Raw genomic sequence first — 115,343 nt, forward strand, 5'->3', positions numbered from 1 at the left:
GCCCGGTTACATTCCGAACCCGGAAGCTAAGCCTTACAGCGCCGATGGTACTGCAGGGGGGACCCTGTGGGAGAGTAGGACGCCGCCGAACAATTATTCAAAGGGTTGGATCCTGAACTTCGGTTCGGGGTCCAACCCTTTTTTGTTCTCGGTCACTTGAAGTTCACGTTGCGCAACAACCATCCGAAGCATGGGTACTGCTGCAATGCTCAGGGCCGCCGGCGTCGGAGTCGGTGACGAGGTTGTCGTGCCGGCCTTCGGTAACTCCGAGGTCGCCGGGGCCGTCGCCTTCGCCGGCGCGCTGCCGGTGTTCGCCGACATAGATCCGCTGACGTACTGCCTCGACCCGGGCTCTGTCGAAGCAGCCATAACTCCGCGGACAGCGGCGGTCGTTGTCGTCCACCGCTTCGGCCGGCCGGCCGACATCGCGCGGCTGCACGGTGTGGGGCAGCGGCATGGGCTTCTGGTGCTGGAGCAGGGAGAGTCCGAGGTTCCGTACGACGAGGTCGCTCAGCGGAGGGAGCGGGCCGCGTATCTCGATGCCAAGTTGAGGGGTGTGCGGACGCCCGACGGTGGTGACGGGCACACCTATCAGCAGTACGTCGTGCGGGTGCCGGGCAATGGGCGGCCGGATCGGGATGCCTTCGCTCGGGCCGTGCGGGCCAGGGGAGTTGAGTGCCGGGTGCCGGTGAAGACGCCTGTGCACCGGCTGCCGGAATTCCGGCGGTGCGTGTCGCTGCCGGAGACCGAGCGGGCCGCCGACGAGACCCTTGCGCTTCCTGTGGACGCCGCGTTGACCAAGCGGGACATGCAGCGGATCGTGGGCGCGTGCAATGCGCTGGGCGGATTGCTTCAGCCTGCTTTCTGAGCGGGCGGGCGGCACTGCACCACACGGTTGGGAGCACGTGTCTGTTCGGGGTATGATCTATTCCGTTGCCGCGGGGAAAACTCCTCAGGGTGACAGGCCCCTATAGCTCAGTCGGCAGAGCGTCTCCATGGTAAGGAGAAGGTCAACGGTTCGATTCCGTTTGGGGGCTCCAGACGAAAGGCCCCGCCCAATTGGGCGGGGCCTTTTCCGTGTTCGCAGGTCTTTCAGTCCTTGTGGAGGCCCGGGACCCGCATGGCCAGGATTGCCATGTCGTCGGACGGTGCGTCGGAGGCAAAGCGTTCCACGGCGCGCATGATGCGGGCGGCAACCGCGCCGGCCGTCAGGCCCGTGCAGGTGGTCAGGACGTCGGTGAGACCGTCGTCGCCGAGCATGCGGGTGCCCTCACGGCGCTCGGTGACCCCGTCCGTGACGCAGAGAAGGACATCACCAGGGTCGAGGGTGACCGTCTGCTCGTAGAGTTCCAGGTCCTCCATGACGCCAAGGAGCGGCTGTGGTTCGGCGGCCGGTTCGACCGTGCCGTCCTGGCGCAGACGGAGCGGGAGGGGGTGGCCGGCGCAGACCACCTTCAGTTCGGCGCTGCCGTCCTCCTGGGGCCGTAGCTCGCCGTAGAGGAGGGTCAGGAAGCGGCTGCGGGCGCCCTCGTCGAGAATGGCCGAGTTCAGTCGTTCCAGGACGGCCGGGCCGCTGAGGCCCTCGCGGGCCAGGAGACGGAGCGCGTGCCGGGCGAGGCCGGTCACGGCCGCCGCGTTGGGGCCCGTACCGCAGACGTCGCCGATGGCGAAGCCGTAGGCGCCGTCGCTGATCGGGAAGAGGTCGTAGAAGTCGCCCCCGACCTCGTTGCCCTCGCCGGCCGCGCGGTAGATGACCTCGACCTCCACGCCGTCGATCTCCGGGAGTTCCGGGGGCAGGAGGCTGCGCTGGAGGGACTGGCTGATGGCCGTGCGCTCCGAGTACAGGCGGGCGTTGTCGAGGGCCAGGGCGGCCCGTCGGCTCAGGTCCTCGGCCAGTTCCAGGATTTCCTGGCGGAAGTGTTCGTCAGTGGGCTTGCCGAGGGTCAGCATGCCGATGACTCGGTTGCGCGCCACCAGGGGGAGTACGACGGTTTCGCCGCCGACCGCGGAGGCCGTGGCGAGCGTGGGGCCGATGCCCGAGGACATCTGGTGGGTCGGGCCGCCGCTCAGGCCCAGGCTGCGCATGGAGCTGCGCAGGGCCGCCTGGTGGGCGACCTCGCCGGGGGCCGACCAGACTCGGGCGCCGGGCGTGGGTACCGGGTCGGGCGGCGGGACCTTCGACAGCAGCGACTTGATGCCGTCGATGAGTTCCTCGTCCTCGTGCAGGACATACGACAGATACGGCTCGGAGGCCTGGTCGGCGATCGTGTAGACGGCGCACCAGGTGGCGAGGGTGGGGACCGTCATCTGGGCCATGAGGGCGAGGGTCTGGTCGCGGTCCAGGGTGCCTGCCAGGAGGTCGGAGGCTTCGACCAGGAAGCTGAGCGAGCCTCGGCGCAGGCGTTCCAGCTCGCCGAGGCGGGCCGACTCGACGGCCAACGCGATGCGGTCGGCGGCGAATTGGAGGCGCAGGGCCTCTTCGTTCGAGTATCTGCCGGGGCTCTCGGCCGCCACGCCGAGGGAGCCGGTGAGGCGGCCCTCGACCTTCAGGGGGACCGTGACGACCGAGCGCATGCCGGTGCCGCTGAGGAGCGGGACGGCGCCGGGTACGGCCGTGAGGTCGTCGTGGACGGCCGGCATGCGGGCCGAGCCGTAGCGGCCGGGGCCGGCCTCGACGGGCACACGCGCGAAGCGCTGGCGGGCGGAGGGCAGGCCGGTGGAGGCGCGGACCTCCAGCTCCGTCTCGTCGTCGGTCGCCAGGAGCAGGAAGGCGGAGTCGGCGTCGAGCATGTCGCGGGCGCGTTCCACCGTGCGCTGGAGGAGGCCGTCGAGGTCGTCCGGGGCCGGAGAGCCGATGAAGACCTCGAAGGGGTCCGTGCTCTGGCCGTCGGCGGCGGGTGCCGTGTCGGAGGCCGGGATACGCAGCGGGGTCTGCAGGACGGCCCGTTCGTGGTCCCGGACGAGGAGACAGACGGTGGACGGCTCGCCGCCCGTGTCGCGTACGCGGAGGTGGGAGGCGTACACGGGGATGACGCGGCCGTTGGCGCCCCTTATGCCGTAGCTGCCCTCCCAGCGGGAGAGCTGGAGGGCCTCGGCGATGCCGGTGCTGGTGCCCGGGGTGTGCGGCCAGGCGGCGAGATCGGTAAGGGGCTTTCCGATCACCTGTTCGGCGGGGTAACCGAAGAGTTCCTCCGCGTCCTCGTTCCACGAAGTGATGGAACCGCTGCGGTCGATCTGGACGACTGCGACGCGGACCCGGCCGTCGGCGAGGGGGAGGAGGTCGGCGGGGAGGGACGGGCCGGCGGCGCGGGTGCCCACGGCGCGCTCGGGCAGGTCGAGCTGGAACCAGACCTGTTTGTGGGTGGGCGTGTACTCGACACCCCAGCGGCCTGCGAGTGCGGCGCACAGCTGGAGTCCCCGGCCGCCTTCGCGGTCCGGGCTCCCCATGTTGACGGGGTGACCCTGGAGGGGGATCTCGCGCTCCGGGTACCTGTCGGCCACCTCGATCCGTACGCCTTCGTCGCTGCGCAGACACAGGACGTCGGCGGAGGTGCCCGCGTGGACGACGGCGTTGGTGACCAGCTCGCTGGTCAGGACCACGGCGTCGTCGACGATGTCGGCGAAGCCCCAGCCCTGGAGGGTGTCGCGGACGAAGGAGCGGGCGGTCGCTACCGATCGTCCGACGGGCTCGAAGCTGGCGGCCGCGCGCGCGGTGATCACAGAACTCCTCGGCCGGTTGTCGACGGGCAGGGCTGCCTGGCCGACCGGCTCGTGCCGCTGATGCGGCAGACCGCCCGTCGGCCGGGGGTCCGGGGGCTGTCCCCCCGGGATCAGTCCGGTGGTCATGTGTGCGGCCGCCCCTCCGATGCCCGCTCGTTCTCGTGCCACCGCCCAGGCCGGACGGACCGGCGCGGCTGGACAGCCGCATGCAAGGTTACTTACCTTCGACGGCCATGCGGATGCCGGTCTGCAGTGTTTCCGCCCAGACGGTGTGCGGACGATGTGCGAAGCTGCCGAACTGTTATGGCCGGGTTCAAGCAGGGTGAAACACTGGGCAAGCTTCTTGTGAAGGTCCGAGCAGGTCGAGTGACTTCCGCGTGCAGCGGGCAGCAGCCCGTGGTGCGGCCTGGTACATCGGGCAGAAACAGGCAGCAGTAACTGGTACGTCGAGCGGTAGTACCGGAGCACAGCAGTAACGGTCGACCCCTGCGGGAGGGACACAGTGGAGTCTGGCGCAGCGACGCGGGGCACTAAGACGCGCGCGAAAGGCGGACAGTCCCTGAACAACCAGCGCAAACCGCGCGGCGGGACGACCGCAGTGGACACGGCGTCCCTGAACCGGCTGCTGGCGGCTCTCGTGGCGATGCGCGACGGGAACTTCCGCAAGCGGCTCACGGTGTCCGGAGACGGCGTGATGTCGGAGATCGCGGCGGTCTTCAACGAGGTGGCCGACCGGAATCTCCATCTGACGGGTGAGCTGTCGCGGGTACGGCGCATGGTGGGCCGTGAGGGCAAGCTCACCGAACGGCTGGAGACGGGCGCCTACGAGGGCTCCTGGGTGGCCGCCATCGAGGCGTCCAACGCGCTCGTGGACGACCTCGTGCGGCCCGTCTCCGAGGTCGGCCGGGTGCTGTCCGCGGTCGCGGAGGGCGATCTCTCGCCCCGTATGGAGCTGCGGACGCAGGCGCCGGACGGGACCGGCCACCCGCTGCGTGGGGAGTTCCTCAAGGTCGGGCGGACTGTAAACAACCTTGTCGATCAGCTGTCGACCTTCACCGACGAGGTCACGCGTGTGGCCAGCGAGGTGGGCACCGAGGGCAAGCTGGGCGGGCAGGCACGCGTGCGTGGCATGTCGGGTTCGTGGAAGGACCTCACGGACTCCGTCAACACGATGGCGTACCGGCTGACGGCCCAGGTGCGGGACATCGCCCTGGTGACGACCGCGGTGGCCAAGGGCGATCTGTCGCGGAAGGTCACCGTCCATGTCGCCGGCGAGATGCTGGAGCTGAAGAACACCGTCAACACGATGGTGGACCAGCTGTCGTCCTTCTCCTCCGAGGTGACGCGAGTCGCGCGCGAGGTGGGCACCGAGGGCGAGCTCGGCGGGCAGGCGCAGGTACCGGGCGTGGCCGGCGTGTGGAAGGACCTCACCGATTCGGTGAACCTGATGGCCGGCAACCTGACGGCCCAGGTGCGCGGGATCGCCCAGGTCACCACGGCGGTCGCCAACGGTGATCTCTCGCAGAAGGTCACCGTCTCCGCGCGAGGCGAGGTCGCGCAGCTCGCGGACACGATCAACCAGATGACGGAGACGCTGCGGATCTTCGCGGACGAGGTCACGCGTGTGGCCAACGAGGTCGGTGCCGCGGGACAGCTCGGCGGCCAGGCGAACGTGCCGGGCGCGGCGGGTACGTGGAAGGACCTGACGGACTCCGTCAACACGGTGTTCCGGAATCTGACCATTCAGGTGAGGGACATCGCGGCCGTCACCACTGCGGTGGCCAATGGTGACCTCTCCCAGAAGGTCACCGTCGACGTGGCCGGCGAGATGCTGGAGCTGAAGAACACCGTCAACGGCATGGTGGATCAGCTGTCGTCCTTCGGTTCCGAGGTCACGCGCGTGGCGCGCGAGGTCGGTGTCGAGGGTGAGCTGGGCGGGCAGGCGCAGGTACCGGGCGCGGCCGGCACCTGGAAGGACCTGACCGACTCGGTCAACACCGCGTTCCGCAACCTCACCGGGCAGGTGCGCAACATCGCCCAGGTGACGACGGCGGTCGCCAACGGCGATCTGTCGCAGAAGGTCACCGTGGACGTCTCCGGCGAGATGCTCCAGCTGAAGAACACTGTGAACACGATGGTGGACCAGCTGTCCTCCTTCGCCGACCAGGTGACGCGGATGGCCCGGGACGTGGGCACGGAGGGGCGACTGGGCGGTCAGGCGGTCGTACCGGGTGTGGCCGGTACCTGGAAGGAGCTCACCGACTCCGTCAACGGCATGGCCGGGAACCTTACGGCCCAGGTGCGCAACATCGCCCAGGTGACCACCGCGGTCGCCCAGGGCGACCTGTCCCAGAAGATCGACGTCGACGCGCGCGGCGAGATCCTGGAGCTGAAGAACACCATCAACACGATGGTCGACCAGCTCTCCGGGTTCGCCGACCAGGTGACCCGGGTCGCCCGCGAGGTGGGCACGGAGGGCCGCCTCGGCGGTCAGGCGCAGGTGCCCGGCGTCGCCGGCGTGTGGCGGGACCTGACCGACTCCGTGAACGGAATGGCAGGAAACCTTACGGCCCAGGTGCGCAACATCGCGCAGGTCGCCACTGCGGTCGCCCGTGGTGACCTCTCCCAGAAGATCACCGTGGACGCGCGCGGGGAGATCCTGGAGCTCAAGAACACCCTGAATACGATGGTGGACCAGCTGTCGTCGTTCGCGGAGGAGGTCACCAGGGTCGCCCGCGAGGTGGGCACGGAGGGGCAGCTCGGCGGTCAGGCCGAGGTGCAGGGTGTCTCCGGCACCTGGAAGGACCTCACGCAGTCCGTGAACTTCATGGCGAACAACCTGACCATCCAGGTGCGCAACATCGCCGAGGTCACGACCGCGGTCGCCAAGGGCGACCTGTCCAAGAAGATCACTGTTGACGCGAAGGGCGAGATTCTCGAGCTTGTCACGACGGTCAACACGATGGTCGACCAGCTGTCCAGCTTCGCCGAGCAGGTGACCCGGGTGGCCCGCGAGGTGGGCACCGAGGGCATCCTGGGCGGCCAGGCGCACGTGCCGGGCGTCACGGGCATCTGGAAGGACCTCAGCGGCAACGTGAACCTGATGGCCAAGAACCTGACCATGCAGGTGCGGAACATTTCCCAGGTCGCGGCGGCCGTCGCCAATGGCGACCTGACGCGGACGGTGACGATCGAGGCGCGCGGCGAGGTCCAGCAGCTCGCCGACACCTTCAACACCATGGTGAAGACGCTGAGTTCGTTCGCCGACCAGGTCACCAAGGTGGCCCGCGAGGTGGGCACGGACGGCATCCTCGGTGGCCAGGCGCACGTGCCGGGTGTGGCGGGCACGTGGAAGGACCTCACCGACTCCGTGAACGGCATGGCGTCCAACCTGACGGGCCAGGTGCGCAACATCGCCATGGTCACCACCGCCATCGCCAAGGGTGACCTGACCAAGAAGATCGACATTGACGCCCGCGGCGAGATCCTCGAGCTCAAGACGACGATCAACACCATGGTCGACCAGCTGTCGTCCTTCGCCGAGGAGGTCACCCGAGTGGCCCGTGAGGTGGGCACGGAAGGACAGCTCGGCGGTCAGGCACGCGTGCGTGACGTCGACGGCACCTGGCGCGACCTCACCGAGTCCGTGAACGAAATGGCAGGAAACCTTACCCGTCAGGTGCGCGCCATCGCGCGCGTGGCGACCGCGGTGACCCGCGGTGACCTGAACCTGAAGATCGACGTGGATGCGTCCGGCGAGATCCAGGAGCTTCAGGACTACATCAACAAGATGATCGCCAACCTGCGCGACACCACGATCGCCAACAAGGAGCAGGACTGGCTGAAGGGCAACCTCGCCCGTATCTCCGCGCTGATGCAGGGCCGGCGCGATCTGCAGGACGTGGCCTCTTTGATCATGAGCGAGCTGACGCCCGTGGTCTCGGCACAGCACGGCGCGTTCTTCGTGGCGATGCCGCTGATGGACGGCAAGGACCTGAACGCCGAGAGCGAGGACGCGTACGAACTGCGCATGCTGGGGTCGTACGGCTACTCGATGGGCTCCATGCCGACGTCGTTCCGTCCGGGCGAGGCGCTCATCGGGACGGCCGCCGAGGAGAAGCGCACGATCCTGGTGGAGAACGCGCCCAGTGGCTATCTGAAGATCTCCTCCGGCCTCGGCGAGGCGCCGCCCGCACAGGTGATCGTCCTTCCGGTGCTGTTCGAGGGCAAGGTGCTCGGTGTCATCGAGCTGGCTTCCTTCAATCCCTTCACGCAGATCCAGAAGGACTTCCTCAACCAGATCGCCGAGATGATCGCCACCAGCGTCAACACGATCTCCGTCAACACCAAGACGGAGCAGCTGCTGAAGCAGTCGCAGGAGCTGACCGAGCAACTGCGTGAGCGCTCAGCCGAGTTGGAGAACCGGCAGAAGGCCCTCCAGGCGTCCAACGCCGAACTGGAGGAGAAGGCCGAGCTGCTGGCCCAGCAGAACCGCGACATCGAGGTCAAGAACACCGAGATCGAGGAGGCGCGGCAGGTCCTGGAGGAGCGCGCCGAGCAACTCGCGGTGTCGATGCGGTACAAGAGCGAGTTCCTCGCCAACATGTCGCACGAGCTGCGCACCCCGCTCAACTCGCTGCTGATCCTGGCCAAGTTGCTCGCCGACAACGCGGACTCCAACCTCACCCCGAAGCAGGTCGAGTTCGCCGAGACCATCCACGGCGCGGGATCCGACCTGCTGCAGCTGATCAATGACATCCTCGACCTGTCGAAGGTCGAGGCGGGCAAGATGGACGTCTCCCCGACGCGTATCGCGCTCGTCCAGCTCGTCGACTACGTGGAGGCCACCTTCCGGCCGCTGACCGCGGAGAAGGGCCTCGACCTGTCCGTACGGGTGTCGCCTGAGCTGCCCGCCACGCTGCACACCGACGAACAGCGGCTGCTGCAGGTGCTGCGGAACCTGCTGTCCAACGCGGTGAAGTTCACCGACTCCGGGGCCGTGGAGCTGGTGATCCGGCCGGCCGGCCGGGAAGTGCCGGCGGCGATCCGGGAGCAGCTGCTGGAGGCCGGGTCGATGAGCGACCCGGACGCGGACCTGATCGCGTTCTCGGTGACCGACACCGGTATCGGTATCGCCGCCAGCAAGATGCGCGTGATCTTCGAGGCGTTCAAGCAGGCGGACGGCACGACGAGCCGCAAGTACGGCGGCACCGGCCTGGGGCTGTCGATCTCGCGGGAGATCGCGCAACTGCTCGGCGGTGAGATCCACGCGCAGAGCGAGCCGGGACGCGGTTCGACGTTCACGCTGTATTTGCCGCTGCACCCCAGCGAACTGCCGCCGCAGGGCTACCAGCAGGCCCTGCCCTCCTTGAACGCCGGCGACCTGGTGTCCGCCTCGGACCTCGCTCATCTGTCCGAGGTGGAGATCGACACACCGGCCGAGGTGAAGTCGTACCGGGAGACGCAGAACGGCGCCGCCGCGCTCTTCAGGCGCCGCCGCAGGCACGGCCTCGACGCCGACCAGCGTCTGGCGTCCCAGGAGCAGTGGTCGGCCGCCGAGCAGGACGCGGCGCCGCAGGTGCACCACGGCATCCGGTTCGGCGGCCAGAAGGTGCTGATCGTCGACGACGACATCCGCAACGTGTTCGCTTTGACCAGCGTGCTCGAGCAGCACGGGCTGTCCGTGCTGTACGCCGAGAACGGCCGCGAGGGCATCGAGGTCCTGGAACAGCACGACGACGTCGCGGTCGTCCTGATGGACATCATGATGCCCGAGATGGACGGCTATGCGACGACGACGGCGATCCGCAGGATGCCGCAGTTCGCGGGCCTGCCGATCATCGCGCTGACCGCGAAGGCGATGAAGGGCGACCGGGAGAAGGCGATCGAGTCGGGTGCCTCCGACTACGTGACGAAGCCGGTCGATCCCGATCACCTGCTGTCGGTGATGGAGCAGTGGATGCGGGGGGAGTGACGGGAACCATCGATGTTCACGCGGAGTTGCTGACTCAGTGTGGCCGAGTCCGTGTAGAAGTACGGGATTCGGGGAACCTTCTGGTCTCCCGCTACGTTTCTGCTACGTGCACAGTGACATCACGGTGACAGGGTGTGGCGACAGGCGGGGTGCGGCTACGATGACCGGCACAAGGACGGGCGGCGAAAGGGAGTCGTCCCCAGGGGCGGCGCCCGGTGCACATCCGGGGCGAGGAGGGCGGGCCATGGTGCAGAAGGCCAAGATCCTCCTGGTCGATGACCGGCCGGAGAATCTGCTTGCGCTGGAGGCCATCCTCTCTGCGCTCGATCAGACACTGGTGCGGGCATCGTCCGGGGAGGAAGCGCTCAAAGCACTGCTCACGGACGACTTCGCGGTCATTCTGCTGGACGTCCAGATGCCGGGAATGGACGGTTTCGAGACAGCCGCGCACATCAAGCGGCGAGAGCGGACCCGGGACATCCCGATCATCTTTCTCACGGCGATCAACCACGGCCCGCACCACACCTTCCGTGGGTATGCGGCGGGGGCGGTGGACTACATCTCCAAGCCGTTCGACCCGTGGGTGCTGCGCGCGAAGGTCTCGGTCTTCGTCGAGCTGTATATGAAGAACTGCCAGCTGCGGGAGCAGGCGGCGCTGCTGCGGCTCCAGTTGGAGGGCGGCGGAGGCAAGACCGCGGCCGGCGAGGCCAAGGAGCCCGCCAGCCTGCTTGCCGAGCTGTCGGCGCGGCTCGCGGCGGTCGAGGAGCAGGCCGAGGCGCTGTCGAAGCAGCTCGACGACGAGTCGGCGGATGCGGCGGCCGTGGCGACCGCGGCCCATCTCGAACGCAAACTCACGGGATTGCGGCGGGCGCTGGACGCCTTGGAACCGGGCGCCGGCAGCGCGTCCTCGGTGTCCTCGCAGAACTGACTTCTGGGCGCGGAGCAGTTGTCCATGAGGACGCGTCAGTTCCGCGCCCGCTTCAGGGCGACACGAACGGGTGAAGCAGTGGGCACACGTGTCCGCTGTCGCCTCCACCGGTAACCTCACCTCTATGGCCTCACGTCCCTCCGCTGCCAAGAAGCAGCCCGCGAAGAAGGCGGCGGCTCCGGCGAAGAAGGCCGCTGCGAAAAAGGCCCCGGCGAGGAAGGCCCCGGCCAAGAAAGCCGCGGCGAAGAAGTCGGCGCCACCGCCGAAGCCTGCGCCGAACCCGACCGGGGGCATCTACAAGCTCGTCCGCGCCCTCTGGCTCGGCGTCGCGCACGCCGTCGGTGCCGTCTTCCGCGGCATAGGGAACGGCGCCAAGAACCTCGACCCGGCCCACCGCAAGGACGGCGTCGCCCTGCTGCTGCTTGCCATCGCGCTCATTGTGGCTGCCGGCACCTGGGCCGATCTGCGCGGGCCCGTGGGCGACCTCGTCGAGATCCTGGTGACCGGCTCCTTCGGCCGCCTCGACCTGCTCGTGCCGATACTGCTCGCGGTGATCGCCGTGCGCTTCATCCGGCATCCCGAGCAGCCCGAGGCCAACGGCCGCATCGTGATCGGCCTGTCCGCGCTCGTCATCGGTGTGCTCGGCCAGGTCCACATCGCCTGTGGGGCGCCCGCCCGCAGTGACGGCATGCAGGCGATAAGGGACGCCGGCGGCCTCATCGGCTGGGCGGCGGCGACCCCGCTGACGTACACGATGGGCGACGTCCTCGCCGTACCGCTGCTCGTGCTGCTGACGGTCTTCGGGCTGCTCGTCGTCACGGCCACTCCCGTCAACGCCATTCCGCAGCGGCTGCGGCTGCTCGGGGTGAAACTCGGCGTCCTCCACGATCCGGAGGAGGACGAGTTCACCGACGACGATGAGCGTTACGACGACCAGTGGCGCGAGGCGCTGCCCGCGCGCACACGCAGGCGTGGTCCGGCCCCCGAGTCGTACGACCCCGACAGCGCGGAGCAGGAGGCCCTCTCGCGGCGTCGTGGCCGCCCGCGCAGGTCGGCGGTGCCGCAGCCCGACATGCAGCGCCCCATGGACGCCGTGGACGTCGCGGCGGCTGCGGCCGCCGCGCTCGACGGCGCCGTCCTGCACGGTATGCCGCCCTCGCCGATCGTCGCCGACCTCACCCAGGGGGTGAGCGTCGGGGACCGCGAGGAGAGCACACCGACCCCCACACCGACACCGAAGGCCGTGCCGGCCGCGCGCCCCAAGCAGGAGAAGCTGAAGGTCGAGGTCGCGGACCTCACCAAGCCCGCCCCCGAGGCGCCCAGCGACCTGCCCGCCCGCGCCGAGCAGCTTCAGCTCTCCGGCGACATCACCTACTCCCTGCCCTCGCTCGACCTCCTCACGCGCGGCGGCCCCGGCAAGGCGCGCAGCGCGGCCAACGACGCGGTGGTCGCGTCACTCACCAACGTCTTCACCGAGTTCAAGGTCGACGCCGCCGTCACCGGCTTCACCCGCGGGCCGACGGTCACGCGCTACGAGGTCGAGCTCGGCCCCGCGGTGAAGGTCGAGCGGATCACCGCGCTGACGAAGAACATCGCGTACGCCGTCGCCAGTCCGGACGTGCGGATCATCAGCCCGATCCCCGGCAAGTCCGCGGTCGGCATCGAAATCCCGAACACCGACCGCGAGATGGTCAACCTCGGGGACGTGCTGCGCCTGGCGGCGGCGGCCGAGGACGACCATCCGATGCTGGTCGCGCTCGGCAAGGACGTCGAGGGCGGCTATGTGATGGCCAACCTCGCGAAGATGCCGCACGTCCTCGTGGCCGGAGCCACCGGTTCCGGTAAATCGTCGTGCATTAACTGCCTGATCACGTCCGTCATGGTCCGCGCGACTCCCGAGGACGTCCGTATGGTCCTCGTCGACCCCAAGCGGGTCGAGCTGACCGCCTACGAGGGCATCCCGCACCTGATCACGCCGATCATCACCAACCCGAAGCGGGCCGCCGAGGCGCTCCAGTGGGTCGTACGGGAGATGGACCTCAGGTACGACGACCTGGCCGCGTTCGGGTTCCGGCACATCGACGACTTCAACGAGGCCATCCGCAACGGCAAGGTGAAGCTGCCCGAGGGCAGCGAGCGGGAGCTGCAGCCGTACCCGTATCTGCTGGTGATCGTCGACGAGCTCGCCGACCTGATGATGGTCGCCCCGCGGGATGTCGAGGACGCGATCGTGCGCATCACGCAGCTCGCGCGCGCGGCGGGCATCCACCTGGTGCTCGCCACGCAGCGGCCCTCCGTCGACGTCGTCACGGGTCTGATCAAGGCGAACGTGCCCTCGCGGCTCGCGTTCGCCACCTCCTCGCTCGCCGACAGCCGCGTCATCCTCGACCAGCCCGGTGCCGAGAAGCTGATCGGCAAGGGCGACGGGCTGTTCCTGCCGATGGGGGCCAGCAAACCGACCCGTATGCAGGGCGCCTTCGTGACCGAGGAGGAGGTCGCGGCGATCGTCCAGCACTGCAAGGACCAGATGGCGCCCGTCTTCCGGGACGACGTCACCGTGGGCACCAAGCAGAAGAAGGAGATCGACGAGGAGATCGGCGACGACCTGGACCTGCTGTGCCAGGCGGCCGAACTGGTGGTGTCCACGCAGTTCGGGTCGACGTCCATGCTCCAGCGCAAACTGCGCGTCGGTTTCGCCAAGGCCGGGCGGCTCATGGACCTCATGGAGTCCAGGGGCATCGTCGGACCGAGCGAAGGGTCGAAAGCTCGTGACGTTCTTGTGAAGGCCGACGAGCTGGACGGCGTGCTCGCGGTGATCCGCGGGGAGGCTTGAGAAGAGGCTCGCGCGGGAGAGCCACCGATGTCCGATCGTGACTCACCCGTAAGGGATCATTGAGCAACCGTTTCCCGTCCACGTACGTCAAGTTGAGGGAAGCGACAATCGCGCACCCCACCATCGGCGTGTCCGGCCATTCCGATGGGCTACAAAGTCCGACCGCCCGGTTGCCCCACCCTTTCGCACCCCCCATAGACTGAACCTGCAGCACAGGTGGCTTAAACGCTCGAAAGGCGCCCCCGTGTCCATCGGCAACTCCCCTGAAGACGAGCGTCCGTTCGAAGACGACCGCGCGGAAGCCAGCCGCTCCATCGGCCATGCCCTCCGGCAGGCACGAATCGCGGCAGGTTTGACCGTCGACGACGTCACCAATGCCACCCGGGTCCGCATCGCCATCGTGCACGCCATCGAGGCGGACGACTTCGCCCCCTGTGGTGGCGACGTCTACGCCCGGGGCCACATCCGGACCCTGGCCAAGGCTGTCCACCTCGATCCGGCCCCCCTGCTCGCGCAGTACGACGCCGAGCACGGCGGCCGCCCCGCTCCGACCCCCGCGGCCCCCCTCTTCGAGGCGGAGCGCATCCGCCCCGAGCGGCGCGGACCCAACTGGACCGCGGCCATGGTCGCCGCGATCGTCGCCGTGGTCGGCTTCGTCGGATTCACCGCGTTCAAGGGCGGCGACGACAGCGGCGCGAAGACCCAGGTCGCGGAGGGATCCACGCCCTCGACCAGCAAGTCGGCCTCGCCCACGCCCACGAGCAGCAAGTCCGACGTCCCGAAGTCCAACCCCTCGGACAGCGCCATCGCGGCCGCGCCCCAGGACAAGGTGACCGTCCAGGTCAGCGCCGCCGACGGCCGCAGCTGGATCTCGGCCAAGGACCACAACGGCCGGCTGCTCTTCGACGGGCTCCTCAAGCAGGGCGACTCCAAGACCTTCCAGGACAGCGAGAAGATCAACCTCGTCCTCGGTGACGCGGGCGCGATCCAGCTCTACGTCAACGGAAAGAAGATCGAGGACAACTTCCAGCCGGGCGCGGTCGAGCGCCTGACGTACACGAAGGGCGACCCCCAGGCCGGCTGACAGCCGACCGGCAGGGGCATGTCCACACGGGGTTGGCCAAGATCGGCCAACCCCGTCGACGTGGGCTGTCAGTGAGACAAAGTAGTCTTGAGCGCATGCCTGAACGCCGTACCGTCGCACTCGTCACCCTTGGCTGCGCCCGTAACGAGGTGGACTCGGAGGAGCTCGCAGGCCGCTTGGAGGCGGACGGCTGGGACCTCGTGGAGGACGCCGCGGAAGCGGACGTCGCCGTCGTCAACACCTGTGGCTTCGTCGAGGCCGCCAAGAAGGACTCCGTCGACGCCCTCCTGGAGGCCAACGACCTCAAGGGCCACGGCAGAACCCAGGCCGTCGTGGCGGTGGGCTGCATGGCCGAGCGGTACGGCAAGGAGCTCGCCGAGGCCCTCCCCGAGGCCGACGGCGTACTCGGGTTCGACGACTACGCGGACATCTCCGACCGACTGCAGACCATCCTGAACGGCGGCATCCACGCCTCCCACACCCCGCGCGACCGGCGCAAGCTGCTGCCGATCAGCCCCGCCGAGCGCCAGGAGTCCGCGACCGGGGTGGCGCTGCCCGGGCACGCCCCGGCGGATCTCCCGGAAGGGCTGGCGCCCGCCTCGGGCCCCCGTGCGCCCCTGCGCCGCCGCCTGGACGGCGCCCCCGTCGCCTCGGTGAAGCTCGCCTCCGGCTGCGACCGGCGCTGCTCCTTCTGCGCCATCCCGTCCTTCCGCGGCTCCTTCATCTCCCGCCGTCCCAGCGACGTGCTGAACGAGACGCGGTGGCTGGCCGAGCAGGGCGTCAAGGAGATCATGCTGGTCTCCGAGAACAACACCTCGTACGGCAAGGACCTCGGCGACATCCGTCTGCTGGAGTCGCTCCTGCCGGAGCTGGCCGAGGTCGACGGCCTGGAGCGCGTGCGGGTGAGTTATCTCCAGCCGGCCGAGATGCGTCCCGGGCTGATCGACGTCCTGACCTCGACGCCGAAGATCGCCCCGTACTTCGACCTGTCCTTCCAGCACTCCGCCCCCGGTGTGCTGCGGGCGATGCGCCGCTTCGGCGACACCGACCGCTTCCTGGAGCTGCTCGACACCATCCGGAACAAGGCCCCCCAGGCGGGCGTGCGCTCCAACTTCATCGTGGGCTTCCCGGGCGAGAGCGCGGACGACCTGGCGGAGCTGGAGCGGTTCCTGAACGGCGCGCGGCTGGATGCCATCGGTGTCTTCGGCTACTCCGACGAGGAGGGCACGGAGGCGGCGACGTACGACAACAAGCTGGACGAGGAGGTCGTCGCCGAGCGGCTGGCACGTGTCTCCCGGCTGGCCGAGGAGCTCGTCTCCCAGCGGGCCGAGGAACGCCTGGGCGAGACCGTGCACGTGCTCGTGGAGTCCGTGGACGAGGACGGCGTGTACGGCCGCGGGGCGCACCAGGCGCCGGAGACGGACGGCCAGGTGCTGCTCACGAACGGCGAAGGCCTGAGCGTCGGCCGTATGGTCGAGGCGAAGGTGGTCGGTACGGAAGGTGTCGACCTGGTGGCCGAGCCGCTGACGGGCTCGCTCGGGTGTAGTGAGGAGGCGGGCAGATGACCGGAGTACCGGCATCGGCGGCGAACGGCTCCTCCCCGGCGGATTCCTCGCCGGCCGGCCCCGCCGCTTCCGACCGGCAGACAGGGGCGAAGTCCCCGAGGGGTGGGAAGCTGGCCGCCGCGGCCGTCAACCAGGCCAGCGTCTGGAACGTCGCCAACCTGCTCACCATGCTCCGGCTGCTCCTCGTGCCCGGCTTCGTCGCGCTGATGCTGGCCGACGGCGGGTACGACCCCGCGTGGCGCTCCCTGGCCTGGGCGGCCTTCGCCATCGCCATGATCACCGACCTCTTCGACGGTCATCTGGCGCGCACCTACGACCTCGTCACCGACTTCGGCAAGATCGCCGACCCCATCGCCGACAAGGCGATCATGGGGGCGGCGCTGATCTGTCTCTCCTCGCTGGGTGACCTGCCGTGGTGGGTGACGATCGTCATCCTGGGCCGGGAACTGGGGATCACGCTGCTGCGTTTTCTCGTCATCCGTTACGGCGTCATCCCGGCGAGCCGCGGCGGCAAGCTGAAGACCCTCACACAGGGCGTGGCCGTGGGGATGTACGTCCTGGCGCTGACGGGCTGGCTGGCCACCCTGAGGTTCTGGGTGATGGCGGCGGCGGTCGTGCTGACCGTGGCGACCGGACTCGACTATGTAAGACAGGCCATTGTGCTGCGCAGGCAGGGAATCGCCGAGCGCAAGGCCGCGTTGGAGGAGACGGAAGCGTGAATTCTCCGGCCGCCGACGTCGTGCGACTACTGACGGTGAGGGGCGAGACCCTCGCGGTCGCCGAGTCGCTCACGGGCGGGCTGGTTGCGGCGGAAATCACAGCCGCCCCAGGAGCGTCCAAGGCGTTCCGTGGTTCGGTGACCGCCTACGCCACCGAGTTGAAGCACGAGCTGCTGGGCGTCGACGACACCCTGCTGGCACAGCGCGGAGCGGTGGACCCGCAGGTCGCGGCCCAGATGGCGGCCGGCGTGCGCAAGGCGCTGGGCGCCGACTGGGGCCTCGCGACGACCGGTGTCGCGGGCCCGGAACCGCAGGACGGGAAGCCCGTCGGGACGGTTTTCGTGGCCGTGGACGGCCCCTTCGGAGCGGATTCCGGTTCCGCCGGTGGCGGAAAAGTCGAGGCCCTGCGGTTGAACGGCGACCGCGCGGAAATTCGTATGGAGAGTGTACGGAGCGTACTCGCACTGCTCCTGAAGGAGCTTGCGAGCGAACAGACCGGGAATGAGCTGGCACAGGATACGGAACAGAACGGGGGGTTTTGATGTTTGCAGCCCTGAGTGAACACGACATCGCTCCCCGCACGGCCGCAGCGCGAGGCGGTACGGTGGGGCGTGAAGGATGCGGCTACGCGGTCCGAGGAGGGAGCCACCGATGATTCTGCTCCGTCGCCTGCTGGGTGACGTGCTGCGTCGGCAGCGCCAGCGCCAGGGCCGTACTCTGCGCGAAGTCTCCTCGTCCGCCCGAGTCTCACTCGGCTATCTCTCCGAGGTGGAGCGGGGGCAGAAGGAGGCTTCCTCCGAGCTGCTCTCCGCGATCTGCGACGCGCTGGACGTACGGATGTCCGAGCTCATGCGAGAAGTGAGCGACGAGCTCGCCCTCGCCGAGCTGGCCCAGTCTGCTGCGGCCACCGAGCCTGTACCCGCGCCGGTTCGTCCGATGCTGGGTTCCGTGTCGGTGACCGGTGTGCCACCGGAACGGGTGACCATCAAGGCGCCCGCCGAGGCGGTGGACGTGGTCGCCGCGTGACGTTCACGCGCGTGGCTGCGTGAGCCGACGTGCACGTGCAAGGCCCCGGCCGGGGCTTCTCCAGGGAGAACTGGGGAGGTGCGGTCGGGGTTTTCGTGTTGTCTGGGCGCCTTGTACGGCTGTCCGGGTCCGTTTGCCGGTGCGGCTCGGGCCGGTCATGGTGGATGCCTGCGATGCGTTGCGCCCATGTGCCGTCGGTGCGCCCTTTCCGGGCCTGAAGGCGGCGGTCTAGCTTCGGGGCCGGAGGTGGCGTCCATGGCACGGCCGACAGTGCGCTGGGGGGCGTTTCTCGGGCTCGGGGTGCTGTGGTGGTGGGCGGTGCTGCGGCTTGCGTTTGCGCCCGGTGCCGGGGTGCTGGAGGGGGCGGTCGCCGCCGGGGGCTGGGGGCTCGGTCTGCTGCCGGTGCACTGTGTGCCGAAGACGCGCGCGACGGGCGTCATGGGGGCAGGGCGGTGGCGGGTGGCCTGGCGGACGGCCCGCGTCACCATGGCATCGCCACCCCGCCGTTCGGACGCAGGATCTGGCCCGTCGTGAAGGACGAGGCATCGGAGGCCAGAAACAGCACGGTGTGAGCGACGTCCTCCGGTTCGCCGACCCGGCCCAGCGGCGACATCCGCGCCATCAGTGTCTCGGTCTGCGCCTGCGCCTCGGCCTCATGGCGGTCGGTCATGGGGGTGCGGATCCAGCCGGGTGCGACCGCGTTGACCCGGATCCCGTGCCGGCCGACCTCGTTCGCCAGGGTCTTTGTCAGCTGGACGACGGCCGCCTTGGCCGCGCCGTAGCAGAGCAGGCCGGGGCGGCCGGTGTCGACGGCGCTGGAGGCCATGGTGATGATGCTGCCGCCGGTCTTCCGCTCCAGCATCAGGCGGGCGGCTTCCTGGCAGGCGTACAAGACCCCCTTGAAGTTCACACTCAGGACCCGGTCGAGGTCCTCGTCCCGGGTCTCCAGGACCGGGCTGCTGTGCATGATCCCGGCGACCGCGGCCATCACGTCCAGGCGCTCGCAGGATTCGACGGCCTGTCGGAGCTGCCCCCGGTCGGTGACGTCGAGGTGGTGGACACGGGCGGTGCCGCCGCCGTCCTTGATCAGGGTCGCCGTCTCGTGCAGGCCCTGTGCGTCGCGGTCGGCGCAGTGGACCGTGGCGCCGGCTTCGGCGAGGAGCACGGCCGAGGCGCGGCCGATGCCGCCGGCCGCTCCGGTGACGAATGCGGTACGTCCGGTGAGTTCGTACGCCTTGACGGGCATGATGGGACGGTACGAGGGTTTCTGACGGGTCGTCAATTAGTCGTACGGCGTGGAGTTGCGCGGGGTCGGGCGGTACTCGGCGCCGGTCCCGTCTGGCAGTTCGGGCACCAGTAGGTGGGGCGTTCGCGGGAGCCGTCGCCCTGGTCGGCCACGCGGACGGAGGTGTGGCAGCGCAAGCACGGGCGGGGTGCGCGGCCGTACACGAACAGATCCTGCCCGCGGCGGCCCGTCGTGGTGCGGACCGGGCGGTCGCGGTTGGCCTCCAGGAGCTTCTTGGCGAGCGCGGGCAGCTTCGCCGCGCGGTCGGCGGGCAGCGCACCGATGGGGAGCCAGGGGGTGGCACCGAGCAGGAAGCAGAGCTCGCTCTTGTAGACATTGCCGATGCCGGCGAGGTTGCGCTGGTCCAGGAGGGCCTCGCCGAGGGGGCGGGCAGGGTCGGCGAGCAGGTTGGCGAGCGCCTGCCGCGGGTCCCAGTCCGGGCCTAGGAGGTCGGGGCCGAGATGGCCGACGGCGCGCTGTTCGTCGGCGGTGCGCAGGAGGTCGAGGACGGGGAGGCGGTAGCCGACTGCTGTGCGGTCGGCGTTCCCCAGGATCACGCGGATCTGATGGGACGGGCCGCCGGTCCAGCGCATGCCGTTCGCGTACACCTTCCAGGAGCCGTCCATCCGCAGGTGGGAGTGGAGCGTCAGGCCGCCCTCGATGCGCGTCAGGAGGTGCTTGCCGCGCGGGGTGACGTCCAGGACGGCGCGGCCCGTGAGGTCGGTCGTGGCGTACTTCGGCACCCGGAAGTCGCTGCGGGTCAGCACCTTGCCGGCGAGGGCGTCGTGCAGGCGTTTAGCCGTCTGCCAGACCGTGTCTCCTTCGGGCATGGGTCAAGGGTGTCACGTGCGGGCGCTCGCGGGCCCGGAGAGCGTGGCCCTTGCGGTCAGGCCCGCAGCCGCAGACCCCGCGGGGTTGCGATGAAGCCTGCTCCTTCCAGGAGGGTGCCGATGGGGGACGTCAGGGCCGAGGCGCCGTTGACGCGCTCCACTGTGACGGTGCCGAGGGAGCCTGCCCGGGCGGCTGCGGCCAGAGCCTGCGCGGCTGTCTGCAGACGGGGGTCCTCGGTGGCGGTGCCTTCCGGGTCGGCGGGCCAGGCCAGCAGTGTCTTGCCGCCGCGCTCCATGTAGAGCGTCAGCTCACCGTCGACGAGGACCACCAGGGAGCCCGCCTTTCGCCCCGGCTTGTGCCCCGCGCCGGTCGGGGGCTCCGGCCAGGGCAGCGCCGCGCCGTAGGCGTTCGCCGGATCGGCTGCGGCCAGGACGACGGCCCGGGAGTCGGGAGTGGGGCGGGGGCGGCGATCGGGGAAACCGTACGGGACGGGTGTCGAGGCGGGGACGCTTCGGGGGCCGCCCGTGCCCGGGGACGGGAGGTCGCGGGGCGAGACGTATTCGTCCCGGGATGCGCGAGCGGGCGGGAGGTCGAAGTCGTCCTCGAAGCCGGTGATGCCGAACTCGGGCCGGTCCCGGCGGGCACGGTCCCCGCTCCGGGCGGTAGTGCTCCCCGAGTCGAAGCCGTCCGTCCAGTCGAAGGTGTCGGGATCGTCGGAGCTGTGGAGCGTGTGGCCGTGCGGCGTTCCGGCGCTGGGGTCGCCGGGCGCGGTGAAGGCGTGGGACGAGCCGAAGGCGCCGGCGGGGTGGCCGCTCGGTGTGCCGTCGGCCGACGGCTGCGGCAGGGTTTCGCCGCGGTCGCGGGCGTTGGACACCGCGCGCAGGCGGTCCACCGCGCCGTCCATCGCGAACTGGGCCGCGCCGAGCCCCTCCACCACATACCCGCGCCGTGCCTGGCCGCTCTCCTCGAAGGCGGACAGGATGCGGTACGTCGCCGAGAAGCCGCCCTCGACGCCTTCCGCGGAGACGGCGCCCCGGGTGACCACGCCGTGCCGGTCGAGGAGCGTGCGGGCGACGGCGTGCGCGCGCACCGTCGGGTCGGCCTCGCGTGCCGGGAGCAGGGACCAGCGGCCGGCGACGGTCGGCGGCCCGCTGCGGGAGGCGGGACGGGCCGCCGCGGTCAGGGAGCCGTAACGTCCGCGGGGGACGCTGCGCTTGGCGCGGTGGGCCGTCGAGCCCGCGGTGCGGCCCGAGCCCAGCAGGGAGCGCATGGGGGCCAGTGTGTCGTTCGTGAGGTGTCCGGACCAGGCCAGGTCCCAGATGGTGTCGGCGAGTTGGGGATCGGTGACGTCGGGGTGGGTGGTCGCGCGCACCTGGTCGGCGATCTGGCGGAAGAACAGGCCGTAGCCCCCGGAGAGGGCGTCCAGCACCGACTGGTGGAGCGCGGTCAGTTCCAGCGGGTGTGGCGGGGGCTGGAGCAGGGGAGCAGCATCCGCCAGATACAGGGAGACCCATCCGTCCTTGCCGGGAAGGGCGCCTGCGCCGGCCCAGACGACCTCTCCGGCTGCGGTGAGCTCGTCGAGCATCGCGGGCGTGTAGTTGGTGACGCGGGACGGCAGGACCAGCTTCTCCAGGGCCGACGCGGGCACGGATGCGCCCTGCAGCTGCTCGACGGCACGCACCAGTCCGTCGACACCGCGCAGCCCGTGCCCCTTGCCGATGTGCTGCCACTGCGGCAGGAACTGGGCGAGCGCGGCCGGTGCCACCGGTTCCAGCTCGTGCCGCAGCGCGGCCAGGGAACGGCGGCGCAGTCGGCGCAGTACCGCCGCGTCGCACCACTCCTGGCCGATACCCGCCGGATGGAACTCGCCCTGCACGACACGGCCGTTGGCCGCGAGCCGCTGCAGGGCGCCTTCCGTGACGGCCACGCCCAGGCCGAAGCGGGCCGCCGCGGTGGCCGAGGTGAAGGGGCCGTGGGTGCGCGCGTAGCGGGCGAGGAGGTCGCCGAGGGGGTCCTTCACCGGCTCCATGAAAGCCTCCGGGACGCCGACAGGCAGGGCCGTGCCGAGGGCGTCGCGCAGGCGGCCCGCGTCCTCGATCGGCGCCCAGTGGTCCGCGCCGGCGACCCGGACCTTGATCGCGCGGCGGGCGCCGGCCAGCTGCTGCGCCCACTGCGGCTCGGCGCCGCGCTCGGCGAGCTCCGCGTCGGTCAACGGGCCGAGCAGGCGCAGGAGGTCCGCGACACCCTCGGCGTCCTTGACGCGCCGGTCCTCGGTGAGCCACTGGAGCTCCCGCTCCAGCTCGGTCAGCACCTCGGCGTCGAGCAGTTCACGCAGTTCCGCCTGGCCCAGCAGCTCGGCCAGCAGCCGCGAGTCCAGGGAAAGCGCGGCGGCGCGGCGCTCGGCGAGCGGTGAGTCCCCTTCGTAGAGGAACTGGGCGACGTATCCGAAGAGGAGGGAGCGGGCGAAGGGTGAGGGCTCGGGGGTGGTGACCTCGACCAGGCGTACCTTGCGGGACTCCAGGTCGCCCATCAGCTCGACCAGCCCGGGGACGTCGAAGACGTCCTGAAGGCACTCGCGAACCGCCTCCAGGACGATCGGGAACGAGCCGAACTCGCTGGCCACCTGGAGCAGTTGGGAGGCGCGCTGGCGCTGCTGCCACAACGGGGTGCGCTTGCCGGGGTTGCGGCGCGGCAGCAGCAGCGCGCGGGCCGCGCACTCGCGGAATCGGGACGCGAACAGGGCGGAGCTGCCCACCTGGTCGGTGACCACCTGGTCGACCTCGCCCTTGTCGAAGACGACGTCCGCGGCGCCGACGGGTGCCTGGTCGGCGTCGTACTCCGTGCCCGCCTTCATCGGCTCCTGGTCGAGCAGGTCCAGGCCCATGAGGTCGGCGTCCGGGAGGCGCAGCACGATGCCGTCGTCGGCATGCATGACCTGGGCGTCCATGCCGTACCGCTCGGAGAGTTTGGCGCCGAGGGCGAGTGCCCATGGCGCGTGCACCTGGGCGCCGAAGGGGGAGTGGACGACGACCCGCCAGTCGCCGAGCTCGTCGCGGAAGCGCTCCACGACGATCGTGCGGTCGTCGGGGACGTGGCCACAGGCCTCGCGTTGCTCGGCCAGGTAGGACAGGACGTTGTCCGCGGCCCAGGCGTCCAGGCCCGCCGCGAGGAGGCGCAGCCGGGCGTCCTCCTTGGGCAGCGAGCCGACCTCGCGCAGGAACTGGCCTACCGCGCGCCCCAGTTCGAGGGGGCGGCCGAGCTGGTCGCCCTTCCAGAAGGGGAGCCGGCCCGGTACGCCCGGCGCGGGGGAGACCAGGACGCGGTCGCGGGTGATGTCCTCGATGCGCCAGGAGCTGGTGCCGAGCGTGAAGACGTCTCCCACGCGTGACTCGTAGACCATCTCCTCGTCGAGCTCGCCGACCCGGCCGCCGCCCTTCTTGGGGTCGGCTCCGGCGAGGAAGACCCCGAAGAGCCCGCGGTCGGGGATGGTGCCGCCGGAGGTGACGGCGAGGCGCTGAGCGCCGGGGCGGCCGGTGACCGTGCCGGCGACGCGGTCCCACACCACGCGCGGGCGCAGCTCGGCGAACGCGTCGGACGGATAGCGGCCCGCGAGCATGTCGAGGACCGCCGTGAACGCCGACTCCGGGAGCGAGGCGAAGGGCGCGGCCCGGCGGACCGTGGCGAGCAGGTCGTCGACCTGCCAGGTGTCCAGGGCCGTCATCGCCACCAGTTGCTGGGCCAGGACGTCCAGGGGGTTGGCGGGGACCTTCAGGGATTCGATGGAGCCGGTGCGCATGCGTTCGGTGACCACCGCCGCCTGGACGAGGTCGCCGCGGTACTTGGGGAAGACCACACCGGTGGAGACCGCGCCCACCTGGTGACCCGCGCGGCCCACGCGCTGCAGGCCGGAGGCGACGGACGGCGGGGACTCCACTTGGACGACGAGGTCGACCGCGCCCATGTCGATGCCGAGTTCGAGGCTCGATGTCGCGACCACGGCGGGCAGGCGGCCCGCCTTGAGGTCCTCCTCGACGAGGGCGCGCTGCTCCTTGGAGACCGAGCCGTGGTGGGCACGGGCGATGACGGGTGGTGCGCCCTGCGCCGCTCCGGAGCCGCCCATGAGCTCGGCCGGGGCGTGGTGCTCGTCCAGGGTCTCGCCGGTGGCCCGCTCGTACGCGATCTCGTTGAGCCTGTTGCACAGGCGCTCCGCGAGGCGACGGGAGTTGGCGAACACGATCGTGGAGCGGTGGGCCTGGACGAGGTCGGTGATCCGCTCCTCGACATGCGGCCAGATCGACGGGCGCTCCGTGCCCTCCGACCCGTCGGCGACCGGGGAGCCGCCCAGCTCTCCCAGGTCCTCGACCGGGACGACCACCGAGAGGTCGAACTCCTTGCCCGACTTCGGCTGGACGATCTCCACCTTGCGGCGCGGTGAGAGGTACCGCGCGACCTCGTCGACCGGGCGGACCGTCGCCGAGAGGCCGATGCGGCGGGCCGGCTTCGGCAGGATCTCGTCCAGCCGCTCCAGGGAGAGCGCGAGATGCGCGCCGCGCTTGGTGCCCGCCACCGCGTGCACCTCGTCGAGGATCACCGTCTCGATGCCGGTCAGCGCGTCGCGCGTGGCCGACGTCAGCATCAGGAACAGGGACTCCGGGGTGGTGATCAGGATGTCCGGGGGGCGGGTGGACAGGGCACGGCGCTCGGCTGCCGGAGTGTCACCGGAGCGGATGCCCACCTTCACCTCGGGCTCGGGCAGGCCCCGCCGCACGGATTCCTGGCGGATACCGGTCAGTGGGCTGCGGAGGTTGCGCTCGACGTCGACCGCGAGGGCCTTGAGCGGCGACACGTACAGGACGCGGCAGCGCTTCCTGGGGTCTGCGGGGGGCGGTGTCGAGGCCAGCTGGTCCAGGGCGGCGAGGAACGCGGCCAGGGTCTTGCCGGAACCGGTGGGGGCGACCACCAGCACGTCCGAGCCCTCTCTGATGGCCTGCCACGCGCCGGCCTGGGCCGCGGTGGGCGCGGAGAAGGCCCCCGTGAACCAGCCGCGGGTCGCGGGGGAGAAGCCGTCGAGGGCTCGGTGTGCGGAGCTGACCATGCGTCCATCCTGCACCCGGCCACTGACAATGGCTCTGGCCTGCGGGTTCGCTGCGCTGGGCTTGGGCCGGGCGCGATCGGGTCCGTCGTGGGTCGGGGGCGCGGCGGTACGGCGAGCCCGCCGCCCGCAGTGGATCTGCCTGGTGTCCGAGGGGCCGGTGGTGGGGTGACGTAAACGGCGGGCTGCGCCGCACCGCCGCGACCCACTTCCGTGCGTCGGCGGCTGCGGGTCAGTGGGTCCTGGCGGGCCGGCGGAGAATGGGGGTATGGCGGGGTCGGGGAAGGAACTGGCTCGGCACTGGCGGTACGCCGAGTTGCCCGGGGTCGATCTGCTGCGTGCGCGGTACATCCGCAAAGAGTTCGTGCGGCATACGCACGAGAACTTCGTCATCGCTGCCATCGCCGACGGGGTCGAGGTCTTTCACCATCGCGGGGCCGATCAGTACGCGGGGGCGGGGGCGCTCGCGCTGGTCAATCCGGACACTCCGCACACCGGGCGGGCCGGTGTGCCCGAGGGGTGGCGGTACGGGGCCGTGTATCCGTCGCCGGAGGTGGTGGCCGAGATCGCGGCCGAGACCACGTTCATTCGGGGGGCGACCGGGTTCGTCAGCCCGGTGCTCGACGATCCGTACACCGTGGGGCTGGTGCATCAGGTGCTGCGTGCCGCGGAGGACAGTAATGCGCTGGCCGCCGACACGCTGCTGCGGGTCGCGGTGACGAGGCTGCTGCGGCTCAATGGCGGGTCGCTGCCGCAGCGGGAGGTGCGGACGGCGGGTGCCCGGATCGCGGCACGCGCGCGTGCCGTGCTGGAGGAGCGGCTGGCCGAGCCTCCGACCCTGGAGAGGCTTGCGGCTGATCTCGGCACCAGCCCGTTCGCTCTGCTGCGGGCGTTCCGGGACGCCTACGGGATGCCGCCGCACGCCTGGCTCACGGACGCCCGGGTGCGGCGGGCGCGACGGCTGCTGGACGCCGGTACGACGCCCGCGGAGACTGCCGTCGCCGTCGGGTTCACCGATCAGCCGCACCTGAACCGGCACTTCACCCGGATCGTCGGCGTGCCCCCTGGGGCTTACCGGCGCGAGCGCAAGAACGTACAAGAAGCACGAGGGCGACTGCTCGTACCGTCGGGCGGGTGGCAGAACAGACAGCTCTCACCGGCATACGTCCGGAAGGCGGAGGAAAAGCGGACTCCGCCGTCGTACGGGATGCGCTCGGAGTCGGCGTCGCCGTAGGACTGTCCGGCTTCGCATTCGGGGTGACCTCGGCCGGCAGCGGGCTCACGCTGCTGCAGACCTGCGCGCTCAGCCTCCTGGTGTTCACCGGCGCCTCCCAGTTCGCCCTCGTGGGGGCGCTCGCGGCCGGTGGCAACCCGCTCACGGCAGCGGCGGGCGCCTTCTTCCTGGGGGTACGCAACGCCTTCTACGGGCTCCGTCTGTCCCAGTTGCTCGCTCTCCCGCGCGCGGTGCGGCCGTTCGCCGCCCAGTGGGTCATCGACGAGACCACCGCGGTCGCGCTGGCACAGCCCACGCGGCGGGGGACGCGCATCGGGTTCGCGGTCACCGGGCTCAGCCTGTATCTGCTGTGGAACCTCACCACGTTCCTCGGCGCACTGGGCGCCGACGCCATCGGGAACACCGACGCATGGGGCCTCGACGCCGCCGGGCCGGCCGTTTTCCTCGCTCTGCTCGCGCCGATGCTCAAGACCACCACCGAGCGCGCGGTGGCCGGCCTCGCCGTCCTTGTGGGGCTCGCTCTGCTGCCCGTGCTGCCCGCCGGAGTGCCTGTCCTGGTGGCCGCGTTGGCAGCGCCCGCCGTTCTCTTCCTGGAGGGCCGCCGCAGGGGCACGTCACGCAGGGAAGCACACGAGAACGACCTCCCAGGGGAAGACCGTTGAACACCTGGATCGCGATCGGCGCGACGGCCTTCGGCTGTTACGCCGTCAAACTCGCCGGACTGCTCGTACCCGCGGGCGTGCTCGAGAAGCCGCTCGTCAGGCGTCTGGCCGCACTGCTGCCGGTGGCACTTCTCGCCGCCCTCACGGCCCAGCAGACCTTCGCCGACGGGCACGCCCTGGTGCTCGACGCGCGGGTTGCAGGGCTCGCCGCAGCCGCCGTGGCGCTGGTCCTGCGCGCCCCGTTCCTGCTCGTCGTGGCGGCTGCCGTCGTGGTGACCGCCGGAGTGCGCGCCATGGGCGGGTGACGGCGCCCGGGTCAGCCGATGGGACGCCCGTGCGCCCTGAGGGTGTGCAGCGCCTGGATCGTCGCCATGGGGCGAGCCTCCAGGGCGGTGCCCGGTGCCCACCGGTGCCGGCGGACGGGCCAGCCGCCGTCCTCGTGCTGCGCGTCCGCGAGGAAGTCGAGGGAGCGTGTCATCTCCGCATCCGTGAACCACGCGCGCGCCAGAGAGCTCGGCGTCTTCGCGTAGTCGTGCGGGAAATGGCGCTCATCAGGCGCGTAGCCGGGGGCGACCGGGTACGCGTCGAGGCGGTCGGGCTCCAGAGCCGCGAGCCGGTGTTCGCGCACCAGGCGCCCGAGGCGGTCGGCAGCCGCCTCCGCGCGCGGGCGGTCGGGAGCGGAGTCCAGGAAGGCCACGGCGGCCTCGATCTCGTAGGGGTGGGACTTCTCCAGCGACTCGACCGCATGCCAGCAGAAGTCCGTGGCCCTGAACAGCCAGGCGTGCCACACCTCGTTGCGGTGCAGCAGGCCCACCACCGGGCCCGTGGTGAGGAGTTCGCTGGGCGGGTCGTCCACGATCGGCATGAAGGGGGCCGCCGGATAGCCGCGCTGGCTGGGACGGATCGCCGGCAGGGCACCGTCCGTCGTGGACACGGCCGTCAGATAGCGGCACACGCGCTCCACCCGCTGTCCGCCACAGCGCCCTATGGCATCCAGAACGCGCAGCGCGTGCACAGTGTGCAGCGGCTGGCTGACCGGGCCGCGCAGATCGGGCTCCAGTGCGTGGCCGTACCCGCCGTCCTCGTTGCGGTACGCGTCCAGCGCTGTCTCCACCGGGTCGGCGCCCCCGTTCAGGAAGTGGTACGCGAAGAGGCGCTGTTCCAGCACGCGCGCGGTGAGCCAGACGAAGTGCTCGGCCCGGAAGAGCGGGGAGCGTGCCGGGGGTGTGGCAGGGAGTGCGGAAGCTCCTGTTTCGGACATGCGTCAGACCGTAGGGCGGAAAGCGGTCTCGGCAAGGGGTCCCGGCTCAGGCCCACCCTCAGGGGCGGGATACTGGAGTCATGCGGTTGACGGTCTTCTGGCAGCGGATGGCGGATCACTTCGGTCCGGGATACGCCGACACCTTCGCACGCGACCATGTGATGGCGGAGCTCGGCGGTCGCACGGTGCACGGGGCGCTGGACGCCGGGTGGGATGCCAAGGACGTGTGGCGAGTGGTCTGCACGGTCATGGACGTTCCGCGGGAGAAGCACTGATCGGTCACGAAGATCGCAGGACGGTAGTTGATTGTCAGACCAGTGGGCGAGACTTGCTCCGTGGCACCCACTGACGAGGCCGGGCAGACGGCCCAGCACGCATCCCCGTTCGGCACGACGCCGCCCGGCAGGCCTTCGGCCGACGCCGCCGGGCCGAGCGTCCGCATGCCGCGCTGGCTGCCGCGCGCAGTGGTGCTCGTCCTCGCCCTCTATGCGGCTTTCCAGCTGGGCACCTGGGCGTTCCACCAGCTCACCGGCCTGCTGATCAACATTCTCATCGCGTTCTTCCTGGCTCTGGCCATCGAGCCCGCGGTGAGCTGGATGGCCTCGCGCGGCATACGCAGGGGGCTGGCTACGGGCTTCGTCTTCCTCGCCGTAATGATCATGGCGGCGGGCTTCGTCACCCTCCTCGGCTCCATGCTCGCGGGCCAGATCATCAAGATCGTCGAGGAGTTCCCGAACTACCTCGACTCCGTCATCAACTGGGTCAACACGCACTTCCACACCGAGCTCAGACGCGTCGACGTCCAGGAGGGCCTGCTCCGCTCCAACTGGCTGCGCAACTACGTGCAGAACAGCGCCACCGGTGTGCTGGACGTGTCCGCGCAGGTCATCGGCGGCCTCTTCCAGCTGCTGACGATCACCTTGTTCTCGTTCTACTTCGCGGCGGACGGCCCGCGGCTGCGCCGCGCGATCTGCTCCGTCCTGCCACCGGCGCGTCAGGCCGAGGTGCTGCGTGCGTGGGAGATCGCCGTCGACAAGACCGGCGGTTACATCTACTCGCGCGGCCTGATGGCGCTCATCTCCGGCATAGCGCACTACATCCTGCTGCAGATCCTGGGTGTGCCCTACGCGCCCGTGCTCGGCGTCTGGGTGGGCCTGGTCTCCCAGTTCATCCCGACCATCGGCACCTACCTCGCGGGCGCCCTGCCCATGCTGGTCGCCTTCACCGTCGATCCCTGGTACGCGCTGTGGGTGCTGATCTTCGTCGTGGTCTACCAGCAGTTCGAGAACTACATGCTGCAGCCCAAGCTGACCGCGAAGACCGTCGACATCCACCCCGCCGTCGCCTTCGGCTCGGTCATCGCCGGCACCGCCCTCCTCGGCGCCGTCGGCGCGCTGATCGCCATCCCCGCGGTCGCCACGCTGCAGGCGTTCCTGGGGGCGTACGTGAAGCGGTACGCCGTCACGGACGACCCTCGTGTACACGGCCACCGGAGAGGGGGATCGGGGCCGGGTCTGCTCACGCGCGCGAGACAGCTGTGGATACGGCGGCCGGGGGTGGCACGGGACGAAGCGGTGGAAGCCGGGGAGGGTTCCTCCTGAGGAACGGCCCGATGAGCGGGCGCAACCGGCTCAGTACGTGAGGACGGCCCACACCCCGGCGCCGATGACGGCAGCCACGTAGCAACCGGTCGCCGCGGCCACGATCCGCCTCCGGGCCGGCTCGCTCCAGGACGTGCGGGACAGCAGCCGGGCCAGCACCGGCAGGACGAGTACCGCATGCAGGCTGACTCCGTGCAGCGGCTTGAGCGGCGCCGTCGAGTGGTAGGCCGACTCCTGGTGCCCGGTCCGGGTGAGCACGACGCCGCGCGCGATCATCGCCGCGCCCGAAGCGAGCGCGACGAGCAGGATCGCGAAGCCGGAACGCACCGCGAGCGCCATCCCGGCGGGACCTGCGGGCCGGTGCCGGAACGACGCGGCGGCGAACACGGTGAGCAGCACCACGAGGACGCCACCACCCACCGCGAGCGTCATGGACACCGCGGTGTCGAACGGTGTCTCCATGTCGAGGTGCGAGGGCACCCGGCGCCAGGCCTGAAGGGTGATACCGCCGACCTCCACGACGCAGTCAGCAGCGAACACGACGAGCAGCAGGGCGCGCAGCCGCGAATCGATGCGCAGATATGACGTCACCCAGGTCACCGCGATCAGCGTCGCCCCGAAGGACAGCCCGAAGGTGACGGGCTTGCGCCAGGAGACGGGCCCGTCCCAGGGGCCGCCGTCGACGGCGAACACCACCAGGTGCACGAGACCGGAGACGATCAGAAGAAGTCCGACGGTGTGGCAGAGGCGCTCCGCCGGGCGCGCCCCCGACCACCACGCCACCGCGGTTGACGGCCGCGTCGGCACCGTGCCGCTCCCTCGGACGGGCTTCTTGCTCTCCATGCCGTCAGCCTCGCGAAAGCACCCCCTCCGGTCGTCGTCCGGCCGAAGACACCTCCCGTACGCCGCCGGGAGTAGTCGGGAGTAGTCGGACCTGACGCCGGCACGAACAACGGCCGCAGGGCTCGGAGTCCAGCCTGTTGTCGGACTGCGGACGTAGGGTCGGAGGTGCCACGTGGTGCGCTTGACACGAAAATCGAACATCCATTCTTATGGAGGCTCCGGCGAGGCTCTCGACGGGTAATTCGCTGTGGTTTTGGCGGAGATGTACCCGAGTTATCCACAGGCCGGACGGGCGTCGGGGCGCATTGTCAGTGGCAGGCGTTAGCGTCTTTGACGTGAAGCGATCGACTCAAGCAAACCGGGTGGAACCCATGGCAGGAACCGACCGCGAGAAGGCGCTCGACGCCGCGCTCGCACAGATTGAACGGCAGTTCGGCAAGGGCGCCGTGATGCGCCTCGGCGAGCGCCCGAACGAGCCCATCGAGGTCATCCCCACCGGGTCGACCGCACTCGACGTCGCCCTCGGCGTCGGCGGCCTGCCGCGTGGCCGTGTGGTGGAGGTGTACGGCCCGGAGTCCTCCGGTAAGACGACCCTGACCCTGCACGCGGTGGCGAACGCGCAGAAGGCAGGTGGCCAGGTCGCCTTCGTGGACGCGGAGCACGCCCTCGACCCCGAGTACGCGAAGAAGCTCGGCGTCGACATCGACAACCTGATCCTCTCCCAGCCGGACAACGGCGAGCAGGCCCTGGAGATCGTGGACATGCTGGTCCGCTCCGGCGCCCTCGACCTCATCGTCATCGACTCCGTCGCCGCGCTCGTCCCGCGCGCGGAGATCGAGGGCGAGATGGGCGACAGCCACGTCGGTCTCCAGGCCCGTCTGATGAGCCAGGCCCTGCGGAAGATCACCAGCGCGCTCAACCAGTCCAAGACCACCGCGATCTTCATCAACCAGCTTCGCGAGAAGATCGGCGTGATGTTCGGCTCCCCGGAGACCACGACCGGTGGCCGGGCGCTGAAGTTCTACGCCTCGGTGCGCATCGACATCCGCCGCATCGAGACCCTGAAGGACGGCACCGAGGCGGTCGGCAACCGCACCCGCTGCAAGGTCGTCAAGAACAAGGTCGCCCCGCCCTTCAAGCAGGCCGAGTTCGACATCCTCTACGGCCAGGGCATCAGCCGCGAGGGCGGCCTGATCGACATGGGCGTGGAGCACGGCTTCGTCCGCAAGGCCGGTGCCTGGTACACGTACGAGGGCGACCAGCTCGGCCAGGGCAAGGAGAACGCGCGCAACTTCCTGAAGGACAACCCCGACCTGGCCAACGAGATCGAGAAGAAGATCAAGGAGAAGCTGGGCGTCGGCGTGCGTCCGGAGGAGCCCACCGCCGAGCCGGGCGCGGACGCCGCCGTCTCCGCCACCGCGGACGACACCGCGAAGGCGGTGCCTGCTCCTGCGGCCAAGACAGCCAAGACCAAGGCTCCGGCTGCCAAGAGCTGACGTATGACACGGCGAACCGATTGGGCCGAGTACGCCTACCCGGACCCTCCGCGAGCGCGGGACGGGAGAGGCGACGCGGCTCCGGCCGGGCCGGACGGCGATGCGTACGGCGCCGATGCGGGGCGCGGCCCGCAGGGGGGACACGACCGCGCGCGGTCACGCGGCACGACGGCGTACGACACCGGGGGGTCGTACGGCGACGAGCCGGGCGGCAGCGAGTGGCCGGACGACGGGGGGCCGGACGGTTTCGGCTCGTCCGGTGGTGGTTCGCGCCGTGGCGGCCGGACCCGTGGGGCGGGCGGATCCCGCGGGCGCCGGCAACGGCGCCGCGGCGAGCCGCCCGGTGAGGACGGGAGCTCCGCCTCCTCGTCGAGGGCCGAGCAGGAGGAGTCTCCGGCGGACCCGGTGGAGCGGGCGCGGGCGATCTGCCTGCGCCTGCTCACCGGGACCCCGCGCACGCGCAAGCAGCTCGCCGACGCCCTGCGCAAGCGGGAGATTCCGGACGAGGCCGCGGAGGAGGTGCTGTCGCGGTTCGAGGAAGTCGGGTTGATCAACGACAGCGCGTTCGCGGACGCCTGGGTGGAGTCCCGGCACCACGGCCGGGGGCTCGCCCGGCGGGCGCTGGCCCAGGAGCTGCGGACCAAGGGCGTCGACTCCACGCTGATCGACGCGGCCGTCTCCCAGCTGGACTCGGAGCAGGAGGAGGCGACCGCGCGCGAACTCGTCGTCCGCAAGCTGCGTTCCACGCGCGGCCTCGACCGCGACAAGCGGCTGCGCCGCCTCGCGGGCATGCTCGCCCGCAAGGGCTACTCCGAGGGCATGGCGCTGCGGGTGGTCAGGCAGGCGCTGGAGGAGGAGGGGGAGGACACGGAGTTCCTCGGGGACGAGGGGTTCTGACGGGGCTGGAGCCATAGGTGTGCGGCCGCCGGGATGAGGGCCGCGCTCAGTACGGCGTGACCGCCGATCCCGGCGGCGCGGTGGCTCCTTGCCGGTGCAGTCGTCGTCCGCCGCGAACCCAGCTCATAGCCATGCCGGACGGCTGTCGGGTACCGGCGTCGGCGACGGCCGATCGCAAACCGCCTATGACGTCACCGGCAGTCCCGCCGCCTTCCACGCCTGGAACCCGCCGACCAGATCGGTGGCCCGTCCCAGCCCCAAACCGTGCAGGGAGGCCGCCGCGAGGCTCGACGCATAGCCCTCGTTGCAGATCACCACGACCCGCAGCTCGTGACTCGTGGCCTCGGGCGCGCGGTGGCTGCCCTGCGGGTCGAGGCGCCACTCCAGCTCGTTGCGCTCGACGACGAGGGCGCCCGGGATCAGACCGTCCCGCTCGCGCAGGGCGGCGTATCGGATGTCGACCAGGAGTGCCTCGCCGGCGCGAGCGGCGTCGTACGCGTCCTTCGGCTCGATCCGCTCGTAGCCCCCGCGCACCCGCTCCAGCAACTCGTCGATGCCGACGGGCTGTTCACCCGCACCGCCCGCTTGCCCGCCGACCGGACCGTCGCCGCTCACTGCCAGTCCTCCGGGCGCTCGACCTGCTCCAGGCGCAGGACCTGGCCGACACGGCTGTAGCGGCGGATCTGCGGCAGCGGCGGGTAGTAGGCGTGGACGGAGACCGCGTGTTCGTCGGTGGACTCGTTGAGCACCTCGTGTACATGGTGGCGGCCGAAGGCACGACCCTTGCCGGCCGGCAGCTGCCGCTCCCTGTCCACGCCGTCGGTGAGTTCCAGGGTCTTCCAGCCGTCGGCGGGCAGCCGGGCGGCGAGCGAGTTCTCCTTGAGCTCACCGGACGCCGTCACGAAGGCGCCGACGGACTCGGCATGGTCGTGCCAGCCGGTGCCCGTGCCGGGCGGCCAGCCGATCAGCCAGGCCTCGCTGCCGCCGGGCCCCTCCAGACGCACCCAGGTGCGCCCCTCGGGATCGAGCGGGAGGGAGGCGATCAGCTCCGCGTCCGCGGCCGTACGCCGTACGAAGTCGAAGAGGTCCGCCTGTGTCGGAGCCTGGGCGGCTGCGGCGGCAGAGGGAGGGGCAGAAGGGGAGACAGACACGTGGCACCGTCCTGAGGAAGCGTTCGCGGGGGCGCGCGGCAGCACTGGGAGGCGCGCGCGGGAAGAGGGGATGCGAATTCAGCAGGACGGACGACACACGCAGCCCGCATAGCGGACGAGGTCCATATGGACCCTCCGCCACAGGCGCGCAAAGGTGTCGGTCACGATCCGGAGTACACCATTGATGGTGTACAGCGGTCAACTCACCGTCACGATGTGGACCACAGGGTGACGGTGAGTAAGGTCACTTTCGGGTTAATTCGATGCCGAGGCGGCCGTGGCCTCCGCCTTCGCCGGCCCTCCCAGCGTCGCCTCCGCCGCCGAGTAGAGCTCGGCCGGGTGCACTCCGCCCAGCGCGGTGACCAGGTGTCCGTCCGGGCGCACCAGTAGCACGGTGTGAGCGGCCGCACCGGGATAGCTCTCCGCGACCAGCAACTCGGCGCGGTGCGGCAGCGCGGCGACCGCGGCTGCCAGCCGGGGCATGATCCCGGCGGTCATCCAGTGCTTGCGGTCCCACACCGCCGTGCCGGGCGCGATCAGCACCACCAGCAGGGCTCCGCGCCCGAGCCGGTCCCGCAGCTGTACGAAGGTGCCGTCCTCCGCGGTGACCCGCACATCGGTGACCGGCTCGCCGGGCGCCGTGTCCACGGGCACCTCGGCTTCGAGGTGCTGGGGAGCGAGCGGGGAGGCGGCGTACGCCCCCGGCGCACCGAGTGTTCCGCGCCCCAGATGACCGTCCGTGAGCAGCGCGTCGTGGCCTCGGGCCGAGCCGCGCACATAGGCGCGCAGTCCTCCGCCGCCGCGCAGCAGCGGCAGGGCCTGGTCGGCGGCGCGCAGCCGGCCTGCGACGACTCCGCGTCGCTCCGCCTGATAGCTGTCGAGCAGCGCCTCGTGCGGTCCGTGGTGCCAGGCGAGCGCCAGCTTCCAGGCCAGGTTGTCGGCGTCCCTGAGCCCCTCGTCGAGTCCCTGCGCGCCCAGCGCGCCGAGCAGGTGCGCCGCGTCACCGGCGAGGAAGACCCGGCGGACCCGCCAGCGGCGGGCCAGACGGTGGTGGACCGTGTGGACTCCGGTGTCGAGAAGCTCGTACGGCGGCGTCGGGCCCCCGGTCCAGCCGGCCAGGGTCTCCCGGATGCGGGCCAGCAGCAGCTCGGGCGTGACCAGGTCCTTGCCCGGCGGCAGCAGCCAGTCCAGGCGCCACACGCCGTCCGGGAGGGGGCGGGCGGTTACCTCCCCGGCCGAGGGTCCGGACGTACGCCAAGGCGGCATCCGATGGAGCAACGCTTCGTCCCCCCACGGAAGTTCCGTGCGCAGCGCGGCCACGGCGTGCCGCTCCACCGCCGTACGTCCCGGGAAGCGGATGTCCTGGAGCTTGCGCACGGTGGAGCGCGGGCCGTCGCAGCCGACCAGGTAACTGCCACGCCACCAGGTGCCCTTGGGGCCGCGGGTGTGGGCGGTGACCCCCGAGGCCTCCTGCTCGACGGTGTCGAGGCGGCTGTCCACGGCGACCTCGACGAGCGGCTCGGTGGCCAGGGCGGCGCGCAGGGCGCCGGTCAGGACGTGCTGGGCGATGTGCAGCGGGGCGGGTTCGTCGCCGCCGAACGTGACCTCGCGCATCACCTGCTTGCGCCGCATGGACCGCCATCCGGCCCAGCGGGTTCCCTCCTGCGCGAGCGGCTGCCCGCTCAGCCGCTCCATCAGGGCGGCGGTGTCCTCGCGCAGGACCACGGTCCGCGCAGGGCGCGGTTCCTCCTTGCCGGGGCCCTCGTCCAGCACGACGCAGGGCACTTCCTGACGTGCCAACGCCAGGGCGAGCGTGAGCCCGACAGGCCCCGCGCCGACGATGATCACCGGGTCCACGGCGCGGCGCCCCCTGCTCGTGACGGCGTCCGGACGGACGTATGTGAACAGGAAGTTGGAGCAGGGTGCACGATCACAGAACGTATGCAACCCATTGGCGGGGTTTGCGTCAAGCGACGGAGGCAGTGGCGATCATGCCACTGCCTCCCTGTCGCTCACGCCACTTGACCGATCATCAGATCGAGTCGCCGGCACCTGTACCGAAGGTACCGCCCACCGCGGCCGGATTGACCTCCACCGTGTCCTCGGTGAGGACCGCGCCCGTGCCCCGCTTGCTGCGCCGCAGCCTGCCTTCCAGCCAGCTCGCGAAGCTGGTGAGGAGGAAGTTGACCACGATGAAGATGACCGCCACTCCGATAAAGCTCTGGATGACGTTGGCGTAGTTGGCCGCGAACGTGCTGCGCGCGCTGAGCAGCTCCGCATAGCCGATCATCGCGCCGCCCAGCGCGGTGTCCTTCACGATGACCACCAGCTGGCTGACGATGGCCGGCAGCATGGCCGTCACCGCCTGCGGGAGCAGGATGCTGGTCATCGTCTGACCCTTGCGCAGGCCGATCGCGTACGCGGCTTCCGTCTGCCCCTTGGGGAGCGCCAGGATGCCGGCCCGGACGATCTCGGCGAGGACCGAGGCGTTGTAGAGCACCAGGCCGGTGACGACCGCGTACAGGGGCCGGTCGTCGGTGGTGACGTTCGTGGAGCGGGCGTAGAACTCGTTCGCGAACAGCATCAGCAAGAGGACCGGGAGCGAGCGGAAGAACTCGACCACAACTGCGGCGGGGACCCGCACCCACCGGTGGTCCGACATGCGCGCGATGCCGAAGAAGGCGCCCAACGGGAGGGCGATGACCATGGAGAGCGCGGCGGCCTTCAGCGTGTTGCCGAGTCCCGGCAGGAGATACGTCGTCCACGCTTCGGACGTGGTGTACGGCTGCCACAGGGCCCACTTCAGCTGGCCCTTGTCGTCCATCACCTGCCAGATCCACCACACCAGGAGGGCGAGCAGGGCGACGAAGATCACTGACAAGAGGACGTTGCGCCGCTTTGCCCGGGGGCCGGGGGCGTCGTAGAGGACCGAGCTCATCGTTTCACCGCCAGTCGCTTGCCGAGCCAGCCGAGGATGAGGCCGGTCGGTAGAGTCAGAACCACGAAGCCGAAGGCGAAGACCGCGCCGATGAGCAGCGTCTGAGCCTCGTTCTCGATCATCGTCTTCATCAGAGCGGCGGCCTCGGCCACGCCGATCGCGGCTGCCACGGTGGTGTTCTTGGTCAGCGCGATCAGTACGTTGGCCAGCGGGCCGATGACCGCACGGAACGCCTGCGGCAGCACGACGAGCCGCAGCGTTTGGCTGAAGCTCAGCCCGATCGCGCGCGCCGCCTCGGCCTGGCCCAGCGGCACGGTGTTGATGCCGGAGCGCAGCGCCTCACAGACGAAGGCAGAGGTGTAGGCGACGAAACCGAGCACCGCCAGCCTGAAGCCCTGGATCTTGAAGTCGGAAGCGCCCAGCGTCACGCCGAAGATGTCGGCGAGGCCGAGCGAGTTGAAGACGATGATGACCGTCAGGGGGATGTTCCGGACGATGTTGACGTAGGCGGTGCCGAAACCGCGCATCAGCGGGACCGGGCTGACCCGCATCCCGGCCAGCAGGGTGCCCCAGACCAGGGAGCCGACGGCGGAGATGACGGTGAGTTTCACCGTCATCCAGAACGCCCCTAGGACGTCATAACCATGAAGAAAGTCGAACACGATCTCCCGCGCTTCCGGGTGTGTGGCGTACGAGAAGGGCGTGGCGCGCCGCCGCCGTGATCGCGGTGGGCGGCGGCGCGCCGGTGGAACCCTGCGTGCGCTGCGGTTCCCTGGGTTACTTGACGATGACGCCGATCTTCGGGGCGGGCTCGTACTTGTAGTTGGACGGGCCGAAGTTCTTCTCGACGTCGGTCTTCCAGGTGCCGTCGCTGACCATGGCCTTCAGGGCGTCGTTGATCTTGTTGACGGTCGCGGTGTCACCCTTCTTGACGCCGATGCCGTAGTTCTCGTTGCTGAGCTTGAGCCCGAGGAGCTTGAACTGGCCCTTGTACTGGGCCTGCGAGGCGTAGCCCGCGAGGATCGAGTCATCGGTGGTCAGCGCGTCCACGGCGCCGCTCTGGAGGCTGGCGACGCACTCCGAGTAGCCGGGGTTCTCCTTGAGGTTGACCTTGGGGGCGATCTTCACAATCTTCTGTGCCGAGGTGGAGCCGGTCACGGAGCACAGCTTCTGACCGTTGAGGTCCGTGCCCTTGGCGATCTTCGAGCCCTGCTTGACCAGCAGGTCCTGGTGCGCCAGGAAGTACGGGCCGGCGAAGTCGACCTTCTGCTTGCGCTCGTCGGTGATCGAGTACGAGGCCACGATGAACTTGACGTCTCCGCGGGCCAGCGCGTTCTCGCGGTCGGCGCTCTTGGTCTCGATGAACTCGATCTGGCTGGGCTTGTAGCCGAGCTTGCCCGCGACGTAGGTCGCCACGTCCACGTCGAAGCCGGAGTAGGTGCCGTTCGGCTGCTTGAGGCCGAGACCGGGCTGGTCGTACTTGATACCGATCTTGATCTTCTTACCGCCACCGGACGAACTGCTGCTGCTGTTGCTGTTGTTCGACCCGCACGCCGTAGCCGCCACAGCGAGGGCGAGCACGGCAGCCGAAGCAGCGGTGACCTTGCGGAGCTTCATGGTGAACATCCTTTGGCTGGTGAAGAGAGGAGCGCCGGTGAAGAGATGAGCGCCGGCGGAGAGAAGAGAGCCGGCGAGGGCCGGGCAGGGCGGACCGTCAGTGGTGGAGGATCTTCGACAGGAAGTCCTTGGCGCGGTCGCTGCGCGGATTGCTGAAGAACTGGTCGGGCGCGGCCTCCTCGACGATCCGGCCGTCCGCCATGAAGACCACACGGTTTGCAGCCGATCGCGCGAAGCCCATCTCGTGGGTGACGACGATCATGGTCATGCCGTCGCGGGCGAGCTGCTGCATGACCTCGAGGACCTCGTTGATCATCTCCGGGTCGAGGGCCGACGTCGGCTCGTCGAAGAGCATGACCTTCGGGTCCATGGCCAGCGCCCGCGCGATGGCGACGCGCTGCTGCTGGCCGCCGGAGAGCTGTGCGGGGTACTTGTCCGCCTGGGTGGCCACGCCGACCCGGTCGAGCAGGGCCCGGGCCTTCTCCTCGGCCTTCTTCTTGTCGGCCTTGCGGACCTTGATCTGGCCCAGCATCACGTTCTCGAGCACGGTCTTGTGCGCAAAGAGGTTGAAGGACTGGAAGACCATCCCCACGTCGGCGCGCAGCCGGGCCAGTTCCTTGCCCTCCTGGGGCAGCGACTTGCCGTCTATCGTGATCGAGCCCGAGTCGACTGTTTCCAGGCGGTTGATGGTGCGGCACAGGGTGGACTTACCGGACCCGGAGGGCCCGATGACCACGACGACCTCGCCGCGGGCGATCGTCAGGTCGATGTCCTGGAGTACGTGCAACGCGCCGAAGTGCTTGTTGACGCTCTTCAGGACGACCAGTTCGCCGGTCGCGGCCACATCTTCCTTGGCCACCGATACTTCGGTCATCGCTATCGGGCTCCGTCCTCCTCGGTTTCGGAGGACAGTAGTAACCCCGTTCCACCAGCGTCATTACATCTGAGGGGAATCTGAGCATCACGATCCGATAGCAATCGGACACGTGTCGTAGCACATCGCAGGACTCGCGCGCGGGCCGCGTATCAGCCGGGTAACTAAAGGGGTCCGCAACCGGAACCCACTTGACGCCGTCGTCGTCCATCAGCGTGACTGCCTTGATGCACGCACGCGCGTGCCAGGCGTTTTGTACGCACTGTGTGCCCGTCCTGTTCGTACGGCCGATGAACCGAAGGAGGCCCGGATGAGACTGCTCCTCGTCGAGGACGACAACCATGTCGCCGCCGCTCTTTCTGCGGTTCTGGCGCGGCACGGTTTCGACGTCACGCACGCGCGCAGCGGCGAGGAAGCTCTCCAGGCGCTCGTTCCCGAGGGCGACGGCTTCGGCGTCGTCCTGCTCGACCTGGGTCTGCCCGACCAGGACGGCTACGAGGTCTGCGGCAAGATCCGCAAGCGCACCAGCACCCCGGTGATCATGGTCACCGCGCGCTCCGACGTCCGCTCCCGCATCCACGGCCTCAACCTCGGCGCCGACGACTACGTGGTGAAGCCGTACGACACCGGGGAACTGCTCGCCCGTATCCACGCCGTCAGCAGGCGCAGCGTCCACGAGGACGCCGGGGCGGGCGGCGACCACGAGCTGCGCCTCGGGTCCATGCTCATCGAACTGCCCACCCGACAGGTCAGCGTGGACGGTTCGGTTGTCCAACTGACCCGCAAGGAGTTCGATCTTCTCGCCCTCCTCGCACAGCGCCCGGGGGTCGTCTTCCGCCGGGAGCAGATCATCAGCGAGGTGTGGCGTACCAGCTGGGAGGGGACCGGACGCACCCTGGAGGTGCACGTCGCGTCCCTGCGCGCCAAGCTGCGCATGCCGGCCCTGATCGAGACCGTACGCGGTGTCGGTTACCGGCTTGTCGCCCCGTCCTCGTAGCGTGCACGGGTGCGTACTCGTCTTCTTCCGCTGCTGATCGTCCTGATGGCGGCCGTGCTGCTCGCCCTCGGCATCCCGCTCGCCGTGAGCGTGGCCTCCGCCCAGCAGCAGAAGGTCGTCGTCGACCGGATCGACGACACGGCGCGCTTCGCGTCCCTCGCCCAGTTCGTCACCGACGCCTGCAGTTCCACGCGCACGTCCACGGACGAGCGGCTGGAGACTCTGCGCAGTGAACTCGCCAGCTACTACGGCGTCTACGGCATCCGGGCCGGGGTGTTCTGCCGTACCGACGTCCCGATGGCGCAGGCGCCGCAGACCTTCTTCCTGCCCGATCAGGGCGAGGTGCGCGACGCCTTCGCCGAGGCCCTGCTCAGCCGCCGCAGCCACGACCCCAAGCAGGTCTGGCCCTGGCAGCGCAACCGTCTGGTCGTCGCCTCACCGGTCATCCGGGACGGCGATGTCGTGGCGGTCGTGGTCACCGACTCGCCCACCGGGGCGCTGCGTTCGCGGATCCTGCACGGCTGGCTGGTCATCGGTGTGGGCGAGATCGCCGCGATGCTGCTGGCCGTCGGCGCCGCGCTGAGGCTGACCGGCTGGGTGCTCAGGCCGGTACGGGTGCTGGACGCCACCACTCACGCGATCGCGAGCGGCCGTCTGAAGACCCGGGTGGCGGCTGCCGGCGGTCCTCCGGAACTCCGGCGCCTGGCCCACTCGTTCAACGAGATGGCGGACAACGTCGAGGACGTACTGGAGCAGCAGCGCGCCTTCGTCGCCGACGCCTCGCACCAGCTGCGCAATCCCCTTGCGGCGCTGCTGCTGCGCATCGAACTGCTCGCTCTCGAACTGCCGGAGGACAATGAGGAGATCGCATCGGTGCGCACCGAGGGCAAGCGCCTCGCGGAGGTCCTCGACGACCTGCTCGACCTGGCCCTGGCCGAGCACACCGACGCCGACCTGCGGATCACCGACATCGGCGCGCTGACCGCCGAGCGCGTCGCGGCCTGGACGCCGACCGCGGAGGCCAAGGGCGTACGGCTGGTGGGGAATTGCCCGCCGACCACCGCCTGGGCCGACCCGGTCACGCTCTCCAGCGCGCTGGACGCGGTGATCGACAACGCGGTCAAGTTCACGCCGAAGGACGAGTGCGTCGAGGTCACGGTCGCGGCCGACGGCGACACCTCGACCGTCGTGGTCACCGACAACGGCCCTGGCCTGACCGACGAGGAACTCGCCCGAGTCGGCGACCGCTTCTGGCGCAGCAGCCGCCACCAGAACATCAAGGGCTCCGGGCTCGGCCTGTCCATCTCGCGCACGCTGCTCGCCGCGGGCGGCGGCTCGATCTCGTACGGCCGTCACGAGCCGCACGGGCTCACCGTGACGGTGTCCGTGCCGAGGAACAGCCCTGCGGTCGGCGGTACCTACGGCTTGACCGAGCGGTAGTAGCGCCGGGCGCCCTCGTGCAGGGCCAGGGGGTCGGTGTAGATCGCGGTGCGCAGGTCGACGAGCTGCGCGGAGTGGACCTGCGTGCCGATGCCGTCACGGCTCCTGATCACGGTGCGGGTCATCCACTCGGTGAGCCGGGGGTCCATGTCCTTGCGCGTCATCAGCAGGTTGGCCACGGCCAGCGTAGGCACGGCGACCCCTCCCTGGATGCTCGGGTAGGCCGACTCCGGCATGTTGGTGGCGCGGTAGTAGTGGGTGGCACGGTCCTGCTTGTGCAGCTCCGCGACGAGGTCGGGCGTGATCGGCACGAACCGGAAGGTGAAGGTGTCGGCGAGCTTCTGCAGCCCCTCCGTGGGCAGCCCACCGGACCAGAAGAACGCATCGATCTTGCCCTGCTTCAGCCCGTCCGGACCGGTGTCGATGCCGTCGGCGAACGGCGTGATGTCCTTCGTCGCGTCGATGCCGGCCGCCTTGAGCACCCGGTCTGCGATCAGGCGCACACCCGAACTGGGCGGCCCTATGGCCACCCGCTTGCCCTTGAGGTCCGCGACGGAGGTGATGCGTGAGTCGCGCGGGACGATGAGCTGCACATAGTCGTCGTACAGGCGGGCGACGCCCCGCAGCTGGTCGGCGCCGGGGTTGTGGCTGCCGAGCTCGTACGTCTCCACCGCGTCGGCCGCGGCAATGGTGAAGTCGGCCTGGCCGGTCGCCACCCGTTTGACGTTCTCCTGGGAGCCGTCGCTGGTCAGCAGCTTCACTTTCAGGTCCGGCATGTCCTTGTCGAGCGCGGTGCGCAGCAGCTTGCCGTACTGCTGGTACACCCCGGCCGGCGTTCCCGTGCTGATCGTGATCGTTCCGCTCGGAGGGGCCTCGCCCAGGGGCAGCAGCCACCACAGCAGCAACCCGAGGGCGACGACGCCGGCAGCCGCGCCCTGCAGGGCCCGGCGTCTGCCGATCCGGGGGAACATCTTGGACATGCGAGGGATCCTGCCAGCCGGAACGCGGTGCTGACCAGGGCTGCTGACCGGGGCAGGGGTCACAACGGGATCACGAACGGGCGTTGTCCGTGCCGGTCGATACAGTCGCCGTATGAGTTCATCGCCCGCCGACCTGGTTCGCCGATTCCACCTCGCCGTCGGGCTCGACGCCCGCAGTACGCCCACCGAGGTGTCGCCCTCGCTGGCCGCCCACCGCGGGGAACTGCTCGCGGAGGAGGCCGCGGAGGTCGCCGAGGTCTCGGTCACGGGCCCGCTCGACAAGCTCGCCCACGAACTGGCCGACGTCGTCTACGTGGCCTACGGCACCGCCCTCGTCCACGGCATCGACCTCGACGCGGTGATCGCCGAGATCCACCGCTCCAACATGACCAAGCTGGGCCCCGACGGCCGGGTCACCCGCCGCGCCGACGGCAAGGTCCTCAAGGGCGACCACTACGAGGCCCCAGACGTGTCGGCGGTACTGCGCCGGCAGGGGTGGGCGCCCGACGGTATATGAGGCCTTGCGGCGGTACAGCCCAAGGCCCTGCCCGCCGTCCAGTGGCCGGTGGGCGAGCGGCGGTGCGTCAGCCTTGGGGCGGCCTGCCGACCAAGCTGTCAGTTGCCCCGATGGGGGCGCGATGTGCGGGCGTTCCCGCAACCGCCCGTCGACGGGCCGTCAGGCGTCCGCCGTCCGATCGATCCACGACGGTGGGTCCCCCTGCGCCGGCCCTCCGTTCAGGACCGGCGTTCACCCACCGACACGCGCGCTTGCCGGCTCCGAGTGATCCGTACGGGCGTTCCGGCGCTCGTTCAGGTGCCGGACCAGTGGTTCCGTGTAGCGGGCCGTGAGGGGGCCGAGGACGACCAGGATGAGGACGTACGCCGTGGCCAGCGGACCCAGGGACGGCTCGATGCCTGCGCTCACCGCCAGCCCGGCGATGACGATGGAGAACTCGCCGCGCGCCACCAGGGCGCCGCCCGCGCGCCAGCGGCCCCTGACGGAGATCCCGGCCCGGCGCGCCGCCCAGTAGCCGGTGGCGATCTTCGTCGCCGCCGTGAGCAGGGCCAGCGCGAGGGCGGGCAGCAGGACGGGCGGGATGCTCGCCGGATCGGTGTGCAGCCCGAAGAACACGAAGAACACCGCGGCGAACAGATCGCGCAACGGGCTCAGCAGGGTGTGGGCGCCTTCCGCGACCTCCCCGGACAGCGCGATACCCACCAGGAAGGCACCGACGGCCGCCGACACCTGGAGCTGCTGTGCGACGCCCGCGACCAGGATCGTCAGCCCCAGCACGACAAGCAGCAGCTTCTCCGGGTCGTCAGTGGAGACGAACCGCGAGATGACGCGCCCGTAGCGCACGGCCACGAACAGGACCAGCCCCGCCGCCCCCAGCGCGACCCCCAGCGTCACGCTCCCGGCCAGCAGCCCGGCCCCGGCCACCAGTGCGGTCACGATGGGCAGGTACACCGCCATCGCCAGATCCTCCAGCACGAGCACGCTGAGGATCACCGGGGTCTCCCGGTTACCGACCCGGCCCAGGTCGCCGAGCACCTTCGCGATGACACCGGACGACGAGATCCAGGTGACACCGGCCAGTACGACAGCGGCCACCGGCCCCCAGCCGAGCAGCAGCGCCGCAACCGCGCCCGGCACGGCGTTGAGCGCGCAGTCGACCAGGCCCGACGGGTAGTGCGCCTTCAGGTTGGTGACCAGGTCACCGGCCGTGTACTCCAGGCCCAGCATCAACAGCAGCAGGATGACGCCGATCTCGGCGCCGATGGCGACGAACTCCTCGCTCGCCCCCAGCGGCACCAGCCCGCCCTCGCCGAAGGCCAGGCCGGCCAGCAGGTACAGCGGAATGGGGGAGAGCTGAAAGCGGGCGGCGGCCCGGCCGAGCAGGCCGAGGCCGAGCAGAATGGAACCGAACTCGATCAACAACACCGCGGAGTGCACCGGTTCACTCCCGCCCGAGTATCGCCGCGGCGGCGTCGACGCCCTCGCGCGTGCCGACGACGATCACGATGTCACCGCCCGCCAGCCGGAAGTCCGGCGCCGGCGACGGAATCGCCTCGGCCCGGCGCAGCACCGCCACCACCGACGCGCCGGTCTCGGTCCGCATGCGCGTGTCGCCCAGCACCCGCCCGTTCCAGCGCGAGGCCACGGCCAGCTCGATCCGCTCGGCGACCAGCCCCAGGTCGGAGGCGTAGAGAAGGCTCGCGCTGTGGTGGGACGGCTTCAGCGCGTCGATCAGCGCGCCCGCCTCGGAGCCGGACAGCCGCAGCGACTGGGCACAGGAATCGGGGTCGTCGGCCCGGTACACATTCACCGTGCGCGCGCCGTCGCGGTGCGCCACCACGGACAGATGGCGTTGGTCGCGGGTCACCAGGTCGTACTGGACCCCGATGCCCGGCAGCGGCGTCGCCCTCAGTCGTGGCGCAGGCACGTTTCTCCCCTTGTCCTGGCGGCATGGTCGTGGTCTGCCGGTGATCAACCCCGGCCGCTTCGCATGCTGCCATCCGCCCGTACGGTGGCGACATGGGTGACGTCACGGATATACGCGGCCGGGGACGGACGGCAAGGGTGGCAGGAGCCACAGCGGGAGCGCCTGCGGAACCAGGGAGGACCGTGTCACTGTTCTGGCGGATCTTCTCCCTCAACGCCACGGGCCTGATCGCGGCCGCCGCCCTGCTGCTGGGCCCGGTCACCGTGTCGACCCCCGTCCTGCCGGCCGAGGCGCTGGTCGTCGTCGTGGGCCTGGCCGCACTGCTGGCCGGCAACGCGATCGTGCTGCGTCTCGGACTTGCTCCGCTACGGCGGCTCGGCCGGGCCATGGCCACCGCGGACCTGCTGCGCCCCGGCGCCCGCGCGGTCGTCGCCGGTCCCGCGGAGGCGGCCGAGCTGATCACGACGTACAACACGATGCTCGACCGGCTGGAGAGCGAACGCGCGGCCGGAGCGGCCCGCGCCCTGTCCGCGCAGGAGCGCGAGCGGCAGCGCATCGCCCGCGAGCTCCACGACGAGGTGGGCCAGACCCTGACCGCTGTCCTCCTCCAGCTCAAGCGCGTCGCCGACCGCGCCCCCGAGGAGTTGCGCGGGGAGGTGGGCCAGGCACAGGAGGCGACCAGGGCGGGCCTGGACGAGATCCGCCGTATCGCCCGCAGGCTGCGCCCCGGTGTCCTGGAGGAATTCGGCCTGGTCAGCGCCCTGCGCTCACTCGCCGCCGAATTCACCACCCACGGGCTGACGGTGCGCCACCACATCGTCGGTGAACTGCCCCCGCTGACCGAGGAGTCGGAGCTGGTGGTCTACCGCGTGGCCCAGGAAGGACTCACCAACACCGCCCGGCACGCCGGCGCCGACCGCGCCGAGGTCCGCCTCCGGCCGGTCGCGGACGGTGTCGAACTCCTCGTACGCGACAACGGCAAGGGCCTCGGTACGGCCCCGGACGGCGCCGGAATCCGCGGCATGCGGGAACGCGCGCTGCTCATAGCAGCCGACCTTGCGCTCGAACCCGGCCCCGACGACGGCACCGACGTGCGCCTGCGGGTACCCGTCACCGCCGGAGGCCGCTGATGGCATCCCCCGCGCGCGTGCTGCTCGCCGACGACCACGCGCTCGTACGCCAGGGCGTGCGGCTCATCCTGGACGGCGAGCCCGATCTGACCGTGGTCGCGGAGGCCGGGGACGGGGCGGAGGCGGTCGAGCTGGCACGCGCGCGTGCCGTCGATCTGGCCGTACTGGACATCGCCATGCCCCGTATGACGGGCCTCCAGGCGGCCCGCGAACTCTCCCGCCGCCTGCCCGGCCTGCGCATCCTCATGCTCACCATGTACGACAACGAGCAGTACTTCTTCGAGGCCCTCAAGGCCGGGGCCGGCGGCTACGTCCTCAAGTCGGCCGCCGACCGCGACCTGGTCGGGGCATGCCGGGCGGCCGTGCGCGACGAGCCGTTCGTGTACCCGGGCGCGGAACGGGCGCTCGTCCGCTCCTACCTGGACCGCCTGCACCGGGGGGACGACCTGCCCACGCGGCCGGTCACCGAGCGCGAGGAGGAGATCCTCAAACTGGTCGCCGAGGGCCACACCTCGAAGGAGATCGGCGAGCTCCTCTTCATCAGCGCGAAGACGGTCGAGCGCCACCGGGCGAACCTGCTGCACAAGCTGGGCATGCGCGACCGCCTGGAACTCACCCGCTACGCGATCCGCGCGGGCCTCATCGAGCCCTGAGCCCCCGGTTGTCCACAGGGCGGCGGGAGACACTTCCGGCACCGCCTACCCTTGTCACATGAGCAGCATCGACCGGAGCCAGGCAGTGGGCGTGAAGACCTACGAAGTGCGCACCTACGGGTGCCAGATGAACGTCCACGATTCCGAGCGCTTGTCCGGGCTGCTCGAAGAGGCCGGGTACGTGCGTGCGCCCGAGGGCTCCGACGGCGACGCCGACGTCGTCGTCTTCAACACCTGCGCCGTCCGCGAGAACGCCGACAACCGGCTGTACGGCAACCTCGGCCGCCTCGCGCCGAAGAAGGCCTCGCGGCCCGGGATGCAGATCGCGGTCGGCGGCTGTCTCGCGCAGAAGGACCAGGACATCATCGTGAAGAAGGCGCCCTGGGTGGACGTCGTCTTCGGCACGCACAACATCGGCAAGCTCCCGGTGCTCCTGGAACGCGCGCGCGTGCAGGAAGAGGCCCAGGTCGAGATCGCCGAGTCCCTGGAGGCGTTCCCCTCCACCCTGCCGACGCGCCGCGAGAGCGCGTACGCGGCGTGGGTGTCGATCTCCGTCGGCTGCAACAACACCTGCACCTTCTGCATCGTTCCGGCCCTGCGCGGCAAGGAGAAGGACCGCCGCACCGGCGACATCCTCGCCGAGATCGAGGCCCTGGTGGCCGAGGGCGTCTCCGAGATCACCCTGCTCGGGCAGAACGTCAACGCGTACGGCTCCGACATCGGCGACCGCGAGGCCTTCAGCAAGCTGCTGCGCGCCTGCGGCCGGATCGAGGGCCTGGAGCGCGTCCGCTTCACCTCACCGCACCCGCGCGACTTCACCGACGACGTGATCGCGGCGATGGCCGAGACCCCCAACGTCATGCCGCAGCTGCACATGCCGCTGCAGTCCGGCTCGGACACGGTCCTGAAGGCGATGCGCCGCTCGTACCGGCAGGACCGCTACCTCGGGATCATCGAGAAGGTGCGGGCTGCCATCCCGCACGCCGCGATCACCACCGACATCATCGTGGGCTTCCCCGGTGAGACGGAGGAGGACTTCGAGCAGACCCTGCACGTCGTCCGTGAGGCGCGATTCGCGCAGGCCTTCACCTTCCAGTACTCCAAGCGCCCCGGCACCCCGGCCGCGACCATGGAGAACCAGATCCCGAAGGAGGTCGTCCAGGCGCGCTACGAGCGTCTCGTCGCCCTCCAGGAGGAGATCTCCTGGGAGGAGAACAAGAAGCAGGTCGGCCGCACCCTGGAGCTGATGGTCGCCGAGGGCGAAGGCCGCAAGGACGGCGCCACCCACCGCCTCTCCGGCCGCGCCCCCGACAACCGCCTGGTCCACTTCACCAAGCCCGAGCAGGAGGTGCGACCCGGCGACGTGGTCACGGTCGAGATAACGTACGCCGCCCCGCACCACCTGCTCGCCGAGGGAGCCGTCCTCGACGTGCGCCGCACGCGCGCGGGCGACGCCTGGGAGAAGCGCAACGCGGTCGAGGCGGCGAAGCCGGCGGGCGTCCTGCTGGGCCTGCCGAAGATCGGCGTCCCGGAGCCGCTGCCGGTCGCGACGGGCAGCGGCTGCGGCTGCGACTGACCGCTCTGCTCGGCGCGGTGTCCGCCGCCGGGCGGCGGGGTTACCCTGCCGATCATGCTTGTCGTCGCCGCAGTCTGCCCCTGCCCGCCGCTGCTGGTGCCCGAGGTCGCCGCGGGTGCCGCCGCCGAGATGGACGTCGCGCGTGCCGCGTGCACGGACGCGGTCGGCGTGCTCGCGGCCGCCCGTCCCGACCGGCTCGTCGTCGTCGGTCCCGCGGAGCAGAGCGGCCGAGCCAGCTACCCGGAGGGCACGCGGGGCTCCTTCCGCGGCTTCGGCGTCGACGTGGACGTACGGCTCGGCAGGGCCCAGCATGCCGGGGCCGAAGTCCCGGCCCCTGCGGCCTCGGAGCGGTCGCTCGCCCCCTCGCTGGCGGTGGCCGCGTGGCTGCTGCAGCGCACCGGCTGGTCCGGCGCCCCGATCGAGGGGCTCGGCGTGGGGGAACCTCTGGCGGCCGAGCGGTGCATTCAAGTCGGGAGGGACATCGCCGCCGGGCCCGAGCGGGTGGCGCTGCTGGTCATGGGCGACGCCAGTGCCTGCCGCACGCTCAAGGCCCCCGGTTACCTCGACGAGCGCGCGGGGCCCTTCGACGCGGAGGTCGCGCGTGCGCTGGGAGCGGCGGATGTGGCGGCCCTCAAGGCCCTGGACACCGAGCTGGCGTCCGAGCTGAAGGCATCCGGCCGGGCCCCCTGGCAGATCCTCGCGGGCGCGGCCGAGGGCACGGACCTCGCGGGCGCGCTGCTGTACGAGGACGCGCCGTACGGCGTGGGCTACATGGTCGCGACCTGGTCGTAGAGGCGCGGGAGCAAACGGCGGACGGCCGGGAGCCCTCGGGCTCCGCGGCCGTCCGCCGGTGTGCCGTGCCGTTCAGGGCCGTTCAGGAAGCAGGCGGCGTGGAGCCGGCTGGTGCGGTCGTGCCACCGCCTGCCTCCGTGTCGTCCCTGTGCGCGAGTCGGTCCATGGCGCCCTTGGCCTTGCGGGTCCCGGTGTGGATCTTGTGGCTGTACTTGCCCTTGGTCTTCTCGTCGACGACCTTCGCGGCCTTGTCGAGACCGTGCGTGATCTTGCCCCCGTGCTGCTGCGCGAGGCCGGAGACCTTGTCCTTGGCCGGGTTCAGTCTGGCCTTCAGGTTGTTCAGGAGACCCATGGTCCACCTTCCGCCGTTCCCGGGCTCGGCACACCCCTGCGGCTCACTCGGGCCAGGGGCGGTTACGTGCGGGCGTCCTCGCCGGCGTCCCTGTCGGCCGCCTCCTCGGCGGACTGCTGCTTGGGGATCTCGACGGCCTCACCGGAGGCGGACTGGGCGGCCTCCGTCGCCTCCGGCTCGCTCTCGGTCAGCTCCTCGGCCTCGGCCGACCCCTTCGCCTCAGCCGCCTCCTCAGTCGCGGGCTCGGCCGTCGGTGTGTCGGCCTGAGCCTCGGCGGTTGACGCCTCCTCCGTAGCCTTCGACCTCCGCAGAAGTCGTGCGAAAACGCCCATATCCACTCCATACGTTACTCGTGCGGGCGAAATCCCGCGTCGTCCGGTGCGTCCGTTTGCGCCGCCCGGGTCGCCGCCCCCCGAATCCGGCGGCGAGAGCCTCGCAACGGGCAACGACCCGGCATTCGTGCCGTCACGTAACTCGTTCGAGGAGCGCCCTCGGGGTTTGCGAGACTGGTGCGGTGAGCAGCGCATCCCCCGCCCCCCGAGTCATCGCCGTCGTCGGACCGACCGCGGCCGGAAAGTCCGATCTGGGCGTTTTCCTCGCCCGGCAGCTCGGAGGCGAGGTCGTCAACGCCGACTCCATGCAGCTCTACCGGGGGATGGACATCGGCACCGCAAAGCTGACGCCCGAGGAGCGCAGCGGCATTGCGCACCACCTCCTCGACATCTGGGACGTGACGGTCACGGCGTCGGTCGCCGAGTACCAGAAGCTCGCCCGCGCCAAGATCGACGGCCTGCTCGCGGAAGGCCGCTGGCCGATCCTGGTCGGCGGCTCCGGCCTCTACGTGCGCGGGGCCGTCGACAACCTGGAGTTCCCCGGCACCGACCCCGAGGTCAGGGCCCGGCTCGAGGAGGAGCTCGCGCTGCGCGGCTCCGGCGCGCTGCACGCCAGACTCGCCGCCGCGGACCCCGAGGCGGCGCAGGCGATCCTGCCCAGCAACGGCCGCCGTATCGTCCGGGCCCTCGAAGTGATCGAGATCACCGGTCAGCCGTTCACCGCCAATCTGCCCGGCCATGACTCGGTCTACGACACCGTCCAGATCGGCGTCGACGTGGCCCGCCCCGAACTCGACGAGCGCATCGCCCGCCGGGTCGACCGGATGTGGGAGGCCGGTCTGGTGGACGAGGTGCGTGCGCTGGAGGCGCAGGGCCTGCGCGAGGGCCGTACGGCAGCCCGTGCGCTCGGCTATCAGCAGGTGCTCGCGGCGCTGGCCGGGGAGTGCACCGAGGAGGAGGCGCGGATCGAGACCGTGCGCGCCACCAAGCGCTTCGCGCGCCGGCAGGATTCCTGGTTCCGGCGCGACCCCCGGGTGCACTGGCTGAGCGGGGCTGCGGCGGATCTCACAGAACTTCCGCAGCGCGCACTGGCGTTGGTCGAACGACCGGTTACAGCCTGATCACGTCATGGCATCGGGACGCTCCGGCCGCCGTTGCGGCATCCGGCGGCGTGCCATCATCGAGCTTCGATCGACCAAGTGGAGTCCTAGTTGGGAGGGCGCGTGGCGATGGAGGCCGGCCCTCGCGACACCGCACAAGGCACCGAGCCCCTCACCGTCGAGAGCGGTGAACCGGAGCAGGACGAGAACCGTCTGAGCCCCGACGGGCCCGATGAGACACAGGGCGGAGTGACCGCCGACGGCCCTGAGCCGGAGGAGATGTTCGCCGGTGGCCCCGAGGTCGAGGTCGAACTGCGACCGCAGCGCCGCCTGCGCATCTGGCAACTCGCCCCCATCGTCGCCCTCGCCGCGGTCGGCTCCCTGATGTTCGCCTTCCCGCTCGCCTTCGACTTCGGCGACAGCGGGGCCGTGATCGCCATGCTGGGACTGCTGATCTGCTCCTGTGCGGCCGGCTGGGGCATGATGGCCGCCCGCCGGGTGGGGTACACGGGCCCCGGGCTCCCACCGCGGGGTTCCGGCCGTCGACCGGACTGGCGGGTGGTCCTGGCATACGTGGTCGTAGTGGCCGCGGTGGTCGTGCTGGCGGTGTGGCGCGTGGCAAGGCTGCGCTGAAGCGCCCCTGCAGGGGCGCGGGGCTGTGCCGATGTGCGGCTCCGCCGCGTGGGCGCGACCAGCCACGATGGACCCGCACCAGCTCACCGACCCGGGCCCGCCCTCCCAGCGGAGCGCTCCCGTACGATCGAGGAATGAGCACGCGGATCGCCTTCCTCAAGGGCCACGGCACCGAGAACGACTTCGTGATCGTGCCGGACCCCGAGAACTCCATCGACCTGCCCCCGAAGGCCGTCGCCGCCCTGTGCGACCGCCGCGCGGGGATCGGCGGTGACGGCCTGCTGCACGTGGTGCGGTCCGCCGCGCACCCCGAGGCGCAGCACATGGCGGCCGAGGCCGAGTGGTTCATGGACTACCGCAACGGCGACGGCTCGATCGCGGAGATGTGCGGCAACGGCGTGCGGGTCTTCGCGCACTACCTCCAGCGCGCCGGGCACGTCGCCGAGGGCGACCTCGCGGTGGCCACACGCGGGGGCGTGAAGAGGGTGCACATCGCGAAGACTGCGTCCAACAGCGGCTCCGCCGCGGGTGACATCACCGTCGGCATGGGCAGGGCGCGCCTCCCCGAAGGGGACGTCACGGTGAGCGTCGGCGAGCGCAGCTGGCCCGCGCGGAACGTGAACATGGGCAATCCGCACGCGGTCGCGTTCGTCGACGACCTCGCGCACGCCGGAAACCTGTACGCGCCGCCGCCGTTCAGCCCGGCCTCCGCATACCCGGACGGCGTGAACGTGGAGTTCGTGGTCGACCGCGGCCCCCGGCACGTCGCTCTGCGCGTGCACGAGCGCGGCGCCGGCGAGACCCGCTCGTGCGGCACGGGCGCGTGCGCCGTCGCCGTGGCCACCGCCCGCCGGGACGGCGTCGACCCGGCCGTCACCGGGAGCCCGGCGACGTACACCGTCGACGTGCCCGGCGGGACCCTGGTCATCACCGAACAGCCCGACGGCGAGATCGAGATGACCGGCCCCGCAGTGATCGTCGCCGAGGGCGAGATCGACTCCGAGTGGCTGGAAACATTCGTTCGCTGAACGGGATGGCGACTTGGGATCCGAGGCCTGTGTGCCCGGTGGTGCACGGGAGTTGCTCCGGGGCGACGACCGCGCGTTCGAAATCACGGGCGGCCCCCTGTCGCATGGCGCGAAACCGTAAACCTACAGACCTTCGCTCGAATGGGTGATCCGTTTCACGCTCGGCGAGAGGCGGTCAGCCGCACGTGATGGGCTCGGTAGCATCAAGCACCGGCCCGGACGGGGGACCGTTGCCGCCCCCTGAGCCGTGTCCGCCCTGGGGCACCCCGTCCGCCGGTCCACGCAGCCGGAGGTGCCCATGAGTGCGGAGGCCACGAATCCCGCGACCCCAGGTCCGGTAACGGGCCCGGCGGCGCGCTGGCGGGCGCGGATCGACCTGCGCCGTCTCGGCCGTGCCGCCCTGCTCGGCCCCGCCACCCGTGACCGGCTGCCCAGCGCCATCAGCCACGTCGTCGACGCCCACCGCGCCCACTACCCGAGCGCCGACCTCGAACCCCTGCGCCGCGCCTACGTGCTGGCCGAGTCCTCGCACCGCGGCCAGATGCGCAAGAGCGGCGAGCCGTACATCACCCACCCGCTCGCGGTGACGCTGATCCTCGCCGAACTCGGCGCGGAGACCACGACCTTGACGGCCTCTCTGCTCCACGACACCGTCGAGGACACGGACGTGACCCTCGATCAGGTCGGCGAGGAGTTCGGTTCGGAGGTCCGCTACCTCGTCGACGGCGTCACGAAACTGGAGAAGGTCGACTACGGCGCCGCCGCCGAACCCGAGACCTTCCGCAAGATGCTCGTCGCCACCGGCAGCGACGTCCGCGTGATGTCGATCAAACTCGCCGACCGGCTGCACAACATGCGCACCCTCGGTGTCATGCGCCCCGAGAAACAGGCCCGCATCGCCAAGGTCACCCGCGACGTCCTCATCCCGCTCGCCGAGCGGCTCGGCGTCCAGGCGCTGAAGACCGAGCTGGAGGACCTGGTCTTCGCGATCCTCCACCCCGAAGAGTACGAACACACACGGGAGTTGATCGTCGACAACGCCTCCCGTGCCGACGATCCGCTCGCCGAGATCGCCGACGAGGTACGAGGCGTGCTGCGCGAGGCAGACATCCCGGCCGAAGTCGTCATCCGGCCGCGGCACTTCGTCTCCGTCCACCGCGTCGCCCGCAAGCGCGGCCAGCTGCGCGGCTGCGACTTCGGCCGCCTGCTGGTGCTGGTGAACGAGGACGCGGACTGTTACGGCGTCCTCGGCGAACTGCACACCTGTATGACGCCCGTGGTCTCGGAGTTCAAGGACTTCATCGCCGTCCCCAAGTTCAACCTGTACCAGTCCCTGCACACCGCGGTCGCCCGCGCGGACGGCCAGGTCGCCGAAGTCCTCATCCGCACCCACCAGATGCACAAGGTCGCCGAGGCCGGCGTCGTCGCGCTCGGCAATCCCTATGCCCCGCCTCCGGAGGACAACGCCCCGGCCGACGGCGAGCGCGTCGACCCCACCCGCCCGGGCTGGCTCTCCCGCCTCCTCGACTGGCAGGAGGCCGCGCCCGACCCGGACACGTTCTGGTCCACCCTCCGCGAGGACCTCGCCCAGGACCGTGAGATCACCGTCTTCCGGCCCGACGGCGGCACGCTCGGGCTGCCCGAGGGCGCCACCTGTGTGGACGCCGCGTACGCCCAGTACGGCGAGGACGCGCACGCGTGCATCGGCGCCCGTGTCAACGGCCGCCTGGCGACGCTGAGCACGGTCCTGCGGGACGGCGACACCGTCCAGCTCCTCATGGGCCAGGACCCGGCCTCCGAGCCCTCCAGGGAGTGGCTGGAGCACGCCCACACGCCGGCCGCCCGTATCGCCATCCAGCGGTGGCTCGCGGCCCACCCGACGCACGAGGAGGCGCAGGACCCGGCGCAGGCGAGGGCACAGGAGGCCGACGAGGAGCCCTCGGCCGCTCTCCGGCCCGCCGCGGAGGGGCTCACCTCGCGTCCCACCACCGCCGACATCACGGTCGACCAGCCCGGCGCGACCGTACGCCTCGCCGGCTGCTGCACTCCCGTACCGCCCGACGAGGTGACCGGCTTCGCCGTGCGGGGCGGTGTGGTCACCGTCCACCGTGTCGAGTGCGCCGCCGTGGAGCGCATGAAGAGCGGGGGGCGCGCGGAGGTCGACGTGCGCTGGGGGGACACCACCGAGTGCCGGGTGACGCTGCTCGCCGAATCGTTCGTCCGCCCCCATCTGCTGGCTGACCTCACGGAGGCCATGGCCCTCGAAGGCGCCGAGATCGTGTCCGCGACGATCGAACCTCCGACTCAGCAGCGCGTCCGCCACACGTACACTCTCCAACTTCCGGACGCGGCCCACCTGCCCGCCCTGATGCGGGCGATGCGCAATGTGCCGGGGGTCTACGACGTGAGCCGGGCGCAGACGCCGGGCGGGTGAGCGCCGGGCCGCGCGCCCCAGGGCGCCGGAGCCGCACACCTGCACCCGACCTACCCATTCGGGTGGGCCGAACGCGAGTCGTCGCCGTCCGGCACGCGCGCGCTGATAGCCGTGATCCATGCTGCTCACCCCGCGCTCCCAGGCCCCACGACCGCACCGCCCGCGTCCCGGCACCGCGGCTCGGTTCCGCCGCCCTCCCGGCCGCCTGAAGGCGGCCGCACTGCTCGCCTCCGCCGTCTCCGTCTGCCTCCTGGCCGCGAGCTCGCCCCCGACCCCCCTGGGCATCGGCGACCGCCTCTACCCGGACCTCGGCAACCCCGGATACGACGTGCAGTCGTACAACCTCTCGTTCACCTATCCCGGCACCAACAGCGAGCCCCTCCAGGCCGTCACCACGATCAACGCCTCGACGACCGCGGACCTGGACCGGCTGAACCTCGACTTCGCACACGGCAAGGTCGAATCGGTCCAGGTCAACGGTGAGCCGGCCACGTTCACCAGCGCGGGTGACGATCTCGTCGTCACGCCCGCCAGGCCACTGCCCCGGGGCACCTGGACGCGGATCACCGTGCGGCACACCAGCGACCCCGTGGCCGCCAAGGACCAGGACGGCGGCTGGGTGCGCACCGAGGACGGGCTCGCGATGGCGAACCAGGCCGATGCCGCACACCTGGTGTTCCCGTGCAACGACCACCCCTCCGACAAGGCGCTGTTCACCATCCGGATCACCGCCCCCAACGACTACACGGCCGTGGCCAACGGCCTGCCGACCGGCGTGGAGCGCGGCCCCAAGTCGACCACCTGGACGTATCGCACCCGGCACCCCATGGCCACCGAGCTCACCCAGGTGTCCATCGGCCGCTCCACCGTGCTGCACCGCACCGGGCCGCACCACCTGCCCATGCGCGACGTCGTGCCCACCAAGGCCGTCAAAGAACTCGAACCGTGGCTCGCCAAGACGCCCGACCAGATCGCCTGGATGGAGAGCAAGGTCGGCCACTACCCCTTCGAGACGTACGGCCTGGTCATGGCGCAGGCGTCCACCGGCTTCGAACTCGAGACGCAGACGCTCTCTCTCTTCGAGAGAGAGCTCTTCACCGGCCACACCTACCCCAAGTGGTACGTCGAGTCGATCATGGTGCACGAGCTGTCCCACCAGTGGTTCGGCGACAGCGTCAGCCCGCAGACCTGGTCCGACCTGTGGCTCAACGAAGGGCACGCCACGTGGTACGAGGCGCTGTACGCGGAGGAGGTGGGACACAAGCCCATGGAGACCCGTATGAAGGCCGCGTACGCCGCCTCCGACGGCTGGCGCGCTGCCGGTGGGCCACCGGCCGCGCCCAAGGCGCCCGACCCCGGCCAGAAGATCAGCATCTTCCGGCCGAACGTCTACGACGGCGCCGCGCTCGTGCTCTACGCCCTGCGCCAGGAGATCGGCCGCCCTGCCTTCGAGCGCCTGGAAAGGTCCTGGGTGAGCCTCCACCGCGACGGTACGGCCACCACGGCCGACTTCGAGCGGCTCGCGTCCAGGATCTCCGGGCGCGACCTGAGCGGCTTCTTCGAAGGCTGGCTGTACGGCAAGAAGACCCCGCCGATGCCCGGCCACCCGGACTGGAAGCCGGCGGCACCCGGCGCGCAGGCTGCGAAATCCGCGAAATAAGGCGATGACCGGACGGGCCGTGCCGTGCGACCATCTTCGGGTCGGCGCGGCACGGGTCGCGGGAATCTCCCGGGCTACTCGTACGTTGTCCACAGAGACCGGTGTCGCGATCGCCGTACCGGCATCCCCATCGACGTAAGGATCCAATGACCTCCTCTTCATCCCCTTCCCAGGACGCTGAGCGCTTCGCGCACACCTACCCCGAGCGGCTTCGGGCCGATGCCCTGATGGAAGAGGACGTCGCCTGGAGCCACGAGATCGACGGAGAGCGGGACGGCGACCAGTTCGACCGCTCCGAGCGCGCGGCTCTGCGCCGTGTGGCGGGCCTGTCCACCGAGCTCGAGGACGTCACCGAGGTCGAGTACCGCCAGCTCCGCCTGGAGCGTGTCGTGCTCGTCGGCGTCTGGACCACGGGGACCGTGCAGGACTCGGAGAACTCCCTCGCGGAGCTCGCCGCCCTCGCGGAGACCGCGGGCGCGCTCGTGCTCGACGGTGTGATCCAGCGCCGCGACAAGCCCGACGCGGCCACCTACATCGGCTCCGGCAAGGCCTACGAGCTGCGGGACATCGTTCTCGAAACCGGCGCGGACACCGTCATCTGCGACGGTGAGCTCAGCCCCGGCCAGCTCATCCACCTCGAAGACGTCGTCAAGGTCAAGGTCATCGACCGTACGGCCCTGATCCTCGACATCTTCGCCCAGCACGCCAAGTCCCGAGAGGGCAAGGCGCAGGTCGCGCTCGCACAGATGCAGTACATGCTGCCGAGGCTGCGTGGCTGGGGCCAGTCGCTGTCCCGGCAGATGGGCGGCGGCAAGGGCGGCGGCCTCGCCACCCGTGGTCCCGGTGAGACCAAGATCGAGACGGACCGGCGACGGATCCGCGAGAAGATGGCGAAGATGCGCCGGGAGATCGCGGAGATGAAGACCGGCCGCGAGATCAAGCGCCAGGAGCGCAAGCGCAACAAGGTGCCGTCCGTCGCCATCGCGGGCTACACCAACGCGGGCAAGTCCTCCCTGCTCAACCGTCTGACCGGCGCCGGTGTCCTGGTCGAGAACGCCCTGTTCGCGACCCTGGACCCGACCGTCCGCCGGGCGGAGACCCCGAGCGGCCGCCTGTACACGCTGGCCGACACGGTCGGTTTTGTCCGGCATCTGCCGCACCACCTGGTCGAGGCGTTCCGCTCCACCATGGAGGAGGTCGGTGAGTCCGACCTGATCCTGCACGTGGTCGACGGCTCGCACCCGGCGCCGGAGGAGCAGCTGGCCGCGGTGCGCGAGGTGATCAGGGACGTCGGCGCCACCGACGTGCCCGAGATCGTCGTGATCAACAAGGCGGACGCGGCCGACCCGCTGACCCTCCAGCGGCTCATGCGGATCGAGAAGCGCTCCATCGCCGTCTCGGCCCGCACCGGCAAGGGCATCCAGGAGCTGCTCGCACTCATCGACAACGAGCTGCCCAGGCTGTCCGTCGAGATCGAGGCGCTGGTGCCGTACACCCACGGCAAGCTGGTCGCCCGCGCGCACGACGAGGGCGAGGTGATCTCCGAGGAGCACACCCCGGAGGGCACGCTGCTCAAGGTGCGGGTGCACGAGGAGCTGGCGGCGGACCTCGCGCCGTATGTCCCGGCGCCGGCGGTCTGAGCCGCAAGCCGGATCACCGCAGAATCGAGATCGCCAAAGGCCCGCCCCCTCACCGAGGAGGCGGGCCTTTCAGCACGAGCAGGTCTACTGACCGGCGAACTTCTTGCTCACCGAGTCGTACACACCCTTGGCCACAGGGCCCAGCCGCGGTCCGGCCAGCCAGCCCGAAGTCACCGGGCCGATCGAGGTGTTGGACACCAGAGCAGGCTTGCCGTCCGAGCCGGTCGCGACCCAGCCGCCCCCGGACGAACCGCCCGTCATGGTGCAGCCGATGCGGTACATCGTCGGGTCCGAGGCGTTGATCGACAGCCGTCCCGGCCTGTCGGTGCACTGGAACATCTTCTGGCCGTCGAACGGCGGGGCTGCCGGGTAGCCGGTCGCGGTGATGCTGGGAACCTTCGGCACGGCCGGAGCGTTGAAGTCGACGGGCAGCGCCGAACCGACCGTCTCCTCAAGGGACTTGCCGTTGCCGCCCTTCTCCGGCGTCACATGGATGACGGCGTAGTCGTAGGAGGCACCGTCACCGCCCGTCTCGCCGCCCTTCTCGATCCACTGCTGAGAGGTCTGCGCCCAGTCGCCCCACCAGACGCCGTACGGGGCGGCCTCCTCCCGGGTGGCGTTCTGCAGCTGGGCGGCCGACCTGCCCGCGTTGTTGTACGACGGCACGAACGCGATGTTGCGGTACCAGCCGCCCTTCCTGCCGGCATGCACGCAGTGGCCCGCCGTCCACACGAGGTTCGACTTGCCGGGGTGGGCCGGGTCCTCCACGACCGTCGCCGAGCAGACCATCGTGCCCTCGGGGGAGTCGAAGAACACCTTCCCGGACGCCGCCGCGTTGGCGTGATACGTAGGCGCCACGGCCTTCGCGTCCACAGGCGCCGGCGTGGGGTCGGTCACGCCCTGGTCACCTGAGAGGTCGTTCTCGTTGACGCCCTTGTCCGGGTCGTTGGCCTTCCGCATCCGGTCCGGATTCCACAGACCCTTGATGATCGGGTTGATGAATTCGTCGGCCTCGCGCAGCCACTGGTCCTTGTTCCAGTTCTTCCAGGCGCCGTGCTTCCACTTGTCGATGTCGAACCCGTGCTCTTTGAGCTTGTTCTTGATGTCGTCCGGGATCTTGATCTTGCCGTCGCCGCTGCCGGCGGTGTCACTCGCGGAGGCCGAGGCAGAAGCCTGGCCGTCGGCCTGGTCGGTGCCCGAGTTGCAAGCGGTGGCGGTGAGCGCCAGCGCCGACGCGAGGGCAACGGCGGCAAGAACGGGGGAGGTTCTGCGGCGGCTGCCCCCCTCTGGGCGAACGGTGACGGACGGCCTCATGGATCGCATGCGCTGACTCCCCCTGGGATGAACTGAACAAATCGAGTACTGCGGCCGTGAACACACCCTCGAAGCAGGTGATCTCACGTCACTTCACGGCTTCTTGGAACGGCCTCACACACTATGCGCTCGCTGTGGGGGACTTCCGATGGAACGGCAACGGTTCCGTCACGGAAGGGATCTTGAGGCAACCCGTAACCCGGTGAGCGTCGGGGGGTTGGTACCGGTGGGGGTTCTGCTGTCCGTGTGCGGTTCCCCGGTGGGAGGACAGGGAGTCGTGGCCGAGTCTGCATGCGGCGGGAGTGCGTCCGAGGGGACTCTTGGGCGGCGTGCCGCCGTTGAGGAGTCCGCGACCGGGCGGGCCGCGCACGAGGGGATCCTGCGGCGGCAGTCGGCGCGCGAGTCGGCGGCGCGCACCTATGCGCGGGCCCTGCCGATCGTGCCCGTGCGGGCCCGGGGGCTGACCATCGAGGGCGCCGACGGCCGCCGCTACCTCGACTGCCTCTCCGGAGCCGGGACGCTCGCCCTCGGCCACAACCACCCCGTGGTGCTGGAAGCCATCCGCAAAGTCCTCGACTCGGGTGCCCCGCTGCACGTCCTCGACCTGGCGACACCCGTCAAGGACGCCTTCGTCACCGAGTTGTTCCGCACCCTGCCGCGCGGCCTCGCCGACCACGCGCGCGTGCAGTTCTGCGGGCCGGCGGGCACCGACGCGGTGGAGGCCGCGCTCAAACTCGTCCGCACCGCGACCGGCCGCACCGGACTCCTGGCCTTCACCGGTGCCTACCACGGCATGACCGCCGGAGCCCTTGAAGCGTCCGGGGAGGCCTCGGACGTACGCGTCGCCCGCCTGCCGTATCCCCAGGACTACCGCTGCCCCTTCGGCGTCGGCGGGCCCCGCGGCGCCGAACTCGCCGCACGCTGGACCGAATCCGTCCTCGACGACCCCAAGTCGGGGGTGGGCCGTCCCGCGGGGATGATCCTGGAACCCGTCCAGGGCGAGGGCGGGGTGATCCCCGCGCCGGACGAATGGATGCGGCGTATGCGAACGATCACATCGGCCCGCTCCATCCCGCTGATCGCCGACGAGGTCCAGACGGGGGTCGGACGGACCGGTGCCTTCTGGGCGGTGGAGCACAGTGGCATCACCCCCGACGTGATGGTCCTCTCCAAGGCCATCGGCGGCAGCCTCCCCCTTGCCGTGGTCGTCTACCGCGACGACCTCGACGTCTGGGAACCCGGCGCCCACGCAGGCACCTTCCGCGGCAACCAACTCGCCATGGCCGCGGGCACGGCCACGCTCGCCCACGTCCGCGAGAACCACCTCGCCGAGCGAGCGGCCACCCTGGGTTCCCGCATGATCACCCAACTCCGCTCTCTGGCACGGGAGTTTCCCTGCATCGGGGATGTCCGGGGACGGGGACTGATGATCGGGCTGGAGCTCGTGGACCCGGAGGGCGATCGCGAGGGGCGCGAGGGCGGGGCCGACCGCTCGGCGGATTGCCGGCCCCTCACCAGTGGGACGACTCCGGCAGCGGTGCCGGATTCCCGCGCCGGCAGCCCGCGCCCGGCCGATCCCGAGCTCGCGGCCGCCGTCCAGCGGGAGTGCCTGCGACGTGGCCTCATCGTCGAAGTGGGGGGCCGCCACGCGAGCGTCGTACGGCTCCTTCCGCCACTGACGATCAGCGACGAACAGGCGGCTGCCGTGCTGGACCGACTGGCCGATGCCGTGGAAACGGCGGCCCGCGACCACTCCGGCCGACCACCTGGCATACGACGGCCCCACGGACCTGGTCCCCAGCACCGACGACAGGGCGAGCGCGCCGAGCGGGCGGGACACACCGGCACCTGATGCGTGCCCGCTCGTACGTGCCGTCCGTACCGACGTCCAGGCCTGCGCATGACTCGCACCCCCTGAACGTCTCGAACCCCTTGAAACCAGGACGCCCATACCTCCACTTCGCCGGCAGCGCAGTAAGGCCCAGGTTCGTCACCGCAGGAACCAGAACCACCCACGAGGACCGCCTTGAACCCCACCCCCGCATCCGACGCCCGAACCCACGCCCCCGAGCGAGGCCCCTCCGAAGCAGCGCCCTCGCAGCAGATTCCCCCTGCGCCCGTGGCCCCGGAGCGGCCACGCGGGAACCGGAGCCGGGACGGCCGTTCCACGGAGCGGGTTCCGGAGCAGCGCAAAGTCCCCGTCGCCGAGAGCCCGCGTCACGCCCTCGTCGATCTCCTCGAGCACCCCGACCCGCACACCGCAGCCGAGGCCGCGGCGGTCGAGAACCTGCTGCGCTGCTGGGTGCGCGAAGCCGGCCTTCCCGCCCCCGAGGACGGCACCGTCCGTATCCCCCTGCCCGCCAGCGGCACGGCCCTCCTCGCCCCCGTCCATTACTGGTCCCCGACGGGATGGCACCGATTCGGTCTCCCGTTCCTCGCCGACGCCCCCGCGCATTCCCGACCGGCCGACGCGGTCACCATCGCCGCACTGCTCGCCAGGGAAACGGCTGACCGTGGCAACGACACGGCCGCCCTGCCGGCGACCGCCGGAGCCACGACCGACGGTGCCTGCCGTCCCGGGATCGTCCAGACATCAGCCACCGGCCCCATCGCCTCCACCGTCGGCCCAGACCTCGTCGCCCGCGTCGCGGACTCCCTCCGTCGTACGGTCACGTTCATCCGCGAGCGCCGGGAGCGCCCCTCCGACGGACCAGACCTCTTCCTCGCTGCCGAGCAGGCACTCGTGCTCGGGCACCCGCTGCATCCCACTCCGAAGAGCCGCGAAGGTCTCTCCGAGGCCGAGGCGCCGTCGTACTCACCTGAGTTGCGTGGCTCCTTCCCCCTGCACTGGTTGGCTGTCGCCCCTTCTGTCCTCGCGTCGGACTCCGCCTGGACCGAGCGCGGCCGTCCCGTCCCCGCGCCCCAGCTCATGGCACGGCTCGCGGAAGCCGAGCTGACGCTTCCCGACGGCTACGCGGCCCTCCCGTTGCATCCTTGGCAGTTGCGCGAGGTGCGGCAACGCGCCGACACCTCCCCCCTTTTCGATGCCGGGCTCCTCCGTGACCTCGGTGCGCATGGCGCACCCTGGCACCCCACCTCCTCCGTACGCACCGTCCACCGGTCCGGCTCCCCCGCCATGCTCAAACTGTCGCTGGGCCTGCGGATCACCAACTCCCGTCGCGAGAACCTCCGCAAGGAACTGCACCGCGGTGTCGAGGTCCACCGCCTCCTGCGCAGCGGCCTGTCCACGCAGTGGCAGGCTGCCCACCCCGGATTCGACATCGTCCGTGACCCGGCCTGGCTCGCGGTCGACGGCCCGGACGGCAGCCCCTCGGCCGGTCTCGACGTGATGATCCGCCACAACCCGTTCAACCCGTCGGACAACGTCTCCTGCGTCGCCGGGCTCGTCTCACCCCGTCCGCACTCCGGGACAGGCAGCAACTCGGCGGGCGCAGCGCGCCGTCCGGAGGACGGACCGCCTCCCCTGCAGTCCCGGCTCGCCGCCGTCGTCACGCGCCTTACGGCCCGGACCGGCCGTCCCCGTGCGGCCGTCGCCGTCGAGTGGTTCCTGCGCTACCTCGAGCAGGTCGTCCGGCCCGTGCTGTGGCTGGACGCCGAGGCAGGGATCGCCCTGGAGGCCCATCAACAGAACACGCTGCTCCTGCTGGACGCGGACGGCTGGCCCGCCGGCGGTCGCTACCGAGACAACCAGGGCTACTACTTCCGGGAGTCCCGACGCACCCAGCTCGACGCCCGGCTGCCCGGCATCGGTGAGCACAGCGACACCTTCGTCTCCGACGAGGTCACCGACGAGCGTTTCGCCTACTACCTCGCGATCAACAACGTGCTCGGCCTCATCGGTGCCTTCGGCTCCCAACGCCTCGCCGACGAACGGCTGCTGCTCGCCGCCTTCCGCCACTTCCTGAGCGACGTCGCCTCCGGCCCTGCCCGGTTGGGCACGTCACTCCCTGCCCACCTGTTGGACTCACCCGTCCTGCGCTGCAAGGCCAACCTGCTGACACGCCTGCACGGCCTCGACGAACTCGTCGGCCCGGTCGACACCCAGTCCGTCTACGTCACCATCGCCAACCCCCTCCATTTCTGAAAGCCACCGCCGACCCCCGTCAACTCCCTTCGCTTCTGAGGAACATGCCCCATCCCGTCTTCTGAGAGGAGCGGCGCCGTGCCTCCCACCGACGCCAGCGCACACGCAGCCACCGCCCCCGGCACCGACCTCGGCGCCGACTCGAGCCCCCTTGCGGCCGAGAGCAGCACCGGTGTGGGCACGGACAACGAGGACACGCTGGACCTGCGTCTGCCAGACGAACTGCTTGCGCTCTTTGCAGCGGAAACCGACTCCGAGGAGCCACCAAGCCGGTGCGAAGATCCAGCAGCGCCCGGTTCCGGCACCAGAGCCGACGACGACCTCCTTGACCGTGTGGCCGACTGGGGGCCGGTGGTGACACCCGCGGGTGTGTTCCACCTTGTCCCCGTGCACGTCGAGCGGGACCTACCGCTGATCAGCCGCTGGATGAACGACCCTGCCGTCGCGGAGTTCTGGGGGCTGGCCGGCCCTCCGACCCTGACCGACAGCCACCTACGGGCTCAGCTCTCCGGCGACGGACGCAGTGTTCCGTGCCTCGGCGTGCTGGAGGGCACACCGATGAGCTACTGGGAGATCTACCGGGCGGACCTCGACCCAGTGGCCCGCCACTACCCCGCTCGGCCTCACGACACCGGACTGCACCTGCTCATCGGCGGAGTGGCCGACCGAGGCCGCAAGCTCGGCAGCACCCTGCTCAGAGCCGCAGCCGACCTCGCCCTCGACAAGCGGCCCGCCTGCGCACGTGTGATCGCGGAACCGGACCTTCGCAACACCCCCTCCGTCGCCGCCTTTCTGAGTGCAGGCTTCCGGTTCGCCGCCGAGGTCGACCTGCCCGCCAAGCGGGCCGCCCTCATGATCCGAGACCGGTCCCTGCGCGATCTGCTGTGACTCCGTGTCGTAGCGGCATCACTTTTGGTACACCTCGGCGCCGATCCGGTTCCCGTTCCCCCGCATCCGGTTTTCCACAGCGCCGGTCCCAGGGCATCCGGGCCGATCTTCCCGAGCGATCCATTCCGACCCTCACCCGAGGAGCACCCGTTCTTGATCCCGCCCCTCGTCCCCGTCGAGATCACCCGTTTGTCAGTGCCGGGTCGTAGGGTGGTCGCGCTATGACGAAGCCCTCACTCCCCGAACTCCTGCATGCTGCCGTCACTGCCGTCGGCGGTACGGAGCGCCCCGGCCAGGTGACCATGGCCGAAGCCGTCGCGGAGGCGATCGACGACGGTTCCCATCTGCTGGTCCAGGCCGGCACCGGCACCGGAAAGTCGCTGGGCTACCTCGTGCCCGCGCTCGCGCACGGGGAGCGTGTCGTCGTGGCGACGGCCACCCTCGCCCTGCAGCGCCAGCTCGTCGAGCGGGATCTGCCGCGTACCGTCGATGCGCTGCACCCCCTGCTGCGTCGCCGCCCGGAGTTCGCCATGCTGAAGGGCAGATCGAACTACCTGTGCCTGCACCGGCTCCACGAGGGCGTCCCGCAGGACGAGGAGGAGGGGCTGTTCGACCAGTTCGAGGCGGCCGCGCCCACCAGCAAGCTTGGCCAGGACCTGCTGCGGCTGCGCGAATGGTCGGACGAGACCGAGACCGGCGATCGCGACAACCTCACACCCGGCGTCTCCGACCGGGCCTGGGCGCAGGTGTCGGTCTCCTCCCGGGAGTGCCTGGGCGCCACGAAGTGCGCGTACGGCGCCGAGTGCTTCGCCGAGATGGCCCGCGAGCGCGCCAAGCTCGCCGAGGTGGTCGTCACCAACCACGCCCTCCTCGCGATCGACGCCATCGAGGGCGCCCCGGTCCTCCCGCAGCACGAGGTGCTGATCGTCGACGAGGCGCACGAGCTGGTCTCCCGGGTCACCGGAGTGGCCACCGGCGAACTCACGCCGGGCCAGGTCAACCGCGCGGTCCGGCGCGCCGCGAAACTGGTCAACGAGAAGGCCGCCGACCAGCTCCAGACCGCCGCCGAGGGCTTCGAGAGGTTGATGGAGCTGGCCCTGCCGGGCCGTCTGGAGGAGATCCCGGAGGACCTCGGGTACGCGCTCATGGCACTGCGCGACGCCTGCCGTACGGTGATCTCCGGGATCGGCGCGACCCGGGACAAGTCCGTCCAGGACGAGGACGCGGTCCGCAAGCAGGCGCTGGCCTCCGTCGAGACGGTCCACGACGTGGCGGAGCGGATCACCAACGGCTCCGAGTGGGACGTCGTCTGGTACGAGCGCCACGACCGCTTCGGAGCCTCCCTCCGCGTCGCCCCCATGTCCGTGTCGGGGCTCCTCAGGGAGAAGCTCTTCGCGGACCGCTCAGTCGTCCTGACCTCGGCCACGCTGAAGCTGGGCGGCGACTTCAACGGCGTCGGCGCCTCCCTCGGGCTCGCACCGGAAGGCACCGAGGGCGAGGACCTCCCGCAGTGGAAGGGCGTCGACGTCGGCTCGCCCTTCGACTACCCCAGGCAGGGCATCCTCTACGTCGCCAAGCACCTGTCGCGCCCGGCGCGGGACGGCGACCGCGCGGACATGCTGGACGAGCTGACGGAGTTGATCCAGGCGGCCGGAGGCCGCACCCTCGGCCTCTTCTCCTCCATGCGTGCCGCTCAGCTCGCCGCCGAGGAACTGCGCTCCCGGATCCCGGAGTTCCCGATTCTCCTCCAGGGCGAGGAGACGCTCGGCGAGCTGATCAAGAACTTCGCCGCCGACCCGAAGACCTGCCTGTTCGGCACGCTCTCACTCTGGCAGGGCGTCGACGTCCCCGGCCCCAGCTGCCAGCTGGTCGTCATGGACAAGATCCCGTTCCCGCGTCCGGACGACCCGCTGATGAGCGCCCGCCAGAAGGCGGTGGAGGACGCGGGGGGCAACGGCTTCATGGCCGTCGCCGCCACCCACGCCGCGCTGCTCATGGCCCAGGGCGCCGGCCGCCTCGTACGGGCCTCGGGGGACCGCGGGGTGGTCGCCGTACTCGACCAACGACTGGCCACGGCGCGCTACGGCAGCTATCTGAAGGCGTCACTGCCGGACTTCTGGTTCACGACGGACCGTAACCAGGTCCGGAAGTCGCTGGCGGCGATCGACGCGGCGGCGAAGAAGTCAGAGGCCGAATGAGCGAGGGCCGGTCTGTCGCGGTGGCGCGACAGACCGGCCCCTGATGCACAACACCCGCCGGCGGGGCCCGGACAGCACAGGGCCCCGGAACCGGCGCAGGGGTCCCGGGGCCCGGTCAGGGGGTGGTTCCGCACGAACCGCCCGCCGCAGCCGTCATACGCGCCGCAGCACTGCCACCACCTTGCCGAGGATGGTCGCGTCGTCGCCGGGGATCGGCTCGTACGCCGCGTTGTGCGGGAGGAGCCAGACGTGACCGTCCTCGCGCTTGAAGCGCTTGACGGTGGCCTCGCCCTCGAGCATGGCCGCGACGATGTCGCCGTTCTCGGCGACCGGCTGGCGACGTACCGTGACCCAGTCGCCGTCGCAGATCGCGGCCTCGATCATGGAGTCGCCGACGACCTTCAGGACGAACAGCTCGCCGTCACCGACCAGCTGGCGGGGGAGGGGGAAGACGTCCTCGACCGACTCCTCGGCGAGGATCGGGCCACCGGCGGCGATGCGGCCGACCAGCGGGACGTACGACGCGGCGGGCTTGCCGGCGGTGTCCGTGGGCTGCACGGAGGCGCCCTGGTCGGAGCCGCGCACCTCGTACGCGCGCGGGCGGTGCGGGTCGCGGCGCAGGAAGCCCTTGCGCTCCAGTGCCATCAGCTGGTGTGCGACCGAGGAGGTGCTGGAGAGTCCGACCGCCTGGCCGATCTCCCGCATCGACGGCGGGTAGCCGCGCCGCTGCACGGAGTCCCTGATGACCTCGATCACCCGGCGCTGCCGGTCGGTGAGGCCCGAGCTGTCCGCCCGGATGCCTGGAGGTCGGCCCGGCAGGGAGCGCTTGGGCCCCTCGGGATTCACGGCTTCGTTCATCGCATGCACCGGCTCGAGTCGGCCCTGGGAGCGGTCCTGGGCAGTGATGGTGGCACTGTCTGCGGTGGTGGTCACGTCGGCCCCTCTCGATGGTCTCCCTGCTGGACAACGGTAGTTGCTTTCGAAAGGTTGCGCCAAACACACGTTCGAGTGAAAAAACGCGGATCGCCGTACTTGATCATGTGTCTGGGTGTATAGCTAACGCGGCACCTGACGGACAAAAGGGTCCATTGTTGTACTCTTCACCGCCGGGGTGCTGACCTCGTGGGTTCCTGCCCCAGTCTGCCATCCGGCATTCCGTCAACCGGGCACAGGTCTCCATCTCTGCGGGAGCCCCACGTCGCCTCCCTGTGGCGCCCACGGTATCTCCGCATGTGCTGCAACGGTACGGCTGTGCACCCGCGGATCCGGTGCGCCGCACCGGTCGCGTGGCACATGCCCCTACGTGCACGACACGCGCGTAGCGAGTGCATGCATGGGCCAATCCCCACATGTAGTGGTTGGATTGCAGCAGCAGCCCAGAAGTTGTGGTCCCCCGGGTCTTCAGGTCTCTGGCGATCGCCTATGCTTGGGGCTGCTTCGAGGGGCCCATGAGGCCCAGCGAGGCTATTGAGTCTGCTGTGAGGAGGGTTGGGAGTTCATGCACTGCCCCTTCTGCAGGCACCCCGACAGCCGTGTCGTCGACAGTCGTACGACCGACGACGGCACGTCGATCCGCAGGCGCCGCCAGTGTCCGGACTGCTCCCGTCGTTTCACGACCGTGGAGACGTGTTCGCTCATGGTGGTCAAGCGGTCCGGAGTCACCGAGCCTTTCAGTCGTACCAAGGTCATCAATGGTGTGCGCAAGGCATGCCAGGGACGGCCTGTCACCGAGGACGCACTCGCCCAGCTCGGCCAGCGGGTCGAGGAGGCGGTGCGGGCCACCGGAAGCGCCGAACTGACCACCCACGACGTGGGGCTGGCCATACTCGGCCCGTTGCAGGAGCTCGACCTCGTCGCATATCTGCGATTCGCCTCCGTCTACCGGGCATTCGACTCGCTCGAGGACTTCGAGGCCGCGATCGCGGAACTCAGGGAGGAGAGGCGACCCGTCGCCGCGGACGACGACGACCGCGAGGACGCTGTCGCGGGGGGCCAGGAAGAAGACTGCGGGCCCGGAGGGACTGCTCAGGTCCCCGAGCCCGCCCACGCCGCCGACTGATCGGCGGGCCGGAACCGGGCGGAGGCCCCGATTCCGGCCGGACGGCGGCCAGCGAAGACCCGTTGCGGGCGGCAGCGCGAGATGCCCGCAACACCAGACACAACACCGTGCCACGGGAACATCGGGGCACTTCAGGGCGTTTTAGCCCGTACCAGGGAGGCGGCATGACAGAGACGGCGAGCGGTCCGGCACGGAGTTCCCGCGCCAAGGGCACCAAGGCGACCAAGGGACTGCGTATCGAGCGCATCCACACCACCCCCGGCGTGCACCCGTACGACGAGGTGGCCTGGGAGCGCCGTGACGTCGTCATGACCAACTGGCGCGACGGCTCGGTCAATTTCGAGCAGCGCGGCGTCGAGTTCCCCGACTTCTGGTCGGTGAACGCGGTCAACATCGTCACCAGCAAGTACTTCCGCGGTGCCGTCGGCACCCCGCAGCGCGAGGTGAGCCTGAAGCAGCTCATCGACCGCATCGTGAAGACGTACCGGAAGGCCGGCGAGGACTACAAGTACTTCGCATCGCCCGCCGACGCCGAGATCTTCGAGCACGAGCTGGCGTACGCCCTCCTGCACCAGATCTTCAGCTTCAACAGCCCCGTGTGGTTCAACGTGGGCACCCCGCAGCCCCAGCAGGTCTCCGCCTGCTTCATCCTGGCCGTCGACGACTCCATGGAGTCGATCCTCGACTGGTACAAGGAAGAGGGCATGATCTTCAAGGGCGGCTCCGGCGCCGGCCTGAACCTCTCCCGCATCCGCTCCTCCAAGGAACTGCTGTCCTCGGGCGGCAACGCCTCCGGTCCCGTCTCCTTCATGCGCGGCGCCGACGCGTCCGCCGGCACCATCAAGTCCGGTGGCGCCACCCGCCGTGCCGCCAAGATGGTCATCCTCGACGTCGACCACCCCGACATCGAGGACTTCATCGAGACCAAGGTGAAGGAAGAGGAGAAGATCCGCGCCCTGCGCGACGCGGGCTTCGACATGGACCTCGGCGGCGAGGACATCACCTCCGTCCAGTACCAGAACGCCAACAACTCGGTCCGTGTGAACGACGAGTTCATGAAGGCGGTCGAGCAGGGCAGCAAGTTCGGCCTGCGCGCGCGGATGACCGGAGAGGTCATCGAAGAGGTCGACGCCAAGGCCCTGTTCCGCAAGATGGCCGAGGCCGCCTGGGCCTGCGCCGACCCGGGCATCCAGTACGACGACACCATCAACCACTGGCACACCTGCCCGGAGTCCGGCCGTATCAACGGTTCGAACCCCTGCAGCGAGTACATGCACCTGGACAACACGTCCTGCAACCTGGCCTCGCTGAACCTGATGAAGTTCCTGAAGGACGACGGCAAGGGCCACCAGTCCTTCGAGGTCGAGCGCTTCGCGAAGGTCGTCGAGCTGGTCATCACCGCGATGGACATCTCCATCTGCTTCGCGGACTTCCCGACTCAGAAGATCGGTGAGAACACGCGCGCGTTCCGCCAGCTCGGCATCGGCTACGCCAACCTCGGCGCCCTGCTGATGGCGACCGGTCACGCCTACGACTCCGACGGCGGCCGTGCCCTCGCCGGTGCCATCACCTCCCTGATGACCGGCACGTCGTACAAGCGTTCCGCCGAACTCGCCGCGGTCGTCGGCCCGTACGACGGTTACGCCCGCAACGCCAGTGCCCACAACCGCGTCATGAAGCAGCACGCCGACGCCAACACCGTGGCCGTTCGGATGGACGACCTGGACACGCCGGTCTGGGCCGCCGCCACGGAGGCCTGGCAGGACGTGCTGCGCCTCGGCGAGAAGAACGGTTTCCGCAACTCCCAGGCGTCGGTCATCGCTCCGACTGGCACCATTGGTCTGGCGATGTCCTGCGACACCACCGGCCTCGAGCCCGACCTCGCCCTGGTCAAGTTCAAGAAGCTGGTCGGCGGCGGCTCGATGCAGATCGTCAACGGCACGGTTCCGCAGGCTCTGCGCCGCCTGGGCTACCAGGAGGAGCAGATCGAGGCGATCGTCGCCCACATCGCCGAGCACGGCAATGTCGTCGACGCCCCGGGCCTCAAGCACGAGCACTACGAGGTGTTCGACTGCGCCATGGGCGAGCGCTCCATCTCCGCGATGGGCCACGTCCGCATGATGGCCGCGATCCAGCCGTGGATCTCGGGCGCCCTGTCCAAGACGGTCAACATGCCGGAGTCGGCGACCGTCGAGGAGGTCGAGGAGATCTACTTCGAGGCCTGGAAGATGGGCGTCAAGGCGCTCGCCATCTACCGCGACAACTGCAAGGTCGGCCAGCCGCTCTCCGCCAAGACCAAGGAGAAGGAGAAGGCCGAGGTCACGGAGAAGGCCGAGGCGGCCATCCGCGAGACGGTCGAGAAGGTCATCGAGTACCGCCCGGTCCGCAAGCGTCTGCCCAAGGGCCGTCCCGGCATCACGACGTCCTTCACGGTCGGCGGTGCCGAGGGCTACATGACCGCCAACTCCTACCCGGACGACGGTCTCGGCGAGGTCTTCCTGAAGATGTCCAAGCAGGGCTCGACTCTCGCGGGCATGATGGACGCCTTCTCCATCGCGGTCTCCGTCGGTCTCCAGTACGGCGTGCCCCTGGAGACGTACGTCTCGAAGTTCACCAACATGCGCTTCGAGCCGGCCGGTATGACGGACGACCCGGACGTGCGGATGGCGCAGTCGATCGTCGACTACATCTTCCGTCGCCTGGCGCTGGACTTCCTGCCGTTCGAGACGCGCTCCGCCCTCGGCATCCACTCCGCCGAGGAGCGCCAGCGTCACCTGGAGACCGGTTCGTACGAGCCCTCCGAGGACGAGGTGGACGTCGAGGGCCTCGCCCAGTCGGCTCCGCGCGCCCAGGAGCTCAAGGCCGTCGCCACGCCGCGTGCCGAGGTCGAGGCGGCCAAGCCCGCCCCGAAGCAGGCCCACACCAGCGCCGAGCTGGTGGAGATGCAGCTGGGCATCCAGGCCGACGCCCCACTGTGCTTCTCCTGCGGTACGAAGATGCAGCGGGCCGGTTCCTGCTACATCTGCGAGGGCTGCGGCTCGACCAGCGGTTGCAGCTGACGCGGTACTGAACCAGCTGTCGAGGGCGGCGGAGCGTTTCACGGCTCCGCCGCCCTCGGCTTTTCACTCCGATGCGAAAACTTGTTCCCCCATAGGACGATCACAGGCTAGGCTCCCCCCGCGCACGACCGGCGCGAACGGCAGGGTGGGGAACGTGGGGGACATGGTCGACGATTTCGCCGACTCCAAAAAGGCAACGAGCGAGCCTGAGAAGCCCGTGAACGTGGCGGCTCAGGTGATCGCCGCGATCGTGGTGGTCGGGGGCCTCGCAGGGCTCCTGTGGGCCCTGGACCTGGACTCGAAGGCGTCCGCCGACCGCGGGCCGGCCACGTGCACGACCACACACGACAGCAAGCCGTCGAAGCCGGTCTCGGGGGCCCGGCTGTGCACGGCACTCAACCGCCCGGACCTGCCCGCACTGCTCGGCACACCGGGGGAGTACGCGGAGAGCGCCGAAGGCAACGAGAGCACGATCACCTCGGCCGACGGCACGAAAACCACCACCCCCGAAGCTGACGTCGACCTGAAGACGTACTCCCTGAGGCTCTCGGCATCCGACGACGATCTCGGCGTGGCCGACATGGCCGGCCTGCTGGGCACCGGCGCGGAGAAGAAGACGGTGCTCGGACATCCAGCGGTCGTCTACTCGGACCGGACCATCGCCCTGAGCTTCAACCTCGGAGGCGGCAAGGCCGAGAGCGGCCCTGGCGGCATCGCCCGCAGCCTGCTGGTCGCCCGGGACGCCAAGGACGGCGGCGGCTACTTCGAAGTCGCCCTCTGGCGCCAGGACTTCGGGACGCCCGACGACGCGGCCCTGTTCCGCGTCGCCGAGAAGGTGCTGCCGACGGTCCCGGGATGGGACGCCGGCTGACCCGACGTCAGGGCTGGTGCGCCCGGCCCATGTCCCGGGTGAACGCCGCCGGGTCGCCCTCGAAGCCGTGGATCCCGGGACGAAACGTCCACTCGCCGGACTCGTCGCGTATGAACTCCCCGACGGTCGCCGCCGTGGCCCCGAGGACGTCTCCGAAGTCGTCCTCGGCCAGGACGGTGTAGCCCTCCCGTATGCGCAGCCCCGGGTTGATCACGCCGACGAAGGTCCGGTGCGCCGAGCGCTGCTGGATGACGACGCCGACCACCACGCGCGCGTACCGCTCGCTGAGCCGCTCCAGCTCCAGCGTCATGACCTCGTCCCAGCCGAAGCCCTTGCCGTCCTTGCTGTCCCGGTTGAGGTAGATCGTGCCGTCCGGGGAGCGGCTGTCGAAGTGCACCACATAGGCGGGATCGCCGTACGCGTCGCCCGCCGGATAGGTGGCGGCGACGATGTCGAGATCGGTGTCCGCCTGTCCCGCCGGACTGGGGTCCCACTTGAGTGCGACCTCGACCTTGCGGATCCCCTTGTTGATGCCGGTCACCGGACCTCCCCTTCCCCGTCTCCCCGTGTGCCCCTGTCCGGCCCGAACTGCGCGACGGACTGGGCCTGTTGTCCATCCTGCCACGCGCGCGTGGAGGTGTGCGCCGGAGCTGTCCACCGGAGCGTGACCGGCGCCACGCTCCGTGGCCTTACCATGGCGCGGTGCTGGTCAAGTGGATTCGCTGCACCGTGGTGGACCGCCGCGGCTTCGAGCGGGGGCAGCGAAAGTGGGCGGGGCTTCTGGGGGAGCCGGGGTTTCGGGGACAAGGCGGTGGCTGGAGCCGGGGACGCACAGGAGTGGCCCACATCTTTGCCTTCTGGGAGAGCCGTGCCTTCTACGACTCCTTCATGGCCCGTTCCCATGATCGGCTTGCGGCGGCGCAGTCGGGCACCTTCAAGGATGCCCAGGTCAAGCTCTTCGACTACCGCTTCGACGTGAAGACCGGCTTCGAACCGCGGTTCACGGACGCCGACCTGCTGCGGGTCGCGCTCTGCCGAGTGCACGAGGAACGGGCCGAGCACTTCACGCTGATGCAGGAGAAGGTCTGGAACCCCGCCATGGCCGGCTCTCCCGGCATGATCCGGGGCCTGTTCGGTGAGGCTCCGGGCCATGAGTTCCTGGTGCTGTCCATGTGGCGATCGGCCGCCGAACACGGCAAGTACCGCACGGAGCGGGTGGAACGGCTCGCCCTGCGGGCCCAGACGGAGGCGGACGTGGCGGCCCTCACGGGAGACATCATCGAGCTGGAGCCGACCTGGACGGTCTGACTCGTTCGGTTTGGAAACTGGACGCGTTGATCGAGCGGCTCGGTGTGGCCAGTGGTGCAGGAAGTGTGTGACCTACGCCGTATGGAGGCCGTACGAGTGCTCGATCGGCCGTCACCCGATCTAGGGTTTTGGCATGGCACGACCACGGCGCATCGTCCTTGTCCGGCACGGAGAGTCAACGGGCAATGTTGATGACACCGTTTACGAGCGGGAGCCCGACCATGCGCTCGCGCTGACCGAGCGGGGCTGGCAGCAGGCCGAGGAGACCGGCAAGCGATTGCGCGAGGTCTTCGGCCGTGAGCGCGTCAGCGTGTACGTGTCGCCGTACCGCCGCACGCATGAGACCCTGCGCGCCTTCCATCTCGATCCCGAGCTCATACGGGTGCGGGAGGAGCCCCGGCTGCGCGAGCAGGACTGGGGAAACTGGCAGGACCGCGACGACGTGCGCCTCCAGAAGGCCTACCGGGATGCGTACGGCCACTTCTTCTACCGTTTCGCCCAGGGGGAGTCCGGTGCCGACGTGTACGACCGGGTCGGCGGCTTCCTGGAGAGCCTGTACCGCAGTTTCGAGGCCCCCGACCACCCGTCCAACGTGCTGCTGGTGACCCACGGCCTGGCCATGCGGCTGTTCTGCATGCGCTGGTTCCACTGGACGGTCGCGGAATTCGAGTCGCTGTCGAATCCGGGGAACGCGGAGATGCGGATGCTCGTCCTCGGGGACGACGGCAAGTACGTGCTTGACCGGCCTTTCGAGCGCTGGCGAGATCCGGAACCGTACGGGATCACCGGATAGAGTGGCAGAGCGATGACCCCTGACTCCTCTTCCGACGGGCGCCTGGACCGCGCCGTGGCCAGCCTGCGTGGACTGGCGGTGGGGGACGCACTGGGCTCGCAGTTCTTCGTACCGGCGAACTATCCGCTGCTGAAGCGTCGTGAGCTGCCGCCGGGCCCCTGGCAGTGGACCGACGACACGGAAATGGCCTGCTCGGTGGTCGCGGTCCTGGCCGCCCACCACCGCATCGACCAGGACGCCCTGGCGCAGTCCTTCGCCCACCACCATGACTTCGACCGGGGGTACGGTCCCGCGGTCAACCGTCTGCTACGGCTGGTCCGAGAGGGCGGGGACTGGCGTGAGCTGGCCGCCGAGCTCTTCAAGGGACAGGGTTCCTGGGGCAACGGAGCGGCCATGCGGATCGCCCCGCTGGGCGCCTGGTACGCGGACGACCCGGAACAGGCGACGCATCAGGCGGAGATCTCCGCGTACCCCACACACCAGCACCGCGAGGCCGTCGTCGGCTCCATGGCGGTCGCGGCGGCCGCCGCGTTGGTCGCAGCCCCCGGCGGTCCGCCGAGCCCGGAGGCGCTCCTCGACGGAGTCGTCGCCCTGGTCCCGAAGAGCGCCGTCGGCGCGGGCCTGCGGCGCGCACGGGACATGCTCGACTACGCCGACGCGGGTACCGTCGCCGCCGTACTGGGCTGCGGACGGCGTACCTCCGCCCATGACACCGTGCCCTTCGCGCTCTGGTCGGCCGCGCGGGCCCTCGGAGACTTCGAGGAGGCGTTCTGGACGACCGCGCAGGTCGGTGGTGATGTGGACACGACCTGCGCCATCGTGGGCGGGGTGCTCGCCGCCGGGAAGGCCGGCCTGCCGCCTGCCGGATGGGTAGCGCTGACGGAGGAACTGCCGGACTGGGTGCCGACCGTCCGGACACCGTCGGTTTGAATCTTCCTCGGGGTCCGGGAAGCAGGCCCCTCGGAAACTCTCCGTGCTCGCCGGGAACTCTGTGTGACCGTTCGTCCGTTGTTGTGACATCAGCCGTGAGACGCGGGGGCGGGTGCATCGCACCTAACGCGCGAAAGGTCCGGGGGGTGGTGGTCGTGCGGTTTGTGGCCGTGTGGGCGGTGCTTTCAGTCCTGGCCTTGCTGTGCCCTGCGGAACGTGCGCGGAGGGCCGGACCGACGTCCTCGCCGTCGGTCCCCCGGACTCGGTCCGGCCCTCCGCTGCCCCATCCGGGAGCGGTTGTTTCAGCCCACCGTCGCTCCCGCCGTGCCGGCGAGTGCCTCCAGGTCGCTCTTGCGGACCCGGATCACGAACCAGGCGGTGCCGAAAGCGAGTACGGCCATGGCCGCGGCCGCCACGAAGCCCATGGAAATTCCTTGGGCGAGCACCTCGTGTCCCCAGGTGCCGGGCAGCTGGTGCGTCTCGGTGAACTCTGCCTTCTGCTGTGCCGAACCGCCCGCGAGGAACTTCGGCAGCTGCTTCTGCGCCTCGTGCTTGCTGGCCGACCCGAACACCGTCGTCAGAATGGACAGGCCGAGCGAACCACCCACCTGCTGTGTGGCGTTGAGCAGTCCGGAGGCCGCACCTGCCTCGTGCTGGGAGACGCCGGAGACCGCTGTGACCGTCAGCGTCACAAAGTTCAGGCCCATGCCGAAGCCGAACACCAGCATCGGACCGAGCACTCCGCCGGCATACGAGCTGCCGGAGCTGATGAGGGTCTGCCAGGCCAGCCCGATCACCGCGAGAGCCGAGCCGGTGAGCATGAAAGGCTTGGGCCCCAGCACCGGCAGGAACCGCTGGGACAGACCGGCGCCGAGCGCGATCACGACGGTCACCGGCAGGAACGCGAGACCGGCCCGGATCGGGCTGTACCCCAGCACGTTCTGCACGAAGAGAACGATGTAGAAGAACATCCCGAACATCGCCGCGGCCAGGCTCAACATGATCACGTATGTTCCGGAGCGGTTGCGGTCGGCGAACATCCGCAGCGGAGTGATCGGCTCCTTGGCCCGCGACTCGATGAGCGCGAAGGCCACCAGCAGGACCACGGCGGCACCGAAGGAGCCGATGGCCAGGCTGTCCCGCCAGCCGTCGTCCGCAGCGCGGATGAATCCGTAGACGAGGGAAGCCATGCCCGCCGTCGAGGCCACGGCCCCCGCGATGTCGAAGCGGCCCGTATGCCGTTCGGACTCGCTGATGTAGAGCGGCGCGAGCAGCGTGATCACGATGCCGATCGGCAGGTTGACGAAGAACACCCAGCGCCAGTTGAGCCACTCGGTGAGCATGCCACCGGCCAGCAGACCGATCGCGCCGCCACCCGCGGAGACCGCGGCGAAGACGCCGAACGCCCGGTTGCGCTCGGGGCCTTCGGGAAACGTGGTGGTGATGAGCGCCAACGCGGTGGGCGACGCAATTGCGCCACCCATGCCCTGCAGGACGCGGGCGGCCAACAACTGCCAGGGTTCCTGGGCGAGTCCGCCGAGCAGCGAGGCGACGGTGAACAGCACGATGCCGGTCATGAAGACCCGGCGGCGACCGAGGATGTCACCGGCGCGGCCGCCCAGAAGCAGCAGGCCGCCGAAGGTGAGCGTGTAGGCGCTGACGACCCAGGTGAGGTCGGTCGTGCTGAACTTCAGAGCGTCTTGAATGTGCGGGAGCGCGATGTTCACAATCGTCGCGTCGAGTACCACCATGAGTTGGCAGGCCGCGATGACTGCGAGCGCGATGCCGGGATGCCCCTCCCGGCGAGCCGCACCTGGTTTCTGTTCCTTGATCAACTGAGAGGCTGTCACTATGGGTCCCCCACAAATGCGTTAGTGAACGCTCGCGTTCACTGCCGCGTCAACCGTAGTGAGTCCCCGATAGTGAACGCAAGCGTTCACTTGAATTGGTGTCACATGGCGAATCCCCCGTTGCTGCCACCTGGCGCCCTCTCGCCACCCGAAAACCCCGCTCCCCCTGCTCGCTGGAGATACGCAGATGGTTACTTCGCGCTGGACGGCCGCCCCCGCTCAGGCGGCCTCCCTCCGTCGGCGCGGCGCCGTGCTCGAACGCGCGATCCTCGATGCCGCCCTGGAACAGCTCAGCACGGTCGGCTGGAACGGCCTCACGATGGAAGGCGTCGCCGCCGGTGCCCAGACCGGCAAGGCCGCCGTCTACCGGCGCTGGCCCTCCAAGGAGGATCTCGTCGCGGACGCCCTGCAGGCCGGGCTCCCGCGCATGGAGGAGGCACCCGACCTCGGAAGCGTGCGCGAAGATCTGCTTGCGCTGTGCCGGCAGGCGCGTGAGGCGATGTTCTCGCGCCCCGGTTTCGCGGTCCGCTCCGTGATTCACGAATGCGACCCGATTCAGGCGGAGCGCTTCCATGGCGTGATCTTCGACGGGATCGTGGAGCCCACCATCAAGCTGCTTCGTGAGGTCATCACCCGGGGAATAGAGCGCCATGAGGTGCGACCGGACGCGGCGAACAGCTATGTATTCGATGCCATCCCGGCCATGATGATGTACCGATCCAAGCTACGCGGAAGCGAATGGGTCGATCGTGATCTCGAGGAGATGATCGACCAGTTGATGGTCCCGCTGCTGCGACCGGGCGTCGACTGAGTGCGGGGAGCCGCCGTCCTGAAGTGGGAGTGGGAGCCGGGGTGTCGCCGGGTGATCGGCGGGGCGTAGGCTGAAGGCGCCATGCCGTACGAACCACCTACTCACACCGTCGAGCGCTCCCTTCGCGCCACGACCGGAGCGAAGATCATTGCCGGTGTCGACGAGGTCGGGCGCGGTGCGTGGGCCGGCCCCGTCACCGTCTGCGCGGCGATCACGGGACTGCGTCGGCCTCCCGAGGGCCTCACCGACTCCAAGCTGCTCACCGTCAAGCGGCGCACTGTTCTTGCCGTGGAACTGCAGAAGTGGGTGACCTCGTACGCGCTGGGGCACGCTTCGCCGGAGGAGATCGATGAGCTGGGCATGACCGCGGCACTGCGCCTGGCGGCGGGGCGCGCCCTGGAGGCTCTGCCGGTCCGTCCCGACGCGGTGATCCTCGACGGCAAGCACGACTATCTGGGCTCGCCCTGGCAGGTCCGTACGGTCATCAAGGGCGACCAGTCGTGCGTGGCGGTCGCTGCGGCCTCGGTGATCGCCAAGGTTCAGCGTGACAAAATGATGGCCGAACTGGGTATCGACCATGCAGACTTCGGTTTTGCGGACAACGCCGGGTATCCGTCGCCCGTGCACAAGGCCGCACTGGCGGAGCGGGGACCCACCCCGTACCACCGTTTGTCGTGGGCGTATCTTGATGCGCTGCCCCAGTGGCGACATCTCAAGAAGGTCCGCAGTTGGGCGGACGGAGGCGTTCCGGAGATCGAGGGTCAGCTCGGCTTCGACTTCTGACGATTCCGCTCGCGTTCATGTGCCACCCGCCGACGCGAGCCGCACCAACGTTTGATAAATATCAGCCCATGCCTCTCATTCCCGAGGAGCCTCAGATTCACGAGAGTGCCCAGGGTCCGCGCGCCACGCCGGCCAGCGGCCGCACCGCGCCGACCCCCCGTCCCGTACCCGGTCCCCGTCCCGCGGCTCCGTCGCGTCCCGGTCGTCCTGGTCCGCTCCGGCCCACGCCGCCGGTGCAGCGCACGTCGCGTGACGTGGCCGTGGCCAAGCCCGGACCCTCGGTCCCGGCCGCCCCTGCCGCCGCCACTGCTTCGGCCACCCCGCAGATCCAGCTGATCCCGGCCTCGGCGGAGGGCGCGCTCGACGCCGCCGAGGAAGCCGTGGACCTGCTTCTGGACTCGGGGCGTGCCCCCGGCGACGTACTGGTGATCACCACCGGTGAACAGCACCCGTGGGCCGCCCACGAGCTGTCCTTCGGTGAAGCCTCCTACTGGGCGCAGCACGACGCGGGCGACGACGTCTTCTACACGGACGCCTCTGTCGCCGGTCGCGCATCCTCGCGCCCTGTGGTCGTGGTTGCCGTCAACGGTGGTTCCGACGCAGCCGCCGCCTCCGCCCTGCCGCTGGCCCTCACCCGGGCCGGGGCCCTGCTGATCGTCTGCGGCGACCCGCAGCAGATCAACTCGGTGCTGGGCGCGGGCGTCTGAGCCCGTTCCGGTACGTCCACGGGGACACCGGAGCGACGAGGACGCCGCTGTTGCGGTATCGGCCCAGCGGGCGTTTCGGCGTGCGCAGATATGGCCGGGACGCCCGGTGCGGGCGCTTCCGCCTGCTCCTGTGGTGGGACGGACGAGGGGGAGCGCCGGAGCGCTGGACGGGCATCCGTCGTTCGTGTAGCGAAGGGTCTCCCAAAGGCATGCTGCGGTGGCTGCTCGGTGTGCGACGGGCGGCCTTGACCGGCGTGTGTGCACGTCCCCTCGGCGCTGCGAAGCCGGCGTACGAAGGGAGCGTGCTGGTCGGACGGGCGTGACCCGTCGGCGGTCTCAGCGCGCCGCGGCGCGGCGCAGGACCTCCGAGGCGGCACCACCGGTGCGAGGCAGCGCAGGCGGCGCCTCGGATATGCCGAAAGGCTCCGGCGAGGAGTCCGCGTTGGGGCGGCGCCCGCCACGGCCCTCACCGAGCACCTGCCAGCCGTCCCGGGTCAGCGTGATGTACGCCCCGCAGCGCAGTCCGTGCAGTGTGCACGCGTCACGCAGACCCCACATCCATGCGCCGTCCTCCTCGGTCCAACGCGCGTCGCCCTCACGGCAGTAGAGCAGCACCGCGGTGCGCACCGGTGTGCGGCGCCGCAGGTCGTGCGGGATGATCCGGCGAAGCTGCGCAAGCAGCGTGTTGCGGAACATCCAGCCGTCGGCGGGAGCCGGGCGGCGGGTGAACGAGGCGCTCGCGCACAGGCGTTCGTCCGGGTCGAGGACGGCCACCACCGCGGTCGCGGGCCTTGGGTGATGCCGGGAATGGAGTCCGCTGACGACCTCTCGGGGATTGCGCAGCAGAGGAATTCCGGCAGCGGCCCACTCCGCGGGTTCGAGCATGCGGGTGAGAGGGTTGGCGGATGCGGCGGACAGGTCGGCAGACGTCGACGTGGATGCCGCCGAGGACGGAGCGAATCCGAAGGTCACGGTCCTCCCTTCGGCTACGCGCCCACACTGGGGGCGGGGTCATGTTCATGGGAGCGCACGCCGCAGCAGAGCCCTACCGGACCACGGACGAGCCGTGCGGGGAGCGGAGTTCAATTCTTCCTGTCGAACTTGGATGCGGCAACGAGCAATTGGGGCCACTGACCGAAACACGACGGTGTGCGGTTTATATCCCTACCCAGTACGTTGGGTCACGACGCATGCACCCATCGTTCACCTCGAGTTCGGGCGCCGTTGAGGTGAAGGGGTCCACGGCACGGCTGCCGAGCCGCTTACGGCGCTGCGGTCAGCCCTGGACGGCCAGGACGAGTGGCAACACCCCCTGCGCACCGGCACGTCGGAGCAGGCGGGCCGCGACCGCGAGCGTCCAGCCGGTTTCAGTGAAGTCGTCCACGAGGAGGACCGGGCCCGTGGCCTCGGCGAGAGCGGAGGCGAGGGCGGGCGGCACGGTCAGCGTGCCGGCCAGTGCCTTGAGGCGCTGTGCACTGTTGCTCCGGGAGACCTGGGGCGCGTCGCTCGTGTATTGCACGGAGCCGAGCAACGGCAGCCTGCCGACCTCCGCGATGCGCGCACCCAGGGAGGTGATCAACTGGGGGCGGGTGCGCGAGGAGACGGTGACCACACCCACCGGGCGCGGCTGCGGGTCGGCCACTCCCGGGGCCCATCCCCCGGGCCCCTTCGCCCAGTCGGCGAGCACGCTCACAACGGCCTTCGCCACGTCGTCCGGCACGGGACCGTCGGGGGCCTGGGGCGCCAGCATCGGCCGCAGCCGGTTGCCCCAGCCGATGTCCGACAGGCGGCCCAACGCCCGCCCGGGAGCGGCCTGTTCACCGACCGGGATGCGTCCCTTGAGGTCGACGCCGATCGCCGGCAGACCGGTCGGCCACATACGGCGTGGCTCCACCTCGACGCCCGCCCGGCCGAGATCGACACGTGCCGCGTCCAGGGCGGTCGTCGACATGTCCGTGGTGAACCGCGCGCCCGCGCAGTTGTCGCAGCGGCCGCAGGGCTTGGCGCCCTCGTCGTCCAGCTGGCGCTGCAGGAACTCCATGCGGCAGTCGGTCGTCGAGGAGTACTCGCGCATCGCCTGCTGCTCGGTCCTGCGCTGCCGCGCGACCCAGTCGTACCGCTCCGCTTCATACGTCCACGGCTGGCCCGTTGCAATCCAGCCGCCCTTGACGCGCTTGACCGCCCCGTCCACGTCGAGAACCTTGAGCATGGTCTCCAGGCGGGAGCGGCGCAGCTCCACCAAGGGCTCCAGGGCGGGCAGCGACAAGGGCCTGTCCGCGCGAGCGAGGACGTCGAGTGTGCGGCGCACCAGGTCTTCCGGCGGGAAGGCGAGCGACGCGAAGTACTCCCAGATCGCCTCGTCCTCCTTCCCCGGCAACAGGAGCACCTCGGCGTGTTCGACCCCGCGCCCGGCGCGGCCCACCTGCTGGTAGTAGGCGATGGGCGAGGCCGGCGAGCCGAGGTGCACCACGAATCCGAGATCCGGTTTGTCGAACCCCATGCCCAGCGCGGAGGTGGCGACCAGGGCCTTCACCCTGTTGGCGAGGAGGTCGTCCTCGGCCTGCTGCCGGTCGGCGTTCTCGGTCCTGCCCGTGTAGGAAGCGACCGTGTGGCCGCGGTGCCGCAGGAAGGCAGTGACCTCCTCGGCGGCGGCCACGGTGAGCGTGTAGATGATCCCGGAACCCGGCAACTCGGCCAGGTGGTCGGCGAGCCAAGCCATACGATGCGCGGCGTCCGGCAGGCGCAGCACGCTCAGGCTCAGGCTCTCCCGGTCCAAGGGGCCCCGCAGCACCAGGGCGTCCGACGAGCCCCCGGTACCGAGCTGTTCGGCGACGTCGGCGGTCACGCGCGCGTTGGCGGTGGCGGTGGTCGCGAGCACCGGGACGCCCGGGGGCAGATCACCGAGCATGGTGCGCAGCCGCCGGTAGTCCGGACGGAAGTCGTGCCCCCAGTCGGAGATGCAATGGGCCTCGTCCACCACCAGGAGCCCGGTGGCGGCGGCGAGCTTGGGCAGCACCTGATCCCGGAAGTCCGGGTTGTTGAGGCGCTCCGGACTGACCAGCAGGACGTCTACCTCACCCGCGGCGATCTCGTCCTGAACGGTGTCCCACTCCTCGGTGTTCGAGGAGTTGATCGTCCGCGCATGGATACCGGCCCGGGCCGCCGCCTCGACCTGGTTGCGCATCAGCGCGAGCAGCGGGGAGACGATGACCGTGGGCCCGCTGCCTCTGGCCCGCAGCAGTGACGTCGCCACGAAGTAGACCGCGGACTTGCCCCACCCCGTGCGCTGCACGACGAGCGCTCGGCGTCTGTCGGCGACCAGCGCCTCGATCGCCCGCCACTGGTCCTCGCGCAGCCGCGCCGCGCCCGTGGCATCCCCGACGAGGCGGGCGAGGACCGCGTCCGCGGCCGCCCGGAGTTCCGCGTTGCTCGTGTGCTCCATGCATCCCATCAAACAGGACGGCACCGACCAGCCCGGCCGGGCCTGTGGACGAGAGGGGGATTGACGTGTCCCTGGCCTGACTTATCCACAGGGAAAACCGGAATATCGCGATCCGCGAGATCGTCGGCGCATGACGAACCACAGCGAAACCACTGGATCCCCCGAAAACGGCAAGGCCACCGGACGTGGAGGCGCCGAGCGCCACGACGGACACGGCGAACCCGGCCGACGGGACAAACACGTCGGCCCACCCGCTTCGGACGACTGCGGCGGGCGCGACGCGCCGGGCAAGCACGGTGCGCAAGACACTCCAAAGGAGCGCGCGGGCCGCCCGGACCACGTCGACTGCACCGCCTACGAGAGCCATGGCCCCGAGCACCAGGTCACGCTGCGCACCCCGGCCGAACTCGCCGATGCCCTTCCGTATCTGTTGGGGTACCGGCCCGAGGAAAGCATCGTCCTGGTCGCCCTGCACGACAGGGACGGCCGCGGCCGTTTCGGCGGCCGTGCCCGGCTCGGCATTCCCGCGAGCACGGACGACTGGGCTTCCGTTGCCCAGCAGCTGGCCCACGGGCTGGTCACCGGCAGTGAGCGGAGGGGAGCCCGACCCGAACAGATGGTCGCCTACCTCTGCCAGGAACCGGCGAAGGGCGAATCGGGTCGGCAGGTCATGGAGCGGTTGCGACCGCTGGCCCAGAAACTGCGCGTCGAGTGCGGACAGCTCGATGTGCCGGTGATCGAGGCGCTGTGCATCTCGGACGGCCGCTTCTGGTCGTACTGCTGCGGGAACGAGGCGTGCTGCCCGCCCGAAGGCCTTCCCATGGGCCTGCCCGGTACCTCCGTGCTGGCCGCCGCTGCCACGTACGCCGGCCTGCAGGTACGGGGCACTCTGCGCGAGCTGCGGGCCAGGCTGCTGCCCTGGGAGACCGCGGCCGCCCTTGAGCAGGAGCGTGCCCTGGACACCGCGAGCATGAGGTTGGTACCCAGGATCCTCGACGGCGCCGACCGCGAGGGTGTCGCCGAGGAGACAGTGGAGCTGTCCGCACAGATCATGCGCCGGCTTGCGGGCGCACCGCCCGTGTCCGGCACCCTCACGGCAGACCTCCGCGACGACGAACTGCTCGCGCACGACGAAGCCGCGACACTGATTCTCGGCCTGCAGGACCGTGCCACCCGGGACCGCGCGGCCGAGTGGATGGAGGGCGAGGAGGCCGCACTCGCACTCCGGCTCTGGCGGGCCCTGGCCCGCCGGTGCGTGGGACCCTACGGCGAACACGCGGCGGCACCGCTGACGCTGGCCGGTTGGGTCGCCTGGTCCACGGGTGACGACCTGGAGGCCCGGGAAGCCCTCGCCATGGCACTCGGCGCGGATCCGGGTTACCTCTTCGCCCGCCTCCTGCATCAGGCCTGCAACGAGGGGCTGGACCCGGAGTCGATCCGCCGCTGCCTGCGGGCGGAGCGACGGGACCGGGAGCAGACGGCAGTCCAGCAGTCGCACGGCAAGGAGGGAACCACAGAGCCCGTGACGGCCCAGGCCGTCGAGTCGGAGCGGGCCTGGGAGCCGGTGCCGGAATCGGTCTCGGGATCGGTTCCCGAGTCCGAATCCGTGTCGCAATCGGTGCCGGAATCGGTGTCGGAGGAGGTTTCCCGACCGCGACGCCGTGTCCGCTCGAGCGGCACGAACCGCAGCCATTCCCGCTCGGCGAGGGCAGAAGGCCGGGGGAGCGGCACGAGCGTCCCGCGCCCCCGGACGGCAGTGGCGAGCGGCACCCGTCCCGGTTCCACACGCACTGGCCGCACCCGCCCGCGTGCCGCCGGGAAGGGCGCCGCGCGCCGCGGCGACCAGTGTTCCGAAGGCCTGCGCCCCGGAAGCGACGGCACTGAGGAGCAGGCGTGAGCAGGTGCTGGGCAAGCGTTGCCCGGGGCGGCCGGACCGACGCCAGTTGCAGGCCACTTCGCGCGCGGCAACGAGAATTCTCCGGCGATGACCAGCGTGGCCGCCGACCGCCTGGGCGGGCCCGTCGCGGGCGTGACCCGGGGGACTGCTCTTGCGTTCACCTGAGTGGTGGAACGCCTGGATGGGGCGGGCCGCCACACAGCCCACGTCCGTCCGGATCCTCCCACCCGGCGCCGCATACGCCCGAGGTGCACCGAGCGCAGAAGAAGCCGCCCCATGCATCAGCCGACTCCGCCCTCCGCTGCAGGCGACGACACCTCCGGCGCAAGCCGGACCACGCTGTCTCCCGGGGCGGGCGCCCGCCTGCCGATCCACGCGGACCGTGCCGCCCGGCCCGCGGCCGACAGCACACGCAACATCGCACCGAACGGCCAGGACCGGTACCCGCCTGGAGCGACGGAACGACCCGGACCCTCAATCGGGGCGGCCTGTTGGGACCGACTCGCGGGCAGGCCGGCCGACCAGGGTCTCACCGCCGTTCGCCCGCACGACCCTGGGCGCTGTGCACTCGAGCCGACCGAGCCGGGCCGCTCTGTGTCCCGGCCGACGCGCCCGGCCCAACTCCCACCCGGGTCGGCCGACCGGACCCGGCCGCCCGACCACCACTCACTGCCGTCACCGCCAGTCCAGGGCCGAATCCCGACCTCATCCCCGGGTCAGACGCCCCGCTCGTCCACCTTCTCGCCCCCAGGAGCGACTGCACCGTCCCGAGCCGCAACGCCGCCGGCACCCCGCCGGTCCGTCGAACTGCCGTCCACGCACACCGCCATGATCTGCGTCGCGCTCCCGGGACTCGCCATCTCGTCGGAGGACGGGCAGATGACCGGTCAGGGGCTGGAAGGGTTCTACCGCGCGGGCCGACGCGTGCTCTCCCGTTGCCAGGTCCGCGTGGCCGGGCGTGAGCCGCTGGCGGTGCAAGCCCGGATGACCTCGGCCGACCAGGCTCGCTTCGTGGGCGCGCTGCGTGCCTCGCCGCACTCCGGCCCCGACCCGGACCTCGTCGTCGAGCGCATTCGCCATGCGGACGGGACGGAGCGCATCACCTTGCACAGTGCGGCCCTTCGCCCCCTGCGTGTGCCTCTCGAAGTCGCCCTCGGCACGGACCTGGCCGACCTGGGCGCCATCGCGTCCGGCACTGCTGGGCCCGAACTGTCCGCCAGTGTCCACGACTCGGGTCTGCGCTGGTCCTGCGCCACCGGGAACTCTTCGGTCACGGCAGATCCGCCGCCCGCGGACGCACTGGCCTCCGCCGGGTTGCTGCGCTGGGAGTTCGAGCTGTCCCCAGGCGGCAGCACCAGCGTGGAGCTGCGGGTACGGCCGGACGGAGCGGGCCCTTTCCGGGCGGCGAGCCGCACGGCCACGAGCCCTCTTGCCCCGGCCAGGGCGTCCGGTGACGACCCCAGGGTCCACGCGCTGCTGAGGACAAGCGTCGAGGATCTCCATGCCCTCCTGCTGCGCGACCCCGCCCACCCTTCCGACATACAACTCGCGGCAGGAGCCCCCTGGCGCTGTGGTCCGGCCCCGGCCGAGGCACTGGCGGCGGCGCGGATGACGCTGCCCCTTGGTACCCGGCTCGCCGCAGGAACGCTGCGTATCCTCGCTCGCACCCAACTCCGGGGCGCGGGGCCGCAGTCCGGCATGATCCCCGGGCCGCGACGGGACGCGGGCATCCATCTGCCACCAGGTTGTACCGGCACTGAAGCCACACTGCTCTTCCCCGCGCTCCTCGCGGAGGCCCGCCGCTGGGGCCTTCCCGAGGCCGAGACGGAGGAACTGCTGCCGGCCGCCGAGCGCTGTCTGGCCTGGCTGCGGACGACCGTCGGCGAGAGCGCCTACCTGTGCGACCCGCATCCCGGCGGTCCCGTCCGCTGCGAGACGCAGGCCCACGCCCACCGTGCGGCCCTGCTGGGCGCCGATCTCCTCGACGGCTGCGGAAGGCCGGGCGGTGCCGAGCTGCGGCAGTGGGCCCAGCTGCTGCGGGCGGAGTTCAGGGAGGACTTCTGGGTCGACGACCGGGGCGGCGGCAGGCCGGCCGCCGCTCGCGCCCCTGACGGCACCCCGCTGCCGTACCTGGGTGCCGCCGCCGCCCATCTCCTCGACACCGGCCTGCTCGGCGGGGGTGAGCCGGCTGCCGGGCTGCTCGACAAGGTGCAGACCGAACAGCTCGCGCGTTTGCTCGGCGGCCCGGGGATGGACTCGGGCTGGGGGCTGCGCGGACTGGGCGCGAAGGAAGCCGGCTACAACCCGTTCGGCCACCGCAGCGGCGCGGTGCGGGTCCACGAGACGGCGCTCGCCGTAGCAGGCCTGGCCGCCGCCGGATACGAGAAGGAGGCGGGTTCGCTGCTGAGGGGCGCCCTGGCGGCGGCCGAGAGCTTCGGGCACCGGCTGCCCGAGATGTACGCGGGGGAGCAGCGCACCGCCGCAAGCGCACCCCTCCCGCACCCGGCGGCCTGTCGTCCGGCCGCCACCGCGGCGGCCGCCGGTGTGCTGCTGCTGGTGACCGTCGCGGGTATCCGTCCGGACGCTCCGGCCGGGACGATCACACTGCGGCCCATGCACAGTGCCCCCCTGGGCGAGATCGTCCTGAGGGGACTTCGCATCGCCGGTGCTCCCTTTTCCGTACGGATCAGCCGCCTCGGCCTCGCCATGGTCGAGGAGGCCGCCGACGGGCTGCAATTGGGAGCGTGACCTGGGACGACGTAACACCGCACAGCACCCGGAACCAGGGGCTGGGGCGCATACCGGACCGAAGTGGATCAGCCATCGAAGCGGCCGACGAAAGGAGTGTTTATCGTCAGGCAGACGACTATGATCGCCGCATGCCCTACGACCCGTCAGCATTTCCGCCCTTCGCCGTCACCGTGGACCTGGTCGTGCTGACCGTGCGCCGCCATGCCCTGTGCGCGCTGGCGGTACGCAGGGGCGAACCACCGTTCCAGGGGCGCTGGGCCCTCCCGGGCGGCTTCGTACGGGCCGACGAGGATCTGGCACAGGCAGCCGCACGCGAGCTGGCCGAGGAGACCGGGCTGCGCGCCCACGACCCGGCCGTTCCCGCCCAGGACAACGGCGCCCACCTGGAGCAACTCGCGACCTACGGAGACCCCAAGCGGGACCCGCGCATGCGCGTCGTCAGCGTCGCCCACCTGGCACTCGCCCCCGACCTGCCCGCACCCCGAGCGGGTGGCGACGCCAGCAATGCGCGCTGGGCGCCGGTCGAGGAGCTGCTGCAGCAGGGCGGATACGGCCGCGACGGCGAACCGGTCGCGCCCCTCGCCTTCGACCACGCCCAGATCCTGTCCGACGGCGTGGAGCGCGCCCGCTCCAAGATCGAGTACTCGTCCCTCGCCACGGCGTTCTGCCCCACCGAGTTCACCGTCGGCGAGCTGCGCCGGGTCTACGAGGCGGTGTGGGGCGTGGCCCTCGACCCGCGCAACTTCCACCGCAAGGTGACGGGCACACCGGGGTTCCTCGTCCCCACCGGCGGGACCACCACACGCCAGGGCGGCCGCCCCGCCCAGTTGTTCCGCGCCGGCGGCGCCACACTGCTCAACCCCCCGATGCTGCGCCCCGAAGTGTGACGGCATGGTGCCGGGCGGACCGGGCACAGCCTGCAGAGCGGGCCGCGCTATACCCGAAAAATCGGACATAGCGCGATATCTTGCTTCGGGTGATCCAGGCCTACGGATTGACCAGCAATCCCCGCAAGGAGCTTCCGCCCGCGGTCGACGACGTCTCCTTCGACGTGCGCGCAGGCCGCGTCACCGCGCTGCTCGGCGCGCCGGGGGCGGGCAAGACGACCGCACTCAAACTCATGCTCGAACTCCAACAGGGCCGTGGCATCACCTACTTCAAGGGCCGCCCCTTGCACCGCATCCCCCATCCGGGGCGCGAAGTCGGCGTGCTCCTCGGTGATGTACCGGGACACCCGGCCCGTACCGTCCGCAGCCATCTCCGCATGCTGTGCGCCGCCGCAGGAGTTCCCGCCCGCCGCGCCGACGAGGTCCTCGAGGTGGTCGGCCTCGTCAGCCTGCGCGACGAACGCCTCGGCACCCTCTCGCGCGGCATGGACCGCCGCCTCGGCCTGGCCTGCGCCCTGCTGTCCGACCCGCACACCCTGGTGCTCGACGAACCCGCCGGTGGTCTCTCCCCCCGTGAGGCCCGCTGGCTGTACGGCATGCTGCACGCGCACGCCGCCCAGGGCGGTACGGTCCTGCTGACCACGGCCGACCCCAAGGAGGCCGCGCGCAGCGCCCACCGGGTCGTCACGCTGGAGCGGGGCAGGCTCGTCGCCGACCAGGAGGCCGAGGACTTCGCCCGCACCCGGCTGCGCCCCCGCGTCGCCGTCCGCAGCCCGCACGTCGTGCGCCTCGCCGCCCTGCTCACCAAAGAGGCCCGAACCGCCCACCGCTCCCTCGAAGTCGTGCACGAGGGCGGCAACCGTCTCTCCGTCTACGGCAGTAGTTGCGCCGAGGTCGGAGAGACCGCGTTCCGCCACGGCATCCTCGTACATCAACTCGCCGACGAGATCGGCGACATGGGGCCCGGAGCGGTGGAATCCCCGGTCGACGGGCCGGAATCCGCCGATGAGCCGCAGGTGCCGGACGAGCCGCACGCCTCGGGCGGAACCCTCGAACCGGACGCGGCAGCGCACTGCTCGACGCCGGCTGACGTGCCCGGGCAGGGACGCGCCGAACCCGCTCCGGCCGATGCCTCCCACGAAGCGCACCCCGAACCGCAGTCCCCGGCTGCGGCTGACGCGCCCCGTGAGGTCGGCGTGCCGAAGGCACCCGTCAACGCAGCCCAGTCACGTGTGACGTCGGGGCGCGCCCCGACGTCGGCCGCACGCCTGGCTGAGGCAGGCGCCCTCGACAGCCCGCCCTCCCTTCCGCCCCCCATCTCCGTCCGCCCGGCTCCCAGCCCCCTCCGTCCTCTGCGCTATGAAATCCGCCGCGCCGCGGGCATCGGCACCGGGTTCGTCACCGGGGCCGTCGTACTCGTCCTGTCCGCCCTCGCCGCCGTCCTCCTGGCCCGGATCGGACACACCCCCCAGGCGCGCCTGCTGGCCGCGTGGCCGCGCGAGCTGCCGCTGCCGCCCGCCGCGCTCGGTGCGGGCCTCCTCGGCGCGCTGGCCTTCGGCGACGAGTTCCGCCATCCCGCGCTTGCGGCGGATCGCGGCACCGTGCCCCGTCGGCTGGGGCTGCTCGCCGCGAAACTCCTCGTCGCCACGGTCACCGCGCTGCTGCTGGCCTTCCTCACGGTCGGCTGCGACGCCGAAGTGCTCTACATCGTCTACGGACGGGAGCTCATGCAAGTTCCCATGGACTGGCTCTCGCTGAGCGCGAGTTGGCTCGGTCTCGTCGTCGGATGTGCCTGGGCCGGAGTGCTGGCCGCGGGTGTCTTCCGGTCCACCACGGCAGGACTCGCGGCCGTGATCTCCGTACCGGTCCTCGTCGTTCCGCTCGTACAGAAGGCCTTGGCGGGATCGTCCGTGCGGATGGCGGCCGGGCTGCCGCTGCGGTTGCGCGAGGTGTTCCTGCTGCAGTGGCCCTTCGGGGGAGAGCGCTATCTGTGGGCCGTGGCGAGGGTGGTCGCCCAACCCGTGGGCGGTGCCCTGACGTTGTCACTCACCGCTCTGCTCTGCGCGTATCTGCTCACCACCCTGCGCAGCAGGGTCCGATGACAACCGTCCGCGCGCTTTCGTCCTACCCTGTGCGCAACTCCCTGGGGAAAGCCCATTTCTTTCCGATAAGGCGTCAATTGCGACGGGGTGAGCGATCACCCTTTCGTGTGCTTTTCACCAAAGACCTCAAGGGAGTTGGAGACGGCGCCGACAAAGGATCCGTGAGTACCCTTGCGCACACCATGATGACCGCCGCCCGCTCCGCCGACTCCGGTCTGGCCGGCCCGGGCGATCTCGACCGCTACCCCTACGCCGAGGCCCACGTGGTCGACCGCGTCGGAGCCCCCGCCTGGGAGAGCGCGGACCCGGAGCTGGGCCGCGTGGGCCGACGCGCCGCGGGCAGCCGCGGACGCGGGCTGCACGGCCAACTCGTCCAGCAGCTGGGCCAGATGATCGTCTCCGGCGATCTGGGCGCCGACCGTCCGCTCGTGCCCGAGGAAATCGGCCAGCGTTTCGAGGTCTCCCGCACCGTCGTCCGTGAGTCGCTCCGGGTCCTGGAGGCCAAGGGCCTGGTCAGCGCTCGCCCGAACGTCGGTACGCGTGTGCGTCCGGTCAGCGACTGGAACCTTCTCGATCCGGACATCATCGAATGGCGCGCCTTCGGGCCGCAGCGCGACGACCAGCGCCGCGAGCTGAGCGAACTGCGCTGGACGATCGAACCGCTCGCCGCCCGCCTCGCCGCCGGGCACGGGCGCGAGGACGTCCAGCAGCGGCTCGCAGACATGGTGGAGATCATGGGCCACGCCATGGGCCAGGGTGACGCCATCACCTTCTCCCGTGCCGACGCCGAGTTCCACTCGCTGCTGATCCAGGTCGCGGGCAATCGGATGCTGGAGCATCTCTCCGGGATCGTCTCGGCCGCCCTCCAGGTCTCCGGTGGCCCGGTGACCGGCTGTGACCGGCCGAACGAGACGTCGCTGGCGCACCACGGCAGGATCGTCGAGGCCCTCGGTACCGGGGACGGCACGGCGGCCGAGTCGGCCATGCGGCAACTGCTGACCGTCCACCCCGAGGTGGAGCGCGTGGTGCCCGCGCCGCGCGAACACTGACCGCACCCCGCGGGCGGCGCGGCCGGGAGATGCCTCCCCCTCCTGGGGCACGGCTCGGCCGCCGAACCGCCTCCGTCGGACCCCGCAGGATCTCCGGGATCCTGCGGGGTCCGACGGCGCCACGGGCCGCGGGGGCCTCGGGAAAGCCCGGATCCCACCCACGGGTGACCCCGTATGTCCCTGTTCGTTCGATTTTGAGTGCTTACAGGGTGTGATTCGGACCACGCAGATTGGGCGTAACACTCGGGGAAACAGCGCGATGACCTAAGAGGTGACAGCCGAGGAGGGAATACGGACGCCGTTTGCGGCGCTGTGCATCTTCCCGGTCCCGCCCGCGCCGTCGGCCCAATCCCCAAGCCGGCGGTCGGCTCCTGTCCGTCCTGGACGGGGCCGGAAGCCGTTTTCCAACGTTCCGAGAGGTTGTTCGTGTCGGCCAGCACATCCCGTACGCTCCCGCCGGAGATCGCCGAGTCCGTCTCTGTCATGGCTCTGATTGAGCGGGGAAAGGCTGAGGGGCAGATCGCCGGCGACGATGTGCGTCGGGCCTTCGAAGCTGACCAGATTCCGGCCACTCAGTGGAAGAACGTACTGCGCAGCCTCAACCAGATCCTCGAGGAAGAGGGTGTGACGCTGATGGTCAGTGCCGCGGAGCCCAAGCGCACCCGAAAGAGCGTCGCAGCGAAGAGCCCGGCCAAGCGCACCGCCACCAAGACGGTCGCGGCGAAGACGGTGACCGCCAAGAAGGCCGCCGCCCCCGCCGCCCCCGAGGCGCCCGCCGCCGACACGCCCGTCGAGGACGACGCCCAGCAGGTCGCTGCGAAGAAGGCGGTCGCCAAGAAGACGGCGCCCGCGAAGAAGACCGTCGCCAAGAAGACGGCGGTCAAGAAGACCAGCGCCAAGAAGGACGACGCCGAGGTCATCGAGGAGGAGGTGCTCGAGGACACCCCCAAGGGCGCCGACGAGCCCGAGGGCGCCGAGAGCGCGGGCTTCGTGCTCTCCGACGAGGACGAGGACGACGCGCCGGCCCAGCAGGTCGCCGCGGCCGGTGCCACCGCCGACCCGGTCAAGGACTACCTCAAGCAGATCGGCAAGGTCCCCCTGCTCAACGCCGAGCAGGAGGTCGAGCTCGCCAAGCGCATCGAGGCCGGTCTGTTCGCCGAGGACAAGCTGGCCAACGCCGACAAGCTCGCCCCCAAGCTCAAGCGCGAGCTGGAGATCATCGCCGAGGACGGCCGCCGCGCCAAGAACCACCTCCTGGAGGCCAACCTCCGTCTGGTGGTCTCCCTGGCCAAGCGCTACACCGGCCGCGGCATGCTCTTCCTGGACCTCATCCAGGAGGGCAACCTCGGTCTGATCCGCGCGGTCGAGAAGTTCGACTACACCAAGGGCTACAAGTTCTCCACGTACGCCACCTGGTGGATCCGTCAGGCGATCACCCGCGCCATGGCCGACCAGGCCCGCACCATCCGTATCCCGGTGCACATGGTCGAGGTCATCAACAAGCTCGCGCGCGTCCAGCGCCAGATGCTCCAGGACCTGGGCCGAGAGCCCACCCCGGAGGAGCTGGCCAAGGAACTCGACATGACCCCCGAGAAGGTCATCGAGGTCCAGAAGTACGGCCGCGAGCCCATCTCCCTGCACACCCCGCTGGGCGAGGACGGCGACAGCGAGTTCGGTGACCTCATCGAGGACTCCGAGGCCGTCGTCCCGGCCGACGCGGTCAGCTTCACGCTCCTGCAGGAGCAGCTGCACTCCGTGCTCGACACCCTCTCCGAGCGCGAGGCGGGCGTCGTCTCGATGCGCTTCGGTCTCACCGACGGTCAGCCGAAGACCCTCGACGAGATCGGCAAGGTGTACGGCGTCACGCGCGAGCGCATCCGCCAGATCGAGTCCAAGACCATGTCGAAGCTGCGCCACCCGTCGCGTTCCCAGGTGCTGCGCGACTACCTCGACTAGGTCGCCGTCGTACGACACCGAAGGCCCGGTTCTCCCGCGTGGGGAACCGGGCCTTCTCGTGCTGCGCGCAGGTGCGGGGTGTGACGAGCTGGATCACTCTGGGTCTTCCACGACCATCCCAGAGTGAGGAGCATGTATGCGCCGTCCCTTTGTCCGGGCTCTGGCCCGGCCGCTGGCCCTTGTGGCCGCGGCGACCGCAATACCGTTGCTTTCCACTGCCCCCGTGGCCGCCGACAGCGTTGTCATAGGGAGTTTCCCGATCGACGTGTCCGAGAGTCCGTGGACGGTGGCGCTCTCCAGTCGTGACCGGTTCGGGGGTACGCGTGCGGGGCAGTTCTGCGGCGGCGTGGCCATCAGCCGTACGACCGTGCTCACCGCGGCCCACTGCATGGGCGAGGACGTTCTGGGGACACCGCCGGAGCGCGTCCGCGACCTCAAGGTCATCGCGAACCGTACAGATCTGCTGTCGGACCGCGGCCGGGAGATCCCGGTACGTGACGTCCAGGTGAGTCCGGCCTTCGACAGCGACAGCAACTCCGAGGACTTCGCCGTGCTCACGCTCGCCAAACCGCTGCCGCGCAGTTCGGTCATCGCGATGGCGGCCGCCGGCGATCCCGCGTACAAGCCGGGCACGAGCGCGACCGTCTCCGGGTGGGGCGATCTCACCGGTGGCGGCGAGTACGCCCACAGTCTGCGGGCGACGCGCGTGCATGTGCTGCCCGACGCCCGGTGCGAGGAGGCGTATCCGGGCAGCGCCGACGGCACGTACCAAGCCAAGAGCATGTTGTGCGCCGGGGAGGCGGGAGGGGGCCACGACGCCTGCCAGGGGGACAGCGGTGGCCCTCTTGTCGCCCAGGGGAAGCTCATCGGGCTCGTGTCCTGGGGGAGCGGCTGCGGTCGTGCGGGCAGCCCCGGCGTCTATACGCGCGTGTCCGAGGCCCTGAAAGGAATGGACCGGCGAAGCGGGGGCAGGGCCCATTGACGGTGCCCGGAGGGAATCCGGGGTACGAGCGCGGGCGGCGCGGTCCCTGAAGCAGGGGCCGCGCCGCCCGTACCGGCCTGTGCCGGAGCTGGCTCGTCGTATGTGCGAGGTATCAGCGCTCTTCTTCGGAGGCGGATGCCGGAACGGACGTCAGCCGCTCCGTCTCGTCCTGTATCTCAGCGGCGATCTTCTTGAGTTCCGGCTCGAACTTGCGGCCGTGGTGGGCGCAGAAGAGCAGTTCTCCGCCGCTGAGCAGGACAACGCGCACGTAGGCCTGCGCGCCGCAGCGGTCGCAGCGATCGGCGGCCGTCAGCGGGCTCGCGGGGGTCAGAACAGTAGTCACGTCGCCTCTTCTCTAGCTCGACGAGCTGTCGTACCAGGGTCAACATCCAACCAGCCCTAAAACGTTCCCGCCCCGGGCTTTTCCTCGAAAAAATCTTTCGAGGCCGGCTGTCTGCTGCCGGTTGGCGGCGAATGTGCCGTATTGCGTGTCTGTGTGTCGTACGGGTTCGCGCAGTTTGTCAATGTCTGGTCCTCCCGGCTGGCTTGCCGGTTGTTCATGAGGACGTGCCCGGAGCCTAAATGGTTCATGCCTCGAAGGGAACGTGATATGTACTTCACTCCATCGAGGGATCGAACGTGTATGCGACTCTGGACTAGTCTTAACTCAAGACGAGGGTGGCGTTACAACGGCTCTACCAGGCCTCGGTACCCTCTTGACGGCGACCGAAGCCGGGCCCTTACCCATCAGGGCCCCACCTGAAATTCAGCGAGGAGCGAACCGCGTGACCGCCGAGACGTCCGTGCCGTCCACAGCGCTGCTGGCAGGAGCAGACCGGGACGGTTCCAACTACACCGCGCGGCACCTGCTCGTCCTCGAGGGGCTCGAGGCCGTGCGCAAGCGCCCGGGCATGTACATCGGGTCCACCGACAGCCGCGGTCTGATGCACTGCCTGTGGGAGATCATCGACAACTCCGTCGACGAGGCCCTCGGTGGCTACTGCGACCACATCGAGGTGATCCTCCACGACGACGGCTCGGTGGAGGTCCGGGACAACGGCCGGGGCATCCCGGTCGACGTCGAGCCCAAGACCGGTCTCTCCGGCGTCGAGGTCGTCATGACCAAGCTGCACGCCGGCGGCAAGTTCGGCGGCGGCTCCTACGCGGCCTCCGGCGGTCTGCACGGTGTGGGCGCCTCCGTGGTGAACGCCCTGTCGGCCCGCCTGGACGTCGAGGTGGACCGCGGCGGCCACACCCACGCGATCAGCTTCCGCCGCGGCGTGCCGGGTGCCTTCGCCGCGAACGGCCCCGAGGCCAAGTTCGAGGCCACCAGCGGGCTGCGCAAGGCCAAGCGGATCCCCAAGACCCGTAGCGGCACGCGCGTGCGTTACTGGGCCGACCGCCAGATCTTCCTCAAGGACGCCAAGCTCTCCCTGGAGAACCTGCACCAGCGCGCCCGTCAGACGGCGTTCCTGGTGCCCGGCCTGACCATCGTCGTCCGTGACGAGTTCGGGCTCGGCGAGGGCGGCAGCAAGGGTGAGGAGTCCTTCCGCTTCGACGGCGGCATCAGCGAGTTCTGCGAGTACCTGGCGAGCGACAAGCCGGTCAACGACGTCCTCCGCTTCTCCGGCCAGGGCACCTTCAAGGAGACGGTCCCGGTCCTGGACGACCACGGCCAGATGACCCCCACCGAGGTCACCCGCGAACTCGGCGTCGACGTCGCCATGCGCTGGGGCACTGGCTACGACACGACCCTGAAGTCGTTCGTCAACATCATCGCCACCCCCAAGGGAGGCACCCACGTCGCCGGCTTCGAGCAGGCCGTCACCAAGACGATGAACGAGGTGCTGCGCGCGAAGAAGCTGCTGCGCGTCGCCGAGGACGACATCGTCAAGGACGACGCCCTCGAGGGCCTCACCGCGGTGGTCACCGTCCGCCTCGCCGAGCCCCAGTTCGAGGGCCAGACCAAGGAGGTCCTCGGCACCTCGGCGGCCCGTCGCATTGTGAACACCGTGATCTCCAAGGAGCTCAAGGCGTTCCTGACCTCCACGAAGCGGGATGCCGCCGCGCAGGCCCGGGTGGTCATGGAGAAGGCCGTGGCCGCCGCCCGGACGCGCATCGCGGCCCGCCAGCACAAGGACGCCCAGCGCCGGAAGACGGCTCTGGAGTCCTCGTCGCTGCCGGCGAAGCTCGCCGACTGCCGCAGTGACGACGTGGACCGCAGCGAGCTGTTCATCGTCGAGGGGGACTCCGCGCTCGGCACCGCCAAGCTGGCGCGGAACTCCGAGTTCCAGGCCCTGCTGCCGATCCGCGGCAAGATCCTCAATGTCCAGAAGTCGTCCGTGACCGACATGCTCAAGAACGCCGAGTGCGGCGCGATCATCCAGGTCATAGGAGCCGGCTCGGGCCGGACGTTCGACATCGACGCGGCCCGCTACGGCAAGATCATCATGATGACCGACGCCGATGTGGACGGCTCGCACATCCGGACCCTGCTGCTGACGCTGTTCCACCGGTACATGCGGCCCATGGTCGAAGCGGGCCGGGTCTTCGCCGCGGTGCCGCCGCTGCACCGCATCGAGATCGTCCAGCCCAAGAAGGGCCAGGACAAGTACGTCTACACGTACTCGGACCGTGAACTGCGCGACAAGCTGCTGGAGTTCCAGAGCAAGGGCATCCGCTACAAGGACTCCATCCAGCGCTACAAGGGCCTCGGCGAGATGGACGCCGACCAGCTGGCCGAGACCACCATGGACCCGCGGCACCGCACCCTGCGCCGGATCAACCTCTCCGACCTGGACTCCGCGGAGACGGTCTTCGATCTGCTGATGGGCAACGACGTGGCACCGCGCAAGGAGTTCATCTCCAGCTCGGCGGCGACGCTGGACCGGTCGCGCATCGACGCGTAGCCGCTGCGCCCGGCCTCGGCCGGGCGGTGGCGGCCAGGGTGATCGTGGGTCGGCTCCACCCGTGGGTGGAGCCGACAGCGGTGTGCGGATCCACCCACGATCCACCCCTGCTCCGATCTGCTGACCTGCGAACTTCCGTAGCTTCGAAGGCGTCGACAGCACTCGCTGCCGACTCCCCTCTTCGCTCACGGAGGCTCTGATGTCCGGGCTCGTCAACGCACTGGCGATCGCGGCTGTCGTCGTTCTCGTAGTCGTGCGGCAGTTCCGCGCGCAGCAGATAGGCGTGGGCAGGCGCTGGTGGCTGCTGCCCGTGGTCCTCGCCTTCGTGGCCCTGCGGGAGCCCGGCGTCGTCGATGCCCACCACCCCACGGAGTCGGTCGTCCTGCTGGGCGCCGAACTGCTCGTCGGCCTTGCCACCGGGGCCGGATGGGCCTGGACGACCCGCATATGGGCGGAGCCGGACGGCACCGTGTGGAGCAAGAGCACCAAGGCGAGCGTGATGGTCTGGATCGTCGGTATCGCCCTGCGTGTCGGCCTCTTCGCGCTCGGGACGCTCTTCGGAGTCCATCAGGACAGCTCCGCGCTGATCGTCGCCCTCGCGGCCACCCTCCTGGTCCGCTCCGGGATCCTGGTCTGGCGGGCGCAGTCCGTGGCTCCGGCGCAGGGTGGGGGCACGGCGTACGGTGACTCCATGGTCCGCCCGGCGCGGAAGGAGCGCGTGTGACGCAGAACGCCTGGATGCGCTGGCCCTCGCGGGAGGCACTGGGGCGGGCCGGCATCTCGCGACCTCGGCGCATGCTCGCCTGGGCCGTGAGATTGTTCGCCCTCGCCATCCTGCTGTGGGGCGCCTTCAACAGCAGCCGGGTCCATGGCTGGGTGACGGTCGTGGGCGGCCTCGGTGTGGTCGTGGCCGGAGTGCTCGCCTGGGCCCTGTACCGGACCACGTTCCAGCACAGGCTGTGGCCCTCCCTCGCCATCCTGCTTGTGCTCCTGGGACTGGCCGTCGGGGCCGAGGCCCTGGGCTTCCGGGGGCCGGCCCTCGTCCTGTGGTGCGGCTGCGCCGTCACCGCGCTGGAACGGCTGCCGCTGGCGGCTGCCCTGCCGACGGCGTCCGTGGCCCTCGCGTCCTACGCCGCGGTCAACAACGACGTGTGGCTGACCACGGCGGCCACCACGGCGGGCCTGGCCCTGGCCGGCTACGTCCTGCGCCTCGATGCCGAAGCCCGGGGCAGCGCCCAGCGCCTGCTGGCCCAGGAGCGTGCCGCCCGGGCCGCGGAGACAGAGTCGGCGGCGCTCGCCGAGCGGGCCCGCATCGCACGGGAGATCCATGACGTGCTGGCGCACAGCCTCTCGGCCCAACTCGTGCACCTCGAGGCGGCCCGGCTGCTCATCGAGCGAGGCGCCGGCCGGGACCAGATCCTGGAGCGGGTGGTGGCGGCAAGGGGGATGGCCCGTGACGGACTCGACGAGACGCGGCAGGCGCTCTCGGCGCTGCGCGGGGAGCTGACTCCGCTGGAGGACTTCCTCTCGCAGCTCGTCGGTACGTCGGCCGGTGCCGAGGTCACCATTACGGGTGAGCGCAGGCAGCTGCCCGCGGAGGCGTCGCAGGCCGTGCGCAGAGTCGCGCAGGAAGCCCTTACGAACGTGCGCAAGCACGCGCCGGGGGCCAAGGTGCGGGTGCGGCTGGACTACAGCGACCATCAAGTGACGCTGGATGTACGGGACTCCGGCGGTACGCCGGGTGAACTCGCCGGGGCGGGCGCCGGGTACGGTCTGCTGGGCATGCGCGAGCGTGCCGAGTTGCTGGGCGGCTCGCTGGAGGCCGGGCCGGACGAGGAGGGGTTCGCGGTGACACTGAAGGTGCCCGTATGACGGAAGGGGCGGAGCAGCGGCCTGCACGCGTGGTGGTCGCGGACGACCAGACCGTGGTGCGTGAGGGCATCGTGATGCTGCTGGGCCTGTTGCCCGGGGTCGAGGTCGTCGGAGCCGCGGGGGACGGGGACGAGGCGGTGCGACTCGTGGCGGAACTCGCCCCGGACGTGGTGCTGATGGACCTGCGCATGCCGCGCTGCGACGGTGTGGAGGCGACCCGGCGCATTCGCGCGGAGCACCCCGGGACGCAGGTCGTGGTGCTCACGACGTACGCGGACGACGAGTCCCTGTTCCCGGCCTTGCGGGCTGGGGCACGGGGGTATCTCACCAAGGACGCGGGCGGGGACGAGATCGTACGGGCCGTGCACAGCGTGCTGTCCGGGGACGCCGGGCTGTCGCCGAGCATCCAACGGCGGCTGCTGGAGCGGCTGTCCGGCCCGGAGCCGCAGCCGCCGGCCGTGTCCGAGGCGCCGGACGGGCTCACCGCGCGCGAGACCGAGGTGCTGCTGCTGATCGCCGACGGTCTCAGCAACCAGGAGATCGCCCGCAAGCTGCATGTCTCCACCGCGACCGTGAAGACTCACATCAACAACCTCTTCGCCAAGACGGGACTCAAGGACCGTGCCCAGGCGGTGCGTTACGCGTATGCGAAGGGGCTCGCGCGGCCACCGGCGGGATGAGTCACCTGATGGGGTGAAGAGCGCGGAGAAGAAGAGCCGGGGATCTATCCGTTCTGTCCATCCTTGGGCATGCAGTCAAGCAATGGCCGTCCCTGCGGAGGCGGGGGTGGCGCCGATGGTTCGGCCGGGCACCGCGATCACGACTCGTCCCCTGGAGAGGCTTCCGGAGGCGCGAGGTACGACGACCCGTGGTACGACGCACTCGCCTCCGGATGGGGCGAGTCGGACGGCGTCGGAGGTGCGGTTCCCGAGGCCGGTCCTGCAAGCCGGCCGGGTGAGGACGAGGCGGCCGCTGCGGCCGACGTGTATCTCGAGGTGCAGCGCAGCGCGGCGTTCCAGGAGGTGCGCAGCAGATACCTCAGGTTCGTCGTGCCGGGAGTCGCTGTCTTCCTCGTCTGGTACGTGGCGTACCTCGTGACCGCCACCACCGCGCCCGGGCTGATGGCGCATCCCGTGGCCGGCGCCATGAACGTGGCGATGCTCGCCGGGCTCGGGCAGTTTCTCAGCACCTTCCTGTTCGCATGGGCCTACGCCCGGCATGCGCGGCTGCGCCGGGACCGGGCCGCGCTCGAACTGCGCTGGAACACACAGGAGTTGACGCGCGGAGTCCAGGGTGGTGCGTTGTGACGGGCGGCCATCAGACGCTTGCGCTGTTGCTTTTCAGCGTGTTCGTCGCCATCACGCTGGCGATCACGACGTGGGTGAGCCGCAACCGGCAGGGCTCGGCGGAGGAGTTCTACGCGGGCGGGCGTCTTTTCTCTCCCATGGAGAATGGTTTTGCCATCGCGGGCGACTACATGTCGGCGGCTTCCTTCCTGGGTGTCACGGGGCTCATCGCGCTGTTCGGATACGACGGACTGCTGTACGTGGTCGGCTTCCTCGTCGCCTGGCTGCTGGTGCTCTTCCTCGTCGCCGAACTCGTACGCAACTGCGGGCGGTTCACGCTTGCCGACGTGGTCGCGGCACGCATGAGCGAGCGGCCCGTGCGCATCGCGGCGGGAACGTCCTCGGTCACCGTGTCCGTCCTGTATCTGGTGGCGCAGATGGTGGGAGCGGGCAGCCTGGTCGCACTGCTGCTCGGGGATACGAGCGCGGCGGCGCGGGCCTGGACCGTCATCGGTGTCGGCGCGCTCATGGTGATCTATGTGTCACTGGGAGGAATGCGGGCCACCACCTGGATCCAGATCGTCAAGGCGGTACTGCTGCTCGCCGGTACGGTCGCTCTGACCGTGCTCGTCCTGCTGCGGTTCCACGGCGACGTCGACCGGCTGCTGCTGACGGCGGCCGCGCGCAGTGGTCACGGCGATGCGTTCCTGGCCCCGGGGCTGAAGTACGGCGGGGACTGGACCGCGCGCCTGGACTTCATCAGCCTGGGGCTGGCCCTGGTGCTCGGCACGGCAGGGCTGCCGCACATTCTGTCCCGCTTCTACACGGTGCCCACCGCCCGGGCCGCGCGATGCTCGGCGCTCTGGTCGATCGGGCTCATCGGCGGCTTCTACCTGATGACGATCGTCCTCGGCTTCGGGGCCGCCGCGATCGTGGGGCCGGGTGCGGTACGCGAGTCGAGCGCGGCCGGGAACACGGCAGTCCCGCTCCTGGCGCTCGCTCTGGGCGGCGGCGCGAACACCACCGCAGGAACGGTTCTTTTCGCGGTCGTAGCCGCCGTCGCGTTCGCCACGATCCTCGCGGTGGTCGCCGGAATCACGCTCGCCTCCTCGGCGTCCGTGGCCCACGACCTGTACGCGTCACTGCGGCGCGGCGGTGCCCATGCGCGCAGCGAAGTGGCCGTGGCGCGCGTCGCCTCGGTCGGCATCGGCGCGGTCGCGATCGCCCTCGGCCTGCTGGCGCGTGACCTCAATGTCGCCTTCCTGGTGGGCCTCGCCTTTGCAGTCGCCGCGTCCGCGAACCTCCCGGTGCTGCTCTACTCGCTGTTCTGGCGCGGCTTCACCACTCGCGGTGCGGTGTGGGCCGTCTACGGCGGGCTGGTCCCCGCACTCGCCCTGGTCGTGCTGTCGCCCGTGGTGTCGGGCAGTCCGGAATCGCTGTTCCCGGCCGTCGACTTCCAGTACTTCCCGCTCCAGAACCCCGGCCTCGTGTCGATCCCGATGGGCTTCCTCGCGGGCTGGCTCGGCACCGTCACCTCCGACGAGGTCCCCGACGAGGCCAAGCATGCGGAGACCGAGGTGCGGGCGCTGACGGGGGCGGGGGCCGCGTAGGAAGGGCGGCCCTCACTGTCGTAGGACACACGCCTCATCGTCGTCGTACACCTCCCGAACCGTCGTACGGCGCACGGTGCGGACTTCGGGCTACGGCGTCACCCACGCGTACCGGTGTTCCGGGCGCCCCGTGTCGCCGTACTTGAGGGAGAGGCGGAGGCGGCCGGCCTGTTCGAGGTGGCGGAGGTAGCGCTGGGCGGTGGAGCGGCTCAGGCCGGTCTCCGCGGCCACCTCGTGGGCCGAGAGCGGGTGTTCGGCGTGGTGCAGGACCCGGCAGATCAGGTCGGTCGTCGGTTCGGAGTGGCCGCTGGGCAGGCCTGGTGACGACGGCGCCGGCGTGGTGCGCAGGGCGCCGAAGATCCGGTCCACCTGCTCCTGGCCTGCGATGCCGCGGCCGCCGACACGGTCGACGGTGCGGCGCAGCGCGGCGTACGAGTCGAGGCGGGTGCGCAGGGCGGCGAAGGTGAACGGCTTGACCAGATAGTGCAGCGCGCCGAGGCGCATCGCGGCCTGCACGGTCGCCACGTCGCCGGCCGCGGTGATCATGATGACGTCCGTGCCGAGGCCCTGTTCCCGCATCCGGTGGACGAGTTCGAGGCCCGTCTGGTCGGGCAGGTAGTGGTCGAGCAGGACCAGGTCGATGGTCCCGCGCTGCACGCTGGCCAGCGCCTGGGCAGCGCTGTGTGCGCGGGCGGTGACCCGGAAGCCGGGAACCTTTCCCACGTACTTGGCGTTGATCTCGGCAACGCGGAAGTCGTCGTCCACGACCAGGACGTCAATCATCGGGCCTCTTTCTGTCCAGGCCTGACGAGCGTTAAGCCCGTGTTTCGGCTCCGCTGTTGTAGCGCGCGCAAAACGAGCACAACAGGCTGTTGCAAGCAAAAGAACGGCATGCGCTCACAAGGCTGCTGCTGTGGCCCGGGCCACATCTACCGTCCCCGGCCATGAGCGCAGACATCAGCCCCGCCATCCAGCTACGGGGCGCGAGCAAGATCTTCAGGACCCCGTCGGGGGGTCTGCACACGGCCGTCAGGGAACTGGACCTCACGGTCGGGCGTGGCGAGTTCGTGGCGGTCGTCGGGCCCACGGGGTGCGGTAAGTCGACCACGTTGACCCTGGTCAGCGGGTTGGAGGAGCCCACCGAGGGCGAGGTTCTGGTTGCCGGGGAGCCGGTTCGCGGCGTCGGTGACAAGGTGGGTTTCGTCTTCCAGCAGGACGCCACCTTCCCCTGGCGCACCGTGCTGTCGAACGTCATGGCGGGTCCTCGTTTTCGTGGTGTGCCCAAGTCGGAGGCGAAGGAGAAGGCGCGTGAGTGGCTGGCCCGGGTGGGGCTCGCCGCCTTCGAGGACCGCTACCCGCACCAGCTCTCCGGCGGCCAGCGCAAGCGCGTCGCGCTCGCCGCGACCTTCGTCAACGACCCCGAGATCCTGCTGATGGACGAGCCCTTCTCGGCGCTCGACGTACAGACCAGGGCCTTGATGTCGGACGAACTGCTGGAACTGTGGGAGGGCACGGGCGCCTCGGTGGTGTTCGTCACACACGACTTGGAGGAGTCGATCGCGCTGGCCGACAAGGTCGTGGTGATGACGGCCGGCCCGGCCACCGTGAAGCAGGTCTTCGACATCGACCTGCCGCGGCCGCGCAAGGTCGAGTCCGTGCGCCTGGAGCCGCGGTTCATCGAGATCTACCGCGAGATCTGGGAGTCCCTGGGCGAAGAGGTCCGCATCACCCGTGAGAGGGGTGCCGCCCATGTCGCCTGACGTCATGCCCGAAGCACAGGTCGCGCTGACCATGACCGAGCCCGGTAACAAGACGGACCGCGCGCAGTCACGCGCGCGTGCCGCCCGTAGACGCAAGATCGTCGTCATGGCCACCCGCCTACTGCTCCTGGTCGCAGTCCTGGGCGTGTGGGAGCTGCTTGCCCGGACCAAGGCCATCGACCCGTTCAACTTTTCGATGCCTTCGAAGATCTGGGACCAGATCTACACGTGGGTGATGCACGGGACGGCGCAAGGGCCCCTGGGGGAGCAGATCTGGTACACGCTGTACGAGGCGCTGCTCGGCTGGGTCCTCGGTGTGATTGCCGGTGTCGTGTTCGGCATCACCCTGGGGCGGATCACCTTTCTCGCCGATGTCCTTGGTCCATACATCAAGGTGCTCAACTCGATACCCAGGATCGTCCTTGCCCCGATCTTCATGATCTGGTTCGGGCTCGGCCCCGCCTCCAAGGTCGCGTCGGCGGTCGTGCTGGTCTTCTTCCCGGTCTTCTTCAACGCCTTCCAGGGCGCCCGGGAGGTCGACCGCAACCTCGTGGCCAACGCCCGGATCCTCGGGGCAAGCAATCGGCGGGTGACGCTCCAGGTGGTCATCCCCTCCGCCACCTCGTGGATCTTCACCAGTCTCCATGTCAGCTTCGGCTTCGCCCTCATCGGCGCCATCGTCGGCGAGTACCTCGGGGCGACCAAGGGCGTCGGCATGCTCATCTCGCAGTCGCAGGGGACCTTCAACACGGCCGGTGTGTACGCGGCGATGGTCATCCTCGCCGTCGTCGCACTCGCCGCCGAGGGACTGCTGACCTTCGCCGAGCGCCGCATCTTCCGGTGGAAGCCGTCGGGTTCCGACAGCTGAACGCCCTCACGAGCCGCCCCCCGTCTTTCCCGCACAGCCCTCTCACAAGGACGTGAACCCTCATGCGCAAGACCGCCAGATACTCCGCCCTGGCCGCCGCCGGCCTGCTCGCCCTGTCCTCCCTCACCGCCTGTGCCAATGACGTGGCCGGGACCGCCTCCAGCAAGGGCGACGGCAAGGGCACGAAGGTCAAGATCATGGTCGGTGGTCTCGACAAGGTCATCTACCTGCCCGCGATGCTCACCCAGCGGCTCGGCTACTTCGACGCGGAGGGCCTCGACGTGGAGATGCTGAGCGAGCCCGCCGGTGTCCAGGCCGAGACCGCGCTCGTCTCCGGCCAGGTCCAGGGGGCCGTCGGCTTCTACGACCACACCCTCGACCTGCAGACCAAGGGCAAGTCGGTGGAGTCCGTGGTGCAGTTCTCGCACGCGCCCGGAGAAGTGGAGATCGTCTCCAGCAAGGCGGCGGGAGACATCAAGTCGCCCAAGGACTTCAAGGGCAAGAAGCTCGGCATCACCGGTCTCGGCTCGTCGACCGACTTCCTCACCAAGTACCTCGCCGTCAAGAACGGGGTGGACGTCAGCGAGTTCACGCCGGTCGCCGTCGGCGCGGGACCGACCTTCATCTCGGCGCTCCAGAAGGGTGCCATCGACGGCGGCATGACGACCGACCCGACCGTCGCCACCATCCTCGACAAGAAGGCGGGCAAGGTCCTCCTCGACATGCGGACGCCGGAGGGTTCCCAGGAGGCGCTCGGCGGCCCGTACCCGTCGTCAAGCCTGTACATGCAGACGGACTGGGTCAACAGTCACAAGGACACCGTCCAGAAGTTGGCCAATGCATTCGTCAAGACGCTCAAGTGGATGTCCACCCACAGCGCGACACAGATCGCCGACAAGATGCCCGCCGACTACTCGCAGGGCAACAAGATTCTTTACGCGGCGGCCATCGAGAGCACGCTGCCGATGTTCACCAAGGACGGCGTCATGCCCAAGGACGGCCCCGAGACCGTCGAGAAGGTCCTCAAGGCGTTCAACCCCAACGTCAAGAACGCCGAGGTGGATCTCAGCAAGACGTTCACCACCGAGTTCGTGGAGAAGGCCGCGGGCTGAATCCGTATGTAGGGAAGGGGCACGGCCCCTTCCCCCGCCCCTACCGGCCGTGCCCTCAGGCGCGGGTCGCCCACACGTAACGGTGTTCAGGGCGGCCCGCGTCGCCGTATTTCAGGGTGAGCCGGGCCCGTCCCGTGCGCTCCAGGAGCTTCAGATAACGCTGGGCGGTCTGGCGGCTCACTCCCGTGCGGTCGGCGATCTCCTGGGCCGACAGCGGCCCTTCGGCGCTCATCAGGGACTGGCGTACGAGTTCCGCGGTGGTGGGGGAGTGGCCCTTGGGCAGCCCCGGCTCCGAAGAGGCCGACAGGGCACCGAAGATGCGGTCCACCTCGGCCTGCTCCGCCTCGCCGCCGCCGTCGAGCGTGCGGCGCAGCTCCGCGTACGCCTCCAGCTTGGCGCGCAGGCCCGCGAAGGCGAACGGCTTGACCAGGTACTGCAGCGCGCCGTGCCGCATCGCGGCCTGCACGGTCGACACGTCACGGGCCGCCGTCACCATGATCACATCTGTCTGGTGGCCGCGTCGGCGCATCTCCTGGACGACCGCGAGACCCGTGTCGTCGGGCAGGTAGTGGTCCATGAGCACCAGGTCGAGGCGGGGCAGCGTCTCCAGCTGACGGAGCGCCTCGGCGGCGCTGTGCGCCTCGCCGGCGACGTGGAAGCCCGGCACCTTCTCGACGTAGGCGGCGTTGACCTGGGCGACCCTGGTGTCGTCGTCCACGACCAGGACCTCGATCATCGCGACTCCTCCTTGACGGTCGTGTCCACGGTTGCGGTGAGGGCCGGCTCCGGTGCGGGCTCGGTCAGTGCTTCCGGCAGGACGACGGTGAACTCCGCGCCGCCACCGTCCGCTTCGCCCACCGTCGCGCTGCCGCCCTGCCGCTCCGCGAGCCTGCGCACCATGGACAGGCCGATGCCGCGCTTGCGGTGTGCGGGAGGTTCCTTCGTGGACCACCCGTCAGTGAAGATCAACTCGTGTTGTTCCGCCGGGATTCCGGGCCCGGTGTCGCGCACCCTGAGGACTGCGGTACGCCCTTCGGTGCGCAACTCGACCTCCACGCGCGCGTGGTGGGTGCCCGCGACCGCGTCGAGCGCGTTGTCCACCAGGTTCCCGACGATCGTGACGAGCCCTCGGGGGTCGATCAACCGGTCCGGGAGCCGCGTCCGGTCCGAGACCCACAGGGCGACACCTCGCTCGGCCGCGACGGTCGCCTTGCCGACCAGCAGAGCGGCGATCAGTGGGTCCTGGATCTTCTCGGTGACCTGTTCGGCAGTGACCCGGTGGTCACCGACCACCTCTCCGACGAACTCCACGGCATCGTCGTACATCTCCAGTTCGAGAAGGCCCAGGAGCGTGTGCATACGGTTGGCGTGCTCGTGGTCCTGGGCGCGCAGGGCGTCGATCAGGCCCCGTGTCGAGTCGAGTTCCCGGCCGAGCTGCTCCAGTTCGGTGCGGTCGCGCAGGGTGGCCACGGCGCCGCCGTCGTCGGTGGGCATGCGGTTGGCGACCAGGACGCGCTGGCCGCGCACGGTGAGCAGGTCGGTGCCCGTCACCCGGCCGGCCAGGATGTCGGCCGTACGTCCTTCGCCGAGCGCCTCGTCGGGGGACCGGCCGATGACCTCCGCATCGATGCTCAGCAGCCGGTGTGCCTCGTCGTTCAGGAGGCGTATCCGACCGGCCCGGTCCAGGGCGACGACGCCCTCCCTGATGCCGTGCAGCATCGCCTCGCGCTCCGCGAGCAGCGCCGAGATGTCCGAGAAGGCCAGGTCGCGGGTCTGCCGCTGGACCCGGCGTGAGATCAGCCAGGCGGCCAGCGCACCGACGGCCAGCGCGCCGCCTGCGTAGGCGAGCAGTCCTGGGATCGCGCCGATGAGGTCGGCCCGCACGCTGTCGTACTTGATGCCGACCGAGACCGCCCCGATGATCTTGCCGTGGGTGTCCCGCAAGGGCACTTTGCCGCGGGCCGAGCGGCCCAGGGTGCCCTTGTCGATCTCCATGACCTCCTTGCCGGACAGGGCGCCTTCGGGGCTCGTGGAGACAATGTCGCCTATCTCCGACTTTGTCGGGTGCGACCAGCGCACCCAGTTCCGGTCCAGTACCACGATGTACTCGGCATGGGTGGCTCGCCGGATTCGCTCGGCTTCCTTCTGCACCGGGCCGTCGCTGGTGGGCGGGGTGTGCAGCACTCCTTCGGCGATTTGCGGGTTCTGCGCCGTGGTCTCGGCGATGGCCAGCGCCTGGCGCATCGCCTCCTCGTCGAGCTGCTTGCTCAGCGGAGCCAGGAACAGTCCGGTCGCGAGCACCGCGACTCCCGCGGCGATCGCCAGCTGCATCAGCAGCACCTGCGAGAACACCCGCTTCGGCAGACCGAGGCGCAGGCGGCGTGCGGGGGGAGTGGGGCTCATACCCACGACGGTACGTGGACGTGCCGGAGCTGCCGTAGGGGGTGTGGCATGCATCTCTTGATCAATGTTGAGCCAAGCGGCCGACGCGTTGACCGGCCCGCTCAACTCGCGAGCGCGGTCATGCTCAGCTCGTGCACCGCCAAGACCTCCATCCGCGCAGGTGCACCGAGAATCGACGTCCCGCAGCTCTCCGGGCGGGGCGGCAGGGATGCGCCCTGGGCGACCTCGACGCGCCAGCGGCGTCCGTCCGCGTGGGCGACGGTCACCTGCCAGCGCGGCGCGGCCCCGTCCGTTCGTACGACGCTCAGGGCATCCGCGGCGTACTCGCGCGCGGCGGTACGCACGGCCAGCTCGGCCGCCTGACCGGGTCGCTCCCAGGCGGAGCGCCCGCGGCAGCCCTCCACGACGATCCGTCCCTCCTGGACGCTGCGCAGGGCGTCCTTGACGGCGCGGGCTTCGGCGCGGCCGTAGGCGTATCCGTACGGAAGGAGGAGCAGTGTGGGCGAGAAGCGATGGCCACCCAGATGGGTGACCTCCCAGACGCCCTCCACCTCGGAGGCGGCGAGCTCGGCCGCGAGCGGGCGGCCGAGGAGCGCGCAGCAGCGGTCGCGCTTGCCGTTGGTGCAGACGAGGGCGAGCGGAGCACCGGCGTGCGGTCGGGCACCGAGCGCCGAGTCGAAGGTGTGGTGCGCGCCCCTGCCGAGCGCGGCGAAGTCGAGGTCGAGAAGAGCCCGCGGGTCGCGGACCGTGGCGGAGTGCAGCCATGCGTTGCCGGGCGCGGTGTGGGCCGCGTACACCTGCCGCGTGGTGGGAACGCCGCAGTCGGCGTGCCGTCCCGGGCGGCGGATCAGCGCGATACGTACGCCCGTGCCCTTCGCGGCCGCCTCCAGGGCGCGCCCGAGTGCCGGATCGAGATGGCTCGAAGTGAGCGCCTTGGCGCCCCAGGGACCCGGCTGCTCCAGCAGCAGCCAGGTCCTCGCGGTGGCCGCGGTTCCCGAAAGGGGCTCGTCGAGCTCCCGGGATACGGCTGAGCACGTACTCACAGAGGTGAGCCTAACCTGACTTGGCTCTCCGTGACTTCCGGTCGCGTCCGTGTCCTGCGCCGGCAGGGGCCGATCGCGCTATGGCAGCGGCTGGGGCGGCTTCGGGCCGACGTAGTGTCCACTGGGCCGCATGCGCAGCGGGTGTTCCCCGTACTCCTCGAGCGCATGGGCGATCCAGCCCGCCGTACGCGCGACGGCGAAGATCGTCTCGCCCGCGGTGGAGGGCATGCCCGAGGACGCGGTGAGCACGGCCAGGGCCAGGTCGACATTGGCATGCAACGGGGTGTGGCGGGCGGTGGTGGCCACGATGTCGCGCGCCGCGGCCAGGGCGGGGGCGGCGCGGGGGATCTCCTCCAGGAGGCCGAACAGGGCACGCGCGCGTGGGTCTTCGCCGGGGTACAGCCGGTGGCCGAGCCCCGGGATGCGGCGGCCCGCGCGCAGCTCTTCCGCGATGACGGGGGCCGCGTTGCCCTCGTCGAGCACGTCGAGCAGCAGCCGGTGGGCGAGGCCGCTGGCCGCTCCGTGCAGGGGGCCTTCCAGTACCCCGAGCCCGGCGGAGACGGCCGCGTAGGCGTGGGCGCGGGCCGAGGCGGCGACGCGCACTGCGAGCGTCGAGGCGGCGAGGTCGTGGTCGACGAGCAGGGCGAGCGCGGTGTCCAGCACGCGCAGCGAGGCCTCGTCGGGGTCGACTCCGCTCAGCCGCGCCCACAGGCGGTGTGCCAGCGGGCCCTCGTCACGGTGGCCGCGCCGGGCCGGCGGCAGGGCCGCCACCAGGGTGGGGATGAGCGTGCGCGCGGTGCCGAGCACGGCGTCCTCGGAGAGGTCGAAGCGCAGCGGGTCCGCCACCGCGGCGGCGATCGCCGCAACCCGCAGCCGGTCGGTCGGTCCGGTGTGTTCGGGCAGCGTGTCGACGGCGCGGCGGGCCAGGGCGACGGAGGCCTCGGGTGCGGTGAACACCATGCCGGGGCGCAGCAGGCCGGTCCACAGCCACTCGGCGACCTCTTCGTAGGAGTGGCGCGTGGCCAGTTCGGTGGCGTCGACGCCGCGGAAGAAGTACCGGTCCGTTTCGATGAGAGTGATGCGCGTGCGTACGGAGAGATCGCCGCCCGATGGTGAACTCCCGCTGCTCTCCCGTCTGTTGCGCCGGGCGAGTGCCTCCACCTCCTTGACGTCGAAGGTGCTGCCCCGGCCGCCGGGGACGCGGCGGCTGCCGAGCTGGCCGCGGCTCACGTACGCGTACACGGTCTCGGGCTTCACGCCCAGCAGTTCGGCGGCTTCCTTGGTGGTCAGCCGGCGTTCGGCGTGACCGGCGGAGGGGTCTTGATCGCGCATGGGGTCACCGTATCCGTATCGCGACACATGGATCCAAAGAATTGATTCAATCAATATTGACAGGAAGTTAGTCAAGCATTGACAGTTAAATCAAGTCCAGGGAGGAATCATGTCCGTCAACAGGTCAGCCGTCGCCACCGTCGACGTGCCGCGGGGGCTCGCCGGCGTCGTCGTCACCGACACCGAGATCGGGGATGTCCGGGGGCGCGAGGGCTTCTACCACTACCGCCAGTACTCGGCCGTCGAACTCGCGCGGACCCGCGGCTTCGAGGACGTCTGGCATCTCCTGGTCCACGGCGAACTGCCGGAGGGTGCGCAGCGTGCGGCGTTCCTCTCCGAAACTGCCGCTCTGCGGCGGCTGCCCGACGAGGTACGGGCGGCCCTGCCCGTCATTGCGGCGGCCAGCGGGCGGTCGGGTCCGCTCGCCGGTATGCGCACCGCGCTGTCGCTGCTCGGGGCGGCGAAGGGGTTCCGGCCGGTGTACGACATCGGAGCGGCCGACCGCCGCCGGGACACCCTCGTGGCGGCCGCGGCCGTGCCGACGCTGCTCACGGCGCTGCACCGGCTGGGTCGCGGTCTCGAACCGGTGGAGCCTCGGGACGATCTCTCCTATGCGGCCAACTACCTCTACATGCTGACGGGTTCGGTGCCGGAGCCGAAGCGGGCCCGGGCCGTCGAGCAATATCTGATCTCAACCATTGATCATGGCTTCAATGCGTCAACCTTCACGGGGCGGGTCATCGCGTCGACGGGAGCGGACGTGGCCGCGTGCCTCGTCGGAGCCGTGGGGGCACTCTCCGGTCCGCTGCACGGTGGTGCGCCCAGCCGTGCGCTGGACACTCTGGACGCGATCGGCACCCCCGACCGCATCGATCCCTGGATCCGTGAACGCGTCCTCGCCGGCGACCGCATCATGGGCTTCGGTCACCCCGTGTATCGCACCGAGGACCCCCGTTCCCGGATGCTCCGCGAGGTCGCGCAGAGCTTCGGCGGCCCGCGCGTGGAGTTCGCCGTGGAGGTGGAACGTCACGTCGAGAGCATCCTGGCGGAACTGAAGCCCGGCCGCGAACTCCACACGAACGTCGAGTTCTACGCGGGCGTGGTCATGGAACTGTGCGGCTTGCCCCGCGAGATGTTCACCCCGACGTTCGCTGCGGCGCGGGTGGTGGGCTGGAGCGCGAACATCCTGGAACAGGCGGAGGACTCGAAGATCATCCGACCGGTGGCGCGGTATGTGGGGCCGGGGGCGCCGGTGGCAGTTCCAGGCGCGGTCTGAGGTGTGCGTGAGGTCCGGTTCCGATCCGGAACCGGACCTGACGATGTCGTGGGCGAGCCTGTCTCTGCGGGGTAAGCGCTGTTCGGCTCGAAGCCGTCCTGTGGCGCCGGGGTTGTGGTGCGCCAGACGGGAGTGAAATGACGGATCTGAAGGATGCGTCTTCCGGAGGTTGCCCCTCCATGGGGTCACCGAGTGCACCTCAACGGCCGACGGCGGAGTCCTTGTGGGAGCGCAGCTCTTAACTGTCCGGGATGTCCGCTTTCGCGCGGAGGAAGGTCTCCCGGCTCACGATCACAATGCGTTCGTAGCTCGCACGTGAGGCATCGGGAGGGAGTTCTTTCTCGAGCGCCGCGGTGGCCTCTGTCCCGATGACGGCGAAGTTTCCGTCACTAAGTTCGAAGATGTCCGGGCATGAATCGCCGGACAAACTGCCACGCTCACGTGGGGAGGCACCGATGCGGCGCACGATCTTCAACGCGATCCCTGTCTCTGGAACGGGTGGATGATAGCCCTTGGGGCGGGGACAGGGTAGCGGCCCGCCGTATCGATCTTGGCAGGGGTCCCACTATGGGCATGTCTTGGTTGACGGCACGTCAACTTCCGTCACTCTTCGGTCGGTTCACCCACAACCCACCACTCTTCCGTGTCTGCTTCATCCAAATCGCGGATGAGGCGGTCCACCATTCGGCCCACCCTTGCCTCGTCTGAGTCCGATTTGAGGCTTGCGCGATGAGGGCGGTGGGCGTCCCAGTAGTCGCGAAAGATGGAGTTCCGGCAGATCATCCGGAGGTGGCCGTGCAACTCCTCCCAGTTGACCACGCCAACTCGGTAGGCGAGCAGAGCATTGGTGTACAGGGCGTTCGCGAACAGGTACTGGCGGCGCTGGACGGGGGAATCCACCTGGACGTTGCTGTACACAGCGGCCAGGTCGGGGTCCTCCATCGCTTTGCTCAGGAGGTAGAACTGCAGACGCTGCTGCTCCGTCAGCATGGCCTGTCGGTCGTCCTGCTCCATTTTCGCTACACGCTGGCGCAGTTCCTCGAACCGGCGTCGTTGCGCAGCCAGGGCTACGAGTACTCCCACGGTGAAGGCGAGCCCTGCGGCGGCGGCAGAACCCAGCCCCCGGGCATCCGTGTTCTGTGTGGCCATGTCAACCCCCGAGTCAGGCGGCCGTCCGCCGGTCGTCGGGGTGCGGGTCGACTGATGGGGACCGGCGAGCGGTGGGCGGCGCTTGCCGTCTCCCAGGGTGCCGAGCGGCTCTGATCGGCAGGGAGGCGGAGAGGAGGCGCACGGAGGGAAGCGAGGGTCGCACGCTCCGGCGCCTTGCCCAACGTCTGCCCCGCAAGTGCTGCTAACAATCGTTCACTTCGCGGTGATTATTCCGGCTCGTATCCTGGTCCGGCATTCAATTCTCCTTCGTGCGCCGGGAGCGCGATCCGGTGCACGCGTCGGTGTCAGAGAGGTCGCACGTTGAGTCAGCCGAGCCACAGCCTCCGGCAGATCCCGGTCGTCGTACTTGCCGGATTCCTGGGCTCCGGCAAGACCACCCTCCTCAATCACCTCCTCCACCGCAGCGGCGGCAGCCGTATCGGTGCCGTCGTCAACGACTTCGGCGCCATCGAGATCGACGCCATGGCCGTGGCCGGAGCGCTGGGTGATTCCACCGTGTCGCTCGGAAACAGCTGCCTGTGCTGTGCCGTGGACGTCAGCGAGCTGGACCTCTATCTCGAGCGGCTCGCCCGGCCCTCCGCCGGTATCGACGTCATCGTGATCGAGGCCAGCGGCCTCGCCGAACCCCAGGAACTCGTGCGCATGGTGCTCGCCAGTGAGCAACCGGGGATCGTGTACGGCGGCCTCGTCGAGGTCGTCGACGCCGCCGAGTTCGACGACACGCGCGTGAAGCACCCCGAGGTGGACCGGCATCTCGCCCTGGCCGACCTCGTCGTCGTCAACAAGCTCGACCGGGTTCCCGACGCAGAGCGCGTCCTCGGGCTCGTCCGCTCCCTCGTCGACCGCGCAGCGGTCGTCCCGGCCACCTATGGCCGCATCGATCCCGAGTTCCTCTTCGACTGCAGGCCGAGCGAGGAGCGCATCGGCCAGCTGTCCTTCGACGACCTGCACGAGCATGGCGAACACGGGGAATCCGGCGGGCACGGCCACGCCGATCATCTGCACGCGGCCTACGACAGCCTGTCCTTCAGCTCCGAAGTGCCCCTGGACCCACGCCGGTTGATGGAGTTCCTCGACAGCAGGCCCGAGGGGCTGTACCGGATCAAGGGGTACGTCGACTTCGGGGCGTACGACGTCC

94 protein-coding genes, 1 tRNA gene and 1 rRNA gene (1 of these 96 running past the window's edge) are annotated in these 115,343 nt (G+C 70.2%); 63 read left to right on the top strand and 33 right to left on the bottom strand.

Translation table 11 applies throughout. The features are described from left to right. The 3 genes from rrf to ACFY1U_RS43185 all read left to right on the top strand — a co-directional run. Nucleotides 1–91: ribosomal RNA gene (gene rrf / locus ACFY1U_RS43175) — 5S ribosomal RNA — on the top strand; the annotation flags it as partial. 114 nt (nucleotides 92–205) lie between these two features. Further along, entirely contained in the window at nucleotides 206–868 is a 663-nt protein-coding gene (locus ACFY1U_RS43180; RefSeq protein WP_390699736.1) for a DegT/DnrJ/EryC1/StrS family aminotransferase, read from the top strand. A 96-nt stretch (nucleotides 869–964) separates the two neighbouring features. After that, nucleotides 965–1,040 (top strand) — tRNA-Thr (locus ACFY1U_RS43185). A 52-nt stretch (nucleotides 1,041–1,092) separates the two neighbouring features. On the opposite strand, the gene ACFY1U_RS43190 is transcribed toward ACFY1U_RS43185, so the two are convergent. After that, nucleotides 1,093–3,846, bottom strand: coding sequence for a SpoIIE family protein phosphatase (locus ACFY1U_RS43190; RefSeq protein ID WP_390699571.1), 2,754 nt, complete (start codon nucleotides 3,844–3,846; stop codon nucleotides 1,093–1,095). A 376-nt stretch (nucleotides 3,847–4,222) separates the two neighbouring features. Between ACFY1U_RS43190 and ACFY1U_RS43195 the strand changes: the two genes are divergently transcribed. The 9 genes from ACFY1U_RS43195 to ACFY1U_RS43235 all read left to right on the top strand — a co-directional run bounded on the left by ACFY1U_RS43195 (nucleotide 4,223) and on the right by ACFY1U_RS43235 (nucleotide 18,383). Then, the gene (locus tag ACFY1U_RS43195; RefSeq protein ID WP_390699572.1) at nucleotides 4,223–9,694 is read left to right on the top strand and encodes a HAMP domain-containing protein; all 5,472 of its coding nucleotides are present in this window, start codon (nucleotides 4,223–4,225) and stop codon (nucleotides 9,692–9,694) included. A 244-nt stretch (nucleotides 9,695–9,938) separates the two neighbouring features. After that, entirely contained in the window at nucleotides 9,939–10,622 is a 684-nt protein-coding gene (locus ACFY1U_RS43200; protein WP_115909444.1) for a response regulator, read from the top strand. A gap of 124 nt (nucleotides 10,623–10,746) precedes the next feature. Further along, nucleotides 10,747–13,455 carry a DNA translocase FtsK gene (locus tag ACFY1U_RS43205; protein ID WP_390699573.1) on the top strand — a complete coding sequence of 903 codons (2,709 nt, stop codon included), beginning with the start codon at nucleotides 10,747–10,749 and terminating at the stop codon, nucleotides 13,453–13,455. A 244-nt stretch (nucleotides 13,456–13,699) separates the two neighbouring features. After that, nucleotides 13,700–14,539 (top strand): helix-turn-helix domain-containing protein, encoded by an 840-nt coding sequence (locus tag ACFY1U_RS43210; protein ID WP_390699574.1) that lies wholly within the window; start codon nucleotides 13,700–13,702, stop codon nucleotides 14,537–14,539. Between the two features lie 95 nt (nucleotides 14,540–14,634). Further along, nucleotides 14,635–16,104, top strand: coding sequence for a 30S ribosomal protein S12 methylthiotransferase RimO (gene rimO / locus ACFY1U_RS43215; RefSeq protein ID WP_390699575.1), 1,470 nt, complete (start codon nucleotides 14,635–14,637; stop codon nucleotides 16,102–16,104). Further along, nucleotides 16,101–16,823 (top strand): CDP-diacylglycerol--glycerol-3-phosphate 3-phosphatidyltransferase, encoded by a 723-nt coding sequence (pgsA, locus tag ACFY1U_RS43220; protein WP_390699576.1) that lies wholly within the window; start codon nucleotides 16,101–16,103, stop codon nucleotides 16,821–16,823. Before rimO ends, pgsA begins: the two co-directional genes overlap by 4 nt. Beyond that, a complete protein-coding gene (locus tag ACFY1U_RS43225) occupies nucleotides 16,820–17,365 on the top strand; it encodes a CinA family protein (protein ID WP_390699577.1) in 546 nt (181 codons plus the stop codon). Before pgsA ends, ACFY1U_RS43225 begins: the two co-directional genes overlap by 4 nt. Before the next feature lie 109 nt (nucleotides 17,366–17,474). Further along, nucleotides 17,475–17,849 carry a helix-turn-helix domain-containing protein gene (locus ACFY1U_RS43230; protein WP_030947329.1) on the top strand — a complete coding sequence of 125 codons (375 nt, stop codon included), beginning with the start codon at nucleotides 17,475–17,477 and terminating at the stop codon, nucleotides 17,847–17,849. A 255-nt stretch (nucleotides 17,850–18,104) separates the two neighbouring features. After that, the gene (locus tag ACFY1U_RS43235; protein WP_390699578.1) at nucleotides 18,105–18,383 is read left to right on the top strand and encodes a hypothetical protein; all 279 of its coding nucleotides are present in this window, start codon (nucleotides 18,105–18,107) and stop codon (nucleotides 18,381–18,383) included. Here ACFY1U_RS43235 and ACFY1U_RS43240 read toward each other — a convergent pair. From ACFY1U_RS43240 to ACFY1U_RS43250, 3 genes are read right to left on the bottom strand one after another with little or no spacing between them, the layout of a single operon-like run. Beyond that, entirely contained in the window at nucleotides 18,331–19,095 is a 765-nt protein-coding gene (locus ACFY1U_RS43240; protein ID WP_390699579.1) for an SDR family NAD(P)-dependent oxidoreductase, read from the bottom strand. The genes ACFY1U_RS43235 and ACFY1U_RS43240 overlap by 53 nt on opposite strands. A gap of 32 nt (nucleotides 19,096–19,127) precedes the next feature. Then, complete coding sequence (locus ACFY1U_RS43245; protein ID WP_390699580.1) at nucleotides 19,128–19,964, bottom strand: Fpg/Nei family DNA glycosylase; 837 nt, start codon at nucleotides 19,962–19,964, stop codon at nucleotides 19,128–19,130. A 56-nt stretch (nucleotides 19,965–20,020) separates the two neighbouring features. Continuing rightward, nucleotides 20,021–25,060, bottom strand: coding sequence for an ATP-dependent helicase (locus ACFY1U_RS43250; protein ID WP_390699581.1), 5,040 nt, complete (start codon nucleotides 25,058–25,060; stop codon nucleotides 20,021–20,023). Between the two features lie 265 nt (nucleotides 25,061–25,325). On the opposite strand from ACFY1U_RS43250, the gene ACFY1U_RS43255 reads away from it, so the two are divergent. The 3 genes from ACFY1U_RS43255 to ACFY1U_RS43265 are packed head-to-tail and all read left to right on the top strand — an operon-like array spanning nucleotide 25,326 to nucleotide 27,258. Then, nucleotides 25,326–26,291, top strand: a complete 966-nt coding sequence (locus ACFY1U_RS43255; RefSeq protein WP_390699582.1) for an AraC family transcriptional regulator — start codon at nucleotides 25,326–25,328, stop codon at nucleotides 26,289–26,291. Next, entirely contained in the window at nucleotides 26,192–26,953 is a 762-nt protein-coding gene (locus tag ACFY1U_RS43260) for an AzlC family ABC transporter permease (protein WP_390699583.1), read from the top strand. The genes ACFY1U_RS43255 and ACFY1U_RS43260 overlap by 100 nt, the downstream gene beginning before the upstream one ends. Next, on the top strand, nucleotides 26,950–27,258 hold the full coding sequence (locus ACFY1U_RS43265) for an AzlD domain-containing protein (protein WP_351482407.1): 309 nt from the start codon (nucleotides 26,950–26,952) through the stop codon (nucleotides 27,256–27,258). Before ACFY1U_RS43260 ends, ACFY1U_RS43265 begins: the two co-directional genes overlap by 4 nt. Nucleotides 27,259–27,269: 11 nt before the next feature. Here the strand turns inward: ACFY1U_RS43265 and ACFY1U_RS43270 are convergent, their stop codons facing one another. Then, nucleotides 27,270–28,214 carry a hypothetical protein gene (locus ACFY1U_RS43270; protein ID WP_390699584.1) on the bottom strand — a complete coding sequence of 315 codons (945 nt, stop codon included), beginning with the start codon at nucleotides 28,212–28,214 and terminating at the stop codon, nucleotides 27,270–27,272. 80 nt (nucleotides 28,215–28,294) lie between these two features. Here ACFY1U_RS43270 and ACFY1U_RS43275 point away from each other — a divergent pair, with 80 nt between their 5' ends. Both ACFY1U_RS43275 and ACFY1U_RS43280 read left to right on the top strand, forming a co-directional pair. Beyond that, on the top strand, nucleotides 28,295–28,489 hold the full coding sequence (locus tag ACFY1U_RS43275; protein ID WP_030947308.1) for a DUF3046 domain-containing protein: 195 nt from the start codon (nucleotides 28,295–28,297) through the stop codon (nucleotides 28,487–28,489). A gap of 60 nt (nucleotides 28,490–28,549) precedes the next feature. Beyond that, nucleotides 28,550–29,815 (top strand): AI-2E family transporter, encoded by a 1,266-nt coding sequence (locus ACFY1U_RS43280; RefSeq protein WP_390699585.1) that lies wholly within the window; start codon nucleotides 28,550–28,552, stop codon nucleotides 29,813–29,815. A 30-nt stretch (nucleotides 29,816–29,845) separates the two neighbouring features. On the opposite strand, the gene ACFY1U_RS43285 is transcribed toward ACFY1U_RS43280, so the two are convergent. After that, nucleotides 29,846–30,658 carry a hypothetical protein gene (locus tag ACFY1U_RS43285; protein ID WP_390699586.1) on the bottom strand — a complete coding sequence of 271 codons (813 nt, stop codon included), beginning with the start codon at nucleotides 30,656–30,658 and terminating at the stop codon, nucleotides 29,846–29,848. Nucleotides 30,659–31,029: 371 nt separating this feature from the next. On the opposite strand from ACFY1U_RS43285, the gene recA reads away from it, so the two are divergent. Both recA and recX read left to right on the top strand, forming a co-directional pair. Beyond that, nucleotides 31,030–32,154 carry a recombinase RecA gene (recA, locus tag ACFY1U_RS43290; RefSeq protein ID WP_390699587.1) on the top strand — a complete coding sequence of 375 codons (1,125 nt, stop codon included), beginning with the start codon at nucleotides 31,030–31,032 and terminating at the stop codon, nucleotides 32,152–32,154. A gap of 3 nt (nucleotides 32,155–32,157) precedes the next feature. Next, nucleotides 32,158–33,051: a recombination regulator RecX gene (gene recX / locus ACFY1U_RS43295; RefSeq protein WP_390699588.1), complete on the top strand. Its 894-nt coding sequence runs from the start codon at nucleotides 32,158–32,160 to the stop codon at nucleotides 33,049–33,051. A gap of 183 nt (nucleotides 33,052–33,234) precedes the next feature. On the opposite strand, the gene ACFY1U_RS43300 is transcribed toward recX, so the two are convergent. The 8 genes from ACFY1U_RS43300 to ACFY1U_RS43335 all read right to left on the bottom strand — a co-directional run bounded on the left by ACFY1U_RS43300 (nucleotide 33,235) and on the right by ACFY1U_RS43335 (nucleotide 39,631). After that, a complete protein-coding gene (locus tag ACFY1U_RS43300) occupies nucleotides 33,235–33,666 on the bottom strand; it encodes a rhodanese-like domain-containing protein (RefSeq protein ID WP_390699589.1) in 432 nt (143 codons plus the stop codon). After that, nucleotides 33,663–34,202, bottom strand: coding sequence for a cysteine dioxygenase (locus tag ACFY1U_RS43305; RefSeq protein WP_390699590.1), 540 nt, complete (start codon nucleotides 34,200–34,202; stop codon nucleotides 33,663–33,665). The genes ACFY1U_RS43300 and ACFY1U_RS43305 overlap by 4 nt, the downstream gene beginning before the upstream one ends. Before the next feature lie 78 nt (nucleotides 34,203–34,280). Next, entirely contained in the window at nucleotides 34,281–34,328 is a 48-nt protein-coding gene (locus tag ACFY1U_RS43310) for a hypothetical protein (protein WP_309506048.1), read from the bottom strand. Between the two features lie 129 nt (nucleotides 34,329–34,457). After that, nucleotides 34,458–36,059, bottom strand: coding sequence for an FAD-dependent monooxygenase (locus ACFY1U_RS43315; RefSeq protein WP_390699591.1), 1,602 nt, complete (start codon nucleotides 36,057–36,059; stop codon nucleotides 34,458–34,460). Between the two features lie 175 nt (nucleotides 36,060–36,234). After that, nucleotides 36,235–37,140 carry an amino acid ABC transporter permease gene (locus tag ACFY1U_RS43320; protein WP_390699592.1) on the bottom strand — a complete coding sequence of 302 codons (906 nt, stop codon included), beginning with the start codon at nucleotides 37,138–37,140 and terminating at the stop codon, nucleotides 36,235–36,237. Then, complete coding sequence (locus tag ACFY1U_RS43325; RefSeq protein ID WP_390699593.1) at nucleotides 37,137–37,802, bottom strand: amino acid ABC transporter permease; 666 nt, start codon at nucleotides 37,800–37,802, stop codon at nucleotides 37,137–37,139. The genes ACFY1U_RS43320 and ACFY1U_RS43325 overlap by 4 nt, the downstream gene beginning before the upstream one ends. A 115-nt stretch (nucleotides 37,803–37,917) precedes the next feature. Then, on the bottom strand, nucleotides 37,918–38,757 hold the full coding sequence (locus ACFY1U_RS43330) for a glutamate ABC transporter substrate-binding protein (RefSeq protein ID WP_390699594.1): 840 nt from the start codon (nucleotides 38,755–38,757) through the stop codon (nucleotides 37,918–37,920). 97 nt (nucleotides 38,758–38,854) lie between these two features. Then, nucleotides 38,855–39,631 carry an amino acid ABC transporter ATP-binding protein gene (locus tag ACFY1U_RS43335; RefSeq protein ID WP_390699595.1) on the bottom strand — a complete coding sequence of 259 codons (777 nt, stop codon included), beginning with the start codon at nucleotides 39,629–39,631 and terminating at the stop codon, nucleotides 38,855–38,857. Nucleotides 39,632–39,941: 310 nt separating this feature from the next. Between ACFY1U_RS43335 and ACFY1U_RS43340 the strand changes: the two genes are divergently transcribed. Together ACFY1U_RS43340 and ACFY1U_RS43345 are read left to right on the top strand one after the other, a co-directional pair. Beyond that, complete coding sequence (locus ACFY1U_RS43340; protein ID WP_099931752.1) at nucleotides 39,942–40,628, top strand: response regulator transcription factor; 687 nt, start codon at nucleotides 39,942–39,944, stop codon at nucleotides 40,626–40,628. A gap of 9 nt (nucleotides 40,629–40,637) precedes the next feature. Continuing rightward, nucleotides 40,638–42,068, top strand: a complete 1,431-nt coding sequence (locus ACFY1U_RS43345) for a sensor histidine kinase (protein ID WP_390699596.1) — start codon at nucleotides 40,638–40,640, stop codon at nucleotides 42,066–42,068. Here ACFY1U_RS43345 and ACFY1U_RS43350 read toward each other — a convergent pair. After that, the gene (locus ACFY1U_RS43350) at nucleotides 42,047–43,048 is read right to left on the bottom strand and encodes a TAXI family TRAP transporter solute-binding subunit (protein WP_390699597.1); all 1,002 of its coding nucleotides are present in this window, start codon (nucleotides 43,046–43,048) and stop codon (nucleotides 42,047–42,049) included. The two genes, ACFY1U_RS43345 and ACFY1U_RS43350, sit on opposite strands and share 22 nt — an antisense overlap. A 112-nt stretch (nucleotides 43,049–43,160) precedes the next feature. On the opposite strand from ACFY1U_RS43350, the gene ACFY1U_RS43355 reads away from it, so the two are divergent. Next, a complete protein-coding gene (locus ACFY1U_RS43355; RefSeq protein WP_390699598.1) occupies nucleotides 43,161–43,565 on the top strand; it encodes a MazG nucleotide pyrophosphohydrolase domain-containing protein in 405 nt (134 codons plus the stop codon). Between the two features lie 231 nt (nucleotides 43,566–43,796). On the opposite strand, the gene ACFY1U_RS43360 is transcribed toward ACFY1U_RS43355, so the two are convergent. After that, the gene (locus ACFY1U_RS43360) at nucleotides 43,797–45,002 is read right to left on the bottom strand and encodes a cation:proton antiporter (RefSeq protein WP_390699599.1); all 1,206 of its coding nucleotides are present in this window, start codon (nucleotides 45,000–45,002) and stop codon (nucleotides 43,797–43,799) included. 4 nt (nucleotides 45,003–45,006) lie between these two features. Then, a complete protein-coding gene (locus ACFY1U_RS43365; protein WP_390699600.1) occupies nucleotides 45,007–45,492 on the bottom strand; it encodes a cation:proton antiporter regulatory subunit in 486 nt (161 codons plus the stop codon). Between the two features lie 182 nt (nucleotides 45,493–45,674). Here ACFY1U_RS43365 and ACFY1U_RS43370 point away from each other — a divergent pair, with 182 nt between their 5' ends. The 4 genes from ACFY1U_RS43370 to ACFY1U_RS43385 are packed head-to-tail and all read left to right on the top strand — an operon-like array spanning nucleotide 45,675 to nucleotide 49,643. Further along, complete coding sequence (locus tag ACFY1U_RS43370; protein ID WP_390699601.1) at nucleotides 45,675–46,622, top strand: sensor histidine kinase; 948 nt, start codon at nucleotides 45,675–45,677, stop codon at nucleotides 46,620–46,622. Next, on the top strand, nucleotides 46,622–47,275 hold the full coding sequence (locus tag ACFY1U_RS43375) for a response regulator (protein ID WP_390699602.1): 654 nt from the start codon (nucleotides 46,622–46,624) through the stop codon (nucleotides 47,273–47,275). The genes ACFY1U_RS43370 and ACFY1U_RS43375 overlap by 1 nt, the downstream gene beginning before the upstream one ends. 58 nt (nucleotides 47,276–47,333) lie before the next feature. Continuing rightward, the gene (gene miaB / locus ACFY1U_RS43380) at nucleotides 47,334–48,851 is read left to right on the top strand and encodes a tRNA (N6-isopentenyl adenosine(37)-C2)-methylthiotransferase MiaB (protein ID WP_390699603.1); all 1,518 of its coding nucleotides are present in this window, start codon (nucleotides 47,334–47,336) and stop codon (nucleotides 48,849–48,851) included. 54 nt (nucleotides 48,852–48,905) lie between these two features. Continuing rightward, a complete protein-coding gene (locus ACFY1U_RS43385) occupies nucleotides 48,906–49,643 on the top strand; it encodes a class III extradiol dioxygenase subunit B-like domain-containing protein (protein WP_390699604.1) in 738 nt (245 codons plus the stop codon). 82 nt (nucleotides 49,644–49,725) lie between these two features. On the opposite strand, the gene ACFY1U_RS43390 is transcribed toward ACFY1U_RS43385, so the two are convergent. Then, on the bottom strand, nucleotides 49,726–49,995 hold the full coding sequence (locus ACFY1U_RS43390) for an antitoxin (RefSeq protein WP_390699605.1): 270 nt from the start codon (nucleotides 49,993–49,995) through the stop codon (nucleotides 49,726–49,728). Nucleotides 49,996–50,057: 62 nt separating this feature from the next. Continuing rightward, nucleotides 50,058–50,327, bottom strand: a complete 270-nt coding sequence (locus ACFY1U_RS43395) for a hypothetical protein (protein ID WP_390699606.1) — start codon at nucleotides 50,325–50,327, stop codon at nucleotides 50,058–50,060. Between the two features lie 182 nt (nucleotides 50,328–50,509). On the opposite strand from ACFY1U_RS43395, the gene miaA reads away from it, so the two are divergent. The 6 genes from miaA (at nucleotide 50,510) to hflX (ending at nucleotide 58,822) form a co-directional block, all read left to right on the top strand. Beyond that, on the top strand, nucleotides 50,510–51,448 hold the full coding sequence (gene miaA / locus ACFY1U_RS43400; RefSeq protein ID WP_390699607.1) for a tRNA (adenosine(37)-N6)-dimethylallyltransferase MiaA: 939 nt from the start codon (nucleotides 50,510–50,512) through the stop codon (nucleotides 51,446–51,448). Between the two features lie 108 nt (nucleotides 51,449–51,556). After that, a complete protein-coding gene (locus ACFY1U_RS43405) occupies nucleotides 51,557–52,060 on the top strand; it encodes a hypothetical protein (RefSeq protein WP_390699737.1) in 504 nt (167 codons plus the stop codon). 134 nt (nucleotides 52,061–52,194) lie between these two features. Then, the gene (dapF, locus tag ACFY1U_RS43410) at nucleotides 52,195–53,088 is read left to right on the top strand and encodes a diaminopimelate epimerase (protein WP_390699608.1); all 894 of its coding nucleotides are present in this window, start codon (nucleotides 52,195–52,197) and stop codon (nucleotides 53,086–53,088) included. Between the two features lie 298 nt (nucleotides 53,089–53,386). Continuing rightward, entirely contained in the window at nucleotides 53,387–55,522 is a 2,136-nt protein-coding gene (locus ACFY1U_RS43415) for a RelA/SpoT family protein (RefSeq protein WP_390699609.1), read from the top strand. Between the two features lie 118 nt (nucleotides 55,523–55,640). Beyond that, a complete protein-coding gene (locus tag ACFY1U_RS43420) occupies nucleotides 55,641–57,182 on the top strand; it encodes a M1 family metallopeptidase (RefSeq protein ID WP_390699610.1) in 1,542 nt (513 codons plus the stop codon). Between the two features lie 146 nt (nucleotides 57,183–57,328). Then, nucleotides 57,329–58,822 carry a GTPase HflX gene (gene hflX, locus ACFY1U_RS43425; RefSeq protein ID WP_390699611.1) on the top strand — a complete coding sequence of 498 codons (1,494 nt, stop codon included), beginning with the start codon at nucleotides 57,329–57,331 and terminating at the stop codon, nucleotides 58,820–58,822. 84 nt (nucleotides 58,823–58,906) lie between these two features. On the opposite strand, the gene ACFY1U_RS43430 is transcribed toward hflX, so the two are convergent. Continuing rightward, nucleotides 58,907–60,145, bottom strand: a complete 1,239-nt coding sequence (locus ACFY1U_RS43430; protein WP_390699612.1) for a trypsin-like serine peptidase — start codon at nucleotides 60,143–60,145, stop codon at nucleotides 58,907–58,909. Between the two features lie 268 nt (nucleotides 60,146–60,413). Between ACFY1U_RS43430 and ACFY1U_RS43435 the strand changes: the two genes are divergently transcribed. The 4 genes from ACFY1U_RS43435 to ACFY1U_RS43450 all read left to right on the top strand — a co-directional run bounded on the left by ACFY1U_RS43435 (nucleotide 60,414) and on the right by ACFY1U_RS43450 (nucleotide 67,327). Continuing rightward, nucleotides 60,414–61,988, top strand: coding sequence for a diaminobutyrate--2-oxoglutarate transaminase family protein (locus tag ACFY1U_RS43435; protein WP_390699613.1), 1,575 nt, complete (start codon nucleotides 60,414–60,416; stop codon nucleotides 61,986–61,988). Nucleotides 61,989–62,162: 174 nt separating this feature from the next. Then, complete coding sequence (locus ACFY1U_RS43440; protein ID WP_390699614.1) at nucleotides 62,163–64,241, top strand: IucA/IucC family protein; 2,079 nt, start codon at nucleotides 62,163–62,165, stop codon at nucleotides 64,239–64,241. 78 nt (nucleotides 64,242–64,319) lie between these two features. Continuing rightward, nucleotides 64,320–65,129, top strand: coding sequence for a GNAT family N-acetyltransferase (locus ACFY1U_RS43445; RefSeq protein WP_390699615.1), 810 nt, complete (start codon nucleotides 64,320–64,322; stop codon nucleotides 65,127–65,129). A gap of 221 nt (nucleotides 65,130–65,350) precedes the next feature. Next, nucleotides 65,351–67,327, top strand: coding sequence for an ATP-dependent DNA helicase (locus ACFY1U_RS43450; protein WP_390699616.1), 1,977 nt, complete (start codon nucleotides 65,351–65,353; stop codon nucleotides 67,325–67,327). Between the two features lie 153 nt (nucleotides 67,328–67,480). Here the strand turns inward: ACFY1U_RS43450 and lexA are convergent, their stop codons facing one another. After that, the gene (gene lexA / locus ACFY1U_RS43455; RefSeq protein WP_115909488.1) at nucleotides 67,481–68,260 is read right to left on the bottom strand and encodes a transcriptional repressor LexA; all 780 of its coding nucleotides are present in this window, start codon (nucleotides 68,258–68,260) and stop codon (nucleotides 67,481–67,483) included. A gap of 565 nt (nucleotides 68,261–68,825) precedes the next feature. On the opposite strand from lexA, the gene nrdR reads away from it, so the two are divergent. The 3 genes from nrdR to ACFY1U_RS43470 all read left to right on the top strand — a co-directional run bounded on the left by nrdR (nucleotide 68,826) and on the right by ACFY1U_RS43470 (nucleotide 73,316). Continuing rightward, nucleotides 68,826–69,386 carry a transcriptional regulator NrdR gene (nrdR, locus tag ACFY1U_RS43460; RefSeq protein WP_115909489.1) on the top strand — a complete coding sequence of 187 codons (561 nt, stop codon included), beginning with the start codon at nucleotides 68,826–68,828 and terminating at the stop codon, nucleotides 69,384–69,386. Nucleotides 69,387–69,550: 164 nt separating this feature from the next. Continuing rightward, nucleotides 69,551–72,445 (top strand): vitamin B12-dependent ribonucleotide reductase, encoded by a 2,895-nt coding sequence (locus ACFY1U_RS43465; protein ID WP_390699617.1) that lies wholly within the window; start codon nucleotides 69,551–69,553, stop codon nucleotides 72,443–72,445. Between the two features lie 163 nt (nucleotides 72,446–72,608). Further along, on the top strand, nucleotides 72,609–73,316 hold the full coding sequence (locus ACFY1U_RS43470) for a DUF6215 domain-containing protein (RefSeq protein ID WP_390699618.1): 708 nt from the start codon (nucleotides 72,609–72,611) through the stop codon (nucleotides 73,314–73,316). Between the two features lie 7 nt (nucleotides 73,317–73,323). Here the strand turns inward: ACFY1U_RS43470 and ACFY1U_RS43475 are convergent, their stop codons facing one another. After that, on the bottom strand, nucleotides 73,324–73,857 hold the full coding sequence (locus ACFY1U_RS43475) for a TerD family protein (RefSeq protein ID WP_390699619.1): 534 nt from the start codon (nucleotides 73,855–73,857) through the stop codon (nucleotides 73,324–73,326). A gap of 161 nt (nucleotides 73,858–74,018) precedes the next feature. Here ACFY1U_RS43475 and ACFY1U_RS43480 point away from each other — a divergent pair, with 161 nt between their 5' ends. The 3 genes from ACFY1U_RS43480 (at nucleotide 74,019) to ACFY1U_RS43490 (ending at nucleotide 76,347) form a co-directional block, all read left to right on the top strand. Further along, nucleotides 74,019–74,624: a YdbC family protein gene (locus ACFY1U_RS43480; RefSeq protein WP_099931779.1), complete on the top strand. Its 606-nt coding sequence runs from the start codon at nucleotides 74,019–74,021 to the stop codon at nucleotides 74,622–74,624. A gap of 133 nt (nucleotides 74,625–74,757) precedes the next feature. Beyond that, a complete protein-coding gene (locus ACFY1U_RS43485) occupies nucleotides 74,758–75,417 on the top strand; it encodes a histidine phosphatase family protein (protein ID WP_344401721.1) in 660 nt (219 codons plus the stop codon). A gap of 12 nt (nucleotides 75,418–75,429) precedes the next feature. Continuing rightward, complete coding sequence (locus tag ACFY1U_RS43490; RefSeq protein WP_390699620.1) at nucleotides 75,430–76,347, top strand: ADP-ribosylglycohydrolase family protein; 918 nt, start codon at nucleotides 75,430–75,432, stop codon at nucleotides 76,345–76,347. A 302-nt stretch (nucleotides 76,348–76,649) separates the two neighbouring features. Here the strand turns inward: ACFY1U_RS43490 and ACFY1U_RS43495 are convergent, their stop codons facing one another. Then, nucleotides 76,650–78,197: an MFS transporter gene (locus ACFY1U_RS43495; RefSeq protein WP_390699621.1), complete on the bottom strand. Its 1,548-nt coding sequence runs from the start codon at nucleotides 78,195–78,197 to the stop codon at nucleotides 76,650–76,652. Nucleotides 78,198–78,384: 187 nt separating this feature from the next. Here ACFY1U_RS43495 and ACFY1U_RS43500 point away from each other — a divergent pair, with 187 nt between their 5' ends. From ACFY1U_RS43500 to ACFY1U_RS43510, 3 genes are all read left to right on the top strand, one after another. Further along, on the top strand, nucleotides 78,385–79,008 hold the full coding sequence (locus ACFY1U_RS43500; protein ID WP_390699622.1) for a TetR/AcrR family transcriptional regulator: 624 nt from the start codon (nucleotides 78,385–78,387) through the stop codon (nucleotides 79,006–79,008). An 81-nt stretch (nucleotides 79,009–79,089) separates the two neighbouring features. Continuing rightward, nucleotides 79,090–79,791 (top strand): ribonuclease HII, encoded by a 702-nt coding sequence (locus ACFY1U_RS43505; protein WP_344401724.1) that lies wholly within the window; start codon nucleotides 79,090–79,092, stop codon nucleotides 79,789–79,791. Nucleotides 79,792–79,859: 68 nt separating this feature from the next. Beyond that, entirely contained in the window at nucleotides 79,860–80,498 is a 639-nt protein-coding gene (locus tag ACFY1U_RS43510; RefSeq protein WP_390699623.1) for a hypothetical protein, read from the top strand. 336 nt (nucleotides 80,499–80,834) lie between these two features. On the opposite strand, the gene ACFY1U_RS43515 is transcribed toward ACFY1U_RS43510, so the two are convergent. Further along, nucleotides 80,835–81,470: a hypothetical protein gene (locus tag ACFY1U_RS43515; protein ID WP_390699624.1), complete on the bottom strand. Its 636-nt coding sequence runs from the start codon at nucleotides 81,468–81,470 to the stop codon at nucleotides 80,835–80,837. Between the two features lie 304 nt (nucleotides 81,471–81,774). Then, nucleotides 81,775–83,940, bottom strand: coding sequence for a RecQ family ATP-dependent DNA helicase (locus ACFY1U_RS43520; RefSeq protein WP_390699625.1), 2,166 nt, complete (start codon nucleotides 83,938–83,940; stop codon nucleotides 81,775–81,777). 130 nt (nucleotides 83,941–84,070) lie between these two features. Here ACFY1U_RS43520 and ACFY1U_RS43525 point away from each other — a divergent pair, with 130 nt between their 5' ends. The 7 genes from ACFY1U_RS43525 (at nucleotide 84,071) to ACFY1U_RS43555 (ending at nucleotide 95,564) form a co-directional block, all read left to right on the top strand. Continuing rightward, a complete protein-coding gene (locus tag ACFY1U_RS43525) occupies nucleotides 84,071–85,837 on the top strand; it encodes a DUF4192 domain-containing protein (RefSeq protein ID WP_390699626.1) in 1,767 nt (588 codons plus the stop codon). 828 nt (nucleotides 85,838–86,665) lie between these two features. Next, entirely contained in the window at nucleotides 86,666–88,585 is a 1,920-nt protein-coding gene (locus tag ACFY1U_RS43530; RefSeq protein ID WP_390699627.1) for a glycogen debranching N-terminal domain-containing protein, read from the top strand. Between the two features lie 131 nt (nucleotides 88,586–88,716). After that, complete coding sequence (locus ACFY1U_RS43535) at nucleotides 88,717–89,475, top strand: NUDIX domain-containing protein (protein WP_030939512.1); 759 nt, start codon at nucleotides 88,717–88,719, stop codon at nucleotides 89,473–89,475. Between the two features lie 89 nt (nucleotides 89,476–89,564). Next, the gene (locus tag ACFY1U_RS43540) at nucleotides 89,565–91,577 is read left to right on the top strand and encodes an ATP-binding cassette domain-containing protein (RefSeq protein ID WP_390699628.1); all 2,013 of its coding nucleotides are present in this window, start codon (nucleotides 89,565–89,567) and stop codon (nucleotides 91,575–91,577) included. 161 nt (nucleotides 91,578–91,738) lie between these two features. Continuing rightward, entirely contained in the window at nucleotides 91,739–92,626 is an 888-nt protein-coding gene (locus ACFY1U_RS43545; protein WP_390699629.1) for a FadR/GntR family transcriptional regulator, read from the top strand. Nucleotides 92,627–93,052: 426 nt separating this feature from the next. Then, nucleotides 93,053–94,582: an RNA polymerase sigma factor gene (locus ACFY1U_RS43550; RefSeq protein ID WP_390699630.1), complete on the top strand. Its 1,530-nt coding sequence runs from the start codon at nucleotides 93,053–93,055 to the stop codon at nucleotides 94,580–94,582. Between the two features lie 136 nt (nucleotides 94,583–94,718). Continuing rightward, a complete protein-coding gene (locus tag ACFY1U_RS43555) occupies nucleotides 94,719–95,564 on the top strand; it encodes a serine protease (protein WP_390699631.1) in 846 nt (281 codons plus the stop codon). Nucleotides 95,565–95,676: 112 nt separating this feature from the next. Here the strand turns inward: ACFY1U_RS43555 and ACFY1U_RS43560 are convergent, their stop codons facing one another. Beyond that, nucleotides 95,677–95,907, bottom strand: coding sequence for a hypothetical protein (locus ACFY1U_RS43560; RefSeq protein WP_030945102.1), 231 nt, complete (start codon nucleotides 95,905–95,907; stop codon nucleotides 95,677–95,679). 442 nt (nucleotides 95,908–96,349) lie between these two features. Here ACFY1U_RS43560 and ACFY1U_RS43565 point away from each other — a divergent pair, with 442 nt between their 5' ends. From ACFY1U_RS43565 to ACFY1U_RS43590, 6 genes are all read left to right on the top strand, one after another. Then, nucleotides 96,350–98,473, top strand: a complete 2,124-nt coding sequence (locus tag ACFY1U_RS43565; RefSeq protein ID WP_390699632.1) for a type IIA DNA topoisomerase subunit B — start codon at nucleotides 96,350–96,352, stop codon at nucleotides 98,471–98,473. Between the two features lie 199 nt (nucleotides 98,474–98,672). Next, on the top strand, nucleotides 98,673–99,197 hold the full coding sequence (locus ACFY1U_RS43570) for a DUF1453 domain-containing protein (protein WP_390699633.1): 525 nt from the start codon (nucleotides 98,673–98,675) through the stop codon (nucleotides 99,195–99,197). Beyond that, a complete protein-coding gene (locus ACFY1U_RS43575; protein ID WP_390699634.1) occupies nucleotides 99,194–100,345 on the top strand; it encodes a sensor histidine kinase in 1,152 nt (383 codons plus the stop codon). The genes ACFY1U_RS43570 and ACFY1U_RS43575 overlap by 4 nt, the downstream gene beginning before the upstream one ends. Beyond that, on the top strand, nucleotides 100,342–101,025 hold the full coding sequence (locus ACFY1U_RS43580; RefSeq protein WP_390699635.1) for a response regulator: 684 nt from the start codon (nucleotides 100,342–100,344) through the stop codon (nucleotides 101,023–101,025). The genes ACFY1U_RS43575 and ACFY1U_RS43580 overlap by 4 nt, the downstream gene beginning before the upstream one ends. Nucleotides 101,026–101,094: 69 nt before the next feature. After that, entirely contained in the window at nucleotides 101,095–101,652 is a 558-nt protein-coding gene (locus ACFY1U_RS43585; protein ID WP_390699636.1) for a DUF485 domain-containing protein, read from the top strand. Beyond that, nucleotides 101,649–103,241 (top strand): cation acetate symporter, encoded by a 1,593-nt coding sequence (locus ACFY1U_RS43590; protein ID WP_390699637.1) that lies wholly within the window; start codon nucleotides 101,649–101,651, stop codon nucleotides 103,239–103,241. The genes ACFY1U_RS43585 and ACFY1U_RS43590 overlap by 4 nt, the downstream gene beginning before the upstream one ends. Nucleotides 103,242–103,331: 90 nt before the next feature. Here the strand turns inward: ACFY1U_RS43590 and ACFY1U_RS43595 are convergent, their stop codons facing one another. Further along, entirely contained in the window at nucleotides 103,332–104,024 is a 693-nt protein-coding gene (locus ACFY1U_RS43595) for a response regulator (protein ID WP_390699638.1), read from the bottom strand. A gap of 161 nt (nucleotides 104,025–104,185) precedes the next feature. Between ACFY1U_RS43595 and ACFY1U_RS43600 the strand changes: the two genes are divergently transcribed. From ACFY1U_RS43600 to ACFY1U_RS43610, 3 genes are all read left to right on the top strand, one after another. After that, complete coding sequence (locus ACFY1U_RS43600) at nucleotides 104,186–105,001, top strand: ABC transporter ATP-binding protein (protein ID WP_390699639.1); 816 nt, start codon at nucleotides 104,186–104,188, stop codon at nucleotides 104,999–105,001. A 4-nt stretch (nucleotides 105,002–105,005) separates the two neighbouring features. Further along, a complete protein-coding gene (locus ACFY1U_RS43605) occupies nucleotides 105,006–105,869 on the top strand; it encodes an ABC transporter permease (RefSeq protein ID WP_390699640.1) in 864 nt (287 codons plus the stop codon). A gap of 62 nt (nucleotides 105,870–105,931) precedes the next feature. Then, the gene (locus ACFY1U_RS43610) at nucleotides 105,932–106,981 is read left to right on the top strand and encodes an ABC transporter substrate-binding protein (protein ID WP_390699641.1); all 1,050 of its coding nucleotides are present in this window, start codon (nucleotides 105,932–105,934) and stop codon (nucleotides 106,979–106,981) included. A gap of 55 nt (nucleotides 106,982–107,036) precedes the next feature. Here ACFY1U_RS43610 and ACFY1U_RS43615 read toward each other — a convergent pair whose 3' ends face one another. The 4 genes from ACFY1U_RS43615 to ACFY1U_RS43630 all read right to left on the bottom strand — a co-directional run bounded on the left by ACFY1U_RS43615 (nucleotide 107,037) and on the right by ACFY1U_RS43630 (nucleotide 111,759). Next, entirely contained in the window at nucleotides 107,037–107,717 is a 681-nt protein-coding gene (locus tag ACFY1U_RS43615; protein ID WP_266961505.1) for a response regulator, read from the bottom strand. Next, nucleotides 107,714–109,384 carry an ATP-binding protein gene (locus ACFY1U_RS43620; RefSeq protein WP_390699642.1) on the bottom strand — a complete coding sequence of 557 codons (1,671 nt, stop codon included), beginning with the start codon at nucleotides 109,382–109,384 and terminating at the stop codon, nucleotides 107,714–107,716. The genes ACFY1U_RS43615 and ACFY1U_RS43620 overlap by 4 nt, the downstream gene beginning before the upstream one ends. A 101-nt stretch (nucleotides 109,385–109,485) precedes the next feature. Next, a complete protein-coding gene (locus tag ACFY1U_RS43625; protein ID WP_390699643.1) occupies nucleotides 109,486–110,427 on the bottom strand; it encodes a sucrase ferredoxin in 942 nt (313 codons plus the stop codon). 78 nt (nucleotides 110,428–110,505) lie between these two features. Continuing rightward, nucleotides 110,506–111,759, bottom strand: coding sequence for a citrate synthase (locus tag ACFY1U_RS43630; RefSeq protein ID WP_390699644.1), 1,254 nt, complete (start codon nucleotides 111,757–111,759; stop codon nucleotides 110,506–110,508). A gap of 109 nt (nucleotides 111,760–111,868) precedes the next feature. On the opposite strand from ACFY1U_RS43630, the gene ACFY1U_RS43635 reads away from it, so the two are divergent. Beyond that, the gene (locus ACFY1U_RS43635) at nucleotides 111,869–113,035 is read left to right on the top strand and encodes a citrate synthase/methylcitrate synthase (protein ID WP_390699645.1); all 1,167 of its coding nucleotides are present in this window, start codon (nucleotides 111,869–111,871) and stop codon (nucleotides 113,033–113,035) included. A 238-nt stretch (nucleotides 113,036–113,273) separates the two neighbouring features. On the opposite strand, the gene ACFY1U_RS43640 is transcribed toward ACFY1U_RS43635, so the two are convergent. Next, nucleotides 113,274–113,510 carry a hypothetical protein gene (locus tag ACFY1U_RS43640; RefSeq protein WP_390699646.1) on the bottom strand — a complete coding sequence of 79 codons (237 nt, stop codon included), beginning with the start codon at nucleotides 113,508–113,510 and terminating at the stop codon, nucleotides 113,274–113,276. A 128-nt stretch (nucleotides 113,511–113,638) separates the two neighbouring features. Continuing rightward, on the bottom strand, nucleotides 113,639–114,184 hold the full coding sequence (locus ACFY1U_RS43645) for a DUF6082 family protein (RefSeq protein WP_390699647.1): 546 nt from the start codon (nucleotides 114,182–114,184) through the stop codon (nucleotides 113,639–113,641). Nucleotides 114,185–114,505: 321 nt separating this feature from the next. Between ACFY1U_RS43645 and ACFY1U_RS43650 the strand changes: the two genes are divergently transcribed. Continuing rightward, nucleotides 114,506–115,343, top strand: partial view of a CobW family GTP-binding protein gene (locus ACFY1U_RS43650; protein WP_390699648.1) — the 5' portion only. It continues 245 nt past the right edge of the window; 838 of the gene's 1,083 nt are visible here — the first part of the coding sequence; it begins with the start codon at nucleotides 114,506–114,508; its stop codon lies off the right edge, out of view.

The sequence above is a fragment of the Streptomyces sp. NPDC001351 genome (assembly GCF_042896045.1).
Taxonomy (GTDB): domain Bacteria; phylum Actinomycetota; class Actinomycetes; order Streptomycetales; family Streptomycetaceae; genus Streptomyces.

Bases quoted from the DNA above. Each gene is read 5' to 3' on its own strand.
- ACFY1U_RS43180 (WP_390699736.1), top strand. From the start codon at position 206: ATGCTCAGGGCCGCCGGCGTCGGAGTCGGTGACGAGGTTGTCGTGCCG.
- ACFY1U_RS43190 (WP_390699571.1), bottom strand. From the start codon at position 3,846: ATGACCACCGGACTGATCCCGGGGGGACAGCCCCCGGACCCCCGGCCG.
- ACFY1U_RS43200 (WP_115909444.1), top strand. From the start codon at position 9,939: ATGGTGCAGAAGGCCAAGATCCTCCTGGTCGATGACCGGCCGGAGAAT.
- ACFY1U_RS43205 (WP_390699573.1), top strand. From the start codon at position 10,747: ATGGCCTCACGTCCCTCCGCTGCCAAGAAGCAGCCCGCGAAGAAGGCG.
- rimO (WP_390699575.1), top strand. From the start codon at position 14,635: ATGCCTGAACGCCGTACCGTCGCACTCGTCACCCTTGGCTGCGCCCGT.
- pgsA (WP_390699576.1), top strand. From the start codon at position 16,101: ATGACCGGAGTACCGGCATCGGCGGCGAACGGCTCCTCCCCGGCGGAT.
- ACFY1U_RS43230 (WP_030947329.1), top strand. From the start codon at position 17,475: ATGATTCTGCTCCGTCGCCTGCTGGGTGACGTGCTGCGTCGGCAGCGC.
- ACFY1U_RS43235 (WP_390699578.1), top strand. From the start codon at position 18,105: ATGGCACGGCCGACAGTGCGCTGGGGGGCGTTTCTCGGGCTCGGGGTG.
- ACFY1U_RS43240 (WP_390699579.1), bottom strand. From the start codon at position 19,095: ATGCCCGTCAAGGCGTACGAACTCACCGGACGTACCGCATTCGTCACC.
- ACFY1U_RS43245 (WP_390699580.1), bottom strand. From the start codon at position 19,964: ATGCCCGAAGGAGACACGGTCTGGCAGACGGCTAAACGCCTGCACGAC.
- ACFY1U_RS43250 (WP_390699581.1), bottom strand. From the start codon at position 25,060: ATGGTCAGCTCCGCACACCGAGCCCTCGACGGCTTCTCCCCCGCGACC.
- ACFY1U_RS43255 (WP_390699582.1), top strand. From the start codon at position 25,326: ATGGCGGGGTCGGGGAAGGAACTGGCTCGGCACTGGCGGTACGCCGAG.
- ACFY1U_RS43270 (WP_390699584.1), bottom strand. From the start codon at position 28,214: ATGTCCGAAACAGGAGCTTCCGCACTCCCTGCCACACCCCCGGCACGC.
- ACFY1U_RS43275 (WP_030947308.1), top strand. From the start codon at position 28,295: ATGCGGTTGACGGTCTTCTGGCAGCGGATGGCGGATCACTTCGGTCCG.
- ACFY1U_RS43285 (WP_390699586.1), bottom strand. From the start codon at position 30,658: ATGGAGAGCAAGAAGCCCGTCCGAGGGAGCGGCACGGTGCCGACGCGG.
- recA (WP_390699587.1), top strand. From the start codon at position 31,030: ATGGCAGGAACCGACCGCGAGAAGGCGCTCGACGCCGCGCTCGCACAG.
- recX (WP_390699588.1), top strand. From the start codon at position 32,158: ATGACACGGCGAACCGATTGGGCCGAGTACGCCTACCCGGACCCTCCG.
- ACFY1U_RS43320 (WP_390699592.1), bottom strand. From the start codon at position 37,140: ATGAGCTCGGTCCTCTACGACGCCCCCGGCCCCCGGGCAAAGCGGCGC.
- ACFY1U_RS43330 (WP_390699594.1), bottom strand. From the start codon at position 38,757: ATGAAGCTCCGCAAGGTCACCGCTGCTTCGGCTGCCGTGCTCGCCCTC.
- ACFY1U_RS43335 (WP_390699595.1), bottom strand. From the start codon at position 39,631: ATGACCGAAGTATCGGTGGCCAAGGAAGATGTGGCCGCGACCGGCGAA.
- ACFY1U_RS43340 (WP_099931752.1), top strand. From the start codon at position 39,942: ATGAGACTGCTCCTCGTCGAGGACGACAACCATGTCGCCGCCGCTCTT.
- ACFY1U_RS43350 (WP_390699597.1), bottom strand. From the start codon at position 43,048: ATGTCCAAGATGTTCCCCCGGATCGGCAGACGCCGGGCCCTGCAGGGC.
- ACFY1U_RS43355 (WP_390699598.1), top strand. From the start codon at position 43,161: ATGAGTTCATCGCCCGCCGACCTGGTTCGCCGATTCCACCTCGCCGTC.
- ACFY1U_RS43375 (WP_390699602.1), top strand. From the start codon at position 46,622: ATGGCATCCCCCGCGCGCGTGCTGCTCGCCGACGACCACGCGCTCGTA.
- miaB (WP_390699603.1), top strand. From the start codon at position 47,334: ATGAGCAGCATCGACCGGAGCCAGGCAGTGGGCGTGAAGACCTACGAA.
- ACFY1U_RS43385 (WP_390699604.1), top strand. From the start codon at position 48,906: ATGCTTGTCGTCGCCGCAGTCTGCCCCTGCCCGCCGCTGCTGGTGCCC.
- ACFY1U_RS43390 (WP_390699605.1), bottom strand. From the start codon at position 49,995: ATGGGTCTCCTGAACAACCTGAAGGCCAGACTGAACCCGGCCAAGGAC.
- ACFY1U_RS43395 (WP_390699606.1), bottom strand. From the start codon at position 50,327: ATGGGCGTTTTCGCACGACTTCTGCGGAGGTCGAAGGCTACGGAGGAG.
- ACFY1U_RS43405 (WP_390699737.1), top strand. From the start codon at position 51,557: ATGGAGGCCGGCCCTCGCGACACCGCACAAGGCACCGAGCCCCTCACC.
- dapF (WP_390699608.1), top strand. From the start codon at position 52,195: ATGAGCACGCGGATCGCCTTCCTCAAGGGCCACGGCACCGAGAACGAC.
- ACFY1U_RS43415 (WP_390699609.1), top strand. From the start codon at position 53,387: ATGAGTGCGGAGGCCACGAATCCCGCGACCCCAGGTCCGGTAACGGGC.
- ACFY1U_RS43420 (WP_390699610.1), top strand. From the start codon at position 55,641: ATGCTGCTCACCCCGCGCTCCCAGGCCCCACGACCGCACCGCCCGCGT.
- hflX (WP_390699611.1), top strand. From the start codon at position 57,329: ATGACCTCCTCTTCATCCCCTTCCCAGGACGCTGAGCGCTTCGCGCAC.
- ACFY1U_RS43430 (WP_390699612.1), bottom strand. From the start codon at position 60,145: ATGCGATCCATGAGGCCGTCCGTCACCGTTCGCCCAGAGGGGGGCAGC.
- ACFY1U_RS43450 (WP_390699616.1), top strand. From the start codon at position 65,351: ATGACGAAGCCCTCACTCCCCGAACTCCTGCATGCTGCCGTCACTGCC.
- nrdR (WP_115909489.1), top strand. From the start codon at position 68,826: ATGCACTGCCCCTTCTGCAGGCACCCCGACAGCCGTGTCGTCGACAGT.
- ACFY1U_RS43465 (WP_390699617.1), top strand. From the start codon at position 69,551: ATGACAGAGACGGCGAGCGGTCCGGCACGGAGTTCCCGCGCCAAGGGC.
- ACFY1U_RS43470 (WP_390699618.1), top strand. From the start codon at position 72,609: ATGGTCGACGATTTCGCCGACTCCAAAAAGGCAACGAGCGAGCCTGAG.
- ACFY1U_RS43485 (WP_344401721.1), top strand. From the start codon at position 74,758: ATGGCACGACCACGGCGCATCGTCCTTGTCCGGCACGGAGAGTCAACG.
- ACFY1U_RS43490 (WP_390699620.1), top strand. From the start codon at position 75,430: ATGACCCCTGACTCCTCTTCCGACGGGCGCCTGGACCGCGCCGTGGCC.
- ACFY1U_RS43500 (WP_390699622.1), top strand. From the start codon at position 78,385: ATGGTTACTTCGCGCTGGACGGCCGCCCCCGCTCAGGCGGCCTCCCTC.
- ACFY1U_RS43505 (WP_344401724.1), top strand. From the start codon at position 79,090: ATGCCGTACGAACCACCTACTCACACCGTCGAGCGCTCCCTTCGCGCC.
- ACFY1U_RS43510 (WP_390699623.1), top strand. From the start codon at position 79,860: ATGCCTCTCATTCCCGAGGAGCCTCAGATTCACGAGAGTGCCCAGGGT.
- ACFY1U_RS43520 (WP_390699625.1), bottom strand. From the start codon at position 83,940: ATGGAGCACACGAGCAACGCGGAACTCCGGGCGGCCGCGGACGCGGTC.
- ACFY1U_RS43525 (WP_390699626.1), top strand. From the start codon at position 84,071: ATGACGAACCACAGCGAAACCACTGGATCCCCCGAAAACGGCAAGGCC.
- ACFY1U_RS43530 (WP_390699627.1), top strand. From the start codon at position 86,666: ATGATCTGCGTCGCGCTCCCGGGACTCGCCATCTCGTCGGAGGACGGG.
- ACFY1U_RS43535 (WP_030939512.1), top strand. From the start codon at position 88,717: ATGCCCTACGACCCGTCAGCATTTCCGCCCTTCGCCGTCACCGTGGAC.
- ACFY1U_RS43555 (WP_390699631.1), top strand. From the start codon at position 94,719: ATGCGCCGTCCCTTTGTCCGGGCTCTGGCCCGGCCGCTGGCCCTTGTG.
- ACFY1U_RS43570 (WP_390699633.1), top strand. From the start codon at position 98,673: ATGTCCGGGCTCGTCAACGCACTGGCGATCGCGGCTGTCGTCGTTCTC.
- ACFY1U_RS43580 (WP_390699635.1), top strand. From the start codon at position 100,342: ATGACGGAAGGGGCGGAGCAGCGGCCTGCACGCGTGGTGGTCGCGGAC.
- ACFY1U_RS43585 (WP_390699636.1), top strand. From the start codon at position 101,095: ATGCAGTCAAGCAATGGCCGTCCCTGCGGAGGCGGGGGTGGCGCCGAT.
- ACFY1U_RS43595 (WP_390699638.1), bottom strand. From the start codon at position 104,024: ATGATTGACGTCCTGGTCGTGGACGACGACTTCCGCGTTGCCGAGATC.
- ACFY1U_RS43600 (WP_390699639.1), top strand. From the start codon at position 104,186: ATGAGCGCAGACATCAGCCCCGCCATCCAGCTACGGGGCGCGAGCAAG.
- ACFY1U_RS43605 (WP_390699640.1), top strand. From the start codon at position 105,006: ATGCCCGAAGCACAGGTCGCGCTGACCATGACCGAGCCCGGTAACAAG.
- ACFY1U_RS43610 (WP_390699641.1), top strand. From the start codon at position 105,932: ATGCGCAAGACCGCCAGATACTCCGCCCTGGCCGCCGCCGGCCTGCTC.
- ACFY1U_RS43615 (WP_266961505.1), bottom strand. From the start codon at position 107,717: ATGATCGAGGTCCTGGTCGTGGACGACGACACCAGGGTCGCCCAGGTC.
- ACFY1U_RS43620 (WP_390699642.1), bottom strand. From the start codon at position 109,384: ATGAGCCCCACTCCCCCCGCACGCCGCCTGCGCCTCGGTCTGCCGAAG.
- ACFY1U_RS43630 (WP_390699644.1), bottom strand. From the start codon at position 111,759: ATGCGCGATCAAGACCCCTCCGCCGGTCACGCCGAACGCCGGCTGACC.
- ACFY1U_RS43635 (WP_390699645.1), top strand. From the start codon at position 111,869: ATGTCCGTCAACAGGTCAGCCGTCGCCACCGTCGACGTGCCGCGGGGG.
- ACFY1U_RS43645 (WP_390699647.1), bottom strand. From the start codon at position 114,184: ATGGCCACACAGAACACGGATGCCCGGGGGCTGGGTTCTGCCGCCGCC.